Annotated in this window: 80 protein-coding genes and 1 tRNA gene; 34 read left to right on the plus strand and 47 right to left on the minus strand. The window is 67.5% G+C overall.

Annotation, left to right across the window (positions count from 1 at the left end):
• The first annotated feature begins 174 nt into the window (after positions 1 to 174).
• Positions 175 to 717, plus strand: a complete 543-nt coding sequence (locus VKZ50_09035) for a GNAT family N-acetyltransferase (GenBank protein ID HLJ59861.1) — start codon at positions 175 to 177, stop codon at positions 715 to 717.
• A gap of 34 nt (positions 718 to 751) precedes the next feature.
• Here the strand turns inward: VKZ50_09035 and VKZ50_09040 are convergent, their stop codons facing one another.
• Entirely contained in the window at positions 752 to 1,978 is a 1,227-nt protein-coding gene (locus tag VKZ50_09040; GenBank protein ID HLJ59862.1) for an amidohydrolase family protein, read from the minus strand.
• On the minus strand, positions 1,975 to 3,222 hold the full coding sequence (locus VKZ50_09045; protein HLJ59863.1) for an amidohydrolase family protein: 1,248 nt from the start codon (positions 3,220 to 3,222) through the stop codon (positions 1,975 to 1,977). Before VKZ50_09045 ends, VKZ50_09040 begins: the two co-directional genes overlap by 4 nt.
• A 190-nt stretch (positions 3,223 to 3,412) precedes the next feature.
• On the opposite strand from VKZ50_09045, the gene VKZ50_09050 reads away from it, so the two are divergent.
• On the plus strand, positions 3,413 to 4,501 hold the full coding sequence (locus VKZ50_09050; GenBank protein HLJ59864.1) for a P1 family peptidase: 1,089 nt from the start codon (positions 3,413 to 3,415) through the stop codon (positions 4,499 to 4,501).
• A 102-nt stretch (positions 4,502 to 4,603) separates the two neighbouring features.
• On the opposite strand, the gene VKZ50_09055 is transcribed toward VKZ50_09050, so the two are convergent.
• Complete coding sequence (locus VKZ50_09055) at positions 4,604 to 5,053, minus strand: hypothetical protein (GenBank protein HLJ59865.1); 450 nt, start codon at positions 5,051 to 5,053, stop codon at positions 4,604 to 4,606.
• Positions 5,054 to 5,248: 195 nt separating this feature from the next.
• Between VKZ50_09055 and VKZ50_09060 the strand changes: the two genes are divergently transcribed.
• Positions 5,249 to 5,998, plus strand: coding sequence for a class I SAM-dependent methyltransferase (locus VKZ50_09060; protein HLJ59866.1), 750 nt, complete (start codon positions 5,249 to 5,251; stop codon positions 5,996 to 5,998).
• Here VKZ50_09060 and VKZ50_09065 read toward each other — a convergent pair.
• From VKZ50_09065 to VKZ50_09135, 15 genes are all read right to left on the minus strand, one after another.
• Entirely contained in the window at positions 5,995 to 6,930 is a 936-nt protein-coding gene (locus VKZ50_09065; GenBank protein ID HLJ59867.1) for a DUF72 domain-containing protein, read from the minus strand. The two genes, VKZ50_09060 and VKZ50_09065, sit on opposite strands and share 4 nt — an antisense overlap.
• A gap of 163 nt (positions 6,931 to 7,093) precedes the next feature.
• Entirely contained in the window at positions 7,094 to 7,783 is a 690-nt protein-coding gene (locus tag VKZ50_09070) for a DUF309 domain-containing protein (GenBank protein HLJ59868.1), read from the minus strand.
• A 30-nt stretch (positions 7,784 to 7,813) separates the two neighbouring features.
• The gene (locus tag VKZ50_09075; GenBank protein ID HLJ59869.1) at positions 7,814 to 9,910 is read right to left on the minus strand and encodes a thioredoxin domain-containing protein; all 2,097 of its coding nucleotides are present in this window, start codon (positions 9,908 to 9,910) and stop codon (positions 7,814 to 7,816) included.
• Positions 9,911 to 10,312: 402 nt separating this feature from the next.
• Positions 10,313 to 10,711 (minus strand): DUF1844 domain-containing protein, encoded by a 399-nt coding sequence (locus VKZ50_09080; GenBank protein ID HLJ59870.1) that lies wholly within the window; start codon positions 10,709 to 10,711, stop codon positions 10,313 to 10,315.
• 36 nt (positions 10,712 to 10,747) lie between these two features.
• Complete coding sequence (locus VKZ50_09085) at positions 10,748 to 11,980, minus strand: Zn-dependent hydrolase (GenBank protein ID HLJ59871.1); 1,233 nt, start codon at positions 11,978 to 11,980, stop codon at positions 10,748 to 10,750.
• A gap of 128 nt (positions 11,981 to 12,108) precedes the next feature.
• A complete protein-coding gene (locus VKZ50_09090; protein ID HLJ59872.1) occupies positions 12,109 to 12,999 on the minus strand; it encodes an ABC transporter permease in 891 nt (296 codons plus the stop codon).
• A complete protein-coding gene (locus VKZ50_09095; protein ID HLJ59873.1) occupies positions 12,996 to 13,952 on the minus strand; it encodes an ABC transporter permease in 957 nt (318 codons plus the stop codon). Before VKZ50_09095 ends, VKZ50_09090 begins: the two co-directional genes overlap by 4 nt.
• A gap of 54 nt (positions 13,953 to 14,006) precedes the next feature.
• Positions 14,007 to 15,551 (minus strand): ABC transporter substrate-binding protein, encoded by a 1,545-nt coding sequence (locus tag VKZ50_09100; protein ID HLJ59874.1) that lies wholly within the window; start codon positions 15,549 to 15,551, stop codon positions 14,007 to 14,009.
• Between the two features lie 161 nt (positions 15,552 to 15,712).
• Positions 15,713 to 16,540: a sugar phosphate isomerase/epimerase gene (locus tag VKZ50_09105; protein HLJ59875.1), complete on the minus strand. Its 828-nt coding sequence runs from the start codon at positions 16,538 to 16,540 to the stop codon at positions 15,713 to 15,715.
• 102 nt (positions 16,541 to 16,642) lie between these two features.
• Positions 16,643 to 18,586 carry an aconitate hydratase gene (locus VKZ50_09110; GenBank protein HLJ59876.1) on the minus strand — a complete coding sequence of 648 codons (1,944 nt, stop codon included), beginning with the start codon at positions 18,584 to 18,586 and terminating at the stop codon, positions 16,643 to 16,645.
• Between the two features lie 110 nt (positions 18,587 to 18,696).
• Entirely contained in the window at positions 18,697 to 19,674 is a 978-nt protein-coding gene (locus VKZ50_09115) for a uroporphyrinogen decarboxylase family protein (GenBank protein ID HLJ59877.1), read from the minus strand.
• Positions 19,671 to 20,774, minus strand: coding sequence for a threonine/serine dehydratase (locus VKZ50_09120; protein HLJ59878.1), 1,104 nt, complete (start codon positions 20,772 to 20,774; stop codon positions 19,671 to 19,673). The genes VKZ50_09115 and VKZ50_09120 overlap by 4 nt, the downstream gene beginning before the upstream one ends.
• A 74-nt stretch (positions 20,775 to 20,848) precedes the next feature.
• On the minus strand, positions 20,849 to 22,135 hold the full coding sequence (locus VKZ50_09125) for an Nramp family divalent metal transporter (GenBank protein HLJ59879.1): 1,287 nt from the start codon (positions 22,133 to 22,135) through the stop codon (positions 20,849 to 20,851).
• Positions 22,132 to 23,430 (minus strand): CBS domain-containing protein, encoded by a 1,299-nt coding sequence (locus VKZ50_09130; GenBank protein ID HLJ59880.1) that lies wholly within the window; start codon positions 23,428 to 23,430, stop codon positions 22,132 to 22,134. The genes VKZ50_09125 and VKZ50_09130 overlap by 4 nt, the downstream gene beginning before the upstream one ends.
• Entirely contained in the window at positions 23,418 to 23,915 is a 498-nt protein-coding gene (locus tag VKZ50_09135; GenBank protein HLJ59881.1) for a GNAT family N-acetyltransferase, read from the minus strand. The genes VKZ50_09130 and VKZ50_09135 overlap by 13 nt, the downstream gene beginning before the upstream one ends.
• A gap of 98 nt (positions 23,916 to 24,013) precedes the next feature.
• Here VKZ50_09135 and VKZ50_09140 point away from each other — a divergent pair, with 98 nt between their 5' ends.
• A complete protein-coding gene (locus VKZ50_09140) occupies positions 24,014 to 24,850 on the plus strand; it encodes an inositol monophosphatase family protein (protein HLJ59882.1) in 837 nt (278 codons plus the stop codon).
• A gap of 12 nt (positions 24,851 to 24,862) precedes the next feature.
• Here the strand turns inward: VKZ50_09140 and VKZ50_09145 are convergent, their stop codons facing one another.
• A complete protein-coding gene (locus tag VKZ50_09145; protein ID HLJ59883.1) occupies positions 24,863 to 25,960 on the minus strand; it encodes a Xaa-Pro peptidase family protein in 1,098 nt (365 codons plus the stop codon).
• A gap of 165 nt (positions 25,961 to 26,125) precedes the next feature.
• Here VKZ50_09145 and nth point away from each other — a divergent pair, with 165 nt between their 5' ends.
• Together nth and VKZ50_09155 are read left to right on the plus strand one after the other, a co-directional pair.
• On the plus strand, positions 26,126 to 26,968 hold the full coding sequence (gene nth / locus VKZ50_09150) for an endonuclease III (GenBank protein HLJ59884.1): 843 nt from the start codon (positions 26,126 to 26,128) through the stop codon (positions 26,966 to 26,968).
• On the plus strand, positions 26,965 to 27,735 hold the full coding sequence (locus VKZ50_09155) for an enoyl-ACP reductase (GenBank protein HLJ59885.1): 771 nt from the start codon (positions 26,965 to 26,967) through the stop codon (positions 27,733 to 27,735). Before nth ends, VKZ50_09155 begins: the two co-directional genes overlap by 4 nt.
• A gap of 131 nt (positions 27,736 to 27,866) precedes the next feature.
• On the opposite strand, the gene VKZ50_09160 is transcribed toward VKZ50_09155, so the two are convergent.
• The 6 genes from VKZ50_09160 to VKZ50_09185 all read right to left on the minus strand — a co-directional run bounded on the left by VKZ50_09160 (position 27,867) and on the right by VKZ50_09185 (position 34,547).
• Positions 27,867 to 28,997: an ABC transporter ATP-binding protein gene (locus VKZ50_09160; GenBank protein HLJ59886.1), complete on the minus strand. Its 1,131-nt coding sequence runs from the start codon at positions 28,995 to 28,997 to the stop codon at positions 27,867 to 27,869.
• On the minus strand, positions 28,997 to 29,788 hold the full coding sequence (locus VKZ50_09165) for an ABC transporter permease subunit (protein ID HLJ59887.1): 792 nt from the start codon (positions 29,786 to 29,788) through the stop codon (positions 28,997 to 28,999). Before VKZ50_09165 ends, VKZ50_09160 begins: the two co-directional genes overlap by 1 nt.
• Positions 29,785 to 30,633 carry an ABC transporter permease subunit gene (locus VKZ50_09170; GenBank protein ID HLJ59888.1) on the minus strand — a complete coding sequence of 283 codons (849 nt, stop codon included), beginning with the start codon at positions 30,631 to 30,633 and terminating at the stop codon, positions 29,785 to 29,787. The genes VKZ50_09165 and VKZ50_09170 overlap by 4 nt, the downstream gene beginning before the upstream one ends.
• Before the next feature lie 171 nt (positions 30,634 to 30,804).
• Positions 30,805 to 31,863 (minus strand): ABC transporter substrate-binding protein, encoded by a 1,059-nt coding sequence (locus VKZ50_09175; protein HLJ59889.1) that lies wholly within the window; start codon positions 31,861 to 31,863, stop codon positions 30,805 to 30,807.
• A gap of 843 nt (positions 31,864 to 32,706) precedes the next feature.
• Positions 32,707 to 33,387: an A/G-specific adenine glycosylase gene (locus VKZ50_09180; protein HLJ59890.1), complete on the minus strand. Its 681-nt coding sequence runs from the start codon at positions 33,385 to 33,387 to the stop codon at positions 32,707 to 32,709.
• Positions 33,384 to 34,547, minus strand: a complete 1,164-nt coding sequence (locus tag VKZ50_09185) for a sialidase family protein (GenBank protein HLJ59891.1) — start codon at positions 34,545 to 34,547, stop codon at positions 33,384 to 33,386. The genes VKZ50_09180 and VKZ50_09185 overlap by 4 nt, the downstream gene beginning before the upstream one ends.
• Positions 34,548 to 34,634: 87 nt before the next feature.
• Between VKZ50_09185 and ggt the strand changes: the two genes are divergently transcribed.
• The 8 genes from ggt (at position 34,635) to VKZ50_09225 (ending at position 42,658) form a co-directional block, all read left to right on the plus strand.
• Positions 34,635 to 36,257: a gamma-glutamyltransferase gene (gene ggt, locus VKZ50_09190; protein ID HLJ59892.1), complete on the plus strand. Its 1,623-nt coding sequence runs from the start codon at positions 34,635 to 34,637 to the stop codon at positions 36,255 to 36,257.
• A gap of 81 nt (positions 36,258 to 36,338) precedes the next feature.
• Entirely contained in the window at positions 36,339 to 36,944 is a 606-nt protein-coding gene (locus VKZ50_09195; protein ID HLJ59893.1) for a nucleoside-diphosphate kinase, read from the plus strand.
• Positions 36,937 to 37,563 carry a hypothetical protein gene (locus VKZ50_09200; GenBank protein HLJ59894.1) on the plus strand — a complete coding sequence of 209 codons (627 nt, stop codon included), beginning with the start codon at positions 36,937 to 36,939 and terminating at the stop codon, positions 37,561 to 37,563. Before VKZ50_09195 ends, VKZ50_09200 begins: the two co-directional genes overlap by 8 nt.
• Positions 37,564 to 37,632: 69 nt before the next feature.
• Positions 37,633 to 38,937, plus strand: coding sequence for an MFS transporter (locus VKZ50_09205; GenBank protein HLJ59895.1), 1,305 nt, complete (start codon positions 37,633 to 37,635; stop codon positions 38,935 to 38,937).
• Positions 38,937 to 39,836: a dienelactone hydrolase family protein gene (locus VKZ50_09210; protein HLJ59896.1), complete on the plus strand. Its 900-nt coding sequence runs from the start codon at positions 38,937 to 38,939 to the stop codon at positions 39,834 to 39,836. Before VKZ50_09205 ends, VKZ50_09210 begins: the two co-directional genes overlap by 1 nt.
• A 43-nt stretch (positions 39,837 to 39,879) precedes the next feature.
• Positions 39,880 to 41,037, plus strand: a complete 1,158-nt coding sequence (locus VKZ50_09215) for a mandelate racemase/muconate lactonizing enzyme family protein (protein HLJ59897.1) — start codon at positions 39,880 to 39,882, stop codon at positions 41,035 to 41,037.
• Positions 41,034 to 41,696, plus strand: coding sequence for a bifunctional 4-hydroxy-2-oxoglutarate aldolase/2-dehydro-3-deoxy-phosphogluconate aldolase (locus VKZ50_09220; protein HLJ59898.1), 663 nt, complete (start codon positions 41,034 to 41,036; stop codon positions 41,694 to 41,696). Before VKZ50_09215 ends, VKZ50_09220 begins: the two co-directional genes overlap by 4 nt.
• Positions 41,693 to 42,658: a sugar kinase gene (locus VKZ50_09225; protein HLJ59899.1), complete on the plus strand. Its 966-nt coding sequence runs from the start codon at positions 41,693 to 41,695 to the stop codon at positions 42,656 to 42,658. Before VKZ50_09220 ends, VKZ50_09225 begins: the two co-directional genes overlap by 4 nt.
• Here the strand turns inward: VKZ50_09225 and VKZ50_09230 are convergent.
• Positions 42,567 to 44,429 (minus strand): M28 family peptidase, encoded by a 1,863-nt coding sequence (locus VKZ50_09230; protein ID HLJ59900.1) that lies wholly within the window; start codon positions 44,427 to 44,429, stop codon positions 42,567 to 42,569. The genes VKZ50_09225 and VKZ50_09230 overlap by 92 nt on opposite strands.
• A 255-nt stretch (positions 44,430 to 44,684) precedes the next feature.
• On the opposite strand from VKZ50_09230, the gene VKZ50_09235 reads away from it, so the two are divergent.
• Entirely contained in the window at positions 44,685 to 46,484 is a 1,800-nt protein-coding gene (locus VKZ50_09235) for a peptide ABC transporter substrate-binding protein (GenBank protein ID HLJ59901.1), read from the plus strand.
• A 5-nt stretch (positions 46,485 to 46,489) separates the two neighbouring features.
• Here the strand turns inward: VKZ50_09235 and VKZ50_09240 are convergent, their stop codons facing one another.
• On the minus strand, positions 46,490 to 47,155 hold the full coding sequence (locus tag VKZ50_09240; protein HLJ59902.1) for a hypothetical protein: 666 nt from the start codon (positions 47,153 to 47,155) through the stop codon (positions 46,490 to 46,492).
• A 185-nt stretch (positions 47,156 to 47,340) separates the two neighbouring features.
• Here VKZ50_09240 and VKZ50_09245 point away from each other — a divergent pair, with 185 nt between their 5' ends.
• Positions 47,341 to 49,215 carry a heme o synthase gene (locus tag VKZ50_09245; GenBank protein HLJ59903.1) on the plus strand — a complete coding sequence of 625 codons (1,875 nt, stop codon included), beginning with the start codon at positions 47,341 to 47,343 and terminating at the stop codon, positions 49,213 to 49,215.
• Positions 49,216 to 49,229: 14 nt separating this feature from the next.
• On the opposite strand, the gene VKZ50_09250 is transcribed toward VKZ50_09245, so the two are convergent.
• The gene (locus VKZ50_09250; GenBank protein ID HLJ59904.1) at positions 49,230 to 49,790 is read right to left on the minus strand and encodes a methylated-DNA--[protein]-cysteine S-methyltransferase; all 561 of its coding nucleotides are present in this window, start codon (positions 49,788 to 49,790) and stop codon (positions 49,230 to 49,232) included.
• A 104-nt stretch (positions 49,791 to 49,894) separates the two neighbouring features.
• Between VKZ50_09250 and VKZ50_09255 the strand changes: the two genes are divergently transcribed.
• From VKZ50_09255 to VKZ50_09265, 3 genes are all read left to right on the plus strand, one after another.
• Positions 49,895 to 51,205 (plus strand): NAD(P)/FAD-dependent oxidoreductase, encoded by a 1,311-nt coding sequence (locus VKZ50_09255; GenBank protein HLJ59905.1) that lies wholly within the window; start codon positions 49,895 to 49,897, stop codon positions 51,203 to 51,205.
• A 332-nt stretch (positions 51,206 to 51,537) separates the two neighbouring features.
• A complete protein-coding gene (locus VKZ50_09260) occupies positions 51,538 to 52,230 on the plus strand; it encodes a response regulator transcription factor (protein HLJ59906.1) in 693 nt (230 codons plus the stop codon).
• Positions 52,227 to 53,417: a HAMP domain-containing sensor histidine kinase gene (locus VKZ50_09265; GenBank protein HLJ59907.1), complete on the plus strand. Its 1,191-nt coding sequence runs from the start codon at positions 52,227 to 52,229 to the stop codon at positions 53,415 to 53,417. Before VKZ50_09260 ends, VKZ50_09265 begins: the two co-directional genes overlap by 4 nt.
• Positions 53,418 to 53,949: 532 nt before the next feature.
• Here VKZ50_09265 and VKZ50_09270 read toward each other — a convergent pair.
• Both VKZ50_09270 and VKZ50_09275 read right to left on the minus strand, forming a co-directional pair.
• Positions 53,950 to 54,357: a hypothetical protein gene (locus VKZ50_09270; GenBank protein ID HLJ59908.1), complete on the minus strand. Its 408-nt coding sequence runs from the start codon at positions 54,355 to 54,357 to the stop codon at positions 53,950 to 53,952.
• A gap of 241 nt (positions 54,358 to 54,598) precedes the next feature.
• Entirely contained in the window at positions 54,599 to 54,985 is a 387-nt protein-coding gene (locus VKZ50_09275; protein ID HLJ59909.1) for a tyrosine-type recombinase/integrase, read from the minus strand.
• Between the two features lie 1,187 nt (positions 54,986 to 56,172).
• Here VKZ50_09275 and VKZ50_09280 point away from each other — a divergent pair.
• The 3 genes from VKZ50_09280 (at position 56,173) to VKZ50_09290 (ending at position 58,773) form a co-directional block, all read left to right on the plus strand.
• On the plus strand, positions 56,173 to 56,595 hold the full coding sequence (locus tag VKZ50_09280) for an OsmC family protein (GenBank protein HLJ59910.1): 423 nt from the start codon (positions 56,173 to 56,175) through the stop codon (positions 56,593 to 56,595).
• 380 nt (positions 56,596 to 56,975) lie between these two features.
• Complete coding sequence (locus tag VKZ50_09285) at positions 56,976 to 57,869, plus strand: ATP-grasp fold amidoligase family protein (GenBank protein HLJ59911.1); 894 nt, start codon at positions 56,976 to 56,978, stop codon at positions 57,867 to 57,869.
• 364 nt (positions 57,870 to 58,233) lie between these two features.
• Positions 58,234 to 58,773 (plus strand): hypothetical protein, encoded by a 540-nt coding sequence (locus VKZ50_09290; protein HLJ59912.1) that lies wholly within the window; start codon positions 58,234 to 58,236, stop codon positions 58,771 to 58,773.
• Positions 58,774 to 60,122: 1,349 nt separating this feature from the next.
• On the opposite strand, the gene mscL is transcribed toward VKZ50_09290, so the two are convergent.
• Positions 60,123 to 60,560: a large-conductance mechanosensitive channel protein MscL gene (mscL, locus tag VKZ50_09295; protein ID HLJ59913.1), complete on the minus strand. Its 438-nt coding sequence runs from the start codon at positions 60,558 to 60,560 to the stop codon at positions 60,123 to 60,125.
• Positions 60,561 to 60,599: 39 nt separating this feature from the next.
• Positions 60,600 to 60,863: a GlsB/YeaQ/YmgE family stress response membrane protein gene (locus tag VKZ50_09300; GenBank protein ID HLJ59914.1), complete on the minus strand. Its 264-nt coding sequence runs from the start codon at positions 60,861 to 60,863 to the stop codon at positions 60,600 to 60,602.
• 465 nt (positions 60,864 to 61,328) lie between these two features.
• On the opposite strand from VKZ50_09300, the gene VKZ50_09305 reads away from it, so the two are divergent.
• Both VKZ50_09305 and VKZ50_09310 read left to right on the plus strand, forming a co-directional pair.
• Positions 61,329 to 62,558, plus strand: coding sequence for an MFS transporter (locus VKZ50_09305; GenBank protein ID HLJ59915.1), 1,230 nt, complete (start codon positions 61,329 to 61,331; stop codon positions 62,556 to 62,558).
• A gap of 911 nt (positions 62,559 to 63,469) precedes the next feature.
• Positions 63,470 to 64,132, plus strand: a complete 663-nt coding sequence (locus VKZ50_09310) for a lysophospholipid acyltransferase family protein (protein ID HLJ59916.1) — start codon at positions 63,470 to 63,472, stop codon at positions 64,130 to 64,132.
• On the opposite strand, the gene VKZ50_09315 is transcribed toward VKZ50_09310, so the two are convergent.
• The 12 genes from VKZ50_09315 to VKZ50_09370 form a co-directional block, all read right to left on the minus strand.
• On the minus strand, positions 64,115 to 64,393 hold the full coding sequence (locus VKZ50_09315; GenBank protein HLJ59917.1) for a hypothetical protein: 279 nt from the start codon (positions 64,391 to 64,393) through the stop codon (positions 64,115 to 64,117). The genes VKZ50_09310 and VKZ50_09315 overlap by 18 nt on opposite strands.
• Positions 64,394 to 64,709: 316 nt before the next feature.
• Entirely contained in the window at positions 64,710 to 65,186 is a 477-nt protein-coding gene (locus VKZ50_09320) for a VOC family protein (GenBank protein HLJ59918.1), read from the minus strand.
• 516 nt (positions 65,187 to 65,702) lie between these two features.
• Positions 65,703 to 65,882 carry a hypothetical protein gene (locus tag VKZ50_09325; protein ID HLJ59919.1) on the minus strand — a complete coding sequence of 60 codons (180 nt, stop codon included), beginning with the start codon at positions 65,880 to 65,882 and terminating at the stop codon, positions 65,703 to 65,705.
• Positions 65,883 to 66,108: 226 nt separating this feature from the next.
• On the minus strand, positions 66,109 to 67,779 hold the full coding sequence (locus VKZ50_09330) for an HAD-IIA family hydrolase (protein HLJ59920.1): 1,671 nt from the start codon (positions 67,777 to 67,779) through the stop codon (positions 66,109 to 66,111).
• A 22-nt stretch (positions 67,780 to 67,801) separates the two neighbouring features.
• Positions 67,802 to 68,800 carry a MurR/RpiR family transcriptional regulator gene (locus tag VKZ50_09335; GenBank protein HLJ59921.1) on the minus strand — a complete coding sequence of 333 codons (999 nt, stop codon included), beginning with the start codon at positions 68,798 to 68,800 and terminating at the stop codon, positions 67,802 to 67,804.
• A gap of 36 nt (positions 68,801 to 68,836) precedes the next feature.
• Positions 68,837 to 69,739 (minus strand): hypothetical protein, encoded by a 903-nt coding sequence (locus VKZ50_09340; protein HLJ59922.1) that lies wholly within the window; start codon positions 69,737 to 69,739, stop codon positions 68,837 to 68,839.
• Positions 69,740 to 69,813: 74 nt separating this feature from the next.
• Complete coding sequence (locus VKZ50_09345; GenBank protein HLJ59923.1) at positions 69,814 to 71,163, minus strand: sulfatase; 1,350 nt, start codon at positions 71,161 to 71,163, stop codon at positions 69,814 to 69,816.
• Positions 71,160 to 72,233 (minus strand): ABC transporter ATP-binding protein, encoded by a 1,074-nt coding sequence (locus VKZ50_09350; protein ID HLJ59924.1) that lies wholly within the window; start codon positions 72,231 to 72,233, stop codon positions 71,160 to 71,162. Before VKZ50_09350 ends, VKZ50_09345 begins: the two co-directional genes overlap by 4 nt.
• 1 nt (position 72,234) lies before the next feature.
• A complete protein-coding gene (locus VKZ50_09355; GenBank protein HLJ59925.1) occupies positions 72,235 to 73,062 on the minus strand; it encodes a carbohydrate ABC transporter permease in 828 nt (275 codons plus the stop codon).
• Position 73,063: 1 nt separating this feature from the next.
• Positions 73,064 to 74,041: a sugar ABC transporter permease gene (locus tag VKZ50_09360; protein ID HLJ59926.1), complete on the minus strand. Its 978-nt coding sequence runs from the start codon at positions 74,039 to 74,041 to the stop codon at positions 73,064 to 73,066.
• Complete coding sequence (locus VKZ50_09365) at positions 74,038 to 75,417, minus strand: extracellular solute-binding protein (GenBank protein ID HLJ59927.1); 1,380 nt, start codon at positions 75,415 to 75,417, stop codon at positions 74,038 to 74,040. Before VKZ50_09365 ends, VKZ50_09360 begins: the two co-directional genes overlap by 4 nt.
• Before the next feature lie 948 nt (positions 75,418 to 76,365).
• A tRNA-Asn gene (locus VKZ50_09370) sits at positions 76,366 to 76,440 on the minus strand.
• Positions 76,441 to 76,552: 112 nt separating this feature from the next.
• Here VKZ50_09370 and VKZ50_09375 point away from each other — a divergent pair.
• From VKZ50_09375 to VKZ50_09415, 9 genes are all read left to right on the plus strand, one after another.
• Positions 76,553 to 77,764 carry an MFS transporter gene (locus VKZ50_09375; protein ID HLJ59928.1) on the plus strand — a complete coding sequence of 404 codons (1,212 nt, stop codon included), beginning with the start codon at positions 76,553 to 76,555 and terminating at the stop codon, positions 77,762 to 77,764.
• Positions 77,733 to 79,037 (plus strand): MgtC/SapB family protein, encoded by a 1,305-nt coding sequence (locus tag VKZ50_09380; protein ID HLJ59929.1) that lies wholly within the window; start codon positions 77,733 to 77,735, stop codon positions 79,035 to 79,037. The genes VKZ50_09375 and VKZ50_09380 overlap by 32 nt, the downstream gene beginning before the upstream one ends.
• 90 nt (positions 79,038 to 79,127) lie before the next feature.
• Positions 79,128 to 80,234 (plus strand): AI-2E family transporter, encoded by a 1,107-nt coding sequence (locus tag VKZ50_09385; GenBank protein HLJ59930.1) that lies wholly within the window; start codon positions 79,128 to 79,130, stop codon positions 80,232 to 80,234.
• 142 nt (positions 80,235 to 80,376) lie between these two features.
• Positions 80,377 to 81,123: an ABC transporter ATP-binding protein gene (locus VKZ50_09390; GenBank protein HLJ59931.1), complete on the plus strand. Its 747-nt coding sequence runs from the start codon at positions 80,377 to 80,379 to the stop codon at positions 81,121 to 81,123.
• Complete coding sequence (locus VKZ50_09395; protein ID HLJ59932.1) at positions 81,124 to 81,816, plus strand: ABC transporter ATP-binding protein; 693 nt, start codon at positions 81,124 to 81,126, stop codon at positions 81,814 to 81,816.
• A 27-nt stretch (positions 81,817 to 81,843) separates the two neighbouring features.
• The gene (locus VKZ50_09400) at positions 81,844 to 83,157 is read left to right on the plus strand and encodes an ABC transporter substrate-binding protein (protein ID HLJ59933.1); all 1,314 of its coding nucleotides are present in this window, start codon (positions 81,844 to 81,846) and stop codon (positions 83,155 to 83,157) included.
• A gap of 87 nt (positions 83,158 to 83,244) precedes the next feature.
• The gene (locus tag VKZ50_09405; GenBank protein HLJ59934.1) at positions 83,245 to 84,117 is read left to right on the plus strand and encodes a branched-chain amino acid ABC transporter permease; all 873 of its coding nucleotides are present in this window, start codon (positions 83,245 to 83,247) and stop codon (positions 84,115 to 84,117) included.
• On the plus strand, positions 84,114 to 85,088 hold the full coding sequence (locus tag VKZ50_09410) for a branched-chain amino acid ABC transporter permease (protein HLJ59935.1): 975 nt from the start codon (positions 84,114 to 84,116) through the stop codon (positions 85,086 to 85,088). Before VKZ50_09405 ends, VKZ50_09410 begins: the two co-directional genes overlap by 4 nt.
• Positions 85,089 to 85,172: 84 nt before the next feature.
• On the plus strand, positions 85,173 to 86,948 hold the full coding sequence (locus VKZ50_09415) for a M28 family peptidase (GenBank protein ID HLJ59936.1): 1,776 nt from the start codon (positions 85,173 to 85,175) through the stop codon (positions 86,946 to 86,948).
• 140 nt (positions 86,949 to 87,088) lie between these two features.
• Here the strand turns inward: VKZ50_09415 and VKZ50_09420 are convergent, their stop codons facing one another.
• Complete coding sequence (locus VKZ50_09420) at positions 87,089 to 88,204, minus strand: site-2 protease family protein (protein ID HLJ59937.1); 1,116 nt, start codon at positions 88,202 to 88,204, stop codon at positions 87,089 to 87,091.
• 191 nt (positions 88,205 to 88,395) lie between these two features.
• On the minus strand, positions 88,396 to 89,832 hold the full coding sequence (gene guaB / locus VKZ50_09425; protein HLJ59938.1) for an IMP dehydrogenase: 1,437 nt from the start codon (positions 89,830 to 89,832) through the stop codon (positions 88,396 to 88,398).
• Between the two features lie 64 nt (positions 89,833 to 89,896).
• Between guaB and VKZ50_09430 the strand changes: the two genes are divergently transcribed.
• Positions 89,897 to 91,225, plus strand: a complete 1,329-nt coding sequence (locus tag VKZ50_09430) for an MFS transporter (protein ID HLJ59939.1) — start codon at positions 89,897 to 89,899, stop codon at positions 91,223 to 91,225.
• Between the two features lie 187 nt (positions 91,226 to 91,412).
• Here VKZ50_09430 and VKZ50_09435 read toward each other — a convergent pair whose 3' ends face one another.
• The gene (locus VKZ50_09435; GenBank protein ID HLJ59940.1) at positions 91,413 to 92,948 is read right to left on the minus strand and encodes a caspase family protein; all 1,536 of its coding nucleotides are present in this window, start codon (positions 92,946 to 92,948) and stop codon (positions 91,413 to 91,415) included.
• Between the last annotated feature and the right edge of the window lie 134 nt (positions 92,949 to 93,082).

Below are 93,082 nucleotides of genomic sequence, written 5' to 3' on the forward strand. Positions count from 1 at the left end.
GCATCAATTCATCACATCTTGTCGGATGCCTGCTTTTTCAGCATCCTGCTAGACGCGCAGGCCGCACCAGGCCCCCGCGGGCACTCCCCACGCAGGGGGATTGCCCTAGGACGGGGGACCGAGGGGGAACTCGCGCCGGCAAGAGACCCTCCCGCCGTGGCCGAAGTACCCCGTATGGCCAACTCCGCGGGGCTCCGCATCCGCCCCGGCACAGCGCGGGACATCCAGGTGATCTGGACGCTGATCCGCGGCCTTGCGGCGTACGAGCGCAGGCGGCACGCGGTCAAAGCGACCGCGCGCCGCCTGCGCCGCGACGGTTTCGGGCGGCGCCCCTACTTCAAGACCTTGATCTGCCTCAGGGACCGGGAACCGGTGGGGTTTGCGCTCTACTTCTTCGCGTACTCGACGTTCCTCGGGCGCCCGATCCTGTATCTTGAGGACCTGTTCGTCGTACCTCGCGACCGGGGGCGCGGGGCCGGCAAAGCGCTGCTCGCCGCGCTGGCCGCGGTCGCGGTCCGGGCCGGATGCGGGCGCATGGCGTGGAGCGTGCTACGATGGAACGCCCCGGCGATCGCGTTCTACCGGCGGCTCGGCGCAGGCTCTCGCGACGCCTGGACGCTGATGTCCCTTAGCGGCCCCGCGCTGCGGCGCCTCGCGCGGGGCCACGTTGCCGACGGGGGCGCCACGCGCCGCGCGCGGAGGAGAACTAGCACGTAGGCCGCGCGACGTGATCACGCGGGCGCGCACGCCTCTAGCCCGCCGTCGACGAGTCACCGCCGGAGCGCGACCCGAGCAATACGCCGTTCTGCACGACGGCGTCCACCGATCGCACCGCCGAGACGTCCCGCAGCGGATCCGCCGCGAGCACGGTGAGGTCCGCGCGCTTCCCGACTTCAATCGTCCCGATCTCCCCGTGCAGGTCGAGCAATCGCGCCGCGTTCACGGTCGCGGCCCTGAGCGCCTCGTACGGGCCGAGACCGATCCGCACGAAGATCTCGAGCTCGGTCGCGATATCGGGGTGCGGCGCCGTCGGCGATCCGTTGTCTGAGCCGGCCGCGACGGGGACGCCCGCCCGGTACGCCTCGAGGAAGCTCGCAACCTTGAGATCCCAGGAACGATTCACCAGGTCGATGAGGTAGGGCATGAGGTGGTGCGCCGCGCCGGTCTCCTTCATCTTGTAGTAGATCGAGAACGTGGGGACGATGAACGAGCCCCGCTCGAGCAACAGGTCGATCGCCTCGCGGTCCAGGAACGACGCGTGCTCGATCGTATCGATCCCCGCCCGCAGGCAGTTCTTGATCGCGGACGCTCCGTGAGCGTGTGCGCACGTCCTCCGTCCGGCCTTTCGCGCCTCGCGCACCCCGGCGTCGAGTTCGTCCGGATCCAGCTGGCTGGCCGCCGGCTGCTCCCCCTCTTCCGCGAACCCACCGCTGGCCATGAACTTCACCCAGTCCGCGCGCGCCTTGATCCGCTCCCGCACCGCCCGTCTGACCGCGTCCGGCCCGTCCGCCTCCTGACCGTAGAACCAGCCGTGCCCGCCGGTCATGGTAATCATCCGGCCGCACGCGACGATCCGCGGCCCCGGCAGATGCCCCGCGTGAACGGCGTCCCTCAGCACGATGTCGCTGTCGTCGAGCCCGCAGGTGTCTCGGATCGTCGTGATCCCCGCGAGCAGGGTCCGGTGGGCGTTGCGCGCGGCGCGGAGCACTCGCACGCGGGGGTCGTAGGCGACCTCCTCCTCGACGAGGCCGCCGCTGACCGTGATGTGGCAGTGGGCGTCGATCAATCCCGGCAGCAGGTACTTGCCCCGCAGGTCCACCGAACGGCGGATGCCGTCGTTCGGAATACCCGGCGCGACGCAAACGATCCGACCGCCTTCGATCAGGACATCGGCGCGCACGGGCGAGGGCGTCTTGGGGTCGACCATCGACAGGACGGTCGCGTCCTGGAGGAGCATCGCGGTCTCGATCCCGGTCACGTGCGCGCGACCACCGTTCCGCCCAACATCACCATCGCCGGCCGGCTCAGCGCCGCGAGGTCCACCAGGGGATCGCCCGGGACCGCGATCATGTCCGCCTGGAGCCCTTCCCGCAGCGTCCCGGTCTCGCGCTCGATGCCCATCGCAGCGGCTGCCCCGGACGTCGCGGCGGCGATCGCCTCGGCGCGCGTGGCGCCGGCCTCGGCCAGCAACTCGATCTCCCGCGCAAGTCCGTTGAACGGGGTGAATCGCCACCCCGCGTCGGTGCCCGCGACGTAGCGCACCCCCGCTCCGCGCATCCTGCGTGCGTTGTCGAGATTGGCGTCGTTCATGCGCCGCCACCGCTCGACCGCGGCCCGCTCGCTGGCGTCGACGTCCGGCTTCCCCGCAAGCGCGTCCACGATGAAGTACCCGACCCCCAGCGTCGAGGTCACGGTGGCGCTGCGCGCGACCGCATCGGCGACGTCCGGCTCGAACCGCTGATGGCCGGCATCGTCGGTGAGGAACAGTGCGTGTTCGATATGGTCCGTGCCTGCGGCGACGGCGTTGCGTGTGGCCGCCGCGCAGGTGCAGTGGATCCCGACGCGCCGGTCCAGCCGGTGGGCCTCGTCCACCGCGGCGCGCAATTCCTCGACGGTGTAGGAGGGGCGCGATGAGATCGTGCCCACGGTGCCGCCGCCGCTGGCCATGATCTTGATGTAGTCCACGCCGGCTTTGACGAGCCGCCGGACCATGTGGCGCACGCCCTCGGGGCCGTCGGCCTCACCGCCGAAGTACCAGCAGTGCCCGCCGGTCACGGTCATCGGGCAGCGACACAAGTGCAGCCGCGGCAGCACGGCGTACCCCAACCGCTGGGCCCGCCGGAGCTCGAGCGATGTGTCGCGCATGCTGCCGCAGTCGCGCAGCGTCGTGATCCCGGCACGGAGCGCCGTCTGAGCGTTGTGCATCGCCATCGCGAGCAGCGTGCCGTCGGGCTCGCGCACCGTGGTCTCGAACGGCGTGCCGTCGCCGGGAAGGTTGAGGTGCACGTGACAATCAATGAGCCCCGGCAGCAGCGTGTGCCCGGGAAGCTCCACGCACGGCGCGTCAGCCGGCCAGTCGGCGCGCGGCGCGTCACCGGCGTAGACCCCGTGGATGACGCCACGGTGCACGACAACGGTCGGGTGTTCGACCGACGCGGCGCCGGTGCCGTCAAACAGCCGGGCCGCGCGCACCAGCTGCCACTCGGGTGAGGCGATGGCCATGGCGATGCTCCCTCCGAGACGAGGGCCGCCGCGGTCGCGGCGGCCCTCCGCGAGATCTGTTGCGATCGATTCGTCGCTAGATGACCCTTCTCGATACTCGTTTCGTCTCGAACGCGGCGGACCCCTTCGGCGATGCTTGCCGGACCGTGTGGGAGGAGCGCGCGTCGCCTGGAGGGAACGTCACCCGCGTATGGGCCGCGCCCGCCTCCGGGATCTCGGGATCACCATCGGGCACCTTCCGACCGGACCGCACAACGCCATCACCGACGTACCAAGCGTGCAGGTCGGCCACCGAACGCTGATCTCGGACACGCCGCGGATCGTGCGCACCGGCGTGACGATGGTCGTGCCCCGCGGGGGCGGCATTTGGGAGGACTACGCCTTCGCCGGCGTGCATTCGTTCAACGGGTGCGGAGAGATGACCGGCGTCGCCTGGATCGAGGAATCGGGGATGCTGGAGACCCCGATCGGCATCACTAATACCCACGCGGTCGGCGTGGTACGCGACGCGCTCGTCGCGTACGGCGTCGAGCACGGCCACGTGCCGCGCTTCACGCTGCCGGTCGTCGCGGAGACCTTCGACGGCTGGCTCAACGACATCAACGCGTTTACGGTCACGCAGGCGGCCGCGCTCGAGGCGTTGAGCGCTGCGGCCGGTGGTGCGGTCGCCGAGGGGAGCGTCGGCGGCGGGACTGGGATGCGGTGCCACGGTTTCAAGGGCGGCATCGGCACGTCATCGCGGGTGGTCACCGTCGCCGGCGGTGCGTTCACGATCGGAGCGCTGGTGCAGGCCAACTACGGCGCGATGCGCCACCTGCGCATCGACGGGGCGCCGGTCGGACGCGAGCTGGCGCCCCGATGGGAGACGGCCGAGCCCGCCGCCCCCCCTGCCGGCTCGATCATCGCGATCGTCGCCACCGATGCCCCGCTTGTGGCCGGCCAGTGCAGACGCCTGGCGCAGCGGGCCACCGTCGGGTTGGCCCGCGTCGGCGGACTGGGACACAATTCCAGCGGGGATCTCTTCCTGGCGTTCGCGACGGGCAACCATCTCCCCGCAGACGTGCCGGCCGTGCACGAGATCCGCATGCTGCCGAACGCGCACCTCGATCTGTTCTTCGAGGGTGTGGCGGATGCCGTTGAGGAGTCCATCCTCAACGCGCTGGTGGCCGCGGAGACGATGCGGGGATTTCGGGGGACGCTGCACGCGCTTCCGCTAGACGAGGTCCGGGCGGTCATGAAGCGCCACCGTCCGCGTGCTACCGCGGACGGCGGCGCTTAGAAACAACCCGGCGTGGTCCGGCACGCCTGTGCGCGGGGGGATGCGCCAGGACGGATGTCCTAGGGCGCACCGGCCCAGCACCGGGTCGGGGTCAGATGGCGATCAGCCCCGTACCGTCACCCGCTCGGGCGAAGATCTGTCGCCGCCTTCCACGGTCTCGTATACTCGTGTCTCTTGTGTGCGCTCGTACACGCGTTCCCGCAGCGCCCGCAGGTCGCGGTCGAACGCGTCCAACCGGACGGCGATGTCCACCAACGAAGGGTGCTGTTCGTGCGCGGTCGCCTTCAGCCGCAGCATCTCCTCGCCCATCACGCGAAGGGTCGCATCCCGGTGGCGGACCCGCCGCTCGAGGATCGCCCGATCCACCTGACCCGCCAGCCACGCGAGCGCAAGCGCGGCGCCGGCCGCCACCAACACCAGCATCGGCGTGACCGTGAACCCCGCGGTGCCGGGCACCGCCAGTGCGATCGACCCTTGCAGCGCGCCGAGGTTCAGCTGTACGAGCGCCGCGTCTGCGAGGATCAGGATGACCACAATCACGGTCTGCACCATGGCGCGCTCCCCCACTGCGATCTGACACCCCTCGACCCTATATGCCGAGTATCCCCGCGCGGCTCCGTCCTTAAACACGTCCGGCGCCGCATCTGACGGCTCGGCCGACTGTCGTCCGAGCCGGAGCGGCACGGGCCGGGACGGAGTCCGCCGCACAGGAGCCGTCACATCCCCGGCCGAACTCCCTGCATCACCATGAGCATCTACCGGCGGTTCGCGGAGGCCTACGCCAAAGCCGAGCGCGGGCGCTTCAGCCTTGAGTTGGTACCCTGGGTCACGGCGGTGTTCGAACGATACGAGGCGTCCCCTGCCTCCCTCGTCGATGTCGCGTGCGGGGCCGGCGAGTTCGCCGTCGCGATGGCGCGCCGGGGGCTCTCGGTCACCGGCGTGGACCAGTCCCCGGAGATGCTCGCGCTCGCGCGGCAAAGCGCGGCGGCCAGCGGCGTGACGGTGGCCCTGTTGGAGCAGGATATGCGCGAGCTGCGCCTGTCCGCGCCGGTGGACGCCGCGACGTGCCTCTACGACAGCCTCAACTACCTCGTGAGCGAGCCTGAGCTGCACCGGGCGATGTCTGCCGTCGCCTCCGCGCTCCGCCCCGGCGGGTGCTTCCTCTTCGACATGAACACGCTGCGCGGCCTCGCCGAGCGCTGGGGGAACCGCACGTGGGTGATTCAGGACGCCGACGATGCGTTCGAAGCCGACCAGAGTCACTTCGACTACGACACCGGCATCGCCACGCTGCGGGTCAACGCCTTCCTGCACAGGCGGGAGGGCCTGTACGAGCGCATCGAAGAGATCCACCGCGAACGAGGCTACCCCGTGCCGCTGATCGACGAGGCGCTCGGGGCAGCCGGCTTCGAGATCCTCGGCCGCTGGAGCAGCCCGGCGTTCGCCGAGGTTACCCCGGATACCGGCCGCGTCTTCTACGCGGCCCGCCGCGGCTAACCCGACCCCTCCAGCAACACCCGAAGCGCGTCGGCGTTCCGGGCCATGTTGCCGCGGACGTGGTTGTTGAACATCAGAAACACCCGCTCCGCGCGCTCGCTCAAGCGCGCGGCGACCCCCGCCCAGTCGCGAAGTTCCTCGGCGCCGTACTCGTAGTCGTAGCGCTCATCGGTGCTCGCGCCTGCGCGCGCCCAACCCTCCCGGTTGCGGCCGTGCAGCCGCACGACCGCCCAGTTCGACGTCACCGCCTCGACCCGCGGCATCAACCAGGGCAGGTCGGGAAGATCCACGACGACGTAGGCGCACCGCTCGCGGGCGAGACGCTCGAGCGCCTCCGGATGGCGTGACCAATCCCGGTGGCGGTACTCGACGGCGACGCGATACCCGGGAAGCTGCTGCGTCCACGCGTGGACCTCGTCGAGCGCGGCCTCGGAAAACCGCGCGCTCGGGGGTAGTTGAAAGAGCACGTAACCGAGGCGGCCTGCGTCCGCGAGCGGCGCGAGAAACGCGCGGAACTGATCCCAGCACGCGTTTACGAATTCTTCGGGCGCGTCGCGGAGCCTGACCTCGGCTGAATGCAACCGCGAGGGCAACAGCGCGGCGAGCCCCGGGGGGAGGCGCGACGCCGCCACGGCGTGACCCGTGAAGAGCCCAAACGCCTTCGCGTGCATGATAAACCCCGCTGGCGTCTCCTCGACCCACCGCCGGCTGTACGCGGGGGGCAGCAGCGCGAAGTACGAGGCATCGACCTCGACCGTGGGAAACCGCGTCGCGTAGTACCGAAGCCGGTCCGAGGCGTTCCGAACGCCCCGCGGATAGAAGTCGCTTTTCGCAAACGACTTCTCCGCCCAGGAGCACGTGCCGACGTAGATCCGGCCGTGGATCGGTCCGGGTCCCGACTCGCCGAGGAGCGAGAGCTGGCTAGCGTCCACCGCCGGGGAAGCCCGTCATCGCGACCGCGGGCCGGACGCCGCTCGCTTCGTCGTCAACGCGAATGCTCTTGTCGACTCGGTCCATGAACGCTCCTATACCTCCGCGGCGCCGCTCGGCGAAGAGAACGTTCCAGCCCGCCGCGGCGACGTCCTGCGCCGCGCGCTACGCGCCGGCATCCGCCGCGAGCGTGATCACCGGCAGGTCGCTCCGGTTGCGTGGGCGCGGCACGCCCGAGGCGGCCCCGGCGCACAACACCTCGAGCCCGGCGAGGAGCGCCGCCACGTCGATGCCGTCGTGGGCCGGCGCGAAGGCGCGGAGCTTCTCGGCAGCCTTACTGGCCAGGACGCGGGCACCGTGGCGGTTCCCTTTCTCGTCGTGGTAACACGCGGCGGCGGCCTGGATCAGGCTATGGTAGAATGCGCGGTCCTGCCCGCGGGCGGCCCGCCAAGCGCCTTCAAGGTATTCGTGGCATTCGTAGAACAGTCCGGCGTTGAACAGGGCGACGCCGCGGCGCACGACGTCCGGCATTCCGGGCGGTGCGCCTTCCCCGAGGATCCGAACGGCTTCAGCGAGGCGGACGGCCTGTCTCGCAAAGTACGCCGCGTGCGGCGCGTAGGCGGCAGCGAGCGCCGGACGATCCCCTCCCGCCGCAGCGTCGAACAGACCGGACTCCGTGAGGCGCTGCCACACGTCGTCGGGCGTGGTCCCGAGCGCGCGGGCAACGTCTGCACCCGGCACCGGGTGACCTCCGCCGAGCCGGGCATACGCCGCGAGCGCGTTCGCCGTGGGGGCGTCCGCGGGGTTTTCGACCGCGCGGAGCGCAACTGCGGAAAGCGCGTGCTTCAGCTCCACGTATCCCGCGCGGCTCAACGACTTCCGACGCTACGGCGCGGAGGTCCGACCGAACGAGCGGATCGTCGTCCGCAGCGCCTCCGGGTCCGCCTCCGGCGGCGCGCATGCGGTCGCCGTGCACGCGTACCCCCGGGGCGGTCCCGACGCGGCGCCGAGCGCCGCCGCCGGCGCAGGCAGCACCCCCGAGGCCGTCCGCGGATCGTAGAGATGCGCGATGACGCCGGGCCGATAGGTCGTGAGCGCCGCGTCGTGGAGCGCCGCTGTCCGCGGATCGTCGCCCGGCCCCACGACGACCACGTGAAGCGGCGGATCGAGGTGCGCGTCCAGCGCGTACGCGAGCGTCGCGGCGAACAAGCCGTGCTCAAGCGCACCCGGAGCGCACGCCCGGAGCGCGCGCTCCGCGGCGTCCCGGTATGCGGCGTTCCCCGTGACCGCCCACAAGCGATCGAGCACCATGACCGCGACGGCGTTGCCGGCCGGCGTCGGCGCGTCCTGCGCGGGCACGTGCGGGACGGCCAGTCCCGGCGCTTCGCGTTCGCGGGCGGCACCGCCCGCGACGTCATAGAACGCCCCTGCCGGCGTGACAAATTCAGCCATCACGTAGGCCATCGTCTCTTCGGCGACACGGAGATAGGCGGCGTTGCCGGTGTGTTCGAATGCGTCGAGCAGCGCCCGAGCCATGTGGACCTGATCGTCCAGGAGCCCGGTCACCGCCGTGGAGGCGCCCACGATGTGCCGGAACCCGCGGCCGGAGTCATAGGCCTCGCGCACGATCCGGTCGAGCGCCCGGAGCGCAGCGGCGCGCGGACCGCGGTCACCGAGGCCGCGCGCCGCGTCGAGCAACGCGGAGCTCATCATTCCGTTCCACCCCACGTAGACTGTCCGGTCGACAAACGGCGCGGGACGGCCCGCGCGCGCCTCCCGAAGATGCCGGGCGGCGCGCACGAGGAGCTCCTCGATCTCCGCCGCAGTCCGGCCGACCACCGGGGCGATCGCGTCGGCGTCCGTCGCGACGAACAGCACGTGGCGGCGGGGATCATGCTGCATCTCCCCCCGCCCGTTCAAATGGTAGGCCAGCCGCGCGGCGTCCATCTCGTCCGGCGGCAGCACGGCTGCGGCTTCCTCCGGCGTCCACGTGTAGTAGTCGCCGTCGTCCTCGAGCGAGATGTCGGCGTCCTGGCTCGCGTAGAACCCTCCATCCGCGGTGTCCGTCAATGTCTCGGACACGTACGCGACGATCCCCCGCGCGGTGTCCCGGAACGTGGCGTTGCCCGTCGCCTGATAGGCATGGACGTAGTTGCGCAGTAACTCGGCGTTGTCGTACAGCATCTTCTCGAAGTGCGGCACGGTCCACGACGCATCGACCGAGTACCGGTGAAACCCTCCGCCGATTTGATCGTAGACGCCGCCGTGCGCCATGTGCTCCAGCGTGCCCGTGACGATTAGCAGCGTCCCCGGGTCGCGCGTCCGATCGTACCGACGCAGGAGCAGCTCGATCGCTCCCGTATGGGGAAACTTCGGCGCGCCGCCGAACCCGCCGTGGCGGCTGTCGAACGCCCGCTCGCTCGCCGCGATCGCCGCGTCGACCAGCGCGGGGGACACGGTGTCGTCCGAGGACCGTGCGTCGGCGAGGCGCTGGAGCGTCTGGTGCAGTTCGTCCGCGTAGGCGTGGGCCTGGTCGCGCTTGGTCCGGTAGAACTCGGCGACGGCCCGGAGCACCTGCTTGAACCCGGGCCGGCCGGCCACAGCGTCTGGCGGGAAGTAGGTGCCCCCGAAGAACACCTTGCCCTCGGGCGTCAGGAAGGCGGTCAACGGCCACCCGCCCTGCCCGCTGATGGCGCCGACGGCTTGCTGGTAGCGGACGTCCACGTCGGGGCGCTCGTCGCGATCCACCTTCACGGGCACGAAGTGGGCGTTGATGAGGGCCGCGATCTCGGGGTTCTCGTAGGATTCGCGGTCGATCACGTGACACCAGTGGCACCAGACGGCCCCGATGTCGAGCAGGATCGGCCGATCCTCGCCGCGGGCACGGTCGAACGCGTCTCCCCCCCACGGGTACCACTCGACGGGCTGATGGGCGGCCGACCGCAGGTACGGACTGGCGGCGTCGCCGAGCCGGTTGGGCATGCGTCACCTCACTCGTTCCTTGCCTGCATTATATCCAACAGATCCGATCGAATGAGGGGGCTGAAATCGCACAGGGGTCCTCAAAAGGGGCTGAACCACACACGGGGGGAAAAAATCGGGAGGCGCTCACCCCACCGGCTTGTCACCGTCTTCGGCCCTCGTCGCCGGTGCCTACTGCCGACCAGCCGTTCTCCGGAGTTACCCCCGAAGTACACTTGACCAGCTTTCGGCGTCCACGTGCGCGAGCGTTTGAATCGGCTACCTTTGCCGGAGAGCTTGCGCCTCCATCACTACTTGTAGCACACGGCCGATCTTCCCACAATCCGGAAACTTCGTTCGCGCAAGCTCCGGATAATGTGGATAGCATCGTGTGGATAACTGGTGGACAATCGGCCGGGTCGGCTATTTGGTGCTTTTGTCGACGAAATTTACGCGCAGATTCGTAAGGAGCGTCTCCATCTCGCGACGCGGCGCCTCCGGGAGTCGGCCGCGAACCAGGTCGAACACGGCGCCGTACCCGTCAATAGCCAACCGCGCGCTCGCCAAATCCTTCTCGACCTTGCCGGTCCGCATCGCGGGAACGAGCCCCATCCCTTCCCACGCCTTCGCCGCGAGCAACCCAAGGAACGAGATCATGATCTCCTCCGTCCCAAGCGCTGCGATCGGAACGGCCCGTTCGCCTTCCCCAGCCGGCCCCGGCGTGTCCGGGGCCTCCTGGCGTGCGCTCGCAGGTTCGCCCGGGGACGCCGGGGGTGTCTCGATGTCGCCCTGCTCTGCCGCCACGCGGTCACGATCGTCCATCGTCCTCACCTCAGGCGCCCCGCATCGCGGGGCCGGCTACGCGGCCTGCGAGCGGTCGAGCCGCTCCATGGCCCGGCACAGCACCTGCGCGCCGCGCGCCACATCGTCCCACGCGGTCTGCTCGCGCGGCGAGTGGCTCACGCCGCCAACGCTCGGCACGAAGATCATGCCCGTCGGCACCAGCGCACCCAGGATCTTGGCATCGTGCCCCGCCCAGCTCGACATGGTCACGATCGGCCAGCCGAGATCGCCGGCGGCGGCCACGATTTCGTCGTGGATGCTGCGGTTCAGCGGCACGGGCGTGTCGGACCGCCATGCGCGCACCTCCAGGGCCAGACCATACCGTGCGGCGCACGCGCGGCCGTCGGATTCGACGCGCTCGCGCAGGGACTCGAGCAGCCTGGCGTCCGAGCTGCGGAGCTCAACCGTGGCCGCGGCGCGACCTGGCACCACGTTCGTCGCGCCGGGGGAGAGCTCGAGGCGCCCGACCGTCCCGACAGCCCGCCCTCCCGTATCGCGCACGATCGTGCGCACGGCGCCCACGAGGTCCGCCGCACCCCATAACGCATCCCGGCGCATGTCCATGGGCGTCGTCCCGGCGTGGTTCGCCTCGCCCGTGAACTCGAACACCGCCCGCGCGATACCCACGATCGCATCCACGGCGGCAAGCGGTGTTTCGCGCGCGGCCAGTACCGGGCCCTGCTCGATGTGCAGTTCCAAGTACGCGGCCATCGGCATGGGCATCGAGCGGCGGGGCAAGCCCGTATCGAACGCGCGAAGGGCGTCGGCCGCCGACTGTCCCGCGGCGTCGTGCAGCCCCTCCAGGGCCGGCGCCCGGCCCACCACGCCCAACGAGCCGAGACACCCCACGCCGTACGAGGTCCCCTCTTCCTCGGCGAACGCGACGAGCAGCAGGGTGTGCTTCGGCCGGACCCCCGCATCGCGAAGCGCTGCCGCAGCTTCCACGGCCGCGAGCACCCCGAGCGCCCCGTCGAACTTCCCGCCGTTTGGCACGGTATCGAGGTGCGAGCCGGCGGCGATCGGGGGCAGCGCGCCCGCCTCTCCCGGCACGACGCCGAACAGGTTTCCCCAGACGTCCACGGCCGGCTCGGCCCCGGCCTCGCGCATCCAACGCGCAACGCGCCGCACTGCGGCCGCGTGCTCCGTGCCGTACGAGAAGCGGCTGACACCCCCGTCGGGCGTCCGTCCGATCTCGGCGAGTTCGGTCAAGCGCGCGCGCAGCCGCTCCTCATCGATCCGCACTGCCACGTCACGTCCCTCCACACCCACAGCAATTGTGCCTCGCGGCCCGACGGCGCCGTCAGCACGGCGCAGCGGTTCGCACCACCATGATACCGGCGGCGCGGGGGAAGAGACAAGCCCGCCGCCGGCGGGCGTCACCGCGTGCGGGGATCCCAGATCTCTCGGAGACCGTCGCCGGCGACGTTCAGCGCGAACACGGTGAGCGCGATCGCGATTCCTGGCCAGAACGCCAGCCACGGCGCCTGCGTGAGGTACTGCTGCGCGGCGTTGAGCATCGAGCCCCAGGACGGCGTGGGCGGCTGCGTCCCGAGGCCGAGGAAACTCAGCGTCGCCTCGGTAATGATCGCCCCGGCGATGTTCAACGAGCCCTGCACCACAATCGGCGCAAGGCTGTTCGGCAGGAGGTGCCGCCAGATAATCCGTCGGTCCCACGCGCCAATCGCGCGCACGGCCTCGACGTACTCGCGCTCCCGCTGCTGCAACACCTCGGCGCGCGTGAGGCGCATGAACACCGGCGCCAGCACCACGGCGATCGCGATGATCGCATGGCCGAGTCCGGGACCCAACACGGCCGCGACCGCCAGCGCCAGGATGAGAGGAGGGAACGCGAGCATGGCGTCCGTCAACCGCATCAGCACATCGCCGAGATGTCCGCGATAGTAGCCGGCCGCGAGCCCGAGTGGCAACCCCACCGCGACCGCGAAGGCGACCGAGACGATGCCCGCCTCGAGCGACGCGCGGGCGCCGAAGATCACGCGGCTCAACACGTCGCGCCCCAACTCGTCGGTTCCGAAGAGGTGGCGCATGCTCGACGGCTGCAGGTAGGCGGTGAAATCGGTCTTGATCGGCGACACCGGAGCGACCCACGGCGCAGACACCGCGAGGCCGACGATCACGAGAAACATCACAAATCCGGCCGTCGCCAGACGGTTTTGCGCAAACCGCCGCACAAAGTACCGCGCCCCGCGCGGGGCACCCCGGCCGGGGGCCGCCTCGCGGAGGGCCCCGCCCACCGCGACGCTCACGACCGCCCCCCGGCGAGCTTGATGCGCGGATCGATGAGGGAGTAGACGATGTCTACCAGCAGGTTAATCAGCAGAATCGCCAGCGCACTGAACAACACCACGCCTTCGAGCATCGGGTAGTCCCGCCCGTAGATCGAGTTCACCGCGAGCTGTCCCAGTCCGGGAACGGCGAAGATCGTCTCCGTGATCACCGCCCCGCCGAGCAGCGTCCCCATCTGGATGCCCATCACCGTGATCACGGGGATCACCGCGTTGCGCAGCGCGTGCCGAACTACCACAACCCGGCCTTCGAGCCCTTTCGCTTTGGCCGTGCGAACAAAATCCGCGCTCAGCACCTCGATCATGCTGCTGCGGAGCTGTCGCATCACCACCGCGGCGAGCGCGAGACCCAGCACGCACGCGGGCATGATGAGCGCACGCAGGTTGCGCACGGCGTCCTTCGTGAGGGGCGCCCACCCAGACGCGGGAAGCCAGCGCAAGTGCACGGCGAACAGATAGATGAGCATGATCCCAAGCCAGAAGTTGGGGATGCTGAGCCCCGCGAGCGCCGCCGACGAGGCGCCGTAGTCGGCAACCGTGCGCTGCCGCCACGCGGCGATCACGCCGGCCGGAATCGCAATCGCCCACCCCACGAGCAGCGACGCCACCGTCAACTCGCCGGTGACCGGGATCTTCTCGACGACGGTGGCGAGCACGGGACGGTGGTCCTTGAAGGAGTAGCCGAAGTCGCCGTGGAGCATGCCGCCGATCCATCGCAGGTACTGCACGTACACCGGCCGGTCCAATCCCAGCTCGTGACGCAGCGCGGCGACGGCCTCGGGCGGCGCCTCCTCGCCAAGAAAGAGGCGGGCCGCATCGCCCGGGATCAGGTTGATGAGCGCGAAGATGATGACGCTGACTAAGAACAACACGGGGATCATCGTCAGGAACCGGCGGAGGATGAACCCAATCACGGCCCGCGCCACAGCAGCGGCCGGGCGGAGGTGTCCCCGCCCGGCCGCCCGGCCTCAAGACGCCAGCGACACAGTGTGGAAGCGCATCATGCCGTCCGGCACATGCACGTATCCGCGTACCTTGGTGGAGAACAGCTTGTACTCCTTGGGGAAGTACAGCCAGACGTACGGCATGTCGTCGGCGAGGATCTGCGTCACCTGGTCATAGGCGCGGCGACGCTGGCCCATGTCTTGGAGGACGCGGGCGGCATCGAGCAGGGTCTGCACCTGGGGGTTGGTGTACCCCGCGTCGTTGAACGAGCCGATCCCCGACTGCGTGACGAACGGATAGATGTCGAAATCCGGATCCGGCCGGCCGCTCCATCCGAGCAGCGCGGCTTGGTGCTGGAGTTTGTCGGTCACGTCCAGCATCTGACCGAACTCGATGATCTGAATCTTCGTCTGGATCCCGACGTCGCTGGCCATCGACTGCACCGCCTGGGCGATCGCCTGCGCCTGTTGCCCCTGCACGGTCAACAACGTGAACTCGAATCCGCTCCCATGCCCGCCTGACTGGAGACGCTCCTTGGCCTGCCCCACATTCCTCAGGGGGATCTTCCACGCCGGGTTGTACGCTGGGGTGCCGTTCGGGAAGAATGAGTAGGAAGGGTACGCCGCGCCCTGCAGGACGACGTTGGCGATCGCGTTGCGGTCGATCGTCGCGCTCAACGCCTGACGCAGCGCCTTGTTGTCGAACGGCGGCTTGGTCACGTTCAACCAGATCCCCTGCCACTGAAACGCGCCGTGCTCGCTGAGCCGGTACGGTGCCGCCGGCTTCGCCGAGTCCTGCGCCAGCTGCTTCACCTGCGGGGCCGGCACAATATTGATGATGTCCACGTCGCCGGACTTCAAGTTCGCGACGCGCGCATTGTCGTCCGCGAACGGCCGGAAGATCACCTGGTCAAGATAGGGCAGCCCCTTCATCCAATAGTTCGGGTTGCGCTTGAGCGTGATGTGGTCCTGGGGGATCTTCTCGACGAACGAGAACGGCCCGCTCCCGACCGGATGGAGCGCGAAGTTGAGCGGGTCTTTCTCGGCGGCGGCGGGCGATACCATCATGCCCGCGCGGTCGGTGAGCACGTACATCAGCGGGCTGTACGGTCGTTCGAGCTTGATCTGCACGGTGACAGGATCGGTCGCAACGACCTCGGTGACGGGCGCGATCTCGCTCTTCCGAGCGGACGGGAACTTCGGGTCGCGCATGCGGTTGAAGTTGTACACGACCGCCTGCGCATTGAGGGGCGTCCCGTCGTGAAACTGCACGCCCGGCCGCAGCTTCAGCGTGTAGGTCCGGCCGTCCGGGGAGATCGACCAGGACGTCACGAGCATCGGCACGAGCTTGAGATCCGCGTCGGTGTCCACGAGCTTGTCGTACAGGCTTTGGTACACCTGCCGGTCCACGGCCGCGGTCGAACGGTGCGGGTCGAGGTTCGGCGGGTCCGCATCGAGCCCAGCCCGAAGCGTGCCGCCCCGGCGGCCGCCGCCCTGGGCGAACGCACGCGCCAGATCGGGTGCTCCGAGCAACCCCGCCGCGAGTGCCCCCGCCGCGCCGTAGCGCATGAGATCGCGCCTCGTGATCCGCCCATTCGTTGCGCGCGATGATGCCACACCCCACCTCCCCGCCATGATGGAATCGCGCCCCCGGATATTCACGCCGCCCGGGGAAAATCCTCTCCCTCCCTAGCAGGGAGACGCCTTTGTTACAGGATACGAGCGGACCGCTACCGGAAGTTCTCCCGGCAGAACCGCAGGGTCCGCTCCAGGCGCTCGGCAACGACGGTATCGTTCCCGGCGCCGAGCGCGTCGGGCAGGAGCTCCACGGCGACGGCCCCGCGGTACCCGCGCCCACGCAGCGCCGCCAGGAACGGGGCGAGCGGAAGCCGGCCCTCGCCCGGCAGCCGGTGCTGCTCACCGTTGTAGTCGGACAGGTGCACATGCGCCACGCGGTCGGCGACGCGTTCGTATGCCGCCAGGAGGTCAGCGTTCCACGTCCCGATGTGCGTCGTGTCGAACGCAACCGCGGGGAACCGCCGGAGATCGCGCAGGTGGGCGAGGTCGAACAGGTTGACCGACCACGCACCGGCGACCGGATGGCGCGGCATGTTCTCCACCGCGATCGTCACGCCCGTCTTGGCCTGGTACGCGGGCAACTCGTCCTCCAGCCAGGCATGGTACCGCGACCGGCGGGGAAACGGCGTCAGCACGGAGATGGAGAAGAACGGGGGATGCCGGATCGCGAACCAGCGATAGCGAATCGGTGGGTGCACGACGACGGTCTGGGCCCCGACGGCCAACGCGAGCTCCACGGAGCGGCGGACGCGCTCCACCTCGTCCCCACCCCATCCCATGAGCCCTGGCCGCGACGGCGCGTGCACGGCCACGATCGGCAGCGGAACGTCGCGGGCAAGCGTGGACAGGTACGCGGGATCGCGCGTGTCCCACCGATCGTCCACCATCAACTCGAGGCCGTCGAAACCGGCGGCCGCCGCCAGCCGGGCGGCGCGGAGGGTGCCGTACGTGAAAAGCGAGCCCGTGGAGAGCACGATCATGAGGCTAGCGTAACCGCGCGTCCGCGCCGTCGCCAGGAGAAGAGCGGCGGGGCGATGGCCGTGGGGCCGCGGACCGCCTGTCGGCTCCGCGGCCCCACGGCGTCAGTGAACCGGGTTCGACTTCGTGTGCGCGAGCAGCCCGCCCGCAAGCAGATGATCCCGCTCTCGGCGGTTCAACGTCAGCGCGACCTGGAACGTCGTCCTCTTCGTCACGTTCTTGACCGTGAGGTACTCCGCGTCCCCGTCCACCTGCTTGCGGATATCCGGGATCTCGAGCACGTCGCCCTGATCGATCTTATCGTGGTCCGCGGGGTCCACAAACGTCATCGGCACGAGTCCCCAGTTGATCAAGTTCGCGCGGTGAATGCGGGCAAACGCCTTTGCGATCACGCCCGTGACCCCGAGGAACATCGGCGCGATGGCCGCGTGCTCGCGGCTGCTGCCCTGCCCGTAGTTCTGACCGCCGACGATCAGCCCCCCCGGCTTCTGCTTCGATCGCGCCGGGAACTCCGGATCCACGCGGTTGAACACGTACTCGGCGAGCTTTGGGATGTTGGAGCGGTAGCGGAGGATTTGAGAACCCGCGGGCATGATGTGATCGGTGCTGATGTTATCCCCGAGTTTGATCAGCACTTCCCCGCGCAGGGACTCGGCGAGCGGGCCCTTCAGCGGGATCCCCTTGATGTTGTCGCCCTTCACGATCACGACCGCCGGCGCCTCCGCCTCTGAGGCGGGCGGCACCAGGCTCGTGTTGTCCTGCGACAGGCGCTTCGGCTCATGCTGCCCCGGGGCCGCCGTCCCGAGCTTCCGAGGATCCGTGATGACGCCCGCGACCGCGGTCGCCGCGGCGACCTCGCTCGAGCTCAGATAGACTTCGTCGTCCTTCTGCCCGGACCGCCCCTTGAAGTTCCGGTTCGCCACGCGCAGGGACTTCATGCCCTTCGCCGGGACGTGTCCGACGCCGATGCACGCGCCGCAGGTCGCGGCCTCGACGCTCACGCCCGCGGCGATCAGCTCGGTCAGCAGCCCCTCGCGCGCGAGCTCCTCGACGTCGAGTCGGCTGCTCGGATGGACGAAGAACGTGATGTCGGGGTGCACCCGCTTCCCTTTCAGCATCTCCGCGAGCGCGCGCAGATCCATGTAGGACCCGTTGGTGCACGACCCGACCATGATCTGGTCGATCTTGACGCCCTCCGCCTCGGACACCGGCACCACTTTGTCGGGGTTGCTTGGAAGCGCGACCAGCGGCTCGATCGAACCGAGGTCGATCTCGATCGAGTCGTCGTACGCCGCGTCCGGGTCGGGCAGCACCTCGCGCCAGTCGTTGGCGCGTCCGATGCGCTTCATGTACTCACGCGTCACCGCATCGGACGGGAAGATCGACGTCGACGCGCCCGTCTCGGCGCCCATGTTGCAGATCGTGAGCCGCTGCTGAACGTTCAGGGTCGCGACCCCGGGTCCGGCGTACTCGAACACCTTGCCGTACCCGCCGCTCGCGGTGTTCCGGCGCAGCATCTCGAGAATCACGTCCTTCGCGGTCGACCACGGCGGAAGTTGGCCGGTCAGGTGCACGCGCGTGACCGCGGGCATGTTGAGGTAGTACGGACCGCCGCCCATCGCCACGGCCACGTCCAAGCCGCCCGCGCCCATCGCGTACAGGCCCATCCCGCCTGCGTGCACCGTGTGGCTGTCCGCCCCGAGCGCGGTGTCTCCGGGACACGCGAAGTGCTCCTGGTGGATTTGATGCCCGATCCCCGCGCCGGGCTTTCCCCACCACATGCCGTACTTGCGCGCCGCGGTGGCGAGGTATACGTGGTCCTCGGTGTTCTCCTCGCTGACCTGCAACACGTTGTGGTCGCCGTAGACGGCCGCCACCTTACACCGCACCCGCTGGAGTTGCATCGCTTCGAAGTGCATCATCACGGCGGTCCCCGTGATGTCCTGGATCACGATTTCGTCGATCCGGATCCCGATCTCTCGACCGGGAACCATCTGGCCGTCCGCGAGATGCGCCTTCAGGATTTTCCGCGTGACGTTCTCACCCATCGCGTCTCCTCCTCGAGGGAACCTCATCGGCTGCGGGCGCGCGCATGCGCACGCCCCTCCACCGATTATAGCGGGCCGCGCGCCCGCCCGAATATCACCGCGCCCGCCGTCTAGGCCTCCCGGGCGGCCATGATCGCCGCGCGAATGTTGGCCTCCGGCGTGTCCACCGGCATGACGCACCCGGTCGTCACGATGTGCCCGCGGCCGCCCGTGTCTGCGATGGCCGCCTGCACCTCGCGCACGACCGCCTCCGGCGTCGCCTTGGCGAGCGTATTCCACGCGTCGATGCCGCACGCGAGGCACGTCGCGACGCGGGCACGAGCCTCGGCGATCGTCGGCGCCGTCTCGCGGGCGTGCCAGTTGAGAATCTGGATCGGATAGTTGGCGATGAGATCGAACATCACGTTCTGCCCGTGGAGGTGGAGGAACGTCAGCCCGCCGGAGGCGGCCTCGAGCACGCGCAGATCGTACGGACGGCCGAACTCCTCGTACTCCTCCACGGTCAACAGATCCGTCGTGGCCATCTGCGTCGAGAAGAAGACGCCGTCCGCGCCCGCGCCCATGACCTCGCGGACGAACGCAGCGGTGACGTCGGTGATCACGTCCAACCCCTGGTGCAGCGCCTCCGGATCCTCCCGCAGGTAGCGCACGGTCGCGTGCTCCCCCGCGAGCGTCCGGGCGATGCTCAGGGGGCTGAACACGGTCTCGAGCACCGCCACCTCGCGCCCGACGGCCTCCGCGACCAGCCGCATCGCGTGGGTCTCGCGGCCGTACACACCCTGGCTCGGGTCGAGCCGCTTGAGGCGCCCCCAATCGGCGGCCTTTTTGATCGGCCGCTCGGTGTAGTGACGAACGCCCTCCCGGTTCGGCTTGTACCCGGCGCGCAGCCCCCAGTCGTCTCCGTAGTACCCGCTCGCCGGCGTCACCTTGAGCAGATCCGGGTCGTAGGCGCGATAGTGCGCCACATGGACCCGCGCCATCTGTTCTGCGCGCTGGTCGTCGCCCGGAAAGTGGCGCCACAGCGCCACGGGCACGTGGTCCGGCCGCTCCCCCCGCACAGCGGCGTCGATCCGCTCCCGATGCGTCATTGCCGATCCTCCTTTGCCAGCCCCGGAGCATTCGCGTCGCGGCCTGCCCGCGCGGTCGCCGACCCCGCGGCCCGCAGCATGCCCGCCGCACCGTCCACGCGGGCGGGATCGCCGTAGATCTCGCGCAACGAATCGAGCGTGATGTTGCCGCCGCTCAGGACCAACACCACGGTCTTGCCCCGCAGCCGCTCGCGGAGGCGGAACGCCGCCGCCGTGCTTGCGGCGCCCGCGCCCTCGGCGGTCTGGCGCACGGCCTGCGCCAGCACGAGGATCGCGCGCCGCATCTCCTCGTCGGTGACCAAGACCGCTTCATCGAGGTGCGCCCGAAGAATGGTGAGCGGCAGCGCAAACGGCACGCGCGTGGCGATGCCCTCGGCAAACGTCTCCATGCGCTCCAGGCTGACCATCCGGCCTTCGCGCAGCGACCGCTCCACCGGATTGGCGCCCTCCGCCTGGACGCCGATGACCTGAACCCGCCGGTTGAGCGCCTTCGCCACGATGCAGTGGCCGCACGCGCCGCTGCCGGCCCCGATCGGCACCACGATCACGTCGACATCCGGCACGTCCTCGAACACTTCCAGACTCGCGGTCCCCACCCCGGCGATCAGCAGCGGCTCGTTGGCCGAGTGCACGTAGCGGAGCCCCCCAGCCTCGGCGGTGCGCTCCGCCCACTCTCGGGCCTCATCGAAATCGCGCCCCTCCAGCACGACCTCGGCGCCCAGCGCCCGCATCGCCGCCACCTTGAGCGGGTTATTGCCTCTCGGCGCGACGATCGTCGCCCGCACGCCGAACATCCGCGCCGCGTAGGCGATCGACTGGCCGTGGTTCCCCGTGCTCGCCGTGATCACGCCCCGCCGCCGCTCCTCCGGCGAGAGCGCGTGGACCAGATTGATGCCGCCGCGCACCTTGAACGCACCGGTCGGCAGCAGATTCTCACACTTCACGTACACGCGCGCGTCCAGCGCCCGGTCGAGCGTCGGGGCGTGCACGAGCGGCGTACGCGGCAGGTGCGGCGCAATGACGCGACGGGCCACGAGCACGTCGTGGATCGTCGGCAGCGGTCCGGTCCAGGGTGCGTCATGCATCGTCGGTTCACTCATGCGACACGCTCGCGGGAAGTCTTTCGTGTGCTTTCGCCGGGAGCCGCCGCAACTCCCGCACCGCGCCCGCCGGCTCACCCGGCGCCTGCGCCGCCGCCGGAGGTGAACTGGGACACGATGAGCGCGAGGGTCAGGATCACCATGACGATCGTCGTGACCCACGCGATCACGTTGAACGCCCGGGAGTTGGTGTAGGTGCCCATTAGCTTCTTTTGGTTGACGAGCAGCAGCATGAACACGAGGATGAACGGCAGCAGAATGCCGTTGGCCACCTGCGACAGGAACAGGATCTGCAACAGCGGCGCCCCGGGGAGCAACACGACCACGCACGCGATCACGATCAGCGCGATGTACAGCCCGTAGAACGCCGGCGCCTGCCGCACCGTGCGGTCCACGCCCGCTTCGAACCCGAACGACTCGCACACGTAGTGAGCCGTCGCGAGCGGGAGCACGGACGCCGAGAACAACGAGGCGTTGATCAGGCCGAGGGCGAACAGCGCGGCCGCGTACTGGCCGGCGAGCGGACGCAGCGCGAGCGCTGCGTCCTGGACCGTCTCGACGTGGACGTGGTGCACGAAGATCGTCGCCCCGCACGCGACGATGATGAACCACGCGACCACGTCGGTCATAATCGAGCCGATCAGCACGTCGGTGCGTGTGTAGCCGTACTGCTTGGTCGTGATCCCCTTTTCGACGACGGCGGACTGCAGGTAGAACTGCATCCACGGCGCGATCGTCGTCCCGATGACGCCGACGAACATCGTCAGGTAGTCGGCCCGGAAGCTGAAACTGGGGGTCACCGTCGCGCGCAGCACCTCGCCCCAGTTCGGGTGCGCGAGCACCCCGGACACGACGTACGCGAGATAAAACGCGCTGGCAAACAGGAAGATGCGCTCGACCGAGCGGAACGTCCCCTTGACGACGAGGATCCAGACGGCGAGGGCACCGATCGGCACCAGAATGTACTTGGACACGCCGAAGATCTCCCCGCCGGCCGCGAGCCCGGAAAACTCCGCCATCGTGTTCCCGAGATCGGCGAGGAGGAGCGCGAGCAGGGCGAACGCGGTCGCGCGGACGCCGAATCGTTCCCGAATCAGGTCGGCGAGCCCGACGCCGGTGACGGCGCCCAGCCGCGACGCCATCTCCTGGATGACGTACAGGGCGATCGTGATCGGGATCATCGTCCACAGAAACGCGTAGCCGAACCCCGCGCCGGCAAGCGAGTAGGTCGTGATCCCGCCCGCGTCGTTGTCGACGTTCTGGGTCACAATCCCGGGCCCCATGATCACGAGGAACAGCATGAGGCGGCTCATCGCGGCGCTGCGCGTCGCCCGCCGAAGGATCGGGAGCGTGAAGCTCACGGGCCCGGTGGTGCGCCCGCCGCCCGGCGGCGGACCAGGTCGACGCCGCCTCCGAGCTTGCGGGGACCGTACTCCTCGAGAAGGAGGTCGATCACGTGGTCCACCGTCACCACGCCGATCAACCGGCCGCTCTCCTCCACCACCGGCACCGCGAGGAGGTCGTACTTGACGAGCGCCCCCGCGACGTCCTCGGCGCTCGCGTCGGGCGGGACGGTGATGACGTGACGGAACATCACCTCCGAGATCGGCGCCGCAGGCGACGCGATGATCAACGCCCGGATCGACAGCACGCCGACGAGACGCTCGTGGCCGTCCACCACGTACAGGTAGTTGATCGTGTCCGCGTCGGGCCGGGTCTCCCGCAGCCGCGCCAGCACCTGCTCCACCGTCATCGACTCCGGGAGAGCGATGTATTCCGTCGTCATCTTACCGGCGGCGGTGTCGGGCGGGTACTGAAGGAGCCGGCTGACCTCCTCGGCCTTCTCGTCCTCCATCAGGGCGATCAGTTCCTCGGCCCGCTCCTCCGGGAGCTCGCCGAGCACGTCCGCTGCCTCGTCCGGCGCCATCTCCTCGAGGATGTCGGAAGCGCGCTCGCTCGGGAGCTCCTGGATCACCGTCGTCTGCACCTCGGGCTCCGCCTCTTCGAGCACGTCCGCGGCGCGCTCCTCGGTCAGCGCGGTCATCATCTCGACCCGCTCGTCCCGGTCGAGCTCCTCGAGCAGGTCGGCGAGGTCCGCCGGGTGGATGTCTTTGAGCTTCTCGCGCGAGATACTGAGCTTGAGCGGGGTCATCGTCCCGCCAAGGACCGCGACGAGGTTCCAGGGGATGACGCGCGAGGAGAGCGGCCGCCCGACTCGCTCGAGCATGCGAGAGACGGCCGGCTCCAGCCCGAGACGCCGCAGGATCGCGCGCGTGCCGACGTCGGCGCCAATCACCCGGACTTCGGTGCCGGTCTGCCGCAACTCGAGATCGTTCACCCGCACGACCTTGATGTCGTCTGTGTCCACGACCTGGCCGTCCAGGATGTCGTCGCGCAGGAGGATCTCCTCCGGCTGCAGCGGGCGGGGCGTGAGGTGACGCCGCTCCACCTTGAGGCGGATGCCGGACGCGGAAAACTCGGCGACGGCGTCCCACGGGATGATCGCCACGCGGCTGCGGTCGCCTTTCAGGAGGATGCCGGTGATCCTCGGAAATCGCTCGGTGCCATGGTAGATCACCAGGTCCGACACGGTATCGAACGCCTCGCCGGTCGCGTCGTGCACCGGCTTCCCGATGACCTCGCTCAGGTAGCGCATTCGCCGCTCTCCGCTGTCCACTTCATGCGGTGCATGTAGGTGCGGAAGCCGAGGCGCTCCCAGAACCGCACGGCCTCCGGGTTGCGAACCGCCACGGTCAGCTCCACGAGAGTGACGCGCCGCTCCCGAAACCACGCGAGCAGCGCCTCGACCACGCTCCGGCCGATCCCGTGGCCCCGCCGCTCCGGCAGCGTGAAGACGTCCTGGATCCACCCCCGGCGCTGCGCACGGAAGGGGAGCGGGAGCACGTGGATCCGGCCGAGCGCGAACGACACGACATGCTCGCCTTCCACGCCGAGCATGATGCGGGCATCGCCGTACCCGATCGTGTCGCGCAAGAACGCTGCATACTCGCGCGCTGCGGTCCGCTCCACAGCCAACGCCGGGTCGAGCGCACCGTGATGCGCCGCGAGCGCCTCCCACAGCGGCAGGATCTGCGGGATGTCGCGGATCGTGGCAGCCCGAACCTGGACGTGGGCGATCATCGCGCGCTCCGATCTTACATTCCGCTTGCCAGGTCGTGCTCCTCCCCGGGCCGGGCCAGCGGGGAGCCGTCGGACGCGCCGTCGAATAAAGAGCAAAGATGCCGGATTTCTCCCCATACATCGTGCCCGCGCTCCGGGCCGCCGGCGCGGCCGGCGCGATCCAGCGATCGCTGATCGGTCGGACGCGTGTGGACTACAAACGGCCCCAGGACCCCGTGACCGAGGCGGATCGCTCGTCCGAGGCAACGATCATCCGGATCCTCGGCGACGCCTTCCCCGGCCATGCGTTTCTGGGCGAGGAGGGCGGCCAGCGCGGCACCGCCGACCACACCTGGGTGATCGACCCGCTCGACGGCACCCACAACTACGTGCACGCGTTCCCGTGGTTTGCGGTCAGCATCGCGCTACGGCACCGCGACGAGATCGTCTGCGGCGTGATCTTGAACACGATGCTGCGCGAGGTCTACGTCGCGGAGCGGGGAGCCGGCGCGTACGCCGCTTCCGTCGAGACGCCGTACGAAGCCACGGACTGGACGGCGGTCCGGTCGTGGCGCCGCATCCACGTCTCCCCGGTCACGCGGCTCGAGGACGCGACGCTGTGCACCGGGTTCCGGCATCCGGTCGAGCCGGCACGGCTCAACCTCGATCACTTCACGAACCTGCTCGTGCGGGCGGCCCGGATTCGCGAGATCGGCTCGGCGGCGCTCAGCCTGGCGGCGGTGGCCCTCGGACAGATGGAAGGCTACTGGGAGATCGGGCCGCACGCGTGGGACTTCGCGGCCGGGATGCTGCTCGTCGCCGAAGCCGGCGGGCGGACGACCGACCTCCGCGGACGGCCCGCCGGGGCCGACCGCGGGCAGATCCTCGCGACCAACGGGGCCGTTCACGATCACGTCGTGGCCGTGCTGGCCGAGGGCCACAGCGCGATAGACTGAGGCGCTCCGCGCTCAGGCCGCCGCGGCGTGGACGTCCCGCGGCAACTCGCTCAGCACGTGCGCGCCGTCCTTCGCCACGTAGACGATCTCCTCGAGGCGCGCACCGAGCTCCCCCGGGATGTAGATCCCGGGCTCCACCGAGAACACGAACCCCTCCTCTACGGGAAGCGTGTTGAGGTGCGTCACGCTGGGGAGTTCGTGAACGGAGATGCCGAGGCCATGGCCGAGGCGATGGATGAAGTACTCGCCGAACCCCGCACGCTCGATCACCCCTCGCGCCGCGAGGTCCACGTCCTTGAGCGGCACGCCCGGGCGGATCGCCGCCAGCGCGGCCTGCATCGCGGCCTCGAGCGTCCGGTGGATCTCCTCGTGCCGCGCGCTGGGCGCGCCAACGTAGGCCATGCGGGTGATGTCTGATGCGTAGCCGTCGAGCCGCCCGCCGAGATCGAGCGTGACCGCGTCGCCCGCCGCCAGTTTGCGGCCGCTGACGTTGTGGTGCGGAAACGCGCCGTTCGGTCCGGATGCCACGCCGGTGAACACCACTTCCTGCGATCCCGACCTCTTGAACGACGCGGCCGCGGCGTCTGCGATCTCCTGTTCGGTCGCGCCCACGCGGCATGCCGCCCACGCGTCGCGTACCGCCTGATCCGCGTGCCGGGCGCTGCGCCGGAGCGCTTCGATCTCCTCCGCCGACTTGCGCATCCGGAGGTACGCCAGAACCTCTGACCCGAGGGCAAGCGTCGCGTCAGGGTACGCCGCGTGAAGGGTCAGCACGAGATCGGCCCGCATGGTGTCGTCGACCGCGAGGCGCGCGGGGGTCCGACTCCCGAGCGCCTTCCGGGCGCCATCGAGCGCGGCAGACGGTCCGTCGGCATCGGTGTAGACGAACGTGGGCACGGCGATGTGCGCGGCCGCCTGGGCGGCGTTCAGGCTGGGCACCACGAACGCGGCGCCGCGCGGGTCCACCAAGAGATAGCACGGACGCTCGTCTGCGTGCGGCGAGAACCCGCACAAGTACCGCAGATCATCGCCGGGAGAAACGGCCAGCAGGTCGATCCGCTGAGCAGCCATGCGCCGCCGCGTTTGGTCGATTCGCGCCGCGTAGTCCATCGCACCCTCCCCGATTGTCGCCGACGGCCCCGCGGACCGGCGGACCGGACCCGGAAATCGCGCGTCTTCCCCGCGGTGCGTACACTCCCACGGCGTCTGCGGGGACTCCCGCCGTCAAATTGACACGCCTACGGGTCTCGGCTAGAGTGGGTGGGTGATGCCCGGATGAGCCCGACCCGCGCCTCCCGCCCGCCGCGCCGCCTTCCCAGAAAGGCGGCCGGCCGCGCCGGGGCGGACGCCGGGCGGCGGCCCGCCGGCAGGCTCCCCGCGGAACCCGCGGCGGCCCGGGCGACGCGCGCGATCGAGATCGTGCGCCGGCTCAGTGCGCGGTACCCGGACGTGCGCATCCCGCTGCACCATCGCAACCCGCTCGAACTGCTCGTTGCGACGATCCTGTCGGCCCAATCGACCGACGCCCAAGTGAACCTCGTCACCCCCGCGCTCTTCCGGCGGTACCGGCGCGCCGCCGACTTCGCGCGCGCACCCGCCCCGGAATTGGAGACGTACATCCACAGCACGGGGTTCTATCATGCGAAGGCCCGCGCGCTCCAACGCTGCGCTCGCGCGCTCCTGGAGCGGCACGACGGGGAGGTGCCGCGTACGATGGAAGAGCTCGTGCGCCTGCCCGGCGTGGGGCGGAAGACCGCAAACGTCGTGCTCAGCGGATTCGGCGTGCCGGGGATCGTGGTGGATACGCACGTTCGCCGCCTGGCGCAGCGGATGGCGCTCACCGCGCACGACGACCCGGACAAGATCGAGCAGGATCTGATGCAGCTCATCCCGAGCGAGGAGTGGAGCGCGTTCTCGCTCCGGATGATCTTCCTCGGCCGGGAGCTCTGCTCCGCGCGGCGCCCGCAGTGTCCCGTGTGTCCGCTCGCGGACGTTTGTCCGTCGAGCCGGTACGGAGGCGCCCCGCCGTGGATGCGCCCGCGCGCGCCGCGGCCTGCACGCGCCGGTACACGGCCGGACCGGGGCGCCGGGGCCGTCAGGAAAGGACGCGCGCGATGAGCGGCCTCCTCGACGGAAAGACGGCTCTCGTGATGGGCGTCGCCAACCGCTGGAGCATCGCGTGGGCGGCGGCCCGCGCGTTCTCCCGGGAGGGCGCCCGCGTCGTCTTCACCTTCCAGGCCGCCCGACAGGAGAAGGACGTCCGCGAGTTGGCCGGCACGCTCCCCGGGTCGCTCGTGTTCCCGTGTGACGTCGCGCGGGACGCGGACCTCGAGCGGCTGGCCGGCGCGGTCCAGGAGGAGGCCGGCGGCGTGGACGCCGTGCTGCACAGCATTGCGTTCGCGAACCGCGAGGATCTCGGTGGCGCCTTCGTCGAGACGTCTCGGGCAGGCTTTTCCCTCGCGCTCGAGATCAGCGCGTTTTCGCTGGTCGCCGTCGCGCGCCATCTGCTCCCGGCGCTCAAGCCCGGCGCGAGCCTGACGACGCTCACCTACATTGGCGCGACCCGCGTGATGCCGAGCTACAACGTCATGGGCGTAGCGAAGGCGGCGCTCGAGGCGAGCGTCCGCTACCTGGCGAGCGACCTCGGGCCGCGCGGCATCCGGGTCAACGCGATCTCCGCGGGCCCGATCAAGACCGCGTCGGCGAGAGCGATCCAGGGCTTCAGCCGGGTGCTCGAGGTGATGGAGCAGCGCGCCCCGTTGCGGCGGAACACCGAACCGGACGAGGTGGCGGATGCCGCGGTGTTCCTCGCCAGCCCGCTCGCCCGAGGCGTCACCGGCGAGGTCCTGTTCGTCGACTGCGGCTTCCACGCGACCGGCCTGTAACACCGGCCGGGCGCCGCGCCGGGCTCCCGCGAAGACTCCGCCGTGCTCGTGGAGCCGCCGCATTGATCCGCGGCCGCATGACGGCGAGATCGGCGCCGGGAAGCTGGCGATCGTGTAGACGGAGCTCGCCCCTACGTCGAAGACGGCGCTTCGAGCGCGAGGACGGCTTCGCGCGGAAAGCTCACGGTGAGTGTTTGCCCCCGCTGCGGCAGGGCGAGCCTGGGGTTGTTGAACGTGTCCAGCGAGATCGCGTTGTCCTTGAAGCGCACACGAATCCGCACGACGGAGCCGAGGAAGTTGACCTCTTCGACCGTCCCGTGCATCCGGTTCCCGTCGCTCGCCGCCTCGCCGAACGAGACGACTTCGGGGCGAAGCGCCACCGAGCACGCGTCGCCCGCGTGCGTGCGCTCCAGCCCTCGCGCCGCGATAACCTCCTGTCCGTCGACCACGATCTTGCCGCCCGCCGGGTCGGCGACCTGGCCTCGGAGCACGTTCAGGGTGCCGACAAACGACGCCACGAACGACGTCCGCGGGAAGTTGTAGATCTCGAACGGTGTGCCGACCTGCTCGACGCGTCCGTTGTTCATCACCACAATGCGGTCCGAGAGGGAGAGCGCCTCTTCCTGGTCATGCGTGACATAGATCGTGGTGATCCCCAGCGTCCGCTGGATCGAGCGGATCTCGTTTCGCAGCACCACGCGAATCTTCGCGTCGAGCGCTGAGAGCGGCTCGTCGAGGAGGAGCAGCTGCGGCTGGATCGCCAGCGCGCGAGCCAGGGCCACCCGTTGCTGCTGTCCGCCGGAGAGCTGGTAGGGGTAGCGGCCCTTCAGCGCCGGCAGCTTGATGAGGTCGAGCATCTCGTCGACGCGCCGTTTGATGTCGGCGACGGGTTTTTTCGCCACCCGCAACCCGAACCCAATATTCTCGCCAACCGTCATGTTCGGGAACAGCGCGTAGGACTGGAACACCATCCCGACGTGGCGCTGGTGCGGCGGTCTGTGCGTGATATCCACCCCGTCAACGCGGATCGCACCCGACGAGGGCGCCTCGAACCCGGCAATCATGCGCAACGTCGTGGTTTTCCCGCACCCGCTGGGGCCGAGCAGCGAGACGAACTCTCCGCGAGTCACCTTCAACTGAACGTGCTCGACGGCCGTCGTCTGCGCGAATTTCTTTTGGAGATTGTCGATCTCGAGGAAGGGTGTCCCCGGCTCCGCGCCGCCGATCTCCGCCGGCTGCCGCCCGCCCGCGTCGTCTGGCATTAGTGCGCCGCCGGCAACTGCCCGGGGGTGCGTCCCGCGAACACTTGAAGGAGACCCATGCACGCCCACGTGATCGCAAAACTGATGACGGCCAGCGCCGACGGCTCGTAGGCGCGATTCGCGCCCATGAGCTGCAAATAGGGACCGAACGCCGGTCGATCCAGAAGGCTCGCCATCGTAAACTCGCCGATCACGATGGCGAAGGTCAGAAACGCGCCGCTCAGCACCGCGACCCGCACGTTGGGGAGAATGACACGGAACAGGATCGTGGGCCACCCGGCCCCCAAGCTGTGTGCCGCCTCCGTGAGGGTGCGCACATCAATGGCGCGCAGTCCGGTATCGACCGCGCGGTACATGTACGGCAGGGCCAGCGTCATGTAGCTAAACATCAGCAACAGGTCCGTGGTGCGCTCGCTGCCCGTCAACGGCAGGACCGACGCACTGTTGTAGATCCGGAGGTAGCCGAACACGAGCACGATCGCAGGAATGACCAGCGGCAGGAGCGTGATAAACTCCACGAGGGGCCGCAGTTTGGGCGTGCGCAGCTGGATCCAGTAGGCGGTCGGCACCACGAGGACGACCCCCCCGATGATGGTAGCAACCGCCAGCACGGTCGAATAGGTCAGCGTCGCGCCGAACCGCGGGTCCGCCAGCACGATGCGGTAGGCTTCGAAGCTGTATACGCCGCGGAGGTAGCGAAGCGAAAACTCGAACGTTCCCAGGAGCGGGACGAAGAAATAGAGCGCGCCGGCGAGCATGATCAACCACGGCCCGAGGCGATTGCGTTTCATCGCAGCCACCGCTCGCTGCGCCCGCGCAGCCAGATATACACCGCGTTCGACATGCCCGTCATGAAAATCATGCCCAACGCGAGCGCGTAGCCAAGGTTCTGGTTGTGCAGCACATCGCCGCGAATCTGTGCGTACAACACGAGCGTGACGATGTTCAGCGAGCTGCCGGTCAGGGCGTATGCCGTGGCCACCGCGCCAAATGCATTCGCGAAGAGGAGCAGTGTCGCTCCGAGCAACGGCGGCCACAACACCGGGAGCGCGATGTAGCGCCAATACTGCCACGCGCTCGCGCCGAGATTGGCCGAGGCCTCGCGCCATTCCCGCTTCAGCCCGTCGATCGCCGGGGCGATGATCAGGACCATGAGCGGAATCTGAAAATACATGTAGGTCAGCGCCAGGCCCGCGAAACTCAGCAGGTTGAACCCCGTACTGTAGAGATCGAACCCGAAAATCTGGCTCAGCAGTGCCGTGACCAGGCCGGTGCGTCCCAGCGTGGCGAGGAAGGCAAAGGCGAGCGGGACCCCGGCGAAGTTCGAGGCGACGCCCGAGAACGTCATGAGCGTCGGCCGCACCCACGCGGGCAGGCCACCCGCGACGGCCGCATAGGCGAGGGCGAAGCCGACAACCGCCCCGCCGATCGCCGAGGCCGCGCTGATCTTGACGCTGATCAGATAGGAGCTCAGGATGGTCGGTTCAAACAAATCCACGAGGTTCCGGAGGGTGAAATGGCCCTGGCTGTCTCGAAAGCCGCCGACCGCCAAGAACCCGGTGGGCACGATCAGGAACATGATCGCAAAGACGAAGAAGGGAACAACACCCACCCACGCCCACGACACCCGGCCGATCGATGACGGCGCGGTGAGCGAAGGGCCGAGGGCCGGGCCGACTACCTGCGCCACAAGCGAGTCCTCCGCGCGCCGCCCCTTCCCCCGGCGCGCCGGGGGAAGGGGCGCGGGCAGGATCTTGCGTTCACGTCCAACCTGTCCGGACCCAGACGCGCGAGCAGGATCTGGACGCTACTTGACGTTCGCGCCGACGACGGTGTCCCACTGCTTCGTGATGATTTGATTCGCTGCGCCCTGCTGCGCGAGCGTCGGGAAGACCGCCTTGGCGTAGCCTGCCGCAGGGGGGAGTTTTGCCATCAGATCAGCCGACACCTTGCCGCTGCTCACCAGGTTCTGGAAGCGAATCGGGTGGCAGTAGCCCTTCAGCCAGCCCAGCTGGCCTGCGTCCGAATACAGGTATTCCATCCACAGCTTCGCTGCGTTCGGATGCGGCGCGTATGCGCTGATCGCCTGGACGTACACGCCGGCCACGACGCCGCTTGCGGGCACAATGACCTGGACCTTCGGGTTGCCTTTCAGCGTGTCGCGGTCGGCGAGCGCGTTGTAGTCCCAACGGATGATGACCGGCGTGGCGCCCTGGGCGAGAGAGGCGGCTTTGCCGATGACCGGGACGAAGTTACCGCGCTTGTTCAAATCGGCAAAGAACTTCAACCCGGCACCCGCGGCCGCACTCACGCTGCCCTTCGCCGCCGAGAGGCCCGCCGCAAACACCCCTTGAATCGCCTGGTTCGAGGAGCGCGGGTCACCGGCCAGCGCGACCGCATTCTTGTACTGGGGCTTGAGCAGGTCTGACCAGTCGTGCGGGAGTGCCTTCACCATGTCGGCGTTGACCTCGAACGCCAGCACGCCGTAGTAGTCGCCGTACCAATAACCTGCTGCGTCCTTCTGCGAGTTCGGGATCGAGGCCCACGTAGAAACCTTGTAGGGCTGGAGCAGCCCGGCCGCCTTCGCCGACGGGCCGAACGACAAGCCCACGTCGATCACGTCCGGCGCCTGCGGGCCCTTGTTGCCCTTGTTGGCTTTGATGGCCTCGATTTCGTCGCCCGAGCCGGCGTCGGGGTTGAGCTCATTCACCGTCAGCCCGTACTTCTGTTTGAAGGCGCTGATGACGTCGCCGTACCCGCACCAGTCATGCGGCAGCGCGATCACCGTGAGTTGACCTTCCTGCTTGGCGGCCGCAACGAGCTGGCTCATGCCTGTCTGTCCGGCCGCGACTGAAACAAGCGCCATGACAACCAGCGTCGTTAGCGAGAACATCCATGTCCACTTGAGCTTCATGCTGCCCCCCCTCGTTGAAGGTCGGCCCGAAGTGTGGCTCCGACCTTTCGTCTTGCTTTTCCCTTTCCCCTCTTGTTCACCTGCCGTGGTGAGAGCAAGAGCTCTTCGCAGTTTGGTTAGGAGTGTCCACGCTGCTCTTGCCAGCGCCTTCTGCCGATCGCCTCCGGGGGCGTGAGTCCCGTCCGAGGAGGCCCTGATTCTGGGTGGGAAGACGAACCCGGTGGCGTACGCCGGCGTCGGGAGGCAGGGTGCCTGGTCCGCGTCGACGATCTCGGAAACATTTACGGGCGGCACGAGGGAAGCGCGTCCGACATGTGGGACCGTTCAGGTCTAAGCGGCCGCGCCCCGAGAAGCGGGCGGCGGTTCGGCGGCGCCGTCAAGGTACCCTGCGAAGCGGCTGTCGTGAGCATGAACAATCAGAAGGAACGATGGCTGACGCCGCAACGAGACGTTTCATCGGTGGTTCCGCGAAGCCTATCCCCGCTCCCATCAAACACTACCATCCCCTCTCGCGTCGCGGCACCGTGAGGCGCAGCCGCCCGCGCGGCTGCATCGCCCGTGTCGTCCCCGCTCCACGATGGCCCATGCGTGATCGTTCCAGGCGTGACCATCGTTGGAGGGTGAGGTGCCCCGGGTGTCCCGCGCGGAACGCCGAGGCAGAATGCCCCTGCACGCTCGTCGCGCATCATCCGTCGATCCTCACCCTAACCTACCGGACCATTGTTAAATTCCGTCGCGTACACGGCAAAGAAACCGAGAAGAGACCCGCAAGAGACGGTCGAGGCCGTGTCAATGTCACGGGGCCGCGTCCATCGGGTACGATGCACAGCGCGCCGCGAGGGGACACCGGCCGCAGCGGGGACGTCGCGCCGTGCACACCGTCGCGCCGAGGTCCATCAGCGCTTGGTTGAAGTCATAGGCGCGGCCGCGGGGCAGCACCTCAGCGGACAATGCCCACAGCGCTCGTTCGGACGGGCGTGCGCGGTCACCGGCGAAGACCCGCCGTAGCACGCGGCGCACGTTGGTATCGAGGATCGGCGCGTCCTGCCGGAACGCGAAGCTCAGCACCGCGCCGGCGGTGTACGGCCCGATCCCTTTGAGCGCCAACAGTTCTTCCCGCGTCTGTGGGAGGCGGCCGCCATGCCGGCGAACGGCCTCGCGGGCGATCTCCCGCAGCCGGATCGGCCGCACATTGTACCCGAGCGGGTACCACGCCTCGCGCACCTCGCGCGTCCCCGCGGCCGCAAGCGCTTTAATGGAGGGATACCGACGCAGCCACTCACGATACTTCGGGATCACGCGCGGCACCTGAGTCTGCTGCAGCATGATCTCCGAAACCAGGATGTGATACGGGTTGCGCGTACGTCGCCAAGGCAGGTCGCGCTGGTGACGCCGGTACCACGCGAGCAGTCGGCGTTGGAACGCCAGGCGCCGGGCCGACGTTACCGCGATCCGGTCAGACCCGCGGCGCTTCACTTGGGCGCGACCCGCGCGTAGTCGACGCTGGACCGGTGGCCGCTCGTGTGCGTCCAGACCACGGCGGCGGCCGCCCCGTCGGCGGCGACCGCAGGGAACGAATTGCCGCCGTCCGCGGTGAGCCGGAGCACAGGGCCCCACATCCCTCCGTAGCGCCGTGCGTAGATCTGTCCGTCGTCCTGGTCCCACGCCACGTACACCACGCCCGTGGACGTGACGGCGACCGACGGGTGCCGCGCCGGCGAGCCGCTCGCCGACAGCGTCACGGGACCCTGCCACCGGCCGCCGACCCGCCGCGCGTACTCGATGATCGAGTTGAGGTCGGTGTGGTGCTCCCACGCGAGCGAGACCTGGGCCCCGGCGTCCACCGCGAGGTCCGGGTTGAATTCGTCGGACGGCGTGTGGAACACGCCCTCCGGCGCCGTCCATGTCCGATCGCGCTCGGCGTAGCGGATCTGGTAGGTTCGGCCGTCATACTGGTACCAGACGGCGAACAACCGGCCGCCGGGTCCGGCGGCGATCGCCGCGTTCACCGAGTCGGGAACCCCGGTGGAAATCAAGAGCGGGTCGGACCACGCGCGCCCGTCAAACCCGGCGTAGTAGATCTCGTAGATCGACCCGTGTCGCGTGTACAGCGCCGCGCCGCCGCCGCGAATGCCGTACCACACCACGTGAGGGTATCCGGCCCGGTCCACGGTGAGCCCAGGGTACCCGGCGTAGCCGTTCGGCGGTGAGATCCGCTGCTGTGGCCCGACCCACCGGTCGGCCCATACGCGGTAGTAGATCTTGCCCACGCCGTCGTCGTAGCGCGTCCACATGAGGTGGAGCCGGCCCGATGCGTCGAGCGCGATCGCGGGCAGACGCGACGGCGCCGGCCCGTCACTGGCCTGCGCCAGCTTCGTCCAGTGCGCCCCGCCGTCCGCGGAACGCGCGAGGTAGATCTGCGCGCCGCCGGCGCCCGTACCGACGTACGCGACGACAAGACCGGCCGCGTCCCGCACGAGCTTGACCTGGTTGTTGGAAGCCGTGGCGTCCTCGGTGACGCCGTCCGCAACGACGGTCGCCGGCGGCGGTGCCGCGCGGACGGGAACCGCAACGTACGCAACAGCGAGCCATACGAGAGGCGCGAGGCAGCGAGGAGCACGCACGAGGGGGGACATTGGCGAACGCCTCAGCCCATCCCTGCGCCGGGGGGACTTTCGTGACGATGTAGTGTAATCTAGTGACGTCGTGGAGACCCACTCGTGATGACCGATCAGGGACGCAGCGTCGTCCTCGCCCAGCGCGGCATGATCGCCACCGACCACCCGTTGGCGTCGGTCGCGGGCCTGCAGGTCCTGCAGGAAGGCGGCAATGCGATCGACGCGGCGACCGCCGCGGCCGGTGTGCTCGGCGTGGTCACGCCGATGATGACGGGGCTCGGCGGCGATACGTTCATCGTGTACTATCAGGCGTCGTCCGGCCGCGTGCTCGCGCTGTGCGGCAGCGGGGTCGCGCCGCGGTCTGCGACGCCGGAGTATTTCACCTCGCGCGGCCACCAGACGATGCCGCTGGCGGGCATGCTCGCCCCGTCGGTACCCGGTGCGGTGGACGCGATGGCCGCGTCGCTCGAGCGCTGGGGCAGCGGCCGGTTCTCGCTCGGCCGGCTCCTCGAGCCGGCGATCCGCTACGCGGACGCCGGCTTCCCGATCACGGAAAGACTAGGCGGTTGGTTCGAGGAGGGGGCTGCGGCGCTGGCCCAGTACCCGTCTTCCGCTCGCGTGTACCTGCCGCACGGACGCCCGCCACGCGTCGGCGAAATTCTCGTCCAATCTGATCTCGCCAGTTCTCTGCGTACCGTCGCCGAGCAGGGCCCGCGCGCGATCTACGAAGGCGGGCTCGCGGCGCGCATCGTCGACTACGCGCGGGCCCGCGGGGGACTCCTCGACGCCAGGGACTTCGCCACCCATCGCTCGGAGTTCGCCGATCCGATCTCGACGACGTACCGCGACCTCGTCATCCACGCGACGCCCCCGCCCTCGCAGGCGCTCGTAATGCTCGAAATGGTCAACATCCTCGCGCAGGACGACCTGGGCGCGCTTCCGTGGGGATCGGCGCAGGCGATCCACCTCGCCGTGGAGGCGAAGAAGCTCGCGTTCGCGGATCGCGTGGCGTACGTCGGCGATCCCCGGTTCATCCAGAATCCGCTCGACCGCCTCCTCAGCGCCGAGCACGCGCGGGAGCGGCGCCGGGCGCTCGATCCCCTCCGCGCCCAGACGTCAGTTGCGGCCGGGTCGATTCACGAACACGCTGGCGAGACGACGGCGTTCGTCGTCGCCGACGCGGAGGGCAACGTCGCGAGCTACATCACGAGCCTGTCCGCCCCGTTCGGCTGCGCCGAGGTCGTCGACGGCACCGGCATTCTGCTCAACAATCGCGCGGGGCGCGGTTTCTCGCTGGTGCCCGGGCACCCCAACATCATCGCTCCAGGCAAACGTACGATGCACACTCTGATGGCGTTCCTCGCGACGCGCGCCGGCGCGCCCTACCTGGCGTGGGCGACCCGCGGCGGAGACGGTCAGCCGCAGTGGGACTTCCAGGTCTGGAGCGCCATCGTGCACCACGGCATGAACATTCAGGCCGCCATCGAGTGTCCCCGCTGGTTCAGCTTTCCCGCCAGCGACCCGGCCACGATCTCGTCGCCGTTTGAGCTCCGGATGGAAGCGGGGTTCCCGGCAGACACCTATGAGGGCCTCCGCCGCCTGGGACATCACGTGGTCGCCCCGCGCGTGACGACCGGCGGCGTCCAAGTCATCGCGCGGGATCCGCAGCGGCGAGTGTACGGGGGGGCGTCCGACCCCCGCGCCGACGGCTGCGCGGTCGGGTTCTAGACGCCGTCGCGAAGGAACGCGACGGCGCAGCCGACGCGGCCCCGTGCGCACCGATCGTCATCACGCAATACGGAGGGACGAATGCAGGAGATCCGCAACGAACGCACGCTGATTCTGATCAAACCCGACGGCGTCCAGCGCGCATTGACCGGCGAGATCCTCGCACGCCTGGAACGCGTCGGGCTCAAGGTCGTCGCGTTGAAGTTGGTACGGGCGGAGCGCTCCATCCTGGAACGTCATTACACGACCGACGAGGAGTGGGTGCGCACCATCGGCGGCAAGACCCGCGAAGCATTCGAAAGCTACGGCATGGACGTGACGCAGGTGATGGGCACGGACGACCCGCTGGAAATCGGCCGGCGGGTCCGCGAATGGCTGATCGACTTCATGCAGACGTCTCCTGTGGTCGCGGCTGTCCTCGAAGGGGTGCACGCCGTCAGCATCACGCGCAAGGTCGTCGGCAACACGCTTCCCGTGTTCGCCGCACCTGGGACCATCCGCGGGGACTTCTCGGCGGACGCCCCGACCGCGGCGAACGCGGGGCGCCGACCCGTCCGAAACCTGATCCACGCCTCCGGGACCGTCGAGGAGGCCGCGCACGAGATCGGGCTGTGGTTTGCGCCCTCGGAGATCCACTCGTACCGTCGCGCGGACGAGGGCGTGATGTTCGGGGAGCCCGGTGCCTAGCGTGTTGTTGTTCCCCGCGCGGGGAACAATCAAGACGGACGTCGTCGTGCGGGGCGGATCCAACCCGGCGCCTCGCGAACGCGCGCGCATGCAACGCCATCTGGCGATTCGTGTCGGGGTTTCGATGCTGGCCGCGGCGCTGCTGCGGCTTCCGCCGCCCGCATGGGCCGCCACCGCCATCTACGTGCCAGCGGGAACCAGGGTGGGTGTGCGGTTCGTGACGCGCGTGGACTCGAGCACGGTCACTCAAGGCGCGCGGGTCGGCCTCAGAGTGACGGCGGACGTGATCGGGGGGCGGCACGTCGCCATCCGGGCGGGCGCCCCGGTGTCCGGCATCGTCACGCAGGTAACCAGGCCCGACACGTTCGGAACACGCGACAAGGTGGTGATCGGGTTCCTCAGGGTAAACGGCACCGATGGCCACCCGATCGTGCTCAGAGATCTCGTGGTCTCGAAAGAAATGGTCGTGAGCAAACGCACGAGCGTTGCCGATGCGCTCGCGGCACGCCCGACCGGCCAGTTGGTCGGCGCGCTCGTCAGCGGCGGACACGTCATCGTACCGGCCGGCGCGAGCGTGACCGACACAACGGCCGCGAGCGTGACCGTCGCCGCCCCGTAGGAGCCCGCGAGTCCGCAAGCGACCTCGCCGCCCGGTCGCCGCCTCCCCGCGCATCCGCGGCGCGGTCCCATGACTGCGCGCCGGCGGGCCGTCCGCCCAGGGGCGGGGGCGCGGCCCGTCGAACACGATTTCGTGAATCGGCGTATTCTCGCGACCCTCAGCTACGGCCATCTCGCCACCGACCTCTCACAGGGGGGCCTCCCCGCCCTGCTCCCGGTGTTCCGGACAGAGTATCATCTCTCGTACACGGAGCTGGGACTGATCGTCCTGCTCGCGAACGTCAGCTCGTCGGTGATCCAGCCGGTGTTCGGCGTGCTGAGCGATCGGGTGAAGATGCATTGGCTGATGCCGGTAGGTGCGCTGGTCGCGAGCGCTGGCATGGTCCTGGCGGTCGCGGCCCAGCACTACGCGATGGTGGTAGCGATGATCTTCGTCTCCGGACTGGGGGTCGCCGCGTTCCACCCCGAAGGGTACAAACATGCGGGACTTGCGAGCGGCCCCCGCCGCGCGACCGGGATGTCGTACTTCTCGGTCGGGGGAAACCTCGGCTACGGCCTCGGCCCGGCGGCCACCAGCATCGCAATCACCGTGTGGGGGAAGTACGGGATCACCTACATCCTTCCGTTCGCGATCATCGGCGCGATCTTGATGTGGCGCATCGTGTCACCGTGGGCGGCGTCGGCACCCGGCGGCGACGCGATCGCCGCGGCGCCCGTCCGCTCGCGGGAGTCGATGCGGACCGGGATGTCCCGCGGGGCGGTCTGGATCGTCGGCCTGCTTGTGACATTTGTGGTGCTGCGGTCGTGGGTCCAGGTGGGCACCGCGAGCTATATCCCGCTGTACTTCACGGGAATCCGGCACATGAACGCGACCTACGCCGGCGTGCTCGTCAGCGTGTTCCTGGGCGCCGGCGGGATCGGCACACTGCTGGGCGGGATGGCCGCGGATCGGTGGGGGCATCGCCGCATGCTCATCATCTCGATGGCAGTGCTGCCGCCGTTTCTCTGGCTGATTCCGCGCACCATGGGGGCGTGGCCGATGCTCGCTGCCCTGATCTCCGGCATGGCCGTCGTGAGCACGTTTGCGGTCGCGATGGTCATGGCGCAAAACGCGATCCCGCACCGGATCGGCCTGATCTCGGGGCTGATCATCGGGTTCGCCGTCGGCATGGGCGGGGTCGGGACGACCGCGCTCGGTGTCGTCGCCGACCGGTGGGGCGTGTTGAGGGCCATGGACATCACCACATTGTTACCCATCGCAGCCCTCGCGATCGCGCTGATCCTCCCGAAGGACACCCATCCGAGGTGGAACCCGATGCCGAGCGGATCACGTATGTCTACCAGCGGCGCGGACGCGCAGGCAGGAGAACGGTGATGGTTCACCCGCTGCTCGCAGGATCGCGACTGGGACGTCGGACGCTACTCCGGCAAGCGTTCGCCGCGGGCGCGGCGGGCGCCGCGTTGCTTGCGGATCTCGCCGGGCGGACCGTCTGGGCGGCCCCGGCCGCCCCGCCCCCGCCGCCCGGGTCACCCCCGAACAAGGCCGACGCCAAGGCCGTCACGGTCTCGCCTCAAGACCCCGCGATCACGGCCAGCGCCGTGGAGTATCCTGGGCTCATCGGCACGATGCAGGGGTATCTCGCGGCGCCGGTCGGCGGCGAGACCTATCCGGGCATTCTGGTCCTGCACGACGCCATCGGCCTGACCGAGCACATCCGCGATGTGGCGCGGCGGTTTGCACGGGTGGGCTACACGGCGCTCGCTCCGGACCTGCTGTCCCGGCTCGGAGGCACCGCGAAAGTGGGGGAGCAGGCAAAGGTCATCGCCGCGTTGGAAGCGATGTCCGCGACGGACTATCTCAACGAGTTGAACGCCTCGATCCGCTATCTGGAGGCGCGACCCCAGGTGTCGAAGACAAGGATCGGGGTGATCGGATTTGGACTCGGCGCGAGCCTGACCTTGTTCTTGATCAACGCGAACAAGGACATCAAAGCCGCGGTCGTCTTCCCTTCGCAAACGCCGGATCCGACCGCCGCGCCGCAGATCACCGCGCCGGTGCTCGCGCTGTTCGGCGACGACGACAAGTCCGCCACCGACGGCCTTCAGGGGTTCGACGACGCGACGAAGAAGGCGGGCATCGTCTGGCAGTCCAAGGTCGAGCCGAAGGCCGGCCGCGGGTTCTTCGACGACGCCCGCACGACCTACGTCGCCGACGCCGCGAAGGACGCCTGGAAGCTCACCTTGGACTGGTTCAACAAGTATCTCCAGAGCTAGGCGCTCCGGCAGACCGGGCATCGGCACCGCGCGGGAGGGTGCGATGAGGATCGCAGACGTCAAGATCTACGTCATGGGATCGTCGTGGCGGAACTTCGTGCTCGCCCGTCTGCGGACCGACGACGGGCTGGAAGGCATCGGCGAGGCCCGCCCCGTCAACCGGGAGGAGGCGGTTGCCGCGTACCTGGAGACCGCCGTCCATCGCTACGTGATCGGCAGCGACCCCTTCAACATCGAGGATCTGCTCCTGCGGGTAACGCGCAACGACTACGAGGTACCGGCGGCGGTCGAGATGACCGCGCTGGCGATCGTCGAGATGGCGTGTTGGGATCTGATCGGCAAGGCGGTCGGTCAACCCGTGTACCGACTGCTCGGCGGAGCCTGCCGCGACAAGATCAAGGCGTACGCAAACGGTTGGTACCAGGTGGCCCGCACGCCGGACGAGTTTGCCGCGGCGGCGCGCCGGGTCGTCGCCCGCGGCTATCGCGCCATGAAGTTCGATCCGTTCGGGGCGGGGGCCGGTGAACTGGAGCGCCACGAGCACCTGCGATCGGTTGCGCTCGTCGAGGCGGTGCGGGATGCGGTCGGCCCCGAGGTCGAGCTGTTCGTCGAGATGCACGGCAGATTCACGGCGTCCCAGGCGACGGCGCTCGCCCGCGACCTCGAGCGCTTTGCGCCGGGGTGGATCGAGGAACCGGTGCCGCCCGACCAACCCGGCGCGCTGGCGCGCGTGGCCGCGCACACCACGATCCCGATCGCCACGGGGGAGCGGCTCCACACTCGGGCGGCGTTCCGGGATCTGCTGGCGGAGAACGTCGCCGACGTCTTGCAGCCCGACCTCACCCACTGCGGCGGGCTGCTCGAGACGAAGAAGATCGCCGCGATGGCCGAAGCGTACGGCCTCGTCGTGGCCCCCCACAACGTGAGCGGCCCGGTCGGGACCGCCGCAGTGCTCCAATTGGCCGCGTGCATCCCGAACTTGAAGATCCAGGAGTACTTCAACGACTTCGCGGAACCGTTCGTCAACGACACCGCGTTGGGGCTCCCCCAGGTCACCGACGGCTACTTCCGCCTCCCGACCGGCCCCGGGTTGGGCGTGACGCTGAACGAGGACGTGATCGAAGCCCACCCGTACCGCCGGCAACACTTCAACCTGTTCGCCGAGGATTGGCAGCGCCGGCAGGCGAAGACCGTCCCATGAGCGCCGCCGTCGACGCCCACGAGGCCCTCGCGACGATCCTGCGCGGGCGGGTCGTGCCGATCGTCCGCACGCGCTCCACGGCGTGGGCGGCGGACGTCGCGGAGATCCTCGCGACGTCCGGGATGGACGTGATCGAGATCACGTTCACCGTCCCCGACGCGCCGGCCGTGATCCGATCGCTCCGCGAGCGGTTTCCGGAGATCCTCATCGGCGCCGGCACCGTCACCGACGCCGCGACGGCCGACGCCGCCGTGGACGCCGGGGCGCAGTTCCTGTTGAGCCCGGCGCTCTGCCCCGGGATGGTTCAGGTCGCGCGGCGGCGCGGCGTGCTGGCCGTTCCCGGCGCGTATACGCCGACTGAGGTGCTCGCCGCGGTGGACGCCGGCGCCGAACTCGTCAAGATCTTCCCCGCGGAATCGGGCGGGCCGGCGCACGTACGGGCGCTCCTCGGCCCGCTCCCGCACGTGCGCCTCCTGCCGACCGGGGGCGTGCGGCCCGACAACATCCGCGAGTGGCTGGCGGCGGGTGCTGCGGCGGTCGGCATCGGCTCGGCCCTTGTCGGTCCCGCGGATCAGCCGGTGAATGCCGCGGCGGTGCGGGCGCGGGCCGAGGTGATCACCGCGCAGGTCAAGGGGGTCCGGCAGGGCGGGAGCGCGTGAGCACCGCCCGGTTCGACGTCGTCGGGATCGGCGAAGCGCTCGTCCGGCTCACGCCCCCCGGCGCGGACGTCTTGGAGACGGCTGCCGCCTACACGGTGCAGGTCGGCGGCGCGGAAGCCAACGTGTGCGCCAACCTCGCCGCCCTCGGGGTCCGGACGGCGTGGATGTCGCGGCTTCCGGCGAACCCGCTCGGCCGGCGCGTCGCGAGCGCGTTCGCGGGGTTGGGTGTCAACGTCGACGGCATCCGTTGGGCGCCGCAAGGGCGGGTCGGCCTCGTATTCGTCCAACCGGGTGCGCCACCGCGGAGCGGCGAGGTGCTGTACTATCGCCTGGACTCGGCGTTCTCGGAGATCGACGCGGATGAGATCGCGTGGTCGGTCCTCGACGGCGCCTCCCTGCTTCACCTCACCGGGATCACGCCGGCGCTCGGCACCGGGCCGCGCCGGCTCGTCGAGCGGGCGATCGTCGAGGCGCAACGGCGACGCGTCCGCGTCTCCTTGGATGTGAACTATCGCGCCACGCTGTGGACGCCGGCCGCGGCGCGCGAGGTCCTGGAACCCCTGTTGCGCGAGCGCGACGTCGTCTTCCTCAACGAGCGTGACGCCCGTGCGGTGTTCGGCGTGGAGGGCGATCCGGAATCCACCGCCGGCACGTTGCGCCAGCGATTCCACTGCGGCACGCTGGTGCTGACGCTCGGCGCGGCCGGCGCGCTCGCCCGCGACGGCACCGGGGTGCGGCGGCACGCCGCGTATCCCGGCGAAGTCGTGGACCGGATCGGGCGCGGCGACGCGTTCGCCTCCGGGTTCTTGTACGGCTACCTCCGGGGCGACGTCGACGCCGGGCTGAGCTACGGAGCCGCGATGGCCGCGCTCAAGCAGACGTACCCCGGCGACGTGTGCCGGGCGACGCTCGCCGAGATTGAGGCCGTGCTCGGCGGGCAGCCCGGCGGCTTCCGCCGCTAGCACGTCGCGCGGTTGCGCGGGCCGGCCGCGACCCGGCCGCACGCCGCGGCGCGGGCTTCCGCCGGGGGCGCGCACCGGCGGCGCCTTTGCCGGGCCCAGCGAGGGACGCGAGGCAATCCTCGACCGAGCGGCACGCATGGTGGATCGCGTCCGTCACCGCGTTCCGCGCCCGCACGAGGTCCACGCGCAGAAACCTGCCTGCGTCGCTGTCCCCACCGATCGACGGGAGCGTTGCGGCCGGTTGCAGGCCCGGCAGGAACACGGTCTCGAGCGCGGGATCGTGCGCGTACCGGCCCGCGGACGTGTATGTCGCGGGAACCAGGGACCGACCCAGCGCATGGATGCAGGTGTTGATCGCCGCGGCCGGCGCACCGCCGTTCCGGCCGCGCGCGCCGGCGCGGGACAGGCGCCGGCACAGCGTCTCCAGGCGGGATGCCGCTGCCACGGCGGGCGTGAGGTCGAACGACGGGCCGGCCGCCCCCGCGAGCAGCGCCAGTTGTTCGCGCAGGTCCGTCGCCGCCGCGTCGTAGTCGAGCGGTACCACGGGATCCGTCAGGATCCGGTCGAGCGCCAGCACGAAGATCTTGGCGTCTCGCACGAGCCGCGCCGGATCGATCTTGTCGAGCGTATCGTGCGGCGTGTGCCACCACCACCCGAGCGTGCCGTCGGCCTGCCGAGAGATCGAGCCGAAGATCGAGGGGACCCCTACGCCGAGGAACGACTGATCGGAGTTGCGCCCGACGCGGTGGGCGTCGAGCTCCGCCGCCGCGACCCGGCGCACCGCCCAGCTGGCGACGCCGGCCGTTTGCGGCATTGAGTTGGTGCCGAAGTCGTCTGCGTCGACCGCACCCACGGAGTCGATGTTGACGTGCAGCAGGCAGCGCGCGCGCAGTTCGAGCCAGTGCGTGTCGGCGTACCACGCCGATGACGAGTAGCGCCCGTGGGAGTGACCGGACCAGAACGCCAGCCGCAGCCCGCGTCGCAACCGCTTCCGATGCGGCGCCAGCACGCGCGCGACCTCCAGCATCGTCGCGTTCGCGCTGCCGTTATCCATCGCGCCGACGTACCAGCTGTCCAGGTGCCCCGAGAACAGGACGAATCGGTCCTCAGCCTCAGCGTGCCCGGGGGTGAGATCGGCGACAACGATCGGGGTCGTGGTCCAACCGGTCTGCACCTCGGCCGTGGCGTGCACGTCCACGCGACCGGCCCGACAGAGTTCGCGCAGCGCCTCTCCGTCCGCGCGGTGCACCGAGAGCAACACCACCTCGGGCAGCTCCTCCGCCGTCCGCCGCGACGGGTTCCCCCACACCGGCGAACAGCACATCTCGTGTGCGTGCCGGCCGCTGATGCAGACGATGCCCGCAACGCCGGCCGCGGTGGCGTTCACCGCGAGCTGCGGGGTCGCGCGCCCCTCGACGAGCGCGAACTTACCGGCGGCCCCCGCACGTTTGTGTTCGTCCACGCCGCCCTTCCCCGCATAGACGAGCTCCGCGGTGAGCCCCCCGCGAGGCGTCGGCATGCCCATCGAGTGGGTGATCACCGACAGCGCCCGGGCCTCGGGGCTCGTGACGCGCAACGTCGCGGCGCCGGGCAGGCTGATGTACGCGTCGTGCACGACGAGCTGCGTCGCGTAGCCGAACGCCTTGAGCTGCCGCGCGACGTACTCGGCGGCGGCCCGCTCGTCGCTCGTGCCGGACAGACGCGTCCATTGGGCGATCGTGCGGTTGAACGTCGTCAACTCGGACTGCGAGACGGCCTCCAGATCGATCACCGCGCTCCCTCCTCACGTCGGCGGGCAACGGGCCGGCGGGCAGCCGGGTCCATCGTTCCGCCTGTACCGCTATCAACATTCGAGTAGGCACAGGGTTCCCCTGGAACGCGCGTCGCGGTGCGCGCATCGCAAGCGCGCGGGCGTTTCACGCGCCGCCAGGGCGCGCCGAGCGGCAGGAGTCGCCGGACGGTCGGGTCGAACGTACCGCGGCCGGCTCCGAGGACGCGAACACGGCCGCCGGATCAGGAGGAGATCATGCCAGGACACGATGCCGGACGTCTCGCTCGCACGCTTCGAACCGACCGACTCAGCCGTCGCGAGGCGATCGTCCGACTGGCCGCGCTCGGAGTGTCCGGCAGCGCCCTCGCTGCGGGCCTCGCCACCGCGTCCCGGCCGGCGTGGGGCGCCGCGCCCGGGAAACGAGGTGGCAGCGGCGCCCTCAAGCTGCTGTACTGGCAGGCGCCGACGATCCTCAACCCCCACCTGTCCCACGGCACGAAGGACTTCGAAGCGGCGCGCCTCTGCTGCGAGCCGCTTCTCACCGTGGACGCGGCGGGCAACTTCACCCCGGTGCTCGCGGCGGGGGTGCCGTCCCGCGCCAACGGGCAGGTCGCCCCAGACGGGACGTCGGTGACCTACAAGCTGAAACGCGGGGTCGCCTGGGCGGACGGCCGGCCGTTCACGGCGGACGACGTCGTGTTCACCTACCAGTTCGTCCTGAACAAGGAGAGCGGCGCGACCACGTACGGCAGCTACACGAACGTCGCGAAAGTGGAGCCGCTCGATCCGTACACCGTGAAGGTCACGTTCAAGGCACCGACGCCCGCTTGGTATCTCCCGTTCGTCGGCACCAACGGTCAGATCGTCCCGCGCCACGCGCTCGACGCGTACGTCGGCGCCAACGCGCGGAACGCGCCGTTCAACACCAAGTCGTTCGGCACCGGCCCGTACAAGGTCGACGTGTTCAGACCAGGGGATCTCGTCGTGTACTCGATCAACGAGACCTATCGCGAACCCGACAAGCCGGCGTTCGACCAGATCCAGCTCAAGGGCGGCGGGGACGCCACGTCGGCCGCACGGGCGGTGCTGGAAACCGGCGAGTACGACTACGCGTGGAACCTCCAGGTCGAGTGGCCGGTGCTGCAGCACCTCGCCCAGGGGGGCCGGGGCGCCGTCATCACCGGCGACGGCGGCGGCGTGGAGATGATCTTGTGCAACATGACCGACCCGAACAAGGAGATCGACGGGCAGCGTTCTTCCCTCAAAGCGCCGCACCCGTTCCTGACCGACCCGAAGGTCCGCCAAGCCCTGGCGCTGGCGATCGACCGGCAGACGATCGCCAAGGAACTGTACGGGCTGGAAGGCGACGCCACGGCGAATGTGCTGACCACGCCTACAAGCCTGGCCTCGAAGAACACCAAGATTGTCTACGACGTCGCGAAGGCGAACCAGGTCCTCGACGAGGCCGGCTACCGGCGGGGGCCGGACGGCGTCCGGGCGAAGGGGAGCGTCAAGCTCCAGATGACGTTCGTCACGACCGTGAACACGCTGCGGCAGAAGGAACAGGAGATCGTCAAGGCCGGCTGGTCGCAGCTCGGGATTGTGACCACGCTCAAGTCCGTGGACGCGGGCGTGTACTTCAGCACGAACCCCGGCAACAACGATACCGACGCCCACTTCTACACCGACGTCGAGATGCTCACCTCAACGTACGGCTCGCCGTTCCCGAGCGGCTACATGACCCGCTACTACAGCGGGGACCCGGCGAAGGACCTGCCGCAGAAGGAGAACAACTGGTCCGGCTTCAACTACCCGCGCTGGCAGAACGACGAGTTCAACAAGCTCTACGACCAGGCGCAGCGCGAGCTCGATCCGAAGAAGAACGCGGAACTGTGGATCAGGATGAACGACCTGGTCGCGTCCCAGGCGGTGTCGATCCCGCTCGTCGACCGCAAGCTGGTGTCGGCGCACGCCTCGAGCCTCGACGTGGGACGAAACGTGAGCCCGTTCGACAACGAGACGCGCAACATCGCGGACTGGCGGCGCCGCGGATAGCCCGGTCAGCGCGTCCCGAACTGAAAGTTGCTGTACTGCGCCTCCATCGACGCGCCGAAGCGTGAGGTCTCCAGGTATTGATACACCAACACCCACGCGCCCGACATCCGCTGGTATCGCTGGACGCTGTCGATGTCGCCCCACGCATACCGCAGCGTGCCGTCGGTGACGAGCCCGCGGTCGTAGTCGATCCAGCCGATCATGCCGCGTGGATTGTTCTTCGGGTTCCGCGCCGTGCCTTCGACCAGGTAGAACGGATGGCCCTCGACCAGGCGCCAGCCGAGCACCCAGAACTCGAATCGTGCCAAGAACTGGGACGGTGGTTCCGTGCCCTGGAAGAGACGCCCGATCATGAACTTGTTCAAGACCCAGCACTGAAAGCCGCCGGTGCTGCGCCCGATGCTGACCTGCTGCCGGCCCTCCACGAGCTGGATCGTGCCGTCGAACTCACAGTCGGGCGGCTCGGTCACAGGCTTGTTGAGCCGGAACTTGAACCGCACGTCCGCCGCCGCGACGCTGGGACCACCGGCGTTGGCGTTGAGGAGGCGGTCGACGACCTGGTCGGAGGTCGGGATCAGCGGCGCCGCGTCCGCCGTCATCAACGCCGCCGCGACCACGGGGATGGCCAGCGCGAGGCATCCGAGTCGTCTTTTGAGCTCACGTGCGACCATGATAACCCACCTCGTCTTCCTGGCCGAGGCCGACCGTTCCTACCTCTCTCGGGCCGCCTCCGACGGCAACCATGCCCATTTCGGGGGCCGGTGAGCCGCGCCGAGCCCTTGTGCGGGCCGAGACGTGGCGTTAGTATGAAAAAGTGCTTCGCGCAGATCGGTAGGGGTTGCCTCACGTGAGCCAGATGCTCTCGCCCGCGGTACGCCGATATCAGGGACTCGCCGTCGCGACCGCCGTCGCGGCGTACCTGCTGGTTCTCCTCGGAGGGCTGGTCCGCATCACGGGGTCGGGCATGGCGTGCCCCGACTGGCCTCTGTGTCACGGCCGGTTGGTGCCCCCGCTCGAAGGCCCGATCTTGATCGAGTACGCGCACCGCCTGGTCGCGGCCTCAGTCAGCGTGCTCGTCCTCGCCACCGCGATCGCCGCGTTCGCGGCGCGACGTGCAGTCCCGAGAGCCGGCCAGACGGCGGTCGTCATTCTCGCCCTGGTGGCGGTGCAGGTCGTGTTGGGCGGCGCGACCGTTAAGATGAATCTCACGCCCCAACTGGTCACGATGCACCTCGGCGTGGCGATGCTGTTCCTGGCCGGCCTGCTGGTCCAGGCAGTGATCTCGCTGCGAGGCTCCGCGGAGCCGCTGCCCGTGTCGGCCTCGTTCCGCGGGCTCGCGTGGCTGACGCTGGCGGCGACCTACATCATGATCCTGATCGGGGGGGTCCTCGGATCGAGCGGCGCGGCGCTTGCGTGCCCGTCCCTGCCGGCCTGCCGTGGATCCGTGTTTTTCCCGCCGGACTGGCAGGCGCACGTCCACATGCTACATCGCGCCTGGGGCGTGATCGTGACCATCCTCGTCCTCGCCACCGCGGCCGCGGCGGCGCGGACAGGCGTCCGCGGTCTGGCCGCGGTGGCCAACCTCGCGGTCGTCCTGGTGCTCGCCCAGTTCGCCGCCGGCGTCCTCAACGTCGCCACCCGACTGTCGCCGACGGTGCAGGGCGTGCATCTCGCGCTCGCGGCCGCGCTGTTCGGCGTGTTGGTGGTGCTGACCACGCTCGCCGGCCCGCAACCGAAACCGGCGCGCGCGGGTGTGCGGGCCGGATCGAAGACGTTGCGCACGATCGCGGGGAGTTCCGTCGACGACCCCGCCGAGGCCATTGCCTGGACGTCGATCCCCGATCGCCCGTCGGCGGTCCGCACCCTCTCGGCGGTGGCCCGAGACTACCTCATGCTGATGAAGCCGCGGATCATCCTGCTGCTCCTCGTCACCACCGTGACGACGATGATCGTCGCCGCACCACATCACCTGTCGCTGTCCATCTTCCTGCTCACCGTGCTCGGGGGAACGCTCGCCGCGGGCTCCGCGAACGCGTTCAACATGTACCTCGACCGCGACATCGACGCGGTGATGCAACGAACGTGCCTGCGCCCGGTTCCGTCGGGCCGGCTGCGTCCCGCGCAGGCGGTGGGATTCGGGATCGCCACCGGCCTGCTCTCGATCGTCGTCCTGGCGTGGGGCGTGAACGTGTTGAGCGCCGCGCTGTCGACGGCCGGCCTCGTCTTCTACGTGGCCGTGTACACGCGATGGTTAAAGCGAACGACCCCGCAGAACATCGTCATCGGCGGAGCCGCGGGCGCGGTGCCGCCACTCGTCGGTTGGGCCGCAGCCAGCGGACACCTCGCGGCGCCGGCCGTGGCCTTGTTCGCGATCGTGTTCCTGTGGACGCCACCGCACTTTTGGGCGTTGGCGCTCGCCAAGACCGACGACTACCGCGCCGCCGGCGTGCCGATGCTGCCGGTCGTCCGGGGCGAACAGGAGACGCGTCGGCAGATCTTCCTCTACTCCCTCGCGCTCTCGGCCTCGACGCTCGTGCTCTATGCGCCCCTGCATGCTCTGGGACCGCTGTATCTCGCGCTTGCCGTCGTCCTCGACGCCGTGTTTGTGCTGCTGGCGTGGACGGTGCTCACGAAGCGCAGCCCGCGCGCGGAGATGAACCTGTTCGGGTACTCGCTCCTCTACCTGGCCCTCCTATTTGCGGCCATGGTCGTCGACCGCATCCTGGGATAGCCTCGCCCGGGAGCTCAAACGGCGGCCGGCGAGAACCCGCGCGTCCCGGGCAGGAGCGATGGGATCGCCCCTTCGTGCTCCAGCAGCCGCCGCTTCGTCCCGAGCCCGCCGCCGTATCCCACGAGCGACCCGTCCGATCCCACGATCCGGTGACACGGCACGATGATGCACACGGGATTGCGCCCGGATGCCGCGCCGACCGCTCTGGCGCCTCGGGGGCTGCCCACCCGCTCCGCGAGCGCGGCGTACGTACTCACGGACCCGATCGCGACGTGCCGCATCGCCCGCCACACGGCCAACTCGAACACCGTCCCGCGCACATCGAGCGGCGGCTCGTCGAGGGCGTCGAACCGACTCGCGAAGTAGCGCGTGAGCCAGGTGCGCGCGCCGTCGAGATGCGCGTTGGCGCCCTCGCTTCGGGTTATGCTCGGATACCAACGCCGCAGGTACGCCGACTGCAAGGAGAGCCGCTCGTCGCGCTGAAACTCCAGCACGCACAGTCCGCGCGACGTCGCGATCGCGACTAACGGCCCGACCGGCGTCTCGATCGTCGTCGTCCACAACTCTTGCGCCACGGGCGTCCTCCGGAGGCATCGATGCGAGCGCAGAGACTACGCTACGGGGTCCCAGGGCCGCGATCCTGCACCCCGGCCGGGGCCGGATCGGGGGGGCGCGTGCGATGAACGGATCCCGCCCCCGCGTGATCGTCGTCGGGGCCGGGTTCGGCGGCCTCGCCGCGGCCCGCGCGCTGGCGAGGCATCCGGTTCACGTTACCGTCATCGACCGGAAGAACCACCACACGTTCCAGCCGCTGTTGTACCAGGTCGCGACGACCGTGCTGTCGCCCGGCCAGATCGCCTACCCGATCCGGCGCATTCTGCGCGGGCGCCGGAACGTCGACGTGATCCTCGGTGCCGTCACCGAGATCGACGTGGCCGCGCGGACGGTCCGCCTCGCCGATCGTGTGTTGCGGTACGACTACCTCATCGTCGCCACGGGCGCGCGCCATTCGTACTTCGGGCATCCCGAGTGGGAAGCGCTGGCGCCGGGGCTCAAAACCGTGGAGGACGCACTTGAGATCAGACGCCGCGTCCTGCTGGCCTTTGAGCTCGCCGAGCGCGACGCCGCCATCGGCGGCGATCCAGCGGGTCCGGGACCGGCGTTCGTCGTCATCGGCGGCGGACCGACCGGCGTGGAGCTCGCCGGAGCCCTCGCGGACATCGCGCGGCGGGCGCTGGCACGGGACTTCTCGCGCATCGATCCCCGGGACGCGCGAATCGTGCTCGTCGAGGGCGGCCCGCGCATCCTCCCGGCTTTCCCGGAAGATCTGTCGCGGAAGGCGGTCGAGCAACTGACCCGGCTCGGCGTCGAGGTCCGCACGTCCACAATCGTGACGGCCGTCGAGCCCGGCGTGGTGCGAACGCGGAACGAGGCCCTCCCGGCGGCGGTCGCGCTGTGGGCCGCCGGCGTCACCTCGTCGCCGCTCGGCACGCAACTCGGGCAAGTGGATCGCGCGGGGCGCATTCGCGTGGCCACGGACCTCAGCCTGCCGCATCACCCGGAGGTCTTCATCGTCGGCGACCTCGCGGCGTTCGGCGCGGAAGACGGCTCTCCCCTGCCGGCCCTGGCCGCGGTCGCGACCCAGCAGGGCACGGTCGCGGCGGCCAACGTGTGGAGGAGCGTGCGCGGGAGTCCCCGGGCCACGTTCCGCTACGCCGACAAAGGCACCCTCGCCACGATCGGCCGCCGGGCCGCCGTCGCCCAATTCGGCCGGTTGCACGTATCGGGGTTCGCGGCGTGGGTGATGTGGCTGTTCGTCCACCTGTTGCTGCTCGTCGGCTTCCGCAACCGTCTCGCCGTGCTGTCCGAATGGGCGTGGGCCTACTTTACGAGCGAGCGCAGCGCGCGGTTGATCACGGGGAGCACGTCGCTGCCCGGAGGGGATCCCGGGACAGGACGACACAGCGCTTGCGGGACGGGGGCGCCGTGAGCACACAAGTTTGCGGGGCCGGGGATCGCCCGGCCCCACAAACGACACCCCGCGCCGGGCGCTTTGCGGGATAACCCCGAGCAGCCCTCCGTGCAGGCCCTCGCGCGGCAAGGGGAGGTCGACCCGGCAAGAGATCACCGGCGGGCGATCCAACCGTCCGGCGGCCGCCGCAGCACCGGCGGCCGCGTCAGGGGAGAAAGCGCACTCCGAGGCTACCACGCCGAGATGACGGGACGATGACGCAAATTTGCAGATCCTGCGCGGACGTGGGTATACTTGGGGCGCGCTCTGTGGGGAGCCGGGATTTGCCGATCGAGATGGTGAGTGTATCGATGCATCTCCTGTTGATCGAGGACGATGAGGCGCTCGGAGACGTGGTCCGTCGGGGGTTGGAGAGTTACGGGTACCGCGTGGAGTGGGTGCGGGACGGCGCCGAAGCCTACGACATCGCGAGCGCCGGAGCGTTCGATGCGTTGATCCTGGACCTGATGCTCCCGAACCTCGACGGCCTGACGCTGCTCCGCGGCCTGCGGGAAGCCGGGATCCGAACACCGGTCCTCTGTCTAACGGCGCGCAGCGGCGTGCGCGACCGGGTCGCCGGGCTCGACGCGGGCGCGGACGACTATGTCGTCAAACCCTTCGCGTTTGAAGAGCTGCTGGCGCGCCTCCGCGCGCTGCTGCGGCGACCCCAAGACTTGTTTGTCCCGGAGGCCTTGGTCTTCGGAGCCCTGCGCCTCGAGCCCGCGGAGCGGCAAGTCACGGTCGAGGGGCGGGCGCTGGACGTGCCGCCGAGAGAGTTCGACGTCCTGGAATATCTGTTGCGCCACGCCGGCCGGGTGTTGTCGCGGGACGCCATCCTGGAACGGGTCTGGGGGCCCGGCGAGGCGCCTCGGGCGAACGTGGTCGACGCGACGGTCTCCCGGCTCCGCCGCCGCCTTCGGGGCAGCGGCTGGACGGGACAGATTGCGGCGGTCCCCGGACACGGGTACCGCATCGCGACCGCGGACCAGCGCCCCACGCCGTGAGCCGCCTCGCGCCTACCTTTCATCTCCGGCTGCTCCGCCGAAGCCGGTGGCGCGTCGCCCTGCTGGGGGCGCTCGTGGTCACGGGGGTGCTCGGCGCCCTGGCGTCGGGCGCGTACGTGACGCTCAAGAGCGCTACCTACGCCCGCCTGTACGAGCGGTTGGAGATCGCGGCAATGCGCGTCTCGGGCATCGAGGGAAGCCAGCTCTACGTCGTGGTCGACGAGCGGGGCCGACCGCTGGTCGGGATTCCTCAGCTGGAAGGCTCGGTGGCGTCGTGGGAAGGGTTCCGGATCGTCACCGACCCTCAGGTGGGCGCGTTTGCGGTCCTCCATGTGCCGATCGCCGGCGGCGGCATGCAGGTGATCGCCACTCCCTGCCAGGAGGAGATCAGCGTGCTGCGCGAGGTGCTGCGGGTGCTGACCGCGCTGACGTTGACGGGGGGCCTCGTCGCCCTGCCCGTCGGGTATGCGCTCGCGGGCTTGGCCCTTCGACCGCTCGACGACGCGGTGCGGGAGCGCAGCGAGTTCGTGGCGCTGGCGTCCCATCAGCTCCGCACGCCGCTCGCCGTCATCAAGACGTCCGCGGAGCTGGCGCAGGCGGGACGGGGTCTCTCGCCCGATGAGGCGCTTCGCACGATTGCGCAGCAAACCCAGCGGATCGAGGCGCTGGCGGCGCGCCTCACCGCCCTCGGCCGCGCTGAAACAGACGCGAAAACCCAGGTCGCGCTGATCGATCTCAGCGAAGTCGTACAGGACGTGGTGACAGGTCTTGCGGCGGCGGCGCAGCAGAAGGGCGTCACGGTCGGCGTCGAGGGTGAACCGGCGTGGATCCGCGTGGACCGCGACGCCGCCGCCGACATGATCACGGCGATCGTCGAGAACGCGATCCAGTTCTCGCCGGCAGGCGGGACCGTCTCGGCGCGCGTCCGCGCGCATGGCGGACACGCCATCGCCGAGGTCGAGGACCGCGGGCCCGGGATTCAACCGGAGGAGTTGCCCCTGGTGACGGACCCATTCTATCAAGGCCAACGGGCCCGCGGCGGCTATGGGCTGGGGTTGGCGATCGCACGAGCGGTCGCAGAGCGGCACGGCGGACGGCTCACGATCGAAAGCGTCGTGGGCCGGGGGACCACCGTGCGAGTGTCGCTTCCCGCCCGACCGGCCCCGCCCGGTGTTGCGCCCGCGTAGGGGATGAATCGTATGCGGGGAAACGGTCAAGGGACTGGCGTACAATCCCCTTCCGTAAGCGCGAGGGGGTTCGTCGCGGGCGGGTGGCTCTCGTCGGCGCCCATGTGCATGCCGCGCCGCAACCGACCCGCACGCCCTATACCTTCGTGTTCCTCTTATCTGCCAATTATCTGCCAACCAGCCTAGGAGTAGTGCCCAGAAACTGAAGCCAAGAAAAAGGCACAGGGTGTCCAAGCTCAGGGCAAACCGATACTTCAGCAATAGCAGTATTATTAGTCCCGCTGACAACCGGAAGAACCCCAAACCGAACTCGCGAGTTTGGGCTATTTTGATCTCGTGATCATCGGACGGTGCATGGTCTCTGAGAAATTGAACAGATGAACCATGCTCATATCCAAACACATGCCAGATCGGAAGTAGGGAAAGTCGTTTAGGATATCCATTGCAGCCTGTATAATCCCTGCGTTCAGGTGCTGGTCCGCGGAGTCTCAACAACCCCATGCTATCCGCGGATGCAACTCTTTGCACCTCCTTACGAATGTGGGGTCGATGTGAATCCGCGATAGGTCAGATAGATGCCGACAATAAGTGAAATGGCCGCGTACACGTAGAAGAGCTGCTGATAGTGCAAATTCGCAAGGAACAATCCAGCTTCCATGTCCTGCGGCAGGAACAGAAAGAGCAGACCCTTGAGCAGCGCTGTCCAACCGATCAGGGTGACAATCACCGCCAGCGCGCCACCCGACCAGATATTGTGCGCGAGAACCATCGCCAACCCAGCGCCAAGCGTGATTACACCGACGACAAACATCGCGGGGGCGTCATGAAGAAGGGCCGTTACCGTCACCACGGTGGCCTGTTTGTGAAGGATCATGGATAGCGCTACGAGCGTACAGTATAGCCCGAGCAGCCTGCTAAGAAAAACCGTGAGCGGCGACATGGCGCCCTCCAACTTGAGTCGAAACGCTACGCCGTGCCACGACCACGCCGTGGAACGGGACGTGCGACAACGTGAACTACGTCATGAAAGGTATCCCAGATGCAAACTGTTCTGTTTCTCGTACCGCCGACCCCGAGGATTGAAAGATTTGGTCCACTCATTGGACGCACAAAAATTGCACCGAAATACTGGCTCCTCGGGTAGGACTCGAACCTACAACCCTCCGGTTAACAGTCGTGGCCTAAGATGCGCCCGCCCTTATTTTCCACGAGTTCCCGTGTCTTGCCTCCGTTCTGCGGGAGGTGCAATGGAGGTGTAGCCTATTGACGCGCTCACCGCTCGGCTCCCGCGCCGCCGGCTCCTGCATCCCCGGGAGCACGTGCGCGTAGGTGCCGAGCGTGAACTGGGCCGAGGCGTGCCCGAGCCGCGCCTGCACCACCTTGATGCTGACGCCCCGCTGTAGGAGATAGGACCCGTGGGCGTGGCGGAGGTTGTGAATCCCGCGCCGTCGGGCAATCCCAAACACCGACACAGTGGCTGGAGGTCGCGCAGTCGGAAGTTGTGGACGCGGGCGGGCTTCCCGGTCGGCTGGCAAAACACGAGGCCGAGATCGTGCCATTTGGGGCATTGTCGCCGCGGGCACGCACCCCCTTGCTCACACAAACCATGCCGGCCGAGACGCCGGACCCGCTCCGTCGCCCGCCGCTCGCGGACGGCGCGCAAAGGAAATCATTCGCCGCGATGCTACTGAACCCGCAGCGTTTAAGCACAAGGCGTGACTCATCAATATCAATCTCAATCGGACTGCCGCTAAACCTTCGCTGTACGAGGCCACTCGGCACGCGTGGAAGATAAGTTGATCTAATGTCAAGCAGGCCGAGGTGATTCTGGCAGTCATTCAGGGGCTCATTGTCGGCGCCTTTGTTGCAGACGACTGGTTGCCTGCAAGATCAGCGAACTTTCCAGGCCCCGAGGATGTACCCGGCCGGTTTGGCTTCGTAGCCGGGAGGCTCCTATGGAAATACAAAGGGCGTACGTGAGCAAGCGCGTTCCTGATGAATAAGAGGCCCGGATTCTCGCGATCGCGGACAGCTACGACGCGATGACCACGTATCGCGTCCACCACAAAGCATTGTCGCATGAACGGGCCATAGTGGAGTTACGCTGCGAAACAGGACGGCAATTCGATCCGCAGTCGGTCAACCTGCTGATCGAACGTCTGACGAGCGAGAACAACGAGCCAAGCGAACACCACTCTCGCGGGTGGGATCGTCCGGGGCGAGATATAGACAGCAGCCGCGAGGAGAAAAGCCCGTCGAAGTCGAGTACTCAGAATGCCTCGCCGACGAGCTGCATTCAACGTCGCTGAAACGCCTCCGCAGATGTCTGGCGTTCAGCACCCATTGGCACAACGAGGATTACTGTCGCGTTACCGAGAGCCCGTTCCCGAGTCGTCGCCGGGGGCGGGCTCGTTTGCCGCGGATGGGCGGGCAGGAATTGAATGAGCCCCCGTCTTAGTCCAACGCGTTTCCCTCCCCGGCGTGAAGTGGATCGCGACAACCCGGCGCGCCTTCACACGGCTTGGACTCGATAAGCCAGGGCCGACGAGCTTTCCCGCGCCCTTAGCCCATGCTGGCCGAACCGGGGAAAGCAGCGTTCGACCATGAGGAAATGGATTGATGAGCCGATGCGGGCACGTTCGGAGTCTTCGCCGGTATCCGCGAGAGGAGGTGATGGACTGCGCCACAAAACCTAGCAACGCAATGTGCTGCGATAGAACCAGCGCATTCAAAACGTTCGAAGAGGAGAACCAGAATGGCCCAGACGACTGTTCACGTACGAAATATTCGCGGGGCTTCGGCGGCGGTTGGCTGGACCGGACATCGCACGGTTACGGTAGACCGAGCCGAGCAAGCAGGCGGGATGGGCCTCGGGTTCAACGGCGGCGAGTTATTATTGTTAGCCATTGGAGCATGTTACACAAACGACCTGTACCGCGAAGCGGCGAAGCAGCAGCTCACGATCCAAAGCGTGCAGGTGGATGTGGATGCTGATTGGAGTGGCGATCCTGTTCGGGCGCAGAATGTGTCTTTCTCCGTGAAAGTCGAAGCCCGTGCCAGCGAGCGGGAAATCCTCGATCTGATCACCCACACCAATCGAGTCGCAGAAATCCATAATTCTCTTAGAATGGGCACAGCTGTTGAACTCGGCAAGACAGAAGCAATCTCAGTCAGGTAATAGAAAGGCCCACTTCAAAGGGGAGCGCGTCAGCGCTGGGCCGGTAGGCAGCGGGCTTTCAATGGAGACTCGCAAGATGATCCCCGAAGAACTCAAAGCGACCCGTGCCGAGACCTGTCGGTTCGCGCCAGTGCCGACTCTCCGAGACCACTGGGGCGAGCTGCGTACAGATTTGACGCCACACTAGGTGAAACCCACACTCGTCGTTGAAGTGGTATACCGCCGGTTCGCGGACGCGGGCTACGCCATGTGTCTCTGAAAGCACTACGAGCGGAAAAGGAGCCCCACGAGGTTCGGTTTTCCTAACCGACCTGGTTGACTTGCTGGCCGACATCATGAGACGGGGAATCGGCGTTCTCAGGCGAGTAGTCGAGGCGGTGGTGCCCGAGCCTGCGCTCATCGCGCTTGCCGCCCTGCGCGGGCACAAGCGGACATTCGGTGTGTATCCGAATCTCATCTCTCCGAAGACATTCAGCGAAAAGGTGCTGTACCGCTTGATCTTTGATCGACGACCGCTGTTGATTACGCTGCAAGACAAGTACGCAGTGCGCGACTACGTCCGGGACAGAATCGGGGAACACATGTTGCCACGACTCTACTGGGTAACCAAGACGCCGGCGGACATTCCGTTCGACGATCTTCCGGACAAATTCGTGGTGAAGGCCACGCACGGCAGTGGTTGGGTCCATCTCGTTCCCGACAAGGCACGCCTTGACCGGCGCGACCTCCTGGATAGATGTACATGCTGGCTGCGATGGAACTATTACAATTACGCACGGGAGTGGGCGTACAAACATATCGAACCCCGGATCATCGTAGAGGAGTTTATCAGCGACGGTAGGGGGCCGGCCCCTGTGGACTACAAGTTCTACGTTTTTGGCGGCAAAGTTCACTTGATCTATGCGATCATCGGGAGATTCATTGACGTTCGAAACAATGGGTACACGCGCTCCTGGGATCGAATCGAGATGAAGACGCGGGGGAAATCAATCGACCAGCCGATGCCACGCCCACCCCATCTCGATGAGATGCTCGAGTACGCTGAGAGACTCGGTGACGGGCTCGACTTTCTCCGCGTGGACCTCTACGACGCCGGCAAAGTGTATTTCGGGGAAATGACATTGTATCCGAGCGCGGGCGGTGAGTTCTTCGACCCAAAGTGGAATCGTTATTTTGGCGAGCTATGGAATCTTCGGGTTCGTTCGCTTCGTCGCGACAAGTCCGATAGTGTAATCTCGACGAGTCCTCAAGGACCGCATCGGCACCGCAGCTGAGGGGCGGCTGGATCGTCGAAGCCGCGCGATAGACGGCCGCCTGAGGCACTCGCCGTTTCAGTCTGCACTGCCATTGGCTCCGATCGCCTGTTCATCGACGACAAATTGTCCACACCATGCTAGCCACATTGTCCCGATTTTCCGCGAACGAAGAAGCCGGATTGTGAGGGAGTTGAGGCCATGGTACAAGTAGTGACGGAGGCGCAAACCCTCCGCCAAAAACCCCGACTTCAACGCTCGAGCCCCCCGTCAGGCGTACTTCGGGAGTCCTCTGGAGAACGACTAACCGGGCGGCGCAGGCGACAAGACGGTGAGAAGCCGGGTTGGGGAGCGCGCCTCCCTGAAATTTCTCGGGGGTGACTCAGTGGCAATCGCGGCGAAAAGGCTGAAGTCGTGCGAGCTCTCCGAACCCAACCTGACGGCGTTACGAGATGCGACGGTGTTGCTCACGCGCTACTTCTTCGATGCGGTGAACGAGCTGAGCAAAGGCGTGCCCAACGAAGACACCTGGACGTCCGAATATCTCCCCTCGAAGTATCGGGCTTCGTACGATGAGGCGTTCGCCCGTCAATTCCTCACAGGTTTCCTCGCGATGAGCGCAAAGCTCTGGGACGGCGGTGCATTTCGCCCGGCATGTGTGGGAGAACAACTCGCCTTTCACGCCCTACTCGATTTCGCTCAGGCGACGCTCGAAGCTCGTGGCACGGAAGCGGACTTCGGCCTGCTGTGGGATCTCGCGTACGATGACTTGGGAGCGAAGACACTTGTTCGCGTTGTCCAGCGTGATCGATCCGCGGCTCGAGTTCCGCGAATGGTTCCGTCCCTTCAACGACGAGGGCGTGGTTCATCCGTCGATTCGGTTCCGGGATCTTGTCCTGACACGTCTCTCGTGACGGAAGAGTAACCGGAACGCAGGACGACTTGAGCGCCGAACAAAAGCAATCCCCATGTGCGGCCGCCCCGGTATCTAGCTGATCCCCGGACTCGTCGCACAATTCTTTCGGGCGGGCTATGAACCGGATCCGCGAATCGAGCCCACGTGGAACCTCGCCCCCAGTCAAAGCACGATGGTGGTGTTGCGCGACGTCGAAACCGGGAGCCGTCGTCTTGAGCGCCTCCAATGGGGATTCCTGCCACGATGGGCCAAGGATCCGATGCACACCCGGCGCCAGATCAACGCTCGCGGGGAAACGGTGACTACCTCGGGCCTTTTCCGTGACGCCTTCGCGAAGCGGCGGTGCCTCGTTCCCGCGTCAAACCTCTACGAGTGGAAATCGCAACCCGGGCAGCGGCAGAAACAGCCCTACGCCGCGCCGATGGCCACTTGTTAGCCCTCGCGGACCTGTGGGAAGCGTGGCACGACGCTGACAGAGATAGCTATCTATGCACGTTCACGATCGTGACGACGGAAGCCAACGGCGAGATGGCGCAGGTTCACAATCGTATGCCCGTGATCCTCGAGGAGTCCGACTGGCCCGTGTGGTTGGGTGAGACGGAAGGCGACCCCAAGAGTCTCATGCGGCCGGCATCGGAGGGAATGCTTCGCATTTGGCCCGTGAGCCGCAAGGTGAACAGTCCCGCGAACAACGGGCCCGAATTACTTGACGTGGTGAGTGAACCACAGCAAAGCGGCCTCGCTCTGAGACAAGCAGGTTCGCACTATCCTCGGGCGGCGGCTCGCTCTCGTCCGGCGGTGTCGGAGCAACTTCCTCAACTCGCGGGATTGCCCGTCGTTCCCGCCCCACCCTCGCGAGGATCACTTTCTTGGCTGCCTCTGTTAGTCGTGTCACCTCTTGCGGAGACAATGCTTCAATCGGGCCGGTGACGCCCTGCTTCCGCAGCCACGCTTTGGCTCGTGCCTCCATATTACCCTGTGCGGTGGACGCGCCGGCAATGAACGTTAGGAAGTCCTTGTGGGTGATGTAGCCGCCTTCTACGGTTCGAAGGAAGCCGGGAAACTCATGCTCAGCCATGCTTGGCCTGTTCCTGGTGTTCGGTACGCGGCTCCTGCCGAACGCGGCTAGCCCAAGGCAAGGATGGGTACTACCTAACAATAAGTGTGGCGGAGCGGTTCCGGGCCGGGGAGTCAGCGTTCGTGCCGGCTGTTACTCACGAATGCACCCGTGCGGCGGGGTCTCGTGGGTTTGAATCCCACATCCCTCCGCCACACCCGTTCACCCGAGGTAGACAGGAGTCACTGTTCGGTGCAGGGGTCCTGCCGAACGAACACTCTCTGGCTCAGACGTGTGGCGGCTACGCTGGACGCAACTCCGACGTGCAGTACGCACAGCGGCTTGCCTTGAGCGGGACCGCGGAGAGACAGAAAGGACACTCACGCGTCGTGGGGACTGTTGTGGGTGCGGGTCGCCGCATCCTGTTGATCTGGCGAAGCATCAGGAAGATCACGAATGCCAGGATCAAGAAGCCGATGATCGTGTTGATGAAAATTCCGTAGTTGATCGTGGGGGCGCCCGCGGCTTTCGCAGCGGCGAGCGAGGCGTACGGCCCCCCACGCAGCGGCACGAACAAATTGGTAAAGTCGACCCCATGGAGCAGGAGCCCGATTGGCGGCATGATGATATCATTTACCAGGGACGTGACGATCTGGCCGAACGCCACGCCGATCACGATCCCCACCGCCATATCCACCACGTTGCCGCGCATGATGAACTCGCGAAACTCCTTTAGCATGAGCGGCCTCCTTCGACTATCGGGTGATGCGTTGCCTCTCTAGGCCCTGGCCCGTTTCCCCGAGACCGCGCGGATGATCAGCAACAGGATCACGCCACCGATGAAAGCCACGACGATGGAACCGATGTTGAGCCCAGTCACGCCGGCATGCCCCAACTGTCTAAAGATCCATCCGCCAAGAAGGGCTCCAACGATGCCGATCACGAGGTCACCGATGAGGCCACCGGGGCCCTCACCTGGCACGACCATTCTCGCAAGCCATCCCGCTATAATGCCGACGACAATCCACGCGAGAATACTCACGCTGGCGCCTCCTTGACGGCGAATTCGAAGCAACTACCGCACGACAAATCGCGAGGAATACCTAGAAGCACGAGTGGCCTATTCTTCTGGACTGCACGCAAACCCTCTATCCCCGCCAGCGCGACTTGACGGATCCCTGGCGCTAGGTTGACCCGACATTCGGTGGTTCCTGCCGAACAACGCCGGAATCGCGCTCCGTCGGTCGTCAGGGCGCGGCCTCTAAATCTCCCCGCTGTCCACTTCTAGCCCGATCTCGCGAAGGTAGGTTGTAACCCGCCGCCTCGCGTACTCCCGGCCCCATTCCGTCCCGAGGATCACACCTCGCTGGACCGAGCAGTGGGTGGTGAGCGCGTTTACAATGCAGTGCGAAGGGTTGTCTGTGTGCCTCAAGGAAAACCACAATGGTAGATTCCCACAACCAGGTAGGTCGCCTCAGTAATGGCTGATTCCACACACGATTCGTCGGTGCGCGACGTGAACGGGTCGCTCATGGCGCCGGCCGACGGTGAGGATGCCCGTCTGCTCCCTCTCAACAACCTGCTGCAACTTCTAACGAACTGCGCCTGGTACATCGGAACACCATTCATCCCGCTTTACCTCGTGTCGCATGGTGCGTCCGTCGGCGCCGTTGGGGCGGTCGCCGGACTCTCCGGAATTGTGCCGTTCGCCGTGGCGCTCCACGTCGGCGGTCTTGTGGATGAGCGCGGCCCCACTATCGTTCTCGTGGGGTCGGTGTTGCTCTTTGGAGTCGGGGCGGCAATACTCACGGCATTTCATGGGATCGCCGAGGTCACCACCGCATATACGCTGTTGACCCTCGCCAACATCGGGCTTGCCGTGGCGTCGCAGGCCGTTGTCGCCAGCGCGAGCACCCCACTAACGCGCATCAGGAACTACGGCTACTACGCGGTTTCGTACTCCGCCGGCGCGGTCGTTGGCCCCGTGATCGGAGGGTTTCTGACGACTCGGTTGGGATATCCGGCGGCTTTCTTTGCGATGGCGCTGTTGATGTTGCCGTCACTGCTCGTAGCCTCGATGGTGCGAATTGCTCGAGTTTCAGATCATCGAAGCATCGCCCTTAACGCCGTCCATACGGTCGTAGGCACAATTCTAAGAGAACGTGGGGTCGGGACGATCTTGTTCGTCTCTGGCATCATGAATTGTGCCCAGGCGCTGCAAAGTACCTTCTATCCACTCTACCTCTCAAACGTGGGCTTGACGGCGACATCGATCGGGGTGGCGATTGCCGTCATAAGCCTGGCGTCGATGCCCGCTCGCATGCTTCTCGCGAGCGCCGTATCGCAGTTCGGGCAGACCGGTGCCTTAGTTGGTGCCATGATCCTAAGCGCTGTGGCGTTCGCGCTAACGCCGTTTGCACGGCAGTTTTGGCTCCTTCTAGGAGTGTCCGTTCTCATGGGTGCGAGCCTGGGCTTTACACAACCGCTGTCGATGAGCTTGCTCGCAGAGTTGGTGGTTCAACAGTTTTGGGGAACGGCGTTTGGAATTCGACAGAGCGTCCAGCGCTTGGCCAGCATCATCAGTCCGTTTGCATTCGGCGTGGTGAGCACGGCGCGGGGCGTTGAATCGGCGTTCTATCTCGGCACCGTCGTACTCTTGGGTGCTGCCGGCGTGGTTACAAGGGTATCCCTTTGTCAGTCTCCTCATTTTGTGCGCCGGAGCAAGCAACCTCGATAGCAGGCAGGCGTAGCTCAGGAGTCTATCGGGTAGCCAAGAGCCCGTTGACATTGTCGGGTTCCACGGGGGTGCGAGAGTTGTGGTCTTTCTCTAGGTGGAACGGTGGCAAATCAGTGGAGATCGTGCAGCATGGCGGGCAAGACACCCATCCCGAGGTGTGGCAACGCATGGGCAGAGGCCGCGCTGAGAACCTGAAACCGTGGCCGAAGCGAACGTCTGGCAATCCCAACGGCCGTCCGCCAGCGCCGCCGTCCACGCCGCCGCGGCGTCAGCGAGATAGAACACCCGCATCGTCGGTGTCTACGACGCGCCGCTGGCCCCTCTGCTCGGAGGCGCCTGGCTCGTCGTCTGCCGTCGTCCAGCGCAGCTCTGGCGGCGTCTACGCGCGGGGTCCGAAACGCCGACGGGCCGGGAGATCAGCTCCCGATCGGGCAGCGCGATCCGAGTCCGGCCCAGCGCCTCGGGGTAAGCCCCAGGACCGTCGCCCGACTCATGGGTCGAAAGGGTAGTGCCTGCGGCCCCACAGAAAGCCTGGAACACGCAGGGGTGTGACCGCCGCGGGCGGGGTAGGCGAAGGGGTCCCCTTCCTTCCCGGAGGCCGATCATGTCGCATGACGACCGACGGCGTTTCGTGTGGGACCAGGTGAGTCCGGCAGATCCCGATAATTATCTTACGGAACCCACGTGGTCTGGCGCCTCATCCGCGCGTGCGTCTCGCTACTGGTTGGCACGCGCTCCCGGCCGCCGACATCGGCCGAGGCCTACGGGGCAGGCAGCGACGGACGACCCGCGGATGGGGCACATACACGAAGGCAGCCGCACTGCAACCGCCTGCAAGTCGATCTCAGCGGTTGAGATCCTGACGATGTTGTGCGCATAGTCAGGGGAGGTGGAAGAGGCGCGTGTGCGTGATGGTCAGGTACGCAGCGGCCCGGTGGTTCTCCCGGAGGATTCTCAGACTCGGGTTCGGACTGACGGTCACGGGCGAGCGGCACATCCCCCGAAGAGGCCCGATCATCCTCGCCCCAAACCACAGAAGCGACATCGACGCGGTGGTGCTGGGGGCGGCTGTGCCGCGCCGCTGTACCTTCCTCGCCGCGGCGGAACTGCTCACGAGGCCTGTCCTCGGAAGGCTGATTGGCCTGTTTCCCGTCGTGCCGATCAGACGCGGAGGGTTCGACCGCCGCGCGATCGAGGACTGCCTTGCACGCCTCGACCGCGGCGAGGCGCTTGTAATCTTCCCGGAAGGCAATATCCGCGCCGACGGAAGCCTTCAGCGCGCCCAAGACGGCATGGCATTCGTGGCGGCCCGGGCCCATGCCGCGATCATCCCGGTGGGGATCGCGGGGACACATAAGGTGTGGCCGTCGGGAACGACCTGGCCTCGCCGCGGGAGGATCGCCGTTCGCATTGGCGAGCCCATCGCCCCGCCGGAGGCGCCGTCGAGACACGAGCAATCGGCGCTGACCGCGCGCGTGATGGAAGCGATCGCGCGGCTGGCGTATGACGCCGCGGCTGCACAACGAGGTTCCAGCCGCGGTAGTCGGAAGGGCCGACTAGCGCCGCTGTGGTAGTTTTGTGCCTGTGATCGCGGAGTCGCCACACCTGTTGCCTTCGTCGAGCTTCGCCTTGTCGCTGAAGCCGAGCGTCGCATACCTCGTCTTGAACTTCTGCCCGCTCTGGAAGAAGCCGACGATCTGGGTGTCCGTGGCATACGCGGGCATCCCGTACCAGGTCCTCAGCGAGAGGACGGGCGCGCTGGCCTCGATGATCGCATGCAGCCGCTCCGCCATGACGCGATCCGGCGCCGACATCGCGGCGATCTTCGCGAGCACGGCGCGTTCCCCGTCCGTCTTGCTCGCGCCCGCCTTCAGCTCTTGGGCGCGCTTCTCATCGCGGCCCGTTCCTCGTTCGTGAACTTGGCGGATGTCTGGGCACGCTTCTTTGCAGCTTTCTTCTCAGCCATAGGTCACGCCTTCAAGGAGGGCGTATCTCCATCTGTTATTTATCACTTAGGTGCTCCCTGAGCACCGGGAACCCGCGGGCTCCCGGATGCAGCTGTGGCAGGGATAACTTTTAGGCCCGCATAAACATTGATGTCATAACGACGTCGACCTCGAATCGATCCGCGTAGACTGGGCGGCGTCCACGTCAGCCCCGCCGCGCTGCTTCGATGGTGGCGATGTCGATCTTCTTCATCGGCATCATCGCCTCGAAGGCACGCTTTGCCTCACCGCCACCAGCTGCAAGCGCCTCGGTTAGCGCGCGCGGCGTGATCTGCCAGGATAGCCCCCAACGGTCCTTGCACCAACCGCACTGACTTTCCTTGCCGCCATTGCCGACGATCGCGTTCCAGTAGCGGTCCGTCTCTTCCTGGTTGTCTGTCGCGATCTGGAAGGAAAAGGCCTCGCTGTGCCTGAATTCCTGGCCGCCGTTGAGACCGAGACAGGGAATGCCCAGAACGGTAAACTCCACGGTCAGTACGTCGCCCTCCTTGCCGCCCGGGTAGTTACTGGGAGCTTCGTGAACAGCGGTCACTTCACTATCCGGAAAGGTGGCAGCGTAGAAGCGCGCCGCCTCATGCGCGTCCTTGTCGAACCAGAGGCAGATCGTGTTCTTTGGCTTCATGTTCGTATGCTCCTTGTGCGCGATCAGGGCGAACGCCGCGATCTCTGCGTCGAACGCATTGGGCGAATCCGCCGCCGAGGCATCGTTAGCGGAGCTTTCCATTTTGACGCCTGTACTCCTCTCATCAAAGGTGCCCACCCGGCTTCTCCATCCGGGGCCTGTCCCCAAAGCTCGTCCTCTTGAGCTGGGTGCATCGCTGCATGCGCCTCTCACATGCTGCGTCAAATTCGCTCGCCAACGCTACTGCTACCCCCAGGTGCCTCGGAAATGCGTTTTCGGTCATCAACGTGCCCGATAGACGACCGATAGATGCCCGATAGATGCCCCCTAAGGTCACACTAAGGTGTGCCGCGGTCATGTTCTAATGTCCCCTCCGAAGTCGAACCTCACGACTGGGCGATCCTCCACCACCTCGAACTGTCTCATCTGGCTCGACGCTGTCCTCGACAGCGCCCGCTCTCCATCTCATGCTGGCAGCTGTGATCTTGCCGAGCTCTTCGCTCGTCCAGGCGTCCATCAGAGCTCCACCATGACCTTGATCGCTTCGCGGTCGTTCATCGCGCGGTAGCCGTCGGGCACTTCGTCGAGGCCGCCCCCATCGTTCGTGGAGGTACTCGCCGCCCCCCCACCACCGGCGGAGTGTGCCTCGTCGAGGTGGAGGGCCTCCCGCGGCGACCGACTACGGCTCCAGCTCACGGGCGCCGCGCTCCCGGACCTGGTGGCGCTCAGCCGGGTCGTCTGGGGACGCGGGGCGTGATCCAGATCACGCCGCAGATGCGGATTCTGGTGGCGGTCGAGGCGGTCGATTTCCGGAAGGGGATCGACGCGCTGGCCAGGCTGCGCCGGGAGCACCTCCGCGCTCAAGGACGTGCTGGGCTACCTTGGCGGCCGCCCGAGCTCGACGGGGAGTCCATAGTGCCCCCTACGACTCCTCGGTCCATCGGACCCGAAGCGCCTCAAGATTGGGCACGATCAGGGTTGGTACCAAGCGGCCCACCGGAGTCTTCCTTCCGTTTCCCGTAAGCACCAGCGCGGTGCGGATCCCTGCGGCGAGGCCAGCGGCCACATCGGTCTCAACGGTGTCCCCAACGATGAGAATCTCGTCTCCGCACAGACCTAACCGGGACGCGGCGAGCTCAACGATAAACGCATTCGGCTTTCCGACGACCGTTGCACGCCGGCCGCTCGCCATCTCCAGGAAGGCAAGTACCGGTCCGCAATCCGGGAGGGGTCCCTCGGGCGTCGGCAGCACCGCATCGGCGTTGGTCCCAATGAGCTCCGCCCCCCGGAGGAGACACCGTGTGGCCTCAGCGAGCCCCGAGAGACACAGCGCCGAGTCGTATCCCACGACGACGTATTCAGCCTCGGAAGATTCCACAAGGCCCGCAGAGAGGAGCTCATCCTTGAGCGCCGCGCTCCCCAGAATCAGGCACCTTGCTGATTGATTGCGGCGCCGAAGGTACTGCGCGGTCGCCATCGCCGACGTAACAATGTCCTGTTCCGGAATGGGCACCCCCAACCCCCGCAGCTTCTCCGCGTAGTCTTTGGATGACCCCCCAGAGTGGTTGGTCAGGGCCACCACCCGTCGCCCAGTGTCTCGCAAGAACGAAAGAAACTCCCGGGCCCCCGGAAGGAGCATGGTCCCTTCGTAGACGACCCCGTCCAGGTCAAGGATGACTCCGCGGACACCGGCCAGTGGACGCGCCGCGTGGCTCCGCATTACAGCGATGGGAGGAGCTCCGGCCCCAGCGGCTCGAGTTGGCGCGTTGTCTTGCGACAGCCAGTGATGATCCAGTTGCTTGATGGGCAGGGACAGCGTGAGTCGATCTCGTCCGTAGACTTGCAGGTGAAGGCCTTCGTGACTGGCATCAAGCGTCGCCCAGGCGCCCGCGGGCTCCGGGTAGGTGGTAAACGTCTCCGTCAATGCCTGAATGGTCACATAGGGAATGCCGTCGATGATATTCAGGGCGTTCCAATGCACGTGCCCGGCCACGACCATGACCACCTTGTGGCTACGTTGGACAATCTCGCGCGCGAGCACGGCGTTCTTGTAGCCAGCAGCGCCCCGCGGGCTGGTTTCGAAGTAGTAGTTGCCCACCATCGAGCCGTCGTCGAACGGGACGTGAGTGAAGATGATGCTCGGACGATCGGTCGCGGCAAGGTCGGCCTCGAGCCAAGTGAGATCGTCTCCCCCAATTGCGTGCACCCCGTCGGCACCGGAGAGGTTGTTGGGATACCAGAACACCAGATGCCAACCCTGTAGGTCCAGCGTCCGGGACCGTAGCGCCATACCAAGCATGGCCTCGGAGTCTGCGACGGACAGATTGACTTGATCGTGGTTTCCAAGCAAGTGCACTCGCGGGACACGCAGTGCGAGAAAGCGGGCGGCCACCTCGCCGAGCAGGCAGAGGTCGGTGGCACGGTGTTGATCGCTGATCCGGTCTCCGAGATCGACGACGAGATCGGGCTGTTGCTCATTGGCCGTCCGCACGAAGGCTTCCAGCAACTTCAGCGCCAGCGGCCCCGCCTTCGTCTGTGTGAATCGGCCGTGGTGGATGTCAGCGACCAGGGCTAGGCGTAAGGGGCCTCGCATACTTCCTCCCGTGATGGGGATGTCAAATTCGTCGTTCCTCAATGATGGCGTTGGTACGTTCCAGGGTCGCGAGCGCGCGTTCGAGGCGGCGGCTAGCGATCGAGACGTAGAGCACGTCGATCACGGACAGATGCGCGATCCGTGAAGCCATGGCTTCGACTCTAAAGGCGGTTTCGGCCGTGGCGGTTACCAGCACGATGTTCGCGACCTCTCGAATGGGCGTGCGAAGAAACGAGGTCAGGACGATGACCGTGGCGCCGCGTGCGCGCGCTAGGCGAGCCGTCTCCAGAGTCTCCCTGGTGCGTCCCGTGTGCGAGATCACCAGGGCGACGTCCCTCGACTCAAGAAGTGCGGCGCTGACCGCCTGCATGTGGGAGTCGGTGACGACCGCGACGCGGAGGCCAATCCGCAGAAACCGGTAATACGCGTCCACCGCGATGGGAGCACTTGATCCGACCCCATAGATCTCGATTCGGCGTGCCGAATTCAGGACCGCCACCGCTCGGTTCAGTGCGCGTTCGTCCAACAATTCCAGGGTTTGGGCGATGGCCTGCATATCGGCGCGAAACACCTTCCGGGCAATCTGCATCGGCGTATCGCTCGCTCGCACTTCCTCGAACACGACAGCCGGCGATCGACCCATCTCCACCGCGAGCGCGATCTTGAAATCCTTGTAGCCGGCGAAGCCGAGGCTCTGGCAGAAGCGAAGCACCGTTGCGGTGCTGACGCCTGCGCGCCGGGCTACCGCTTCGATCCCCAGGGGAATCGCGTCGGCCGGAGCGGTCAAGATCAACGCCGCCACAGTGGCCTCTGAGTGCGTCAGGCTAGGCTGGACGCTGCGGATCCTCGCCAACACCGCCCGATTGGAGGTTGCGCGGTCCTCCGTGCGACCAACCGATGATGCATTGTGCATTGGCGACCCTTTCATCGTGACGTGGGCGAGGCCCTGACACCCGCACATCGCCTGGGCGGGACCGAACCCGGCGCACCGGAGCGCGCGCTCGGCCCTCCCGGGGCGCATGAGCAGAGATCTCAAACCGGCGACTTTCCCTCTGCCTCACAGGTTGACGAGACCGTCCTCCGGCCACTCCCGCTTCGCATGAAAGTTGTAGGGGATGAGCAGATCTTGCAGCACGGCATTCGCCCAGCGAGCACAGGTGTACGATTTCCTCGTGCGAATTAACGTCAGCGGATCGACCGCGTGGTCGAATTGCGTGTACTCGGTCCATCCACCAGGGAACCGAGAGGGCCAAGCGCGCTTTCGCGGATGTTCCGACATGCGTCCACCGCGGAGGGCCGCGTCAAAGTCACGGCGCAGGACCGTGCGCACGTCATTCATGTGCTCCCACGACGCGGGCAGCGAACCGTGTTTGCCCCACTGGACGCAGACTACTGGACGTGCCGCCATCGACACATCTTCCGCGAGGATGCGCCCGTGAAAATACGTCGTCACGCCAACCGGCGCAACCTCCGGCGGCCGGTACCGGACCCAGACCACCTCGTGGTCGCAGGGTTCATTATCATCAGGGTAATCCCAATCATCCTCCCAAAACAGATGGTATGCGACGACCGGGTCGACCGGATGGTGGATCGCTGCACAATCGACCAACGGGAACCACTCGGCGCTCGTGGTCATCAACCGCGGGCAGAGGATTTCGATCGCCTGCCTCTGCCGGTCGTTGAGCGGATGCGGCGGATCGCGGCGGTTGACCTCCGCGTACAAGACGGCGGCCTCGTTGAGGCGCCCGACGTTGTGCAGTAGCATCGCGAGTTGCTCCAGGCAGCGAAGGTCGGCGGGATCCATCTCGACCACGGCGCGGAGCGTCGCAATCGTCGCTTCGATGACTGGATCGTCTTCGGTTCTGCGCTCGTCCCAGCGGACCGCCGCAGCCGCTTTCAACAGGGCATGCGCGGCGGCGCACAAATGCGCGCGGGCGTCAGCTACGGCCGGGTTAGACATGCCGCGCCATACCGAGCACCAGGTGACCGACGAGGCGGAGCATCACGGCCGGAAAATCCCCGACCGGGACGTGCTTAGACATGGTCGCGCACGAATGGCCGATGGCGGAGATCAGGCCCTCCGAGTTCGCGGAGCCACGCCTGCGCGGTCTCGCGTAGACGCCGAAGTTCATCGCGGTCTGTGTCCGAGCGGTCGGTGGCCTCGGCCGGATCGACCGAGAGGTGATAGAGCCGGTCCCGGTACGGTGCCCCCTCCGGCCAGAAGAACGCCTCCCAGTTCCCGTCGGTAACGTGTATCGCCTCCCCGAAGCGCCCCCAGAACGCGTGGTCACGGATGCGCGGGGCTCGGCCCTCCAACAGCGGCAGCAGGCTGCGCGAATGGACGGGAGCGGGGACCGGCACATCCAACCACGCCAGGAGGGTCGCGAATAGATCGACCGGCTGCACGAGCGCGTCGATGCGGCGCCCGGCGCCCGCCCCCTCAGGATGAAACAAGATCCACGGGAGGCGTGCCACTTCACGATAGAGGTTCGACTCGGCGAGCGCGGCCCAGGGTTTCCCCAGGAGCCCGTGCTCGCCGAACATATAGCCGTGATCGGTGATGATCGCCACCAGGGTATTCCGCAGCAGGCCGAGGTCCTCGAGTTTCTCCAGCACGCGCCCGATCCAGCGGTCGACCATCGTGACTTCACCCGCGTAGAGCGCCCGACACTCGGCCAGTTCCTCATCCGACAGCGAATCAGCACGGCCGTACGCTGGGGAGAAAACACGCTCACCCTGATAGCCCGGGTTGTAGAGTTGGTCGTACGGATAGGGCGGATCCCAGGGCTCGTGCGGGTCGAAGCAATCCACCCATAGCAGAAATCCGTCGAGCGTCCGGTTGCGCTCAAGCCATTCGGACGTACGGCGCATGACCTGAGGGCCGAAATGGTCCTCCTCGGTGCGCCACGAAGCGGTGTTCCGTAAGTACTGGGCGACTCGGCCGTAGGGGTCGCGGAGCTTGTCAGGCCGACACGGCAGCACGATCGGCAGCGTCGGATCGGTCACCCAGTCGTCATGCTCCTGCCCCCGGATGAGATCCCAGCAGAAGCCGCGCTGGTAGTTTCCATCTTCGTAGCAGAGCAGATAGTTGTCGGTGATGAACATCGTCGTATACCCCGCGCCGCGGGTCAACTCCGAAAAGACCACGTCGCTGCGCTCAAGCGGTCCCCAGCCCCGAAACGGGAACTCGTAGCGACCCGTCCACATCTCCCGCCGGCACGGCAGACACGGGTAGGAACCCACCACGGCCTGATCGAAGACGGCCGCCCGCCGCGCGAACGCATCGAGGCAGGGTGTCCGAATCCGCGCATTGCCGTTGAATCCAACGAAGTCGTAGCGTAGGCTGTCGACGAGTAGGACCACCGCGTTGCGCCGTACGGTCATTGCACGCTCCTCCCTTCTCCGGCGAACGGCACGACCCGTCCGCTGTCCGCCTCGAACAGGTGCGTGCGATCCCAGTCGAGTCGCAGACGGACGCGATCGTCGGGCCCGACGTGCGTCTCCGGATCGGCGAGGATCCGCAGGCGCACGCCCCCGCAGGTCGCGTGGATCAGCAGGTCTCGGCCCAGGGTTTCGACGAGCACGACCAGGGCGGGTAGGGTGCCGTCGGCCGCCACGTGGAGATGCTCGGGCCGCACGCCGAGCATGTACGCGCCCTGAGGGATGGGGCGCGGCAGATGCCGTAGCGGTGCGCCATCGAACACGATGCCATTCTCCGCCACCTGAACCGGCATGAAATTCATCGGCGGCGTGCCGATAAACTCCGCGACGAACCGCGACGGCGGCCGTTGATATAACTCCATCGGCGTCATCAGCACCACGAGTTTACCGCGGTCCATGATCCCGACCCGATCCGCGATCCCTAACGCCTCGGCCTGGTCGTGGGAAACGAAGAGCGTCGTGATCCCCAGTTCCCGTTGCAGCCGTTTGATCTCCGCCCGCGTGGCTTCGCGGAGCCGGGCGTCGAGGTTGGAGAGCGGCTCGTCCAGCAGCAGGATCGCGGGCGCCTTCACGAGCGCCCGGCACAGTGCCACGCGCTGCTGCTGTCCGCCGGACAACTGGGCCGGCGGTCTCGGCAGGCACTCGGTGATGCCGGTCAGATCGGCGACCTCGTGCACCCGTCGGGTTACCTCCGCGCGGGACGTCCGCTTTACGCGCAGCGGGAACGCGATATTCTCGAAGGTAGTTAAGTGCGGGTACAGTGCGTAGCTCTGGAAGACCAAGCCCACGCCGCGGGATTGTGGGCTCACGTCGTTGACCACGCGCTGTCCGAACAAAATGCGTCCCGCTGACGGCCGGTACAGTCCGGCCACCAGGAACAGCGTGGTTGACTTGCCACAGCCTGAGGGACCCAGCAGCGCCACGAGCTCACCGTCGCGGATTGTCAGGGAGACGTCATCGACCGCTCTGACGCGGCCGAACTGTTTGGAGACGTGCTCCAATGTCAATTCCACGCTACGCTTTCACTCCCCCCGTGAAAATTCGCAGAAGGTACTTCTGCGTCAGCGCAAAGAATACGACCGCGGGCAGGATGTAGAATACGCTGAGCGCCGTCACCAAGCCGTAGTCCGCGTACTGCTCCTCCCCAGACAGGCTGGCCATCAACACCGACAGCGTTTGAGAGTTCTGACTCGGCAGCAGCACGTACGGCAGCAGAAACTCGTTCCATCCGCTCAGGAAGGCGAAGATGCCGAACGCGAACAGCCCTGGCGAGATGAGCGGAAGCATTACCCGCCACCAGATCTGGAGCCGAGAGTACCCGTCCATCATCGCGGCCATCTCGATGTCCCAGGGAACCGCGTCGTAAAATCCCTTCATGATCCAGATTCCGAGGGGCAGGTCGAGGGCCAGCTTCACCAGGATGACGCCGCCGAGCTGGTCGTAGAGCCCGAGAACGCGGAGAATCAGGAAGATCGCGATGAGGAGCGTCACGCTGGGGAACGAATGCAGAACCATGGTGGAGGCAAGAAACGCCCCGCGTCCGCGAAAGTTCAGGCGGGAGAGCGCGTACGCCGCCATCGAGCCGATGAGCACTTCCGCCAGCGCCAGCGACACGGCAAAGAGCAGCGAGTTTGTGGCCGCCACCCACGCGTTCGCCTCGTTCGGCAGCGTGCTCCACAAGAACCGCCAGTTATCCCACGTGAACCCGTGCGGAACGAGGCCCGTCGTACGGACGCTGAACGACGCCATTACCAGCCATCCGTAGGTCAGGACGATCGGGGCCGACAGCACCAGCAGGACGGCCCCGATCGTCCAGCGCCACCGGACGGCCGCCACCGGCATCTCAGTTGACCTCGATCCGTGGCGGCGACACGAGCTCGCTAAACCGGAAGAGCCGGAGGTAGCAGACCGAGGCGCCGACGCCGAGGACCACGAGAATCGCGGCGAGGGCGGCGCCGAGCCCGAACTGCGTGTTCCCGAAGTAGTTGGACAGCGCCAGATGGAACGCGTAGAGCGACCACACCTCGGTCGCGTAGAATCCGGGGCCGCCGTTGGTAGTCAGCAGAATGTACTCGAACGACGTCAGCAACGACAGCGTTTGGTACGCCGTCACGAACAGGATCGGCCATCGCAACCGCGGGACGGTGATGCGCCAGACCTGCTGCCAGGCCGACGCGCCATCGACCTGGGCGGCAAGGTACTGATCGCGCGGGATCGCGGTGATCGCCGAGGAGAAGATGATCATCCCGAACGACGCGCCGACAAACCCGTTCAGGCTGATCACGAACGCCCACGGGTGCACGTTCATCCAGTTCCGGCCGGGCACGCCTGCCAAGCCTAGCAACTGGCTGACGATGCCGTACGGCGACTGCGCGGCGGCCCACCGCCACATCAACGCGTAGACGACGGAGGGCGTGATGCGCGGCAACATCCACAGGACGCGGAATACCCCGGCCGCGCGCTCGGACAGGTGCGCGGTCAGCAGCGCCAGCACCAGCGCAAGTCCGACGTTGAACAGGATCAGAGTGCAGACCACGTAGATCACCGTATTCCGGAGAATGAGGCCGAGCCACGGGCTGTGGGCGATCTGCGAATAGTTCCCGAGCCCCACCCACTGGTAGTGGGACAGCCCGGTCGCTACACTCAAGTTTGTCACGCTGATGACAATGGTCAGCACCGCCGGGGCGAGAAACAGTGCGGCCACCACCATCCCCGCTGGGCCGAGGAAGAGCGCAGGGTAGCCGCCCGGCACCCAGCGATGCCAGCCAGCCCCCCGCGCGGCGATTTGTCTCCCGGAGGGGAACTCCGGGGTCACCCTCATCGAATGACGACGTGGTCGCCCAGGTCTGTCCGCAGCTCCTGCGCAACCTCCTGCACGGCTTGGCCCGGCGTCATTTGCCCCGCGATCACGGCCGACAGGCCCTCCCAGATCGCCTGGTCGTAGGCGCCGAAGAGCTTATCGGCCGGCAAGAACGTCGTATAGCGCAGCATGTAGATCGTGTCTTTCGCAAATGTATCCTGCGCGTATTCAGGTACCTGCCCCTCGTCGGCGAGGATCGCAAGATGGCCGCTCGTCACGGCGTGTCGGGCGTTAAGTTGCGGAGTCGTGGCGAGCGCCAGGAGGCGCGCCGCGAGGTCCGGGTGCGCCGACGACTTGCTGATCATGTACACGATCGGATGGCTGAGTGTCACCGGTCGCCCACCCTTGCTGCCCGAGGGCACGAGCGCGAACCCGTACGTCTTCCATAACTCTTCGGCCGGCATCTTATACTGCGTGATCCACTGCGCCCAGCACCACGTCCCGCACTGCGTGAACAGGACTTGCTTCCCAATCACCGCCTCGTGCCAGGTGTTCCAATCGGTCCCGATGATGTCTTTGGGCGTCACCTTGTAGGTGAACACTGCGTCGTGGAAGAACCCATACTCTCGACCGAGGGCTGCGGAATCGAGCAGCAGCTTGCCACTCGCGTCAGTCAATTTCCCACCGAACGCTTCATAGTACATGTAGTAATCCGGGCCGTTGATCGGCCGGATCCACCACCCGTATCCCTTCAACACGAGCCCCTTGTCCTGCGCCGCCTTGGCCGTCTGCAACAGGTCGGTGAGCGTGAACTGGCCGGCCTCAATCGCCTTGGGCAGACCCGCGATCTTGTCCTGCGACCAGCCGAGCTTTGCAAGCAGCGGCATATTGAAGTAGAACGGTCTCGCTTCGACATCCTGGGGGATCGCGTAGATCTTCCCGTTGAACTTGGTGGCGTTCCACAGCGTGGGAATCACGTCGGCGAACTGCTTGTACTGTTTCACGTAACCGTCCAGCGGGATCACATACCCTGCGGCAGCCCAGGCCGCGATGTCCTCGTTCCCGGTCGCCACAATGTCGGGAGCCTTCCCCGACTGCGCGGCCAGCACGAACCGCTGTTTGTACGCGCCCCACGTCTGTCCGCCTCCGGTGGCGAAGGTCGCATCTAGAGTGACCCGGGTCCCCGAGCCTTCGGCGGCCAGCTGCTTATTGAGCGCGTCAGCAGCGCTCACGAGGTTGTCTTTGCGGTAGTAGGACGGTTCATCCGGCCCGATCGTCCAGGCGGTGAGGTGGACGGTTTGCGAACTAGCGGCCAGAATCGGAACTGGAGCATACCCCGCTTGCGTCATCAGCACCAGCACCCCGAGCAACGCGAGCACGGTCACCCGACCACGCATAGGATCCCCTCCGATCCCAAATATCGACCCGCCCAACTCTAGCGTCCCTGCGAGTCTTCGATGCTGGCCAAGTCAGGAATCCAGATGGTACCTCGTGGACAATCTCTCACCCCCCGCAACGAGCGCCATGACGTGAATCACCTGTAAGATAAATTCTAGAAGGATATGTGTCAATTTTTCCCAGTATATACTAAAATCTCGATAAAATCATACAGCTGCGTCGCCATTCTTCTCCAGTCAGGTGGTCCGGCCCATGGAGCCGGCCGCTGGAGGTACGATCAACTCGAGCTCATCGTCCAGTCCGCCGTGCCCGTGGCTTCCAATCCCGACCTGTTAGCAAACGGGACACGATTAACCGGGTGCGCCTGATCGCTGCGAGGCGAACATGCCGTGAGTTTAGCGGCAACGGTACGAGCCGGGGACTGAGTTGACAGACGTCGCCGATTACGGGGCCGGCCCGTGCTCGTCCCTGGCGCTGGTGGTGCAGGCGAGCGTCTCCCAGTAGTTCCAGGGGAAGCAGTCGGATGGGCTCCGCGCCAGTTCCGTCGCATGGCGTTGCAGCTCCGTCAAATAGTCGAACGGGTTGACCCCGCACAGTTCGCACGTATGGATCAGGGCCGAGAACCGCCCCGGAGCCTCATCCTGGAGAGCATGGACTTCTCGATCGACGCTGCCAAGTTTGCCTGCAGTTGCGCCATGGAGTAGGAGGGGATTTCTCTCGCGCGTCGCCGCCGACAGGAGCAGGTCCGGGTGCAGTGACCGGCCTGTTGTACGAGCCGGCCCTCAGGCGCCTCACCCCCGGGCGCTTCCTAGAAGCCCTGCAGGCGCTCGAGGTTTCGCCAGGCGGAGTGCTGTGGTGGGGCCTCGGTAGGGGTGGGGGGCGTTGCCGGCGCACCAGAGGGTAGCAGGAGGGTAGCAAGTTTCACGGGGCGCGCGGAAAGTCTTGATTGGCTCCTCGGGTAGGACTCGAACCTACAACCCTCCGGTTAACAGCCGGATGCTCTACCATTGAGCTACCGAGGAACGCCCCCTGATTGTATGGAGCCACCCCAGGGTGTGTCAAGCCCAGTCGCCTTGACATGCCAGGAGCCACATGTCAATAATGGTAACCGTTTCCGAGGGGGGCTTCATAATAATGCACTCCCAGCAATCCCGGCGGTCTCAGATCGGCAATCGAGGGCTGTTGGTCCTCTTCCTGGCCATTTTCGTCGTCATGATGGGCTTCGGCATCGTCCTGCCGGTTCTGCAGTTCTACGCCCGGTCCGTCGGCGCGACCCCGCTCGAGATCGGGCTGCTCGCGACGAGCTACGCATTCATGCAGTTCCTGTTCGCCCCCCTGTGGGGCGGGTTGAGCGACCGGATCGGCCGCAAGCCGGTGTTCTCGATCGGGCTCATCGGCTATGCCGTCTCGTTCGTGATTTTCGGACTCTCCCACCAGGTGTGGCAGTTGTTCCTGGCGCGGATCCTCGGCGGCGTGCTGAGCGCGGCCACCCTCCCCACGGCGATGGCGTACATCGGGGACACCACGTCCGAGGATCGCCGGGGCGGCGGGATGGGGATGATGGGCGCCGCGATGGGGCTGGGCTTCACGATCGGGCCGGGCATCGGCGGCCTCCTCGGCCGCCACAACCTGTCGCTCCCGTTTTTCGTGGGAGCGGCGCTGGCGCTCGTGACGCTGATCCTCAGCTGGGGGGCGCTGCCCGAGCCGGTCCGGCACCCTTCGTCCGCGGAGCGGCCGTCCCGGATCGACGCGTTCCGCCTGGCGCTCGGTGGCCCGCTCGCATACTACTTCGTCGTGACCCTTGTGGCCGCGTTTGCACTCGCGGCGCTCGAAGCGACCTACGCCCTCTTCGCCCAAGACCGGCTGCACCTGAGCAGTACGAGCGGCGCCGGTGCGATCGGGGTGGTGTTCGTCATCGTCGGGTTGGTCCAGGCGGCGATCCTCGGGGGGCTGGTCGGCCGCCTGATCAACCGCTGGGGAGAGGAACGGCTGGTACGCGCCGGGTTGGTGCTCGCGGCGATCGGGTATCTCCTCGTCACCGGCACGCACAACATCGCCACGCTCGCGATCTACGCCGCGGTCGCCGGCGCCGGCCACGCGCTGATGCGCCCGAGCGTCGCGTCGCTGATTTCGAAGCGCACCCCGGGGGGCCAAGGCCTCTCGATCGGGATCATGGACTCGTTTGACAGCCTCGGCCGCATTCTGGGCCCGGCGTGGGGCGGCTGGGTCTACCACGCCGGCATCACGCTGCCCTACGTCAGCGCCGCGGCCGCGCTCGCCTTGACGGTCGGCGTCTCGTTCTCGGCGGCGGCACGTGGCGTTCCGGCGCACGCGGGGTCCGAGTAACGTGATGCTGCCGCTGGCGCCGGACGGGCAGAGCACTGACTTCCTGGTCCTGATGGAGCGGGTCGGGATCTCGCTCGCAATCGGGATGATGGTCGGCCTCGAGCGTGAGTGGGCACACAAGGACGTGGGCGTCCGGACGTTCGCGTTCGTGGCGTTGTCATTCACGCTCGCCTGGACGATCTCCCCGATCGCGACCTATATCCTCATGGCCGCGCTCATCCCGCTTGTCACCCTGCTGAACTGGCGCAGCCTGACCCGGGATGGCACGCTCGAGATGACCACGACGGCCGCGCTGCTCGCGATGGCGCTCCTCGGCATCCTGGTCGGACAGGGGTTATTCCTGGTGGCTGCCGCGTGCGGCGTTGTGATGACGGCGCTGCTCGCGTGGAAGTCGGAGGTGGTCCGGTTCACCGGGGCGCTGACCAACGAGGAGATCCGCGGCGCGCTGATCCTGGGCATGATCGCGCTCGTCGTCTATCCCGTGCTGCCGCATGGCACGATCGATCCGTGGCATCTGATCGACCTGCGGTCCGCGTGGACCGTCGTCCTGGTGATCTCCGCGATCGCGTTCACGAACTACGTCCTGCTGCGCATCTACGGCACCCGCGGGATCCGCTGGACCGGCCTCCTCGGCGGACTCGTCAACAGCACGGCCACGGTGGCCGAGCTGGCGAGTCGCGCCCGGAACGACCCCGCCCGGTTGGCGGTGTTCGCGCTGCTGGGCATGGCGACCGCCAACACGGCGATGTTGCTGCGCAACGGCCTCATCCTCGGCGTGTTCGACATCACCGCGCTCTCCTACGGGTGGCTCGCGGTCGCCCTGATGGTGGCGACCAGCACGGTCGTCATGTACCGCATCCACATCCAGGACGCCGCGACGGCCCCGCTGCACATGCAGTCGCCGATCTCGGTGCGCCACGCGCTCATGTTCGGCGCGCTCTTTGTGCTCATCACGCTTGCCGGCGAACTGGCGAACCGCGTCTTCGGCCAGACCGGTTTTCTCGTCGTCGCGGCCTTGGGCGGGCTCGTGAGCAGCGCGTCCACATCGGCCGCGGCCGGGATCCTGGCGGCCAAGGGGCTGCTCCCCCCCGAACTGGCGGGCTATGGGGTCGTCGTGACGTCGATGGCGAGCCTGATCTTCCACGTACCGATGGCGCAGATCGCCGGTCGCAATGCGGAAGTGACGCGACGCCTCGCGAGGCTGTCGGCGCTGATCCTTGCGGCCGGCGCCGTTGGGATCGTTGCCGAGGCCCTGCTGAGTCGTCACCTCTAACGTCGCCGCTCCGCCGCGCAGCCGCGGGCGGGCAGGAGCGGTCTCCCTCCTAGAGAACTGCTCTCCGACCATGGCGAGGAGACGCGCCCCTTGACCCAACGAGAGCTGGTGGCCCGGACCGCCACGGTCATCGGACTGGTGGCGCTTGCGTGGATGATCTTCTGGTTCGTCGTCCACGTGACCGAGATCCTGATCCTGTTGCTGGTGTCCGCGATCCTCGCGGCCGGGTTCGCCCCGGTCGTCGGTTTCCTGGAGCGGTGGCGCCTGCCCCGCGGCGTCCAGCTCGCCCGGGGCGTCGCGATTCTGATCGTGTACATCGTCATGTTCGCGGCGCTCGGCGTGGTCGTCTCGATGATCGTCGTGCCCGCGGTCAACGAGGCGGGATCGTTCACCCAGTACCTGCCCGCGCTGCTCGGCAAACTGCAGGCATGGGCGGCCGGCCTCCAGCAGCAGTTCCCGTGGTTGCCGAGCGTGCCCACGGTCCTGGCCCATCTCCCGCAGCAGTTCACGGACCTCTCAGGGTACGGCTCCGCCGCGGCCGGCGTCGCGTTCCGGTTCGTCGGCGGTGTGGCGGCTACGATCACGGTGCTCGTGTTTGCCTTCTACATGCTGCTCGAGGGCACCGCGATCAGACGCTCGTTCCTAGAGCTGTTCACATCGCAGGAACGGATCCGGGTCGGCCTCGTCCTCGATCGCATCGGTGTCAAGTTCGGGGGGTGGCTGCGGGCGCAGCTGCTGCTCTCGTTCGCGGTCGCGGTGCCCGTCGCGCTCTTTTTGACGCTTATCGGCATGCCGTTTCCTGCGCTGTTGGGAGTCATCGCCGGCCTCGGCGAGTTGATTCCAATGGTCGGTCTCTGGCTCGGCGGCACGGTGGCGATCCTCGTCGCGCTGTCCCAACCCGTCTGGCGCCTGGTCGCGGTCGTCATCTTCTACGCCGTCATCATGAACATCGAGCCCCACATCCTGGTGCCCCGCATCATGTCGCGGGTCGTCGGGATGTCGCCGATCTTGACGCTGGTCGCGCTGCTCTCCGGCATCAAGCTGTTGGGCATCATCGGCGGGCTCCTCGCCGTCCCGATCGCCGCGGCGATCCAGGTGATCGTCTCCGAGGTCGTGCGCGAAATTCAGGGGCCTACCGAGGACCCGGCCGCGCCCGCCGGCGAACCGCGATCCCCTCGATCCGCCGGTCCACGGTAACCCGGTCGCGCTCCCCGCGGCACCGCCGCCTTCGACCCGACGCGCCGAGCGACGGCCGCCCGTGTCCGTGGGCAGGCGCCGATTGTGCACGGCAGGGTTCCCGCCGAATCGTTGCCAATTATTTCGAGCGGAGCGGCACCATATGGCGGCGATCCTGGAAGCTCGCGGCCTCACGAAGGAGTTCGGGGGTTTCCGGGCCCTGGACAGGGTCGATCTGCGCATCGAGGACGGCACCATCCATGCGATCATCGGCCCGAACGGCGCCGGCAAGACCACCCTGTTCGCCCTGCTCAGCGGGTTCCTGCGGCCAACCCAGGGTCACGTCCTGTTCCGCGAACGGGAGGTCACCGGCCTCTCACCACACGAGATCGCCCGCCGCGGGGTGGCGCGCTCGTTTCAGCTCTCCAGCGTGTTCCCCCACCTGAGCGTGCTCGACAACATCCGTCTGGCGCTCGGCGCGCGCACGTCGCTCGGGTACGCGTTCTGGCTCTCCGACCGGGTCCTCCGCCGATTCGACGACGAAGCAGGGACGATCCTGGCCGCCGTCGGCCTCGCGGCGACGCCGGGGCGTGAGGCCGCGACGCTGGGATACGGGCAGAAGCGCGCCCTGGAGATCGCGTTGACGCTGGCCCTGAGTCCCACAGTGCTCCTCCTCGACGAACCCACCGCCGGGTTGAGCACGCACGACGTTGGACAGATCGTCGAATCGATCCGCCGCGCCGCCGCCGGGCGGACAGTCGTCCTGGTCGAGCACAACATGGGGGTCGTCGCGGCGCTGGCGCGGAGGATCACCGTGCTGCAACGAGGCCGCGTCCTCGCCGAGGGGACGTACGCGGAGTTACGGACGAACCCGACCGTGATCGAGGCCTACCTGGGCGGGGGAGCCTAAGTGCTCGAGGTCGAGCATCTCCAGGCATGGTACGGGGAAAGCCAGGCGCTCCACGACGTTTCGCTCCGCGTCAGCACGGGCGAGGTCGCGACCCTGATGGGGCGCAACGGCGCGGGAAAAACCACGACGCTGCGGTGCATCATGGGGCTCCACCGCCAGCGCCGCGGCCGAATCGTGCTGGACGGTCTCGACCTCACCGGTCTTCCGCCGCAGCGGATCGCGCGCCTGGGAGTCGGCTACGTGCAGGACGACCGCGGCATCTACGGCACGCTGTCGGTGCTGGAGAACCTCCTGTTGCCGCCGGTCGTGAGCCCGCACGCGTGGAGCATCGACAAGATCTTTTCCACGTTCCCAGCGCTCGGCGAGCGGGCGGCGTACCCCGGCACCCGGCTGTCCGGCGGGGAGCAGCAGATGCTCGCGATCGCGCGGATGTTGCGAATGGGCGCCCGCATCTTGTTGATGGACGAACCGACGGAAGGCCTCGCTCCACTCCTGATCCGCCGTGTGGGCGAGATCCTGCGGGAGATCAAAGCGCACGGCCTCACCGTACTCCTGGTGGAGCAGAACCTCCGCTTCGCCACGACGGTCGCCGACCGCCACCACCTCATCGTCGACGGCCGGACCGTCGAGGACCTCTCCAACGAGGAGGTGGTCCAACGGGAGGACCAACTGTTACAGTACCTTGGCGTCTGACCACACCCAATCAAAGGAGGCGATCTGATGACGGACGGGTCTGAGCGATGGGGTCGCGCGCGCGTCACCCGACGGCAGGTGCTGACGGCCGCCGGCGCCGCGGCCGTGGGAGTGGGCCTTGCGCCGCTGGCATCATCGTGGAACGTCCGCGTCAGCCGCGCGGCGCAGACGCCGGTCCGCCTGACGCGGGGCAAGGTGGTCATCGGCGTGCTGAACGATCAGTCCGGCCTGTACGCGGATCTCAGCGGCAAGAAAGGGGTCGAGGCGGTCCGGATGGCGGTCGAGGACTTCCAGAAGCAGTACGGGGCGAGCGCCCTCGGCGGCCCGATCGAGGTGGTGGACGCCGATCACCAGAACAAACCCGACCTCGGCGCTCAGAAGGCGCAGGAGATGTACCAGCGCGACGGCGTCGGCATGATCACGGACGTGGATACCTCGTCGGTCGGCATCGCGGTCGCAAACATCGCCGCGCAGCAGCGTCAGTTGTGCCTCAACGTCGGGTCGGCCACGACCGCGTTGACGAACGCGAACTGCAACAAGTACACGTTCCACTACGCGTACGACACCTACATGCTGGCGAACGGCACCGGCGTCCAAGTGACAAAGCAGGTCGGGAAAAACTGGTACCTCGTTTATCCTGACTACGCCTTTGGCCAGGACATGATCCACTCGTTCACCCCGGCGATTCAGAAGGCGGGCGGCAAGGTCCTGCTCGCGGATCCGTCGCCGTTCCCGGGCGAGGGGGACTTCTCCACGTACATGATCAAGGCGCGCACCATGCGCCCGCTGCTCAACGTGATGGCGACCATGCACGCCGGCCAGGACGTGGTTAACTTCGTCAAACAGTACAACCAGTACAACCTGCGCCAGCAGGGGGTCAACCTGGCGGTCGGATTGCTGTTCACGAGCGACGTCCACGCCCTCGGCCCGGAGGCGTTCCAGGGCGTGCTGTTCACCGCACCCTGGGACTGGAACATGGACAAGCAGGCGCGGGACTGGTCCGACCGCTTCCTCGCCCGCACGCAAGTCCGCCCGACGTTCGTCATGGCCGGCAACTACTCCGCCACGTGGCAGTACCTCGCCGCGATCCAGCGCGCGGGCACGGACGACGCGGATCGGGTGGTGGCGGCACTGGAAGGCTATCGGTTCAGCGATTTCTTCGTGCGAAACGGCGAGGTACGCAAGCAGGACCACCTTGTCACGCACGATGCGTTGCTCGGCCGGATCAAGGCGCCGAACGAGGTCAAAGAACCGTGGGACTACACGACGGTCGTGAGCCGCATCCCGGCGCGCGACGCGTTCGCGCCGCTGAACCAGACGTCGTGCAAGATGCCGGCGTGATCGTTCTCTTCCCCCAGGGGTAGCCGCGGCGGCGGGCGGGCGTCCGGACGAGGAGGCCTTCCCCGCCGCGCGGCCGGTGGGAACGCGATGATCGAGAGCCTTTTGCTGCAGAGCTTCAACGGGCTGGTCAACGGCGCGTTCTACGCGTTGCTGAGCCTCGGCTTGGCCGTCATCTTCGGCATGCTCCGGGTCGTCAATTTCATGCACGGGGCGCTCTACATGCTCGGGGCCTTCGCCGCGTATCTCCTGTCCGCGTCGCTCGGGGTGTCGTTCTGGTGGGCGCTCCTCATCGCCCCGCTCGCCGTCGCGGCGGTCGGATTGCTGTTGGAGCGGCTCCTGCTCCGCTGGTTGTACGAGGTCGACGTCCTCTACAACCTGCTGCTGACGTTCGGCCTCGCGCTCGCGATCCAAGACGCGATGCGCCTCCGCTTCGGGATGCAGGGCGTGCCGTACTCCCCTCCGGCGCTGCTGCAGGGCGTCGTGGTCCTCGGCCCGTTTCTGTTCCCGACGTACCGGCTCTTCGTGCTCGCGGCATCGCTCGTGGTCTGCTTCGGCACGTGGTGGGCGATCGAGCGAACGCGCGCCGGGATGGTGATCCGCGCGTCGACCGAACGACCGCTCCTGACCCGGGCGCTCGGGATCGATGTGGACCGCTGGATCCCGCTCGTGTTTGCGTTCGGCGTGGCACTGGCCGGGCTGGCCGGCGTTCTCGCCGCGCCGATGCGGAACGTCTCGCCCGTCATGGGGGCCGACCTCATCATTACGACCTTCGCGATCGTTGTGATCGGCGGCATGGGGTCGGTCCTCGGCGCGATCGTGACCGGGTTCCTGGTGGGCCTGCTGGAGGCGCTCGCGGCCGTGTACTATCCGGCCGCAGCGGAAGTCCTCGTGTTCGTCTTCATGGCCGCGGTCCTGCTGCTGCGCCCCGCCGGCCTGTTCGGAAGGACGGACGCCGCTTGATCCTGGCGCGCCTCGCCGGCTGGCTCGTTCTCGTCGCAATCGGCGTGGCGCTGCCGCACGTCGTGTACCCTGCGCTGGCCGTCGATATCCTCGCTTGGGCGCTCTTCGCGACGGCGTTCGACCTGCTGCTGGGGCACACCGGATTGCTGTCGTTCGGGCACGCGGCCTACTTCGGCGCGGGCGCCTACGTTTCGGGGATTCTCGCCGCGCGCGCGGGCACGGCGTTTCCGCTCAACGTGCTGGCGGGCGGCGCGGCCGCGGGCGTCCTCGCCGTTCCGCTCATGGCGCTCGGCATCCGGCGGACCGGGATCTACTTCGCGATGATCACGCTCGCGCTCGCGCAGATGGTGTACTACATCGCCAACGCCTGGCGAGATATGACGGGCGGCGAGAACGGGGTCACGGGCATCCCCCACGGCAGCCTGTTCGGCGCGTCGCTCGCCTCATCGACCTCGTTCTACTACGCCGCCCTCCCGATCGTCGCGCTCGGTGTCGTGTTCTGCTGGCGAATCGTCCGCTCGCCGTTCGGGCGCGTGTTGGTCGCGATCCGTGAGAACGAGGCCCGCGCCGAAAGCCTAGGGTACGACACGGCGCGGTACAAGCTGATGGCCGCGATACTGTCGACGGCGCTCGCCGGCGTGGCCGGCGGGATCTGGGCGATCAACCACAGCTTTGTAGCGCTCGACGCGGTGCACTGGTCGACGTCGGGGACCGTCGTCATCATGACACTGCTCGGCGGAATGGGCACGCGGCTCGGCCCGCTCGTAGGCGCCGGCCTCGTGCTGATCCTGCGGGACGCCATCTCCTCATGGACCGACGCGTGGGGGGTCGTGACGGGCGCGATCTTCGTCGGCGTCATCCTCGCGTTCCGCCACGGCATTGTCGGCACGCTTGAGCGGATGCTAAGTGCGCGCGCGGCACCGGCCTCCTCCCCCACGCCCCCGACCGTCGAGGGACCCGCAGGGTCGTAGCTGCGCCGTCCAGGAAAGCGACGTCCCGCCTGAGAATGCTCTCCTGTATCCGCTATATCCGCAGTGCCCGCGAGGAGGCAAATCATGCCGAAGGATCCCGAACAGGCCGTCCGGCAAGCGGTGTCCGCGGCCAAACTCATGGAGTACACGCGCGGCGTATCGCGCTGGGTGCGGATGTCCGGCAGCGAGCAGGAAGCGCAGGCGTTCGATTACTTGGAAACGACCCTACGAGAGTTGGGACTCGATGTCCACCGCTATCAACACGATGCGCTGATCTCCTGGCCGGGCAAGGCGTCGCTCGAAATCGTCGGCACGCTGCCCCGCCAGGTCGAGTGCATCACCCATGCCTTCTCGGCGCCGACGCCGGCCGGGGGACTCGAAGGGGAGGTCGTCGACGTCGGGGCCGGCGACTTCAAGGCGGCGTCGGTGCAGGGCAAGATCGTACTCTTGGACGGCCTGGCGATGCCGGTCAAGGCGCAGTCGGCGGAAGCCGCAGGCGCCGTCGGCGCGATCTTCGTCAACCCGCCCGAGTTGCACGAGATGATCATCTCCACCGTGTGGGGGTCGCCGACGCCGGAAACGATCGGCCACTTGCCCAAGATCGCGGCCGTCTCGGTGCGCGAGTCCGACGGCGCAGTGCTCCGCGCGCGGGCGCGCGAGGGAATGTTGCGTGCCCGCCTCCACGTCGAGGTCGATACTCGCTGGCGCCCCACCCCGGTCCTCACGGCGGACCTCAAGGGGACGGACGAACCCGATCGGTATGTGCTGTTCAGCGGGCACGTCGATTCGTGGCACTACGGCGTGATGGACAACGGCAGCGCGAACGCCGTGATGGTCGAGACGGCCCGCTTGATGAGCAAGCGGCAGCGGCGGCTCCGGCGCGGCCTCCGGCTCGCGTTCTGGTCTGGGCACTCCCACGGCCGGTACTCCGGCTCCGTGTGGTACGCCGATCATCACTGGCGCGACCTGTACCGGAACGCGGTCCTCCATCTGAACGTCGATTCCTCCGGCGCGAAGGGCGCGACGGTCCTGAGCGAGGGCGAGACGATGGCCGAGACGTGGGCGAGCGCCGCCCGCGCGATCAAGGATGTCACCGACCAGGACCTCGAGCACCGCCGCATCAGCCGCATGGGGGATCAGTCGTTCTGGGGCATCGGCGTGCCATCGATGTTCGGGGGCGTCTCCGTGCAGCCCCCCGCGGACTCCGCGACGAGCAATGCGCTGGCGTCGCTCCACGGCGGGGTGAAGAAGTCGGGCGGGCTCGGCTGGTGGTGGCACACCACCGACGACACGATCGACAAGATCGATCGCGCCAACCTTCAGCGCGACGCCCAGATCTACGCGCTCGTCGTGTGGCGCTGGTGCACGGCGCCGGTCCTGCCGCTCGACTACCGCGCCACCGCCACGGAGATTCGCGAGACGCTCGGGCACATCCAGGACGCCGCAGGGGAGGCGTTCGATCTGGACGCGCCGCTGGACGCCGCCACCAGGCTCACCGGCGCGGCGGAACGCCTGCACGATGCCGCGGAACGGGTCGGCACCGCGATCGGCCAGGCGCGCGGCACGCGCAAACAGCGGGCCGCCGCCTCTCTCATCAACGACACGCTGATGCGCGCGGGCCGGGCGTTGATCCCGATCAACTACACATCGACCGGGCCGTTCGACCACGACCGGGCCGTGCCGATCCCACCGATCCCGTCGCTGCAGGCCGCCGCGCGGCTACGCACGCTGCCGCGTGGCACCGACGAGTATCACACGCTGGAGATCCGCCTCGTGCGCGATCGCAACAGGGTCACGCACGCGCTTGAGGGGGCGGCGGACATGATCGAACACGCGTTCAAGCACATCGACGTGCGCTAGCACGGTGCGTCCGAGCCCTCTCGGCGGGCGGCGCCGCTGCGGCACCGCGGAGGGGAGGCCGGTCGCTCCCGCAACAGACGAGGTCGACCGGAACAGGCCATGACGCCTCGGACGGCGCCAGCAACATGCGCTCAGAGGCTCTATGCGCCCAAAACAGCTTGGGCCTGCAAGAAGGCGACGAGGCGGTAACGGCTCACGGCCCCGACGAACGAGTTGGCGTCGACGACTGGCAGCACGTCGGCCGTGCCTGCGCCCAGGGCGTCGACAGCCACCGCGAGGTCAGCATCCGGCGTGACCGTCGGGACTCGGTCGCGCGGGGTCATGACGTTTCGCACCCGCGTCGTCGCCCACGCGGCCCGGGGTATTGCCTTGATCTCGTCCAGGGTCAGCAGCCCGACGAATTGTCCATCCTGCACCACGGGAAGGGTGTGCCACCCCGTCGCAAGGATATGGTCGTGAATCACGGTCTCCAGTGGAAGATCGGGCGACACGGTGGGGTAGTCCCGCGCCATGAGATCGCGCACGGAGTGACCAGCCAGGAGGTCGTGAATCGCGATCTGCCGCCCGGAGCTTGCGGCCGCCGACTCGAGGAACCAACCGACAAACGCAATCCACAGGCCGTCGATCAAGCGCCCTGAGATGATCTGCCAAATACCGAGCGCGATGAAGAGATACGCGATGAACCGACCGACTCCGGAGACGATTTGCGTGGCGCGTCGGAGACTGTGCGTGACTTCCCACACCACGGCCCGCAACACCCGCCCACCGTCCAGCGGATACCCTGGGATCAGGTTGAAAAGCGCGAGCAACCCGTTGATCGAGCCGAGATAGGACGTCAGCGCGTACAACGCGGGCGTGGGCGCCGCGGAACGCGCCAGGGTGAACGCACCGGCCAACGCACCGCTCACCACCGGACCGGCGATGGCGATCCAAAACTCGGCCGCTGCGCCCGGCGGCTCCTGCCCCAGTTGGGCGAGGCCGCCAAACACGAAGAGCGTGATACTCTTGACGGGCACGCCGAAGCGACGGGCGATCACTGCGTGTCCAAGTTCGTGCAGGACTACCGAAGCGAAGAAGAGCAGGGCGGTGGCGAGCCCGGTGATCCAGTACACGCCGACCGGCCATCCGGGATACTGCGCTGGGAAATATCCCGCCGCAAGCGACCATGTGATGAGCCCAAAGATCAGGAACCACGAGTAATCGAGACCAAGCGGAATGCCCAGCACGCGACCAAGGGGAATAGCTTGGCGGATCACCACCCTCACCTCCGTCTCGGGTGTGATTCCACAGACAGGGCTGGCACAGCGAACAGCGTGAAGGCGCGCCTCCGAGCGCCCCTATGGCACGATGACCACGACGAGAGTCATGCAGCCATCGGCCAAGCGTGTCACATCGAGGCAGATGAAGTGACCCGGGGGCCGCCGCCCCCGCCTAGCGCATCCGCAGACTACGACAACGCATCCACGTCGTGCGGCATGCTCTCCCGGACTCCGGCGTCGGTCACCCGCATGAACCGCGCGTTCTTGTGCAGTTCGGCGAGCGTCGTCGCACCGCAGTAGCTCATCCCCGATCGAAGACCGCCCACGAGCTGCGCCAGCACTGCCGAGACCCGCCCACGATACGGCACCAGCGCTTCGATTCCCTCTGGGACGATTTCGGACAACAGGTCATCCTCCTGCGGCATGTCGCGCCGCTCGGCGGACGTCCACAGGCTCGCCATCCCCCGGTAGACCTTGTACTGGCGGCCGTTCCTGGTCACCGACGTACCCGGACTCTCCTCCGTTCCCGCGAGGAGGTTGCCGAGCATGACGGACTCCGCGCCACCGGCGAGCGCCTTGACGAGATCGCCGGAGCTTCGGATGCCACCGTCGGCGATCACCGGGACGCCGGACGCCGCGGCAGCCTCGGCGCAGTTCAGGATCGCGGTCAGTTGAGGCACACCCGCCCCGGTGACAACGCGCGTCGTGCACGTCGAGCCCGGACCGACCCCGACTTTGATGCCGTCCACCCCGCACTCGATCAGCTCACGGGTGCCCTCAGGCGTGGCGACGTTTCCCGCGACCAGCGGGATGTTGCCGCAGCGCGCGCGCACCGCCTCCACCGTGCGGAACGACAGGTCGGAGTGGCCGTGCGCGATATCGATCACCAGCGCGTCCACCTCGGCCTCGACGAGCGCCTGAGCCCGCTCCAGAAAGTCGCCCCGCACGCCGATCGCCGCGCCGACGCGGAGCCGGCCGCGTCCGTCCTTCGTGGCCTGCGGATATCTCAGCCGGCTGAGGATGTCCCGGCTCGTGATCAGGCCGGTCAGACGGCCCTCCGAATCTACCAGCGGCAGCTTCTCGATGCGATGCCGGTGCAGAATCCGCTTCGCCTCCTCCACCGGCGTCCCGATGGGCGCCGTAATCAGGCGCTCGCGTGGAGTCATCACCGTGGTGACCGGGTGGTCGAGATCGTCCTCGAAGAGCACATCGCGCGCCGTAACGATCCCGAGCAGCCGCCGATCCCGGTCGATCACCAAGACGCTCGCCGGCCCGTGCTCCTCCATGTACGCGGCGGCCTGCCGGACCGTTGACTCGGGGCCGGCGGTGTGCGGCGCGTCGAGCACCACGCTCTCCGCACGCTTCACACGGCGCACCTCCGCCACGTGCTCGGCGATCGGCAGGAACCGGTGAATGATCCCGATCCCTCCCTCCCGCGCGATCGCGATCGCCATCTGGCTCTCGGTGACCGAGTCCATGCTCGCGCTGACGATCGGAATCGCGAGATCGATCCCGCGGCAGAGCCGCGCCCGGGTGTCCGCCTGCCGCCGCGTGCTCACCCCGGAGCGGCGCGGCACGAGCAGCACGTCGTCAAACGTCAGGCCCAACGGCAATGTCTCAGACATACACAGGCCTCCATCGCAACCGAAACCACGCCAACGATACCACGGCGGGTGCTATTATGGAAGCGTGGCACGTGTCACGCTGAGGTCCGGCGATGGGCCTGAGGGTGTCTCCGGCGGCGGACGGCGCCACCCCTTTGCCTCCCTGCGCCACCGAAACTTCCGGCTCTTCTTCTTTGGGCAGCTCATCTCGCTGGTCGGCACCTGGATGCAGCGCATCGCCCAGGCATGGCTGGTGCTCCAGCTGACGAATTCGCCGTTTCTCCTGGGTCTCGTCGGCGCGCTGCAGTGGCTCCCGATGCTCCTGCTATCGCTGATCGGCGGGGTCGTCGCCGACCGCGTCAGCAAGCGCAAGCTCCTCATCGTCACGCAGACGGCGCAGATGATGCAGGCGCTGGCCCTCGGGCTGCTGGTGCTGAGCGGCGCGGTGCGCTACTGGCACATCGTGGTGTTTGCCTGCGCGCTGGGGTTGACGTCGGCGTTCGACACGCCGGCCCGGCAGTCGTTCATCTTCGAGATGGTCGAAGGCGACGATACCATGAATGCGATCGCGCTCAATTCAACGATCTTCAACACCGCCCGGCTGTTTGGCCCGGCGGTCGCCGGCCTCGCGATCGCGTCCGTGGGGATGGCCTACACGTTCCTGGCGAACGCCGTGAGCTTCGTCCCGGTGATCGCCGCATTCGCCATGATGCGTGTCCGCCCGCTGCAGACCGTGGAGATCGAGACGGGAGTCCTCGCCCACCTGCGCGAGGGACTCGTCTATCTCATCCGGACCCCGGTGGCGATCCAGACGATCGCGCTCGTCTGCCTGCAGAGCGTCTTCGTGATGAACTTCAACATCATCGTGCCCGTCCTGGCCAAGAACGTGCTGCACCAGAACGCCGGCGGCTTCGGCCTCCTGATGTCGGCCCAAGGGGCGGGTGCGTTGCTCGGTGCGCTGTTCATCGCGTCGATGAGCCACCTCGGGCCGCACCCGACGATGATGTACGGCGGCGCCGCCCTCCTCGGCGCCATGGATCTGCTCCTCGCCGGCGCCCGTCAGTTCGGCCTTGCCGCCGCGGTGCTCGCGGCCGCCGGCGCGAGCATGGTCGCGTTCACGGCCGCGGCCAACACCACGCTCCAGATCGCAGCGCCCGACCACATGCGCGGCCGCGTGATGTCCATGTACGCGCTCGTCATGGGCGGCATGACCCCGGTCGGTGCGCTGTTTACCGGCGCCGTCGCGCAGATCTGGGGCGCCCCGGCCGAACTCGCAATCGCCGGCGCCATCGGCGTGTGTTCAGCGGCCGCCGTGTTCCGGTGGCGTCAACTGACGCAAGCGGCCGGCGCACCGACCGGCGCCGCGCTCGTCGCGGTCCCGGGTGACGGCAACGGAACCGGCGGGGAGCACTGACCGACGCGACGAGACGGTTCGGATCGCGCGCGAGCGTGTCACGGGGGGAAGCACGAAGCCGCGCTTGAACACTGCACGTCTCCCCGAGCCCTCGCTCGGGTCGTCGGCGATCGCCCGCGGACAGTGTCGCCGGATCGACGGAAGGCGTGATCACCCCGCGGCGGTGGCCCGTGTGTGAAGGGCCTTCCTACGAGATCCGATTCGCTCGCTTGCCCGCCTCCGACACGCGCAACAGCGCCCACCGATCGAGACCTGTCGCGAACGCGGCAGTGATGAAGAACGCCGCACGAAGGTTCTGGTAGCTGATAGGTACCATGTGGGCGTCGATGTAGATCAACGCGAGGAGCACGACTCCCTGGTTAGCGAGCCACCCCCCCGCGACGCCGGGCCAGGCCGCCCGGCGCCGGCAGAGTTCTCCAAAGACGATCCCGCTGAGCGTGCCGGCGGCAACGAGCGTCCAGGCGAAGGCCTCGCCGAAATGTCCCCCCATAAGCACCGGCAGGATCCATGCGAGACTGAGCTGGACCGCCATCGACGTGGAGAGCAGCTGAGATCCCCGCGCCGTCCCTTCAATGCGGTCGAGTCCGAGAGCGCCCCGATTGCGGATGACCCGAGGCAGGTCGAGCCGTTTGAGAAAATCGCCGGCCCGCCGGATGCCTTGGATCACTTCGACCCGGATGTCCCGACGGGGCCCATGCGTCTCGGTCGGCCGGGAGCGGGAGACGGCCACGATCCGATCCGCAGAATCGGCCGGCTCCGACGCCGGGGTCGCCCCGACCTCATACCACTCCTCGATGAAATCTCCGACCTTCAGGCCTCTTTCCAGCAGTCGATCCAACAGGGCGTTGTAGCGGCGTGCCTCCGGCGTATCCGATGCGGGCTGCGCGAGTACGGCCAGGGCCTTGGACAGGATCCGGTTCGGAAGGGTGCCCTCCTGCGCAAGTTCCAGCAGGCGATCGCGAAGTGCCCGGCGACGCTCCTCTCGCGGGGACCGTCCCGTGCGGGCGACGACGAGCGCGCCACGGACGTTCAAGTCCCATTTCATCGGCTCTTGGAACCCCTCGTCGAGAACGTGACCGTGGACGTACCGGTAGAGCTCGTCCATGGTGACGCACCCGTCGCCGTCGAGATCTGCGCCGCCGCCGCGAATCCCCTCGATGACGTGCTTGGTAAAGACCCCGTAGCGATCCTGTTCCTTCTCCAAGGCGACCTGGATGCCGGTGGAAGCCGTCATGAGGTACGTTCCCCGTCCTCCGGAGGCCAGCCGCAGTTGATCGTCGAGGTTTCCTCGGGCGAAAGCCGCGCCCACCGCACCGCTGAAGCAGCAATCGAGCATGAGGGCCACTTTGCTGCAGGGCGAGACGTCAACGTAGTTACGGATGCTCTCGACCGGAATCGAAGTGGCCTCGAGCGCCTCGACGGTCGTGTTGAACGTCGCGAGGTGGAGCCGGCCGGCCATGTCAAGCTTCCCGTGGCCCGAGTAGTAGATCAGGACGAAGTCCTCTTTCTCGGCCCGCTTGAGCACCTGGTTGATCTTCAGAAGCGCCTCGTAGTGGGGGACGTTCTTCAGCACCAACGCGTCGGTGAAATCCCCGTACGTCTTCGAGCTCAGCACCTCGTGCAACCCGTCGACGTCGTTCTCGGGGCATCGCAGCGGCTGCAGCTTTGGCTCGTCGGGGAACTGGCTGCCGGCGATCAAGACTGCGTACCGGCGCTCGCTCACTAGTGTACCCTCCAGGAGAGAAGAGGAAAGAGCGCGGTCATGTGCGGATGAAGGGAGTGCCTCTGGTGCCGTTCCGAGGAGGGCCTAGCTCGCTTGCGGTTCGACCGCCAGCATGAGACCCGCTCCCTCGGAAG

It is taken from the genome of bacterium, from assembly GCA_035295165.1.
Taxonomy (GTDB): domain Bacteria; phylum Sysuimicrobiota; class Sysuimicrobiia; order Sysuimicrobiales; family Segetimicrobiaceae; genus JAJPIA01.

Coding starts and splice junctions, on each gene's coding strand:
- VKZ50_09035 (HLJ59861.1), top strand. CDS start 175: ATGGCCAACTCCGCGGGGCTCCGCATCCGCCCCGGCACAGCGCGGGAC.
- VKZ50_09045 (HLJ59863.1), bottom strand. CDS start 3,222: ATGGCCATCGCCTCACCCGAGTGGCAGCTGGTGCGCGCGGCCCGGCTG.
- VKZ50_09050 (HLJ59864.1), top strand. CDS start 3,413: ATGGGCCGCGCCCGCCTCCGGGATCTCGGGATCACCATCGGGCACCTT.
- VKZ50_09055 (HLJ59865.1), bottom strand. CDS start 5,053: ATGGTGCAGACCGTGATTGTGGTCATCCTGATCCTCGCAGACGCGGCG.
- VKZ50_09060 (HLJ59866.1), top strand. CDS start 5,249: ATGAGCATCTACCGGCGGTTCGCGGAGGCCTACGCCAAAGCCGAGCGC.
- VKZ50_09075 (HLJ59869.1), bottom strand. CDS start 9,910: ATGCCCAACCGGCTCGGCGACGCCGCCAGTCCGTACCTGCGGTCGGCC.
- VKZ50_09080 (HLJ59870.1), bottom strand. CDS start 10,711: ATGGACGATCGTGACCGCGTGGCGGCAGAGCAGGGCGACATCGAGACA.
- VKZ50_09100 (HLJ59874.1), bottom strand. CDS start 15,551: ATGCGCTACGGCGCGGCGGGGGCACTCGCGGCGGGGTTGCTCGGAGCA.
- VKZ50_09105 (HLJ59875.1), bottom strand. CDS start 16,540: ATGATCGTGCTCTCCACGGGCTCGCTTTTCACGTACGGCACCCTCCGC.
- VKZ50_09110 (HLJ59876.1), bottom strand. CDS start 18,586: ATGGGTGAGAACGTCACGCGGAAAATCCTGAAGGCGCATCTCGCGGAC.
- VKZ50_09115 (HLJ59877.1), bottom strand. CDS start 19,674: ATGACGCATCGGGAGCGGATCGACGCCGCTGTGCGGGGGGAGCGGCCG.
- VKZ50_09120 (HLJ59878.1), bottom strand. CDS start 20,774: ATGAGTGAACCGACGATGCATGACGCACCCTGGACCGGACCGCTGCCG.
- VKZ50_09130 (HLJ59880.1), bottom strand. CDS start 23,430: ATGCGCTACCTGAGCGAGGTCATCGGGAAGCCGGTGCACGACGCGACC.
- VKZ50_09135 (HLJ59881.1), bottom strand. CDS start 23,915: ATGATCGCCCACGTCCAGGTTCGGGCTGCCACGATCCGCGACATCCCG.
- VKZ50_09140 (HLJ59882.1), top strand. CDS start 24,014: ATGCCGGATTTCTCCCCATACATCGTGCCCGCGCTCCGGGCCGCCGGC.
- VKZ50_09145 (HLJ59883.1), bottom strand. CDS start 25,960: ATGGACTACGCGGCGCGAATCGACCAAACGCGGCGGCGCATGGCTGCT.
- nth (HLJ59884.1), top strand. CDS start 26,126: ATGAGCCCGACCCGCGCCTCCCGCCCGCCGCGCCGCCTTCCCAGAAAG.
- VKZ50_09155 (HLJ59885.1), top strand. CDS start 26,965: ATGAGCGGCCTCCTCGACGGAAAGACGGCTCTCGTGATGGGCGTCGCC.
- VKZ50_09160 (HLJ59886.1), bottom strand. CDS start 28,997: ATGCCAGACGACGCGGGCGGGCGGCAGCCGGCGGAGATCGGCGGCGCG.
- VKZ50_09165 (HLJ59887.1), bottom strand. CDS start 29,788: ATGAAACGCAATCGCCTCGGGCCGTGGTTGATCATGCTCGCCGGCGCG.
- VKZ50_09175 (HLJ59889.1), bottom strand. CDS start 31,863: ATGGCGCTTGTTTCAGTCGCGGCCGGACAGACAGGCATGAGCCAGCTC.
- VKZ50_09185 (HLJ59891.1), bottom strand. CDS start 34,547: ATGTCCCCCCTCGTGCGTGCTCCTCGCTGCCTCGCGCCTCTCGTATGG.
- ggt (HLJ59892.1), top strand. CDS start 34,635: ATGACCGATCAGGGACGCAGCGTCGTCCTCGCCCAGCGCGGCATGATC.
- VKZ50_09195 (HLJ59893.1), top strand. CDS start 36,339: ATGCAGGAGATCCGCAACGAACGCACGCTGATTCTGATCAAACCCGAC.
- VKZ50_09205 (HLJ59895.1), top strand. CDS start 37,633: ATGACTGCGCGCCGGCGGGCCGTCCGCCCAGGGGCGGGGGCGCGGCCC.
- VKZ50_09210 (HLJ59896.1), top strand. CDS start 38,937: ATGGTTCACCCGCTGCTCGCAGGATCGCGACTGGGACGTCGGACGCTA.
- VKZ50_09215 (HLJ59897.1), top strand. CDS start 39,880: ATGAGGATCGCAGACGTCAAGATCTACGTCATGGGATCGTCGTGGCGG.
- VKZ50_09220 (HLJ59898.1), top strand. CDS start 41,034: ATGAGCGCCGCCGTCGACGCCCACGAGGCCCTCGCGACGATCCTGCGC.
- VKZ50_09235 (HLJ59901.1), top strand. CDS start 44,685: ATGCCAGGACACGATGCCGGACGTCTCGCTCGCACGCTTCGAACCGAC.
- VKZ50_09240 (HLJ59902.1), bottom strand. CDS start 47,155: ATGGTCGCACGTGAGCTCAAAAGACGACTCGGATGCCTCGCGCTGGCC.
- VKZ50_09245 (HLJ59903.1), top strand. CDS start 47,341: ATGCTCTCGCCCGCGGTACGCCGATATCAGGGACTCGCCGTCGCGACC.
- VKZ50_09255 (HLJ59905.1), top strand. CDS start 49,895: ATGAACGGATCCCGCCCCCGCGTGATCGTCGTCGGGGCCGGGTTCGGC.
- VKZ50_09260 (HLJ59906.1), top strand. CDS start 51,538: ATGCATCTCCTGTTGATCGAGGACGATGAGGCGCTCGGAGACGTGGTC.
- VKZ50_09270 (HLJ59908.1), bottom strand. CDS start 54,357: ATGTCGCCGCTCACGGTTTTTCTTAGCAGGCTGCTCGGGCTATACTGT.
- VKZ50_09275 (HLJ59909.1), bottom strand. CDS start 54,985: ATGCCCCAAATGGCACGATCTCGGCCTCGTGTTTTGCCAGCCGACCGG.
- VKZ50_09280 (HLJ59910.1), top strand. CDS start 56,173: ATGGCCCAGACGACTGTTCACGTACGAAATATTCGCGGGGCTTCGGCG.
- mscL (HLJ59913.1), bottom strand. CDS start 60,560: ATGCTAAAGGAGTTTCGCGAGTTCATCATGCGCGGCAACGTGGTGGAT.
- VKZ50_09310 (HLJ59916.1), top strand. CDS start 63,470: ATGGTCAGGTACGCAGCGGCCCGGTGGTTCTCCCGGAGGATTCTCAGA.
- VKZ50_09320 (HLJ59918.1), bottom strand. CDS start 65,186: ATGAAGCCAAAGAACACGATCTGCCTCTGGTTCGACAAGGACGCGCAT.
- VKZ50_09330 (HLJ59920.1), bottom strand. CDS start 67,779: ATGCGAGGCCCCTTACGCCTAGCCCTGGTCGCTGACATCCACCACGGC.
- VKZ50_09335 (HLJ59921.1), bottom strand. CDS start 68,800: ATGCGCCCCGGGAGGGCCGAGCGCGCGCTCCGGTGCGCCGGGTTCGGT.
- VKZ50_09340 (HLJ59922.1), bottom strand. CDS start 69,739: ATGTCTAACCCGGCCGTAGCTGACGCCCGCGCGCATTTGTGCGCCGCC.
- VKZ50_09345 (HLJ59923.1), bottom strand. CDS start 71,163: ATGACCGTACGGCGCAACGCGGTGGTCCTACTCGTCGACAGCCTACGC.
- VKZ50_09355 (HLJ59925.1), bottom strand. CDS start 73,062: ATGCCGGTGGCGGCCGTCCGGTGGCGCTGGACGATCGGGGCCGTCCTG.
- VKZ50_09360 (HLJ59926.1), bottom strand. CDS start 74,041: ATGAGGGTGACCCCGGAGTTCCCCTCCGGGAGACAAATCGCCGCGCGG.
- VKZ50_09365 (HLJ59927.1), bottom strand. CDS start 75,417: ATGCGTGGTCGGGTGACCGTGCTCGCGTTGCTCGGGGTGCTGGTGCTG.
- VKZ50_09375 (HLJ59928.1), top strand. CDS start 76,553: ATGCACTCCCAGCAATCCCGGCGGTCTCAGATCGGCAATCGAGGGCTG.
- VKZ50_09390 (HLJ59931.1), top strand. CDS start 80,377: ATGGCGGCGATCCTGGAAGCTCGCGGCCTCACGAAGGAGTTCGGGGGT.
- VKZ50_09400 (HLJ59933.1), top strand. CDS start 81,844: ATGACGGACGGGTCTGAGCGATGGGGTCGCGCGCGCGTCACCCGACGG.
- VKZ50_09405 (HLJ59934.1), top strand. CDS start 83,245: ATGATCGAGAGCCTTTTGCTGCAGAGCTTCAACGGGCTGGTCAACGGC.
- VKZ50_09415 (HLJ59936.1), top strand. CDS start 85,173: ATGCCGAAGGATCCCGAACAGGCCGTCCGGCAAGCGGTGTCCGCGGCC.
- guaB (HLJ59938.1), bottom strand. CDS start 89,832: ATGTCTGAGACATTGCCGTTGGGCCTGACGTTTGACGACGTGCTGCTC.